Source organism: Bradyrhizobium sp. LHD-71 (assembly GCF_031157255.1).
Classification (GTDB): Bacteria; Pseudomonadota; Alphaproteobacteria; order Rhizobiales; family Xanthobacteraceae; genus P52-10.
Map to the genome: position 1 here is coordinate 1 of NZ_JAVIFX010000007.1, position 115,343 is coordinate 115,343.

Consider the following 115,343-nt stretch of genomic DNA (forward strand, 5'->3'; position numbering starts at 1 on the left):
GTGTCGTTTATGGATCAGAAATTCGCACGATGGACTCGCGGCAACGATGGTGCGAATTTCTGATCCACGACACTAGCGTCATTCTCGCTTGCATGGCTCGCCCGCGCTTGTCAAAACAGGCGATGCCTTGCACGCATGCAACTCTCTCGTCGATGGTCCAAAGCGCGTGACAGCATTCACGCTTGCGCATCTGTCGGACCCTCACCTTCCGCCGCTGCCGAAGCCGCGATTGCGCGAGCTGCTCGGCAAACGCGCGCTCGGCTATGTCAACTGGGTCCGCAATCGCAAATTCCGTCACGCACGCGAGATCGTCGATGTGTTGACGGCCGACCTGCTGGCGCAGGCGCCGGATCATATCGCGGTGACCGGCGATCTCGTCAACATCGGCCTGGAGGCGGAGTTCACACCCGCAATCGACTGGTTGCGCACGATCGGTTCGCCACACGACGTGACACTGGTGCCCGGCAACCACGACGCCTACGTCGCTTCGACCTGGCCACGCGGCGTCGACGTATGGCGCGACTACATGCGCGGCGATGGCGCCGCGCATGCGAGCAACCTGCAATTTCCTTTCGAGCGCCGTCGCGGCCCATTGCTGCTGATCGGCACATCGACCGCTGTGCCGACGGCGCCGTTCATGGCGACCGGACGGCTCGGGGCGCGGCAGATCGCAGATCTCGAAGCGCTGTTGTCACAGCATGCGGCCGACGACGCTTTCAAGGTGCTGCTGATCCATCACCCGCCGCGCTCGGCCCGATCGCGCCGGCACAAGCGGCTGACCGACGCCAGCGACCTGCTCGGCGTGCTGCGCAGGCACGGCGTCGATCTGATCCTGCACGGACACGATCACACCCATTCGCTGACGTGGTTCGACGGCCCCGCGGGCCGGATCCCGGCGGTCGGCGTTCCGTCCGCCTCCCAGGTCATCGACGGCAAGCACGATCCTGCAGCCTATAATCTGTTTCGCATTGTGCGAGACGGCCATGCCTGGCATTGCGACTGGAGCGTGCGCGGCCTCGCTTCGCCTGAAACCGGCGTGGCGGAGCTGCGGCAACAGGAGCTGCGCTGACGGGGGTTACGCTAAGCAGCCGTTGCTAGAACGAATAAAGCGCCGCGATCATGGCTGCTGCGAACAAGGCGACAGCGCCGACCAGAAGACCTGCGAGGAACGGCCAGACGCGTGAACGCCTGCGCGGCATCGGAGCCGCCTGACTGACCTGCACCGGGACGGCAAGCGCGTGTTCTCGCTCGATCATTCGCCGGGCGACATAGTTGGTCACCGCCTGGACAATCACCGGAACGTCGTTGGACTCGGCCAGCACGATGCGCCCGTATCGCGTATCCTGGACGAGGCGATAGCTGCGCTTGTCGCGCCCCATCACCACGTGCGCAACGACGTCGACCCACAGCCGCGGCGGATCGCCCCGGCTGATGCCGCGATCGAAAAGGTCGATGCTTTCCGGAATCTCAGAAAACAGCGGGTCGAGCGCGTCCGAGAGAATCTCAAGGCGGGCAACTTCCGCATCGCGCAGGTCGACCACGACCCCGGTGCGGTCGGCAGCTTCGATTCGGGCCTGACGCAGGGCGTCGCGCAACCGACGCGGACGGCCCTCACCCGCATTATCGGCAGTGCCAGTGGCTCCGTCGCTCATGAATAATCCCGTGTTTCCGGAGTGTTAACTTAGCAGTAACCATTCAGGAAACCAAGTAACTGGAACCCGGACGACCGGTGCGGACAGCCTCGTCACAGGCTGCCCGAGCAGCTTACCCCGACGCACTTCGCTCAAGACGAAAGAGGCCCTGGCCGGCGTTGCACCGGACAGGGCCTCTTGGATGATCAAGGCTGCGGAGAAATCCGCGACCTTATGGGTGGCAGGTCAGACTATCGCCTTGCGCGGCTCCTCGACGATCGAGAAGCGCACGTTGCAACGATGGCGGTTCTTCTCCGACAGCGTGCGCCAGGCAGTCTCCGCCTCCTTGCGCGACGGGAACGGACCTTCCACCTGAGCCGTCCCATGCACGAGCTGGTGGAAGTTCAACGACCGGAATTCGCCGCCAACGACCCAATAGTGAGTGCCGTGCATTTTCGCCTCCTTTTATTCCGCGGCTTGCGCCTTGGGTGACGACTTGAACTGAGCAGCCTCGGTCGAATCGTGCAGCGCCGTCGTCGAGCTCTGGCCGCCGGTGATGGTCATCGACACGAGATCGAAGTAGCCGGTGCCGACTTCGCGCTGGTGGCGCGTCGCCGAGTAGCCGTGCTGCTCGGACGCAAACTCCGCCTGCTGGAGGCGCGAGTAGGCGGCCATGCCTTCGCTCTTGTAGCCGCGTGCAAGTTCGAACATGCCGTGGTTGAGCGAGTGGAAGCCCGCCAGGGTCACGAACTGGAACTTGTAGCCCATCGCGCCGATCTCGCGCTGGAACTTGGCGATGGTGGCCTTGTCGATATTGGCTTCCCAGTTGAACGAGGGCGAGCAGTTATAGGCCAGCATCTTGTTCGGATAGACCTTGTGCACGGCCTCGGCGAACTCCTTCGCCTCGTCGAGGTTCGGCGTCGAGGTCTCCCACCACAACAGGTCGGCATACTTCGCGAAGGCGATGCCGCGCTTGATGCAGTGCTTGAGGCCGGTGCCGGGCTTGAGGTGGAAGAAGCCTTCAGCCGTGCGCTCGCCGGTGATGAACTCGCGATCGCGCTCGTCCACATCGGCGGTGATCAGCTTGGCGCTTTCCGCGTCCGTGCGGGCCAGCACGAAGGTCGGCGTGCCGCAGACGTCGGCAGCAAGCCGCGCCGCGATCAGGTTGCGCTCATGCGCTGCGGTCGGGATCAGAACCTTGCCGCCCATGTGGCCGCACTTCTTCTCCGACGCGAGCTGGTCTTCGAAGTGGACGCCGGCCGCGCCTGCCTCGATGTAAGCCTTCATGATCTCGAACGAGTTCAGCGGACCACCGAAGCCGGCTTCCGCGTCGGCGACGATCGGCACGAACCAATCGATCTTGGCGCCGCCTTCGGAGTGCTCGATCTGGTCGGCACGCTGGAAGGTCTTGTTGATGCGGCGGGCAAGCTCGGGGCCGGCGTTAGCCGGATAGAGGCTTTGGTCCGGATACATCTGACCGGCGGTGTTGGCGTCAGCCGCGACCTGCCAGCCCGAGAGGTAGATGGCGTTGAGGCCGGCGCGAGCCTGCTGCATCGCCTGGTTGCCGGTGACGGCGCCCAGCGAGTTGACGAAGGGCTCCTTCTTCAGCGACTCCCAAAGACGGTTCGCGCCCTTGGTGGCGAGCGTGTGCTCGACCTTCACCGAGCCGCGCAGCTTCTCCACTTCCGCAACGGTGTACGGGCGGGTGATGCCGTCGAAGCGCCCCTTCGGCGCGGGAACCAGATCGTCAAACGTCTTCGCCATCATTTTCTCCTTACATTCTTGACAAGGCGGGTGCGAAACCGTGTCGCGGAGATAACGCCAAAGCGATTACGTTCGATAGATACTGGTGGACGGGAATCGTGAATTCTTGTAACATCCATACTTGTGATAAATGTCATTTTGTAAATTTTGTAAAAACCCAGGGCTGAACCGCATGGCAACGCGCCCAACTGCCACCGAAACGGGAAGAAAGCTGTTCGTCGGACCGCGTTTCCGACGGATCCGGCAGCAGCTCGGCCTGTCGCAGACCCAGATTGCCGAGGGGCTCGGCATGTCGCCGAGCTATATCAACCTCATCGAACGCAATCAGCGGCCGGTGACGGCACAGCTACTGCTGCGCCTGGCTGAGACCTACGACCTCGACCTGCGTGATCTGGCGACCGCCGACGAGGATCGCTTCTTCGCCGAGCTCAACGAGATCTTCTCCGATCCGCTGTTCCGCCAGATCGACCTGCCGAAGCAGGAATTGCGCGACCTCGCCGAGCTCGCCCCCGGCGTGACCCACGCGCTGCAGCGGCTCTATGCGGCCTACACCGAGGCGCGCCGCGGCGAGACGATGGTTGCCGCCCAGATCGCCGACCGAACCGATGGCGTGCGCTTCGAGGCCAATCCGATCGAGCGCGTGCGCGACCTGATCGAAGCCAACCGCAACTATTTTCCGGATCTCGAGCAGGCCGCGGAGGGCTTACGCGACGAGATCGAGGTCGCGAGCCAGGACATGTTTGCCGCGCTGTCGACGCGGCTGCGCGAAAAGCACTCCACCACCGTGCGCATCATGCCGATCGAGGTGATGCGGGAAACGCTGCGGCGCTGGGACCGGCATCGCCGGCAGATTCTGATCTCCGAGCTCGTCGATCCGTCCGGCCGCGCCTTCCAGCTCGCTTTCCAGATCGCGCTTGCGGAGAACGGCCCGCTGCTCGACGCGATCGTCACGCGCACCGGCGCGCTGGACGACACCAGCCGTCGCCTCTATCGCATCACGCTTGCCAACTACTTCGCCGCCGCGGTGATGATGCCGTATCAGCCGTTTCATACGGCCGCCGAGAGCCTCGGCTACGACGTGCATGTGCTGGGACAGCGCTTCAGCGCAAGCTTCGAGCAAGTGTGCCATCGCCTGACGACGCTGCAGCGACCAACCTCGCGCGGCGTGCCATTCTTCATGCTGCGCGTCGACAATGCGGGCAACGTGTCGAAGCGGTTTTCGTCAGGCACTTTCCCGTTCTCGAAGTTCGGCGGCACCTGTCCGCTCTGGAACGTGCATTCGACCTTCGATACGCCAGACCGCCTGCTGAGCCAGATCATCGAACTGCCGGACGGCAGCAAGTATTTCTCGATCGCGCAGACCGTGCGCCGGCCGGCCGCGCCGCATGCGCAGCCGCAGCCACGTTTCGCGCTGGGTCTCGGTTGCGAACTGCGCCACGCCGCGCGGCTGGTCTATGCCGCAGGCTTCGATCTCGAGAAGACGGAAGGCACGCCGATCGGCGTCAACTGCCGGCTGTGCGAGCGGGAAAACTGCAGCCAGCGCGCCGAGCCGCCGCTGACGCGAGCGCTGATCCTGGACGAGAACACGCGACGGATGACGTCGTTCTCGTTCAGCAATGCCAGGGAGCTGTGAGGGCGTTGTGCTATCCGCGCGCTATCGTCCAGCAAGGTTGCGCTGCTCGGCTTCTGCCAACTGCTGCTTCTGCTCTTCGGTCAGGTCACCGAGACCGATCACCTGCAGGCGGCTGTTTGGATTGTAGCTTTGCTGGCCGGGCGTTCGACGGCGACGTTCCTCTTCGCCGCTCTCCGGCGCATCACCGCTGCCTCCTCCAAATCCGAGCACCTCGACGATAATGATCGACGGCTGGTCATTGGCCGTTGTTTCCGGCGCCTGACTGCCCTGAGTTGCGGCTGCCGTCTGCGATGCCGTAGTCAACGCGCCGGTGTCGCTCGTGTTTGTCGGCACGCCGATCACGGTGCCTGTTCCCTGGATATTGTCGGCGCCTCGAATTGCTTGCGCACCGATCACGAGGTTGCCGGAGAACCTGACCCCGGCGTCGCCAGTATCGACCACGCCGCCCGGTGCGAACAACCACATATTGCCGGGCTCCTGTCCGGCTTCGGTGATCAGCGTCGCGATGCCCGAGCCCGACGCAGCACCAGTGAATTCCAGCGTCGAAGCGCCGGTCGCCGGATCGAACACGAGCCGCGGCGGGGGCGCGAGCACGGCCGTCTTCGCACCCCTGCCCGCATTGATGTCGCCATAGGACGACCAGATCAGCATGTTGCCGCCCATGGCGAACACGCGCGACTGGTTCACGATGAAATCCTGATCCAGCATGATGTTGATGTCACCGCTTCGCATTGCAACGATGCCAAGCTGGTCAGCGGTTTTCTGCGCGGAGATCGTCCTGCCGGCAAACGTCCTGACGTCCGACGAGATCTCCGGACCGGTCACCACGACACCGCCGTTGATGCCACCGCCCGGCACGAGGATGTCGATGCCGCCGTCATAGACCGACTTGATCTGGCTGTAGCTCAGCGACAGATCGCCGCCATAACCGTGCCCCGCAGGGAACAGGCTCGCGATCGCGTCGTAGCCGGCGTTGTAGTTTTCTGTTGCCTGGCCTTCCGTGCCGGTACGGATCAGCTCCTGATAGAAGACCTTACGGATGAACGCGTTGCGGTCGCCCGCGGGCATATTCTCGAACATGGCCCAGGCCTGCGCCACGTCCAGCGACTGGTTGCCGGTGCGCTGTCGCATGAACGCGAGCATCTCGTTCGTGTAGCCGTAGCGACCGCTCAACGAGCCCGGCTCGATATACGCGTCCGCGAACCTCGCATAATCGGGACCGGCGGCACCCATGCCGACCATCAGCGCGATGTCGGCGCTCTTGCCCTCGGGGAGGAAAGTGTTGAGCTGGTCGCCGACCGACTGGATGCCATTGCTCTTGCCGAGATCGAGATGGCGCCCGGTGATCATCTCCAGTCGCCCCGGTCCACCGATCCAGATGCCGCCGCCATCGGGCCAGCCACCGCCGCGAATATTGATGATACCTGGCTGGCGAAAATCCCGCCCCGCAATGATCGAGGTGACCTGATCCTCGGTGAAGTTCTGGCCGATGAAGGCAAGGTCGATGATGTCTCGACCCGCGCGGATCTGCGTCGGCTTCGGCATCACGAGCAGCGCAGCGTTGCCCTGATAAGCTTCGAACGAATCGCCAACAATATCCCCGGCCACCGCATAGATGCGAACCGGATTGGCGTCCGCGACCCGATAGAGGCTGGCCGAATGGCTCTGTGAGCGGTCATAGCCGGGATAGGCGCCCGGCAGGGTCTCGATCAAAGTTCGCGCGAGTACAGTGAGATCTGTCGTTGGTACAAACAACCGTGACGGATCCGCGTCGGACATGACGATTTTCCAGAAGGTCTGGAGCGTATTGGAATCGATATCGATATGCACTGATCCTGCGGACAGCAACGTCAGATCGCCGTTACGCGCAGGCGGCAACAACATTGGCCCGAGTGACATGTCTCCGTTAAAGGCAACAGCTTCCACGGTTCCCGGATAAACGTAGTAGGCAAAATCGTCATAGATTCGGGGGCCGTTGAGAATATCGATGAACTGTGTCTCCCGTGAAGCTGGACTGGTGCCGCTCGACAGCGCCATATCGCCTGCGATCGCGTACGCCGAAATGGCGCTGCGCTCGCCATAAGTGGAGAGATAAGACGATACACCACGCGGAATGGGAGAGCCGTCCAGTGCGTATGCCAGCGTCGGGTTGAAGACACTGCCGATGATTGCCTCGCCGCGTGTCACAATATCGATCGCCGCGTCGCCCAGCCCGAAGTGGGCGCCAAACTGCAACGACCTGCTGTCTGATACTCCGGCCGTCGTCCAACTTCCCCCGGTTACCGAACCGAGATTGCGGCCAATGTCGAATACACCGGCGCCATGCGCCACATAGATCTGGTTGCCGAGCGCGTCGCGCCCGGTGGTGACCGTCACATCTCCACCGGCAAGCGCATGCGCGCTCGCCGCATCGGGCGAGGTGCCGGCAAAAATGCCGCTACTTGCCGCGGCAAGATTGAGGGCGACAAGGTCGCGGCCGGCATCGACGCGAATGTTGCCACCGCCCAGCGTCGCCGCGCCTTCCCGGAACAATCCGTGCTTGACGCCCCACGCCGGCTGCTCGGTGAACAGGCCACTCGACTCGCTGGTCTCGCCCTGCGTCAGCACCCATTCGCTGAAATTCTGCGGTCCAACACCGCCGCCGCCGCTGATTAGATCTCGGCCGGCGCCGAGGATATCACGCTGCGCTGTCAGACTCAAATCACCGCCGCCATAGGCCAGCATGAAGCGGCCGCCGTCATAGGCGCGTCGACCATCGGGGAGCGCGGTGAAGCTTCCCCCTGCGGGCTGGATATCGGCCGGCCGGCCCGCAGTGTAGAGCGCCGAATAACTGATCGATCCGACACGTATCGTGGATTGCAGATGGATATCTCTCGACGCGGCGACTGCAATATTGCCGGTGCCAGTACGCACCACGGTGCCGGGCTTGAAGATGACGTTGCCCTTGCCTTCCACGAGCTGGAACTGCGGCCGCACCGCGAGCGGATCGCCGGCGGCAAGATCCGCGCCGCCGACGAAATTGAAGGACCAGGAGCGGTCATCGATCAGCGCCGTGCCGACGGCGCCTCCGGCAAACCCGTCCGACAGCGAGGCGTCGAACACCACATTGCCGGCGGCCCGCAGGGTCAGCACGCCCGGCACCTTGTCGGCACCGAAGCGGAAGCTGGATAGATCCCAGGCTTGTGTCAGCCGAAGATCGCTGGTCGGCGGCGTGAGCAGTGTTGTGACAACGGGTGTTTCCGTGACGCGGGTGGTTCCGCCCGGTACGAAGTCCCCTCCCGAAATGCCAATGGCAATATTGCTACCGAGCGCGACCCTCAAGGTGCCACCGTTGACGAACTCCAGCGTATCTCCTGAAGAAATGACTGCAAGTGTGCTCCCGGAAGGATATTCCGCTTTGATCGCCCCATTCGCTCCTCGGACGATCACATGACTATCAAACCTGAAAAAGGCCGAGCCAGTGTTCCTATTTGTGACGACCGCACCAGCCGAGAGTGCGACCGTGCTCTGCGTATTGACGAGCGTTATGTCAGTCCGGACAAGAGTGCTGGTCGGCGTATAGCCACCGACGACAATCGCCTGCAGGTTCGCCGTGAGCGTCGCAACGCTTCCGCCGCCGGACAACCGGATCGATTGACCGGCGCCGAGATTGATTTCGTCACCGGCCGAGAAAGTGGAGATCAGCGTGCCGTCGCCAGCATAGACCGCGCCCGCTGCATTGGCGCGCAGGCGCCCGCCGTTCGGCAGGGACAACGTCGCGCCATCGGCGAGCGTTACGCCATCGGTGCTGATGGCGACAAGGTTCAAGCGGGCCGAGCCACCAGCGGTGGCGGCAATCTGGACATCGTTCACAGCGAATTCGCCGCCCGACGGCAAGGTGACCGGCAAGGGAGCGTCGCTGCCGACAACGCTGAAGTTGCCGGCGCCGTGGCTCTTCAACTGCGTTCCGGCCGGCAGCGCGCCGATGCGGACGCCTACCGCACTGAATGATCCTGCCGTCAGCACGGCAACGACCGGCGAGCTCCCGCGCAGACTGAAGCCAACCGGCCCTCCCACGACGATTCTGCTGCCGGGTTGCAGGCTGTAACTGAGACTTGCATGGATCTTTTCGGATGTGCCGTCCGGGTGGATCAGGGCAATGTTCGTACTCGTGTCGCCCTCAATCCTGATCTGTGTACCCGCTGCGGTGCCATCAGGAAAAAAGATCGTGGTTGCGCCGGGCACACTAATGCGGCCGTTCTGATCGCGCAGTTCTACACGGGCGCCATCCTGCGGGATGTCGATGTCGACGACCACGCCGGCAGGCGTCAGCAGCATCCCGCTTCCAAGGCCTGACGGCAGTATAATCGCGGTGTTGGATGGCAGCCCGAGCGTCCCGCCAGGATTGATGAGGGCCGCAATCGTGCCTGGCACGCCGGCATTGGCGTTGATGACCTCCGCACCTGGCGTGACGGCCAGCTCCAAGCGAAGACCGGGATTGTTGGCGAGCAGCCGATCCTTGATCTGTGCGGTGTAGCTCGCAAAGGTGGTGGCGTCGCCCCGCACCTGATCCTGCACTGCGCCGTCGATCACACCGTTGGAGTCGCTCAGGTCATAGACCTTATATCCCTCGGCGATGATCTGCGCCGCGCCCAGGATCATGCCGTTGATCGGCATGACGCCGAGATCGGTGCCGCCGGCAATCTGCGGCGCCCGCAGATGCAGCGTACCGGCAAGGCCGTTGCCCGACTGGGTTACGCCGAGGTCAATCAGAGAGCCGCCGCGGATGTCGACCACGGCATCATAATTGGTGATGTCGTTGTTGTCCGCATCGAGCCGATATGTGCCGGAGCTGAGCGAAACTGAGCCACCCTTGCCCGAGCCGTCGAAACTCTCGCCCCTGACGCTGAGCACCGAGCCGCCCGCGAGGATAACGTCATCGGCGGCTGCCAGCGTGATCGAGCCGCCGGTCTCCCCCGAAGCATCGATCGTTCCAGCGACGGTGATCCCGCCGTCATCGACCGTCAGCTTGAACTCGCGCGTCCTGGTGACGCCGTCGATCAAGGCATCGCCCGAGCGCAAGCGGACCGCGCGCGACATCACGAAGCCGCCGCTGTTGAGCGCGGCCTGCATGGCGCCGAAGCTCGGCAGACTGCCGGCATCGAGCACAAAGCTGCCGCCGCGCGCCTGACCGGCAATGGTGAAGCTACCTTCCGGCACCGTAACCGTGAGCTTGCCGCCCTCCTTGGTATCGGCGAGATCGAGTAGCGCACCGGCTTGCACCAGGACGTTGCCTGTCTGAGAAACAAGCGCGATGTCTCCCGCCGGCAGGGTGCGCGTCTGATCGAAGAACGCCTGGTCGCGGCCGCTGACGTCGAGCTTTGCACTGGCGGCGACAGTCAGATCATTGACGGCGTCGAGTGTCAGCACGCCGGCCGGCAGACGGATTTCGGTAGCGACTGAGACCGCATTGCCGGAGAGGACGAGCTGGCCGCCGGTACCGATGCGTTGCCCGCGGTCCGCAAGCGCAGTGCGATTGCCGGCCAGAAGATTGAGAGTGCCGGTTGCCGTCAACGACTGGAAAGCCGCATTGGCCGTCGTGATGAACGGCGCCGCGACGGTGAGGTTGGTCGGTGCTGCGCCGCCGGCAGTCAGGCCACCTTCACCGCTGAACGAGACTTCAGCGGCCTCCATCGTGACAGCGCCGAAGCCGAGGATCGCGCTCTCCCCGTCGGCAATGGTCAAGCGATCCGCCGTCAGGAGCAGCGCGCCGGCGGTGCCCGCCGGATCGGACGAAGGCGCATTGCCGGTGGAGTTGCGCAGCGTGAGCTGCTGCGCGCCGATCGTGATGACGCCGCCACTCTTCTGGTTAAGGGCGCTACCGTCGAGCACAAGCTCTGCGACGGTGGCAAGGCCAGTCGCGGGGTTGCGCAGGTCGAAGTTTCCATTGGCATGGAAACCGATGCCGTTGTAACCGCGCAGCACGAGGCGCTGAGCGGAAGCGAGTGCGGCAAGCGTATTTGCGTTGGCGACAAAGCCTGCGGTACCTGCGGGAGCATCGCCGAAATTGATTGTGCTGGACGCGATCTCGAGCGAACGGGCGCGGATTGTCGCAGAAGGGTCGATCGCCGAGTTCGCCGTCGCGTCGAACAGGATCGATCGATCCGCCACAAGCGTCGCCCCGGCGTGCACGTCGATCGAGCCGGCCATGCTGGCGCCGGGACCGGTGATATCCACGCGTTGCACGATCAGGTCGTCCGGCGCGTTGGAGACGGCGAGCAGCGCGCCCATGCCGGTGCCTGCGGGCGTCAGGTTCTCCTCTGGCAAAGGCGTACCGATCAGGAACGGGCGCGGCGCCCCAGTATACTGCCCTTCGGCGCGGATGACGGCGCCGCTTGCGACGACAATCGAGCCAGTATCGGTGATACCGCCGTTCCCATCGATCCCGCTTTCCGCGAGCAGAAGCACTTCCGGTGCGACGAGCGCCGACGTCTCGTCGTTGGCGACCAGGATGTTGGTCGCTACGGCATTCAGCATTTCGCCATCGACGCCGCTATGTCGTGTGCCACCGAGCAAAATGCTTTGCGCACCCATAGCGCTCAGTGCGCTGCCATCGACAGTCAGGGCATAGCCGGCGACAGGTCCTTGCCCTCTGGCGACAACGGCGATGGAGGTCGACGCAATGTCGACCAAGCCGCCACGACCGCCATCACCGGCCTCAAGATTGAACCGTCCGTTGAGATTAAGCGCGTTGATCGCGTTCAGCACAAGCTGACCGGCATCGGCGGCGAGCGGCGGCACCACATGGTCGTTGATCTCTGCCAGCGCCGGGAAGAAGTCCTTGCCCAGCACCTCCTTGAACTCGGAATAGCGGCGTGCGACCGATCCCGGCATGACGAGGAACGTCGAGGTGCGGCTATCACGCGAGCCGTCGAGGCTGGAACCTTGCCAGCCGGCGACGAGATAGGATCCGTCTGCGCGCTTGCCGATCAAGCCGGCGGCCTGATCGTTGGCGGAGTCCACCATCGACACCCGGAACGCGCCCGGCATCAATGCATATGCCGCCGGCATCAGCGTGTAATAGCCTTCTGCAAGGCCCGGCACACCCGACAGGTACACGCTGTCGCCAGGCGCGACGCCTGAGCCGGTGACGTTCGGCGCCGCAACCGGCTGCATGCCGGGGAGGATGGCAAAGACTCCCTCACCGCCGAGGATATTGCGCGAACCGCCGGTGCCGGGCACGAACTCGTAGGCGGTGACGTCGCCGCCGCCGGACAGGTCGACGACAGCACCGGCCTGCACATCGACCCCGCGCGCCGACAGCGTCACCTTCTTCGCCGGCGGGTTCTCCACGGCCGTCAAGACGTCCTGCAACGCCGCACCAGCGAGAGGCTGCACCGTGCCGTAATCCACGTACCAATCACCATTGATGACGATGCCAAAGGGAAGGATACGGTCATGCGCCGAGACGTCGATCACGCTGCCTGAAGCCAGCGTCACCGTGCCGGTCTCACCGGCATCGAGCGTGATCTGGCCAAGCGGCGCACGAAGCACGCCTTGATTGACAATATTGGCCGCCTTGATGGTGAGGCCGCCGGCGACCGACCAGGGCGCAACCGCAGAGGTGTCGCCGGGCAGGATGATGATGGTCGCGTCGGCGCCGTTGGACGTGATCTGGAATGGAACGCCGATGCCTGGATAAAGCTGCTTGGCGCCGAAAACCAAATCGCCGCTTGCCAGAAGCGACCCGCCTGGCGCGTATCCGAGGGAGGTCGCTCCCTGATAGAACAGGGCTCCGTCGAAACGAAGATCGCCATCGCTAAGAAACTGCGCGGTGCCAATGTTGGCCAGAACCGTTCGCCCGCCGAAGGAAATCAGTTTCCGCGCGTCGACCACGAGCTCACCCGGACCGCTGCTCGGCGTGGCCGCCGGCACGCTGCGCAAATACAAAGAGTCGCTCAGGCCAATCGAGACCGACGCCGCCGCGATCCGCACGTGCGGCGTGGCGATGCCGGCGGCCGGATCAATCCGGATCAATCCGGCTCCCAGATTGACCGAGCTGTCGACCGCGAGATCGACATCGCCCTGGAAGACGATATCGCGAGCGCGCAGATCGAGCGTCCCCGCCCCCGACGCAGCAACAGCATCTGCACTGACATAGACGTTGCCTTTCGGCGTCGTGGGGCTCGCGCCTAGATGAGTACTGATCGTCCCATCAGGGTTGACGAACAGGTTCGCAGGCCGCCGTGCTTGATGATCCTGCCCGACCTGGATCGTAGCGTTGAGGAGCGATACCTGGACGCGGCCATCCGCCGCCTCGTCCATCTGTGCGGCCGCACGCAGGTCACCGTCGAGATAGCCGCCACCCAGCATCGTGAGCATGATGCTGCCGGCATCGCTCTCAATGGTTTCGCGGCGGACACGCGGCGTGGATCCGCGCTCGGCGTACAGTGACGGGCGCGAATAGGCCCGAACGTCGACCTCCGACAAACCACCGGAGACGTCGATCAAGGAGCCGGCTTCTGTCACCACGTAAGGTCCATCGAGCGTGATGATCCCACCGGCGAGGACATCGCCACTCCTTTGTCCATAGGGATTGGACGACGAAAGGAATGCACCCGGCGCGAGCAGCCGGCCGGTTTCCGTCAACCAGACTGCGATGTCCTGCCGGTCGGTTATCGGGTTCAACGCCCTTGCAGTGATGGCTCCGCCACTGGCCGAGATTGTACCCGCAATCACCACCCGTTCAACCGCGAACAGATCGACCTTGCCGGCGATTCCTGCATCGATCAGGCTTCCTTCGCCGAGATGCACGAGCCCAGTCGCAGGGCTGGAAGACGAGTCGCCAACCTGATGCCCGGCGCGCAGGCTCAGGCCGGCGGGCTTGCGCACCCCTTCCGGCAACACGACGGCCGCACCGAGATCGGCAAGGCGAGTGCCGCTTGCCAATCGGAACGCATCGGCCCTCAGGAGGACGCTCTGCGGCGCAAGCGTGATCTGCGTGCCAGGCTCAACCGTGATTGTCTCGCTGCCGATGTTATATTGGACGAAGCCGCCTGAACGGAAAAACGCCGGATCGAAATCGCCGTCTTCGCCGATGACCGAGCCCGCACCGACGAGCGCAAGGCTGCCGCCGCGGCCGGACTCATACGGCATGGCGAGCGCATAGCCGCGCAGTTGCGCGTTGCGAGAAAGAGCGAGCGTGTTGGCACCGATGGCGATCGCTCCGGCATCGCCGAGCTGCTCGAGCGTCCCGTCGAAGCCGATACGACCACCGCCGGACACATCGATGATGGCGCCTGCTGCCACGGAGATCGACCCCGAAACCGTAATGCCGCCGCTGCTGATCGGCGTTCCTGTGCCGGTGGGGGAAGCACCCTCCGTGGCGATCACGACACTGCCGCCGTCGACCACGCCCGGCATGGCGAGATCGACGAAGCCGTTTGTCCATTCGGCGGACGTATCGAGCACCGCACGTCCGCCGATGAAGATGTTGATCGGACCAGTGTGACGAAAAGTGTTGTTGCCGTTGACGGCAATATCGCCGCCGGTGATACGGATGCGACCATTGATCGCGATGTCACTTGAATTCAGCGATACGCTGCCGCCTGCACGCAGCTCCAGATCGGCGTCCTCGGTGACGACAATTCCCTTGTTGGAATAGATGCTGACGTCGCTGATGCCGCTGTCGTTCAACATGTCCGTTGAGACGACCGTGGTGAAATCTTCCGGCAGCGTGTCGGCAACACTGAAGCTGCCGTCGAGCATGTCGTGCTCCTTCTGGAACGCGACGTGACCGAGCACGTACTGATAGAAATTCATCAGCGGCTCTTTGCTCGTGGCCGGATTGCCGAGCACCAGGCTTCCGCCGTCCGGGATCTCTCCCTTGCTCAGCTGTCGTCGTCCGGCTTCCGCGATTGCCAGGACGTCGCCGTCGAATGCCAGGCGTGGCGCATTGATGTTGATCGCGCCCGCGCGTTGACCTTCGGTGTAACCCTGCTCGTAGAAGCGGTTGCGGAACAGCGGGCTGGTCCAGGTCTCGCTGACATTCCAACGGTCATTGGCGCGTGTGAAGCTACCCGTGAATCCGATGTAAGCGACGCCAGAAATCGCTCTGCCGATCGATACCCTGCCCCTGCCCGTCGTCAGGGAGGTGACCCTGCCATAGCCGCCCGCAAAATCCAGCGTGCCGCCGCTGACGTTCAGCAGCGAGCCCTGGCGCAGCACCACGTCGCCGCGCGCATTGAAATTGATCGTTCCGCCCTTCGATGTCAGTTCGCCGACCCCGCGCTGGATCATGCCGATCCAGCCTGAGGCATCGAACAGCGACGAGCCGTACCAGACGCCGGGCTCGCCCTCGAACCATTCGATGCCGGCCATCACGGGATCGTCGAACTTGCCGGTGTCGCGAATATCGATCCAGACCTTCTTGCCGTAGAGGAAGGAGTTCTTCAGCAGCGGATTGTCGCGCAACTCGTTGCCGCGCAATTCCACCTCGATGAAATTGCGCTCCATCGCGAGTTGAACGCCGCGCGTGCCCGACACGTCGAGCACGGCGCCGCTCTCGACATAGATCTGGCTGTCGTCGGAGACCGCCTCGTCGACCGGGTTCGCCAGCGCCGTCGCATTGATTTTACCGCCGGAGGCGATCAGCGTCGCATCGCGGCCGATGCGGATCGACTTACCATACAGATTGATCGTGGACGGCGCGACGAGCTCGGTAGCAGTCACGAGCTCGTCGTCCAGAAGGTCTGGCAGAATTTCGAGCAGCGCCCCTGCCTCGACCGTCACCTGTCCCGGCCGCGACGGCTCGATAAATCCCCCATTGTTGACCCGCGCGCCATCGCGCGCCTGCAGCGTGATCGAGCCGTTGGCGGTGACGGACGTGTTCGCGCGCAGCACGCTGCCGGCACCCACCGTGACGTCGCGGCCCGCAAGCGTGATGTTTCCGCGATCGGCTTCGACAATGCCGCGGTTGACCGCTAGGCCACCCTCGCCAAGCTCTATATAGAGCCCGCGCATGCCAGTATCAGCGCTCGCCCTCAGGAAAGCCTGCTGACCGGCGCCGAGGAGCGCCTGGCCGCCGGGCGTCCTGATCGTGCCGGCATTCTCCACGTGACCGCCGAGCAGCAACACGCGGCCTTCGGATGCCGTCTCGATGCGCGCGCCGGCTTCCACGCGGATGGCTCCCGCCGCTTGCCCGGGCTCGACCGCGAACGTCGGCCCTTCGGTGTCCCAGCTCGTGGAGATGAAATTGCCGAGGAACTTCTCGTTCGAGATGTTGAGCGCGCTGGCGGTGAGGCTTCCGACATTCACCTGGCTCGTGCCGCCGAAGATGATGCCGTTGCGGTTGATCACATAGACCTGTCCGTCGGCCTTGAGATTGCCGAGAATCCTGCTCGGCCCGGTGCTGTCGAGCACACGGTTGAGCGCGACCCAATCGCGATTGCCGTTCTGGTCGAAGGCGAGATCGGTCTTCTCGGAAACGTTGAAGGTCTGCCAGGTCAGGATGGCCTTCTGCCGGGTCTGCTCCACCGTGACCCTGGTGCGGTCGCCGTCAGCAAACTCGGTCGGCAGCTTTGCGCCCTGCCAAAGCTCCGTACCCGGCACCGCGCCGGGGGCGACCTGAAGCCCGCCCGGCCTGAGACCATGCGGAATGCCGCTCGGCATGGCACTGAGCGCCGCGCGCGCCGCATCACGCGCCGCCTGCTGTGTCGCCTGCACGGCCTGGATCGCGAGCGTCGCCCGCTTCAACGAATTCTGTGCCTGGCGTGCTGCCCGCGCGGCGTCCTGTGACGCTGATTGCGCCGCAGCGATCGCGGCCTGCGATGGCGCCGGCGCTGGCGCGCCGGCGAGTGGGCGGGCGATCACATCCGCACTGGCAAAGAGCAGCGCCGCCACGCTGACGCCGGCAAGCAACGTCGCGCGATCGAGGCGACCACGCACCCGCAGCGGCCCGGCTGAATGGCGCGAAGAGAGCGTCGTGGCGGAGGCGCGGTTCGTCATTTGTTGTCTTTCGGGAAGTCTAGTGCGGAGCGGATGTTGATTTGTGACAGCGAGGCTCGGAACGCGCGGCGAATGAACGCGCATCCCTTGATCCCTGGACGAGATGATTGGGGTGAAAGCGGAACGGCTTTTTGAAAATTTTTTTAGTCGCTGCGAACATCACACGACTGGATGTCCGCATTTATCGACGGAAGCGGAATCTGGATGCCGCGAAAGCGGCATCCAGTAACGCGCACCCGCGATGAATGCCGGCGCCCTGGATACCGGATCCCGCGCGTTTGCGGAAACGACGCCGAATGGTGGCAGCCACTCGGTAACGCAGGACAGTCAACCGACCAGGACGAGCCCACCCGGGAAGGTCTTCACCGGCACCTTGAACACTTGGCCGATCTGCCCCATGACGGTGTCGAGCCGCTTGATTTCGAAGCGGGCGGTGACCAAGCGTTGCTCCAGAGACCGATCCACAAGGACGATGCGGCCTGGTCGATAGCGATTGACCTCGTCGATGACACTTGAGAGCGGCGTGTTGCGAAAAACAAGCATGCCGTCACGCCATGCGGTGATGACCGCCGGATCCGCCCCGGCGATGTCACCCAGGTTGTGGCGACCATAGGCAATGCGTTGGCCGGCCTGAAGCGTCACTCCGCGGCCGCCGCATTCGACCGATGCCTCGCCCTCGATGCAGACGACATCGACCATGGCATCGCGCCGGCGGATGTTGAAGCTTCCACGATAGCTGCTTGTGCGACCCTCAGCCGCCAGGACGACGAACGCCTTAGGCACGGCGCGGGTGATGGCTATCGCTGTTTCGCCAGAGATCAGTTCAATAGCAGGATCCTGCTCGCCGGCTCGCACCGCAATGCTGGTGCGCGTGTTCAATTCGACAGACACCGTCTCCGCCAAAGTCAGCTGCCGCTGTTCGCCCGTGCCGGTGCGATAGTCGGCATTCAACTCGGCGAGCGTCGGCCAAAGCTCGAGCGGAGGCCGAACCACCATCGCACCGATTGTGGCAGCAGCCACGGCGGTACCGCCGACAAGAAGCGCGCGACGATTGGTGAGAGAGCCGGTCCAGCTGCGGCTTGCATCGTTCTTCGCCAGGTCGGTCACTGGCGTTTCGAGCATACGCCAAAGATCGCCGGCGCGCGTGAGCGCTGCAGCATGGGCCGGGCTCAAATCGCGCCAGCGCCGCAACGCCGCGAGATCGTCCTGTGTGGCCTCGCCCAGACCGACGCGGGATAGCCAGTCCAGCGCCTCGCGGGTCAATGTGTCCTCGTCGGACTCGTCAGGCTGGGGCATGGTCCGATAACCGCGTGATGACATCGTCCTCCTTGTGGACGACATGCGAGTGGAGAAGCGGAACCGCTTTGTCAAAGATTTTTCGCAAGGCGGGATTCGCAATGTTGGAGGGCTCGCTTCAGCTCCTTTCGCACGAAACGCGCAGAGATATTCAGGCGCTTGGCAATCTCGTCCTGGGTCAGCTTCTCGTAGCGCACCGCGATCAGGATCTGTCGTTGCCGCGGGGTGAGTTCGTCAAGCGCTCGCCTTAAGGTTTCGATCGTCTGCCGACTCTCGATGATCCGATCGGGGCCGGGGTTTTCATCGATCAGAGCGTAAAGGGCATCGACGTCGACGCGTTGAGCACGGCGATGCTCGGTGCGCCAGCGATCGCGCGCCAAATTGACCGCGCTTGCAAGGATGTATGTGTTCGGGTTCTGCAACGCGCCAGCGTTATCCGGACGTTCCATGCGCAGATAAAGCTCATGAAGCGTTTCCTGCGCCACATCGGCAGATCCGAGCCGACGGGTTAGCCGCTGTCGGAAGTGATCATAGCGCTCGACCAACAATTGCCGCAGCGCCGCCCAACTGGTTTCATCGTCGTGGCTCATGGTGCATCTACGCCATGGCGGCCGAAGCGGACGTCGCGTTCAATACCTTCATGGCCCGCACTCGTCCCGTGCGTCCGCCGGACCGGCCTTCAAGACCATGGTAATCGGCTGCGGCATTTCGGACGGGGCCGTTTGCCCAAAGGCGACACGCTTCAGTGCATCGGTGATCGCGGCGTCGCGCCCGTTCACACCCGTCGAATTGAGCAGGCGTGGATTCTCGATCCGGCCTGCGCTCCCGATCCAGAACTGCATGGCAAGACGGAACGCGCCGGGCCGTGTTTCAGGACTTTGGCAAAGAGCTGCAAGCACGCTTGCCTGCACACTGCCCAAAAAGCGATTGAAGGCGGCGATAGACTTGGTTGGATCAGTCGTCCGGGCCGGCACCAATGTAAACGCCAGTTCACCGGTATAGTTGAATTCGAGACCCGTTCCGGACAGAAGCCGGCGCAAGGCCGTACTGCGCGTGAAAATGCCTTTGACTTCGCTCGAGCGACGTCCCGCGGTGAGCGCCGTCTCGTACAGCACCTGCAGACGGCTTCTCTCTCCAAACGCTTCAAGCGCCGCTTCCAGAGGTTGTGCCGGGATGTCAAATGAAATCGCGGCGTCATCGACGGCCGCCTGCGCTTGAATCGTGTGTACGGAAGCAACCATCGCCAAAGCTGCGATCACAACCGCTGCGATTGCCTTTTGCAGAGCCTCGATCCGAGCAACGCCTTGATGCAATCTCCGCTCATACGCATTCATGCTCGGCACAATCACGCATCTGCCGCCCTTGCAGTCCAGCTTCAGCGGGCGCCCGTCAGGTCACCCGACGGTCGAAAGACTTGTTCGCCGGGAGCCTGCGTCCGACGACGCCGCGGACGCTAGTCATGCAACATTACGGTTTGACGACAGTCGATCCCGGCGCCAGCGCCGAGCCGTTTCGAGCGTCCACAGATGTGACCGTCCGGTTCTTGACGCAAACCGTTGAAATCAATGCTTGCGATGCTTCTTTACGCATGCTGCGAATCTTGCTTGTTACGCTAAGAACTCCGTTTTGGAAGGCTGCAATGTCGCGCTCGACTGCCTACTGGTTCGGTGCACTGTTGTTGCTCCTGCCCGTCTCCCCCGCCCTTGCCCAGAATGTCGGCGCCTGCCGCGCTGGCACCAACTTCGAGCGCTGGCTGACGCAATTCAAGCAGGACGCGGTCAAGGCCGGCGTCTCGCAGCGCGCGATTGCTGAAGCCTCGCCACAGCTCGTGTTCGATCAGGGCACCGTCAACCGCGACCGCGGCCAGCGCGTGTTCGGGCAGATCTTCACGACCTTCTCAGACCGGATGGCGGCCGCCTACCGCGTGCAGGGCGGGCAGCAGAAGATCAAGCAGTATGCGGCCGCCTTCTCACGCGCCGAGCGCGAATACGGCGTGCCGCCCGCGGTGATCGCAGCGTTCTGGGCGCTCGAGACCGATTTCGGCAAGAACTCGGGCAAGCTGCCGATCCTGAAATCGCTCGCCACCCTCGCCTACGATTGCCGTCGTCCCGAGCGCTTTCATGAAGAGCTGATCGCCGCACTGAAGATCATCGATCGCGGCGATCTCTCCTTGGATGAGATGATCGGCTCTTGGGCCGGCGAACTCGGGCAGACGCAGTTCCTGCCGAAGCACTACTACGATTATGCCGTCGACTATGACGGCGACGGCCGGCGCGACATGATACGCAGCGTGCCCGACGTGATCGGCTCCACCGCGCACTACATTGCGGCAGGCCTGAAGTGGCGGCGCGGCGAGCCGTGGCTGCAGGAGATCCGCGTGCCGTCCAACCTGCCGTGGGACCAGACTGACCTTTCCGTCAAGCATCCGCGCGCAAAATGGGCGCAGTGGGGCGTGACCTATCCGGACGGACGGCCCCTGCCGAACGACAACATGCCGGCATCGGTGTTGTTGCCGATGGGCAAGGATGGCCCAGCCTTTATGGCCTATGCGAATTTCGGCGCCTACACCGAATGGAATAACTCGCTGATCTATTCGACCACGGCAGCCTATCTCGCGACGCGCATTGCCGGCGCGCCGCCGATGCGCAGGCCGCAAATGCGGATCGCCCAACTGTCATTCAACGAGATCAAGGAATTGCAGCAACTGCTCGTGCGTGCGGGATTCGACGTCGGCAAGGTCGACGGCATCCTCGGCCAGCAGAGCCGGATTGCGATAAAGACCATGCAGGCGAAACTGGGCTTGCCCGCCGACGCCTGGCCGACTGCGGAACTGCTGGCGCGCCTGCGATCGGAACGGGTGGAGCCGCACCCGCAGGCGCGACGATTCTAGTCTAGACGATTTCTAAAGCACGACAGAACCTCAGGGCAGCGGCATCCAGCACGCCCCAGCGCCTCGTTTTCATCGCAAAGGTTAAGACTATCGTGTCCGGGCTTTCGCGCAGGCACCACTGAACACGCGGCGTCGATCGCGCCGAATCAGTGCTACCCTGTCCACAGCGTACTACGCTGCGTCACTCCCGTCGCGCCGCGCACTCACCTGCGCCAGAGCCTCGCGTTCCGCCTCACGTGCCGAACGAAAATACTGGCCTTCCATGCGCTGAAAGGTCTCGGATGCTGCGAAGAAACGGAAACCCCCGCGATCGCGAACGACGATGCCCGCCGGTTCCGACCGGACCTCGATGATGTAAGTATCCGACATGCACTTCCAACCTGCCGCCGCGCCCGGATGCGTAAACCGCGAGACAACGCAAAAGTTTCAGCCGGAACGACGATTTTTTCAACGCGGTCGGGGGTTAGCTAAGTGCTTCGCGCAACAAAGTTATGACGGCCGGCGGACGATTCGATGGAGGTAATCTGGCGACGCAATGGAGCGGCTCAGGCCGTCAAGCCATCCGGAATGATCGGCGTCGGCGCTCCACGCTCGTCGATCGCGACATAGGTAAAAGTACCGTCGGTCACGAGAATCATCTGTGATTCGCTTGAGCGCGTGACCCATGCTTCCACCCGCACTGTGATCGACGTGCGACCGACGCGAACGGTATCCGTGTAGACCGAGACGACATCGCCGACGAACACAGGCTTGCGGAACGTCATCGCCTCGATCGCGACAGTGACAGTCCGCAAACGAACTGTCTTTCCGGCGAAGATGCCGCCGCCGATATCCATCTGGCTCAGGAGCCAGCCGCCGAAGATATCGCCGCTCTGATTGGTGTCCGCGGGCATCGCGAGCGTGCGCAGCGAGAGCTCGCCGCGCGGCGCAGCCGTAGGCTCGGACGAATCGTGCCGGTGTGCCTCTCCGCTCATGGCTGCCGCCAGCCATCGAACGGATGTTGATCACTTCTGTCCATCATGGTCCGTCGGCCTCAAGCATGATGCCTTTTAAGCGAATTTCGCTTGTCTACCCGCCGACGCAAACCGCCTCAGTGGGAACGACGCCGCCAATGTGGTGTCGATCTCACCGAGTTCAATCGTGTCACGCTGTCAGGAAAACAGGTGACACGCCACCATGCCCTTGCCCTCCGGGCGCAGCTCCGGCACTTTTTCCTTGCAGATCGGCATGGCCTGCGGACAGCGCGGGTGAAACCGGCAGCCCGGCGGCGGACGCTGCGCGCTCGGCACTTCGCCCTTGATGATGTGATGCGCGCGCCCCGCCTCGACGATCGGGTTAGGAACCGGGATCGAGGCCATCAGCGCCTTGGTATAGGGATGCTTCGGGTTCGCATATAGCTCGTCGCGCGAGGAGATCTCGACGATGGTGCCGAGATACATCACCGCGATGCGATTGCTGACATGCCGCACCACCGCGAGATCATGCGCGACGAAGATGCTGGAGATCCCGAGCTTGTCCTGCAGCTCCTGAAACAGGTTGACCACCTGCGCCTGAATCGACACGTCAAGTGCCGACACCGGCTCGTCGCAGATCAGCAGCCGCGGCTCGACCGCCAGCGCCCGTGCAATGCCGATGCGCTGCCGCTGTCCGCCGGAGAACTGATGCGGATACCGGTCGATCATATCGTGCCGCAGCCCGACCATCTCGAGCAGCTCCATCACGCGCTCGCGACGCTCGGCGCGATTGCCATGCAGCTTGTGGATTTCCAGCGGCTCGCCGACGATGTCGGCGACCGTCATGCGCGGATCAAGCGACCCGAACGGATCCTGATAGACCATCTGGATGCGTCGGCGGATCGGCCGCATCTGCTTCTGGTCGTAGTTGGTGATGTCGACGCCCTCGAACACGATCTTGCCGGAGGTCACCGGAAGCATGCGCAGCACGGCGAGACCGGTGGTCGACTTGCCGCAGCCGCTTTCGCCGACGAGACCGAGTGTTTCGCCCTCGTAGAGCTGGAAGGACACCCCGTCGACCGCCTTGACCGCAGCGACTTCTCGCTGAAACAGGCCCCCATAAATCGGAAAATGAATCTTCAGGTCCTGGACGTCGAGGATGACGTTGGATTTCACCGCGCTGCGCGGTTCCTCACGGGTCAATACTTCAGACATGGGGAGCCATCCAGCACGCGTGCATGTGTTTGTCGTCAGCCTTCATCAGTTCGGGAACGTCGCGCCGGCAGCGCTCCGCAACCTCGCCGCACCGCGGATTGAATGAACATCCGGGCGGCAACTGCGCGAGATTCGGCGGCTGCCCTTTGATCGGCACCAGCCGCAGACCCGCCGGCTGGTCGAGCCGTGGAATCGAGGCCATCAGGCCGCGCGTGTAGGGATGCAGCGGCTTGGCGTAGAGGTCGAGCGCGCTCGCCGTCTCGATGATCTTGCCGCCATACATCACACAGACGCGGTCGGCATAGCGGGCGACAACGCCGAGATCGTGGGTGATGAGGATCAGGGCCGATCCGGTTTCTCGCGTCAACTCCTTCAAGAGCTCGAGGATCTGCGCCTGCACGGTTACGTCGAGCGCCGTCGTCGGCTCGTCGGCGATGATCAGCTTCGGCTGGCAGGCAAGCGCCATCGCGATCATGATGCGCTGGCGCATGCCACCGGAGAACTGATGCGGATGATTGGCAAGGCGGCTCCGCGCATCAGGCATTCGCACGCGGTCGAGCAGCTCCTTGGCCTTGTCATATGCCTTCTGCCACGGCAACCGCTTGTGCAGATTGATCGGCTCGCCGATCTGCAGGCCGATCGTCAGCGACGGATTGAGCGAGGTCATCGGCTCCTGGAAGATCATAGCGATCCGGTTGCCGCGGATCGCGCGCATCTCATCTTCATTGAGCTTGGTCAGGTCGATCCCGTCGAACACGATCTCGCCTCCGGTGATGCGGCCGGGCGGATCGGGAACGAGCTGCAGAATGGACAACGCGGTCACGCTCTTGCCCGAACCGCTTTCGCCGACGATCGCCAGCGTCTCCCCCGCATCGACGTCAAAGGAGACGTTGTTGACGGCGGTGACCGCGCCAGGTCCGTTGCCGAACTTGGTGGTCAAGTTACGGACTTGCAGAAGAGGCTTACTCACTTAACGTTCACTCCAAATCTGGGGCAGCGTCATCCAACGCTGCCACCGCTCTTGTTGTTGTTTCGCACTCAGTAACCCATTTTCTTCTTCAGGTCCTGATCAATCCACATCCGGGCGTAGATCGGTCCCGGCCGCGCCGCGCCGGCGCGCAGTTCGCCCTCGTAACCCTTCACCCACGGCCACCAGGCCGTGAAATTGTAGGGTATCGGCAGCCAGATGTACGGCGCCTTGTCGACGATTTCGGTCGTCATCTCGTCGATCATCTTGACGCGTTTGGCTTCGTCCTTCTCCAGATAGACCTGATCCATCTTCGCGCTGAACGCGGCGTCGTTCCATTGCGACGGGTTCCAGACCTGTCCGTAGACAAAGCTCTTGTGCAGCGATCGCGTCGGATTGGTATGCCCGTTATCCATGAAGTAGCCCGGCGCGTTCTGCCGCGATGTCATGGCCGACAGGAATGCAGCATATTCCATCGGCTGGATTTCCATCTTCACCCCGACCTGCTCCAGATAGCCGGCGACCATTGGCAGGAGATCCGTGTGGTTCGTGCTGCAGGAGCAGACCTGGGTCTTGAACGTGAATCCGTTCGGATAACCGGCTTCCGCCAGCAGCTTCTTCGCCTTGACGGGATCGTACTTGAACAACTCCTTGACGCTGTCCGGCTGCTGCTCAAGCGGGCGGAAGTAGGCGCCGAACGTCGGATGCTGCGGATAAGCGAACAGCTCAGCGTTGCCGTTGTAGTAAGACTTGACGATCTCGTCCTTGTTCACCGCCAGATTGAGGGCGCGGCGCACGCGGATGTCGTCGAACGGCTTGGTGTCGACACGCATCGCCAGGAAGGTCCCACCGGTGGCAAGCCACCGGTTCCATTTCAGATCAGGCGCGCTCTTCTTGAGACTGTCGACGTCCTGCCAGCGAATAAGCTCCAGGACATCGATCTTGCCGGTTCTCAACGCCGTCACCCGCGTCGCCTCGTCCTTGACGATGCGATACGTCAACTTGTCGAGATAGGGCAGCTTGAATTCTTTTTCGTTGATGGTCTCGCTGCCCCAATAGACGGGGTTCTTCTCATAGACGTTGGAGTTGCCCTGAGTGAAGTCGGTCAGGCGGAACGGGCCGGTACCGTTGACATTCTTCCAGTTGGTCGCTCCGGCATCCACCACTTCCTTCGGCACGATGCCCGAGTAATAGCCGTAGCCGAAACGATAGGCCCACTCGGCGTTGTATTCCTTCAGGTTGAACACCACCGTATACCGGTCGACGGCCTTCACGCCGTCGACGTAGTCGTACATTCCTTCGACCTTCTTCGGGCTCGAGTTCTGCCGGTTGAAAGTGTAGACGATGTCATCGGCAGTCAGCTCGCGTGACGCCATGACACCTGGCTTCTCCGGAAACATGATGCCCTTGCGCAACGTGACGACGATCTGCAGCGGGTCTTCCTTCAGCTCCCACTTCTCGGCGAGTTCGCCACGCATCACCTCGGAGGGGATGTAGGCGTCGGGAGTCATGGTCCATTTGCCGCCGCGACTCTTGAACTGCGACACGTCGGTCACGAACAACTGCTCGTAGACCTGCCCGGTATCGTGATTGTGCTTCCAGTTGTAGTCGTAGTTGTCCCAGGACAGCGCCGAGATCGTCGAATAGACGGTGACGATCTCAACTGCGCCACCGTATTTCGGCGTCTCCATCTTGTGATTCTGGCCGGCGGCCGGACCTGCCGCCAGCGCGAGTGTCAGCGCGCCGATACCGGCGAACTCGTACAAAGCCTGCTTCCTCATTGTCGTCTCCCCTTTTATTTTTGGTTTGACTAAGCGATCAGCAAACATTGTCGGACCGACGCGAGGCCGCGAAACGCCAGCGGCGCTTTCGCGCCGCCGGTTCCTGCAAAAGTATTCTTTTCCAGCCTCCGCTCAGTAGCCCATCTTCTTTTTCAGATCCTGGTCGATCCAGAGCCGGGCGTAGATCGGCCCCGGACGCACGGCTCCGGCGCGCAGCTCGCCCTCATAACCCTTCACCCATGGCCACCAGGCGGTGAAGTTGTAAGGCGTCGGCAACCAGACGTAAGGCGCGTTATCGATCATCTCGGTCGTCATCGCCCGCAGCTCAGCCTGACGCTTGGCCTCGTCAGGCTCCTTGTAGACCGCCTCCATGCGCGCGGTCAGCTTCGGATCGTTCCACTGCGACGGATTCCAGACCTGATGCGGAACGAAGCTCTTGCGGATGGTCGTTGTCGGATTGGTATGGCCGTTGTTCATGAAGTAGCCGGCCGCGTTGGTCTGCGTGGTCATCGCCGACAGGAATGCCGCATACTCCATCGTCTGGATTTCCATCTTGACACCGACCTGCTCGAGATAGGCGGAGATCAACGGCAGCAGATCCATGTGATCCGCGTTACACGAGCAGACCTGAGTCTTGAAGGTGAACCCGTTCGGATAGCCGGCCTCCGCGAGCAGCTTCTTCGCCTTGACCGGATCGTACTTGAACAGCTCCTGCACGCTCGCCGGCTGCTCATTCAGCGGCTGATAGTAGGCCCCATATTCCGGATGCTGCGGGTAGGCGAACAGCTCCGCATTGCCGTTGTAGTAGGCCTTGATGATCTCGTCCTTGTTGATCGCCATGTTCATGGCGCGGCGGACGCGGATGTCGTCGAACGGTTTCTGGTCGACACGCATCGACAGGAAGGTGCCGCTGGTGGCAAGCCACTTGCTCCACTTCAGCTCCGGCGCGCCCTTTTTGAGCTGCTCGGCGTCCTGCCAGCGGATCAATTCCATGATGTCGAGCTTGCCCGTGCGCAGCGCGGTGACTCGCGTCGCCTCATCCTTGATGATGCGATAGGTGATCTTGTCGACGTAAGGGAGCTTGAACTCCTTCTCGTTGATCGTCTCCTTGTCCCAGTAGTCCGGGTTTTTCTCGTAAGTGTTGGAGTTGCCCTGCACGTAGTCGGTGAGCTTGAACGGTCCCGTGCCGTTCATGTTCTTCCAGTTCGAGGCGCCGGCATCGACCACCTCCTTCGGAATGATCCCCGAGTAGTAGCCGTAGCCGAAGCGGTAATCCCACTCGGCATTGAACTCGTTCATCTCCCAGACGACGGTATACTTGTCCTCGGCCCGCACATCCTTGACGTAATCGAAGTAGTTCTTCGTCGCCTTCGGGCTGGTCGACAGACGCTTGAAGCTGAAGACCACGTCGTCGGCCACGAGCTCGCGCTTCTGCATCACGCCGGGCTTCTCCGGAAACATGACGCCCTTGCGCAGCGTAACGACGAGGCGCAGCGGATTCTGCTGCCATTCCCACTTCTCGGCCAGCTCGCCGCGAATGAGATGCGTCGGGATATAAGCGTCGGCGACCAGGCCGAACTTGCCGCCGCGCGACCTGGTCTTGGACAGGTCTGCGGCAAACAACTGCTCGTAGACCGAGCCGGTGTCGTGATTGTGCTTCCACGGCCAGTCGTAGCTGTCGAACGACAGCGCCGAGATCGTCGCATAGACGGTCGAGACTTCCAGGCTGCCGCCGTACTTTGGCGTCTCCGGCTTGCTCTGGCCCCATGCGGCGCCTGTGGCAAGCACGAGGCTCAACGCGCTCGCGCCCGCAAGGCCTCGCAGTGTCTTGCTTTGCATTTGTTTCTCCCCTGTTACCCTAGTTTCTTCTTGTTCAGCGATGGGTGCGCATGCGCGGATCGAGTAAGTCGCGCAACGCGTCGCCGAACATGTTGATGCTGAACACGACCAGCGTCAGGCAAATGCCCGGCGCAAGCGCCATCCATGGCGCGAGATACATGTAATTGCGTGACGAGCCGGTGAGCATGCCGCCCCAGGAGGGCGCCGGCGGCGGAACACCAAGCCCGAGGAACGACAGCGAGGCTTCGGCCAGGATGACGGCACCGACGCGGGTCGTGAACAGCACGATCACCGGCGGCATCACGTTCGGCAGGATGTGACGCCAGAGGATCCGCTGCGTGCCGCCGCCGATCGATTGCGCGGCGTGGATGTAGCTCTGCTCACGCACGGACAACACGGCGCTGCGGATGATGCGGGAGCCGGCAATGCCGAGGAAGCAGCCGAGTATGCCGATCACCGGAAACATGCCGGGCCCGACGACGGCAACGACGACAATCAGCACGACCAGTTCCGGAAAGCTCATCCAGGCGTCGACAAAGCGCTGCACCAGCATGTCGAACTTGCCGCCCAGATAACCAGTGGTGATGCCGAGCACGACAGAAATGATGGTCGCAAGCCCGGCGGCCGACAGACCGATGATGACCGACAGCCGCGCTCCATAGAGAATGCGTGAAAAGATGTCGCGGCCGAGATTGTCGGTGCCGAACCAGAACTGCCAGCTCGGCGGTTTCATCCGGTTGATCGGCATGATCTGGTTGTAGCCGTAGGGTGCCAGCAGGTCGGCGAAGACGCCGGCAAACAGGAATATCAGGCAGATCACGGCGCCGGCTGCGCCGAGAGGCTTCTCCCGGAACAAGCGGGCGAAAAACCCGACGATGGCGTTCGGGCGTTTCGTCGACGCCTGACGAATCGCAACCGACGTATCGGTGATCTCAGCCATCAGCGGTTCCTCACCTTCGGATCAAGAAAGCCGTAGCTCAGATCGACCAGCAGATTAATGAAGACGATCGCCACACCGAAAACGAGGAACACGCCGGTGATGGTCGGATAGTCGCGGGACCCCACCGCCTCCAGCAGCAACAAGCCCATGCCGGGGATGACGAAGATCTGTTCAAGAATGACCGCGCCGCCGATCAGCGCACCTGCCTGCAGACCGACCAGCGTGATCACAGGAATCAGCGCGTTGCGCAACGCGTGGCGCATGACAATGGTGCCGACGGATAAACCCTTGGCCTTGGCGGTTCGAATGTAGTCCTGCCGCATCACCTCCAGCATCAGCGTGCGGGTCAGCCGCATCGTGATGGCCGAGAACGCCTTGCCCAGGATCAGCGCTGGAAGCGCAAGCTGCAGCAGATGACCGATCGGGTCCTGTGAAAAGGGAATGAACCTGACCGAGGGCGACCAGCCCCACCAGATCGACGGAAACACCATCACCAGCGTGCCGAGCCAAAAGCCCGGAATGGCGAGCGCCAGGATCGAGAAGGTCCGCAGGATGTAGTCGCCGATCGTATCCTGCTTCAGCGCTGCATAGACGCCGATCGGGATGCCGACAACCAGGGAGACCAGCAGGGCCATGATGCCGAGCTCAAAAGTAATCGGCAGGCGGTGCAGGATTTCGTCCATCACCGGCGTGTTGGTCCACAGCGAGTTGCCGAGGCTTCCCTTGAACACCAGCGCGCCGAGCCATTTGAAGTACTGAACGTACATCGGCGTATCGAGACCGAGCGCCGCCTCGAGTTGTTCACGCGTCTGCTTCGAGGCGCTCACGTCGTTCTGCGACAGCATCAAATCGATGATGTTGCCGGGCATCAGGCGAATGGTCACGAAGACGATGAGCGAGGCGAAGATCAGCGTGGGGATCAGTGCAAGGACGCGACGTAAGATGTAACCCCTCATGATCCCCCAACTCCATCAGCGCTCGGCTTGGACAGCAAACGACGCAAGCGCAGCGTCGCGCCAGCAGCGCTGCATACATCGCAAGCGAGGACAGCGTCTGCATCACTGCCAGTCGAAGGCAACGACGTGCAACGCCACTCGCGAGGGCTGTTGTCCAAGCTGTTCCTCCGGGAGCCTTTTCGGCTACCGATGACCTTTTTCATTTCGTGGGACTAGAACGTGTCCAGCTGTCTGTTGTCAAATGAAATGAGAGTTTTGCTCGGGTTCCTGCGACAGAAGGCGCAGCAGAAACTGCACCGCACTCTGCAATAAAATGCTCAAAGCGAAAGCAGCTTCTTGCGCGCAATTTCACGATGCGAAACAGGCTGCCTTACTTCGCAGCGCTATCTTGCCTGAAGCTGTCCCAGCCTACATCGGGCGCAAAGCGCTCACCATACTTTTGCGAAAAGTTCGCGAGCACCGCAACAACATCGGCGACACCGCGCGTTCGCGCATAATTCAGCGGGCCTCCGCGGAAAGGTGCAAAGCCGGTGCCGAAGATCATCGCGCCGTCAACCAGGTCGGCGTTGTCGACAATGCCCTCGCGCAGGCATGCGACGCACACATTAACCATCGGCAGGATCAAGCGGTCGGCAATCTCGTCTTGCGGCGGCAGCTTTGCCTGCGTGGCATTGCCAAGCAACGCATCGCCGCCTGGCTTCGACTTTTGCGCCTTGCCATCCTTCCAGACGTAAAAGCCCTTCCCGGTCTTGCGGCCAAGTTCGCCGGCCTCGACCTTCTGGCGCAGCCAGTCCGGCGCGGGCGGCAGCGCATCACCGAGCTTGGCGCGGAGCGAGTCGCCAACCGCGAGGCAGATATCGAGGCCGACGGTATCGGCAAGCTCGATCGGCCCCATTGGCATACCGAACTTCTCCGCAGCCTCGTCGATGGTCTCCTTGGGAACCTTCTCGTCCAGCATCACCATCGCCTCGAGCATGTAAGGCGTCAGTGCGCGGTTGACGAGAAAGCCCGGCGCGCTCTTCACTGGCAGCGGCAGGCGATCGATCTGGCCGACAAAGGCGCGTGTCGCGGCAAGCACCTGGCTATCGCTGCCGTCATGGCTCACGACTTCCACGAGTTGCATGCGCGACACCGGATTGAAGAAGTGAATGCCGACCAGCCGCTCCGGATGCTTCAGGCTCGTGCGAAGATCCTGTAGCGGGATGCTGGACGTATTGGTCGCAAGGATCGCACCCGGTTTCATGCGCGGCTCGACACCGGCATAGACCTTCTGCTTCAGTTCGAGCTTCTCGGGTACCGCCTCAATAACGAGATCAGCGTTGCGCACGCCTTCGCCGTCCATGTCCGGCATCAGCCGATCCAGCGCGTCGCGCTGCTCGATCCGCTTGCGCATGATCTTGCCGTAAAGTTCGGCGGCGCGCTGGATCGCACCGGCGATCGGTTCGGCCTTCATGTCGGCCAGCGTTGCATGCAATCCCTGACGCGCACACCAGGCCGCGATATCGCCGCCCATGGCCCCGGCGCCGATGACATGCACATGCTTGATGGTGCCATCGTCGCCGGCGAGCTTCTTCATCTGCTCGCGCAGGAAGAACACACGAATGAGATTCTGCGCCGTCGGCGTCACCATCAGTCGTGCGAACGAAACTTGTTCGGCCGACATCATCGCATTACGGTCGTCGCCGTGCTTTTCCCAGAGATCGATCAGCGCATAGGGTGCAGGATAATGTGCGATCGGTGCGGACTTGGCGGCTTCCTTTCGCATCCGCGTCGCAAGGAAGCTACGCACCGGCCCGGCCGACAGGATGGTCGACATTGCAGCAGGTGTTGCGCGCTTGAGTTTTCCGCTCACCGCATCCTTGATCGCGTTGCGGACGTGGCGCTCCTGCGTCACCGCATCGACTGCGCCAAGCGATTTTGCACGGCGCGCGTCGATGGTGCGACCGGTCAGCATCAGCGTCATCGCTTCCATCGGATTGATCAGCCGCGTGAAGCGAACTGTTCCGCCAAGACCCGGGTGCAGACCGAGCATCACCTCAGGAAAGCCGAAGCGCGCGTTGTCGATGGCAATGCGATACTTGCAGGCGAGTGCGATCTCGAAGCCGCCGCCGAGGCAGAAGCCATGCACGACGGCGATGGTCGGCATGCCGAGATTTTCGAGCCTATCAACCACGCGATGCGCGCGGCCAATTTCCGTTTCGACCTGACGCGGATCGGACGCGCCACGGAACGCGTTGACGTCGGCGCCGGCAATGAATCCGGAAGGTTTCGCCGAACGAATGACCAGCGCCTGTGGCCGATCGCTCTCGATCGCGGCAAGAACAGCGTCGAGCTCCTCGATCACTTCGGCCGACAGCGTGTTGGCGCTGGCGCCCTCCCGGTCGAACAGCAACCAGGCGACACCGTCTGCATCCTTTGCAAGGCGGAAGTTCTTCCATGGGCCCGCCCCCGGCTCGGTCGAGACATACGGGCCCAGCTCGATCAGACGATCCTTGAACAGGTCGAGGATGCGGCTTTCCATAACGACCTCACACCGCCTCGAGCAGCAGGGCGCCGCCGAGGCCGCCGCCGACGCATTGCGTGGCGATACCGCGCTTCTTGCCCAGCCGCTTCATCGCGTTGACCAGATGCAGGGTGATGCGGTTGCCGCTTGCGCCGACCGGATGGCCGAGCGCGATCGCCCCGCCATCGACATTCAGCCTCGATCGATCGAACGCTCCTGCCGGTCCATCCAGTCCGAGAATCTGCCGGCAAAATTTTTCGTTCTGCCACGCGGCAAGGCAGCCGAGCACCTGCGCCGCAAACGCCTCGTTCAGTTCGAGCAGTTCGATGTCGTCGAGGCGCATGTTGTTGCGCTTCATCAGTTCGGTAACGGCCAGCACCGGGCCAAGGCCCATGATGCTCGGATCGAGCGCCGACCAGCTGCTGTCGAGAATTTCGGCCTTCGGCGTCAGGTTGTGCCTCCTGACTGCGTCCTCGGACGCCACGATCACCCAGGAAGCGCCGTCGGTGATCTGCGAGGAATTGCCGGGCGTGACCTTGCCCCATGGCCGCTCGAACGCGGGCTTCAGTTGGGCCAGCTTGTCGATCGACGAGTCCGGCCGCACGCCATCGTCATAATCGTAAAACTTCCCGTTGCGCGCGAAAGCCGTTTCCACCTCGCCCTTCAGAAACCCCTCGTGCTGCGCATTGGCCAGCCGCCTGTGGCTTTCGACCGCGTAGGCATCACACTCCTCGCGCGTGATGCCGAACAGATACGCGACCATCTCGGCCGTCTGCCCCATGTTCATCTCGACCACCGGGTCGGTCAGCCCCCGCTCGAGGCCGATGACCGGCTTGAGATCGGCCGGGCGCAACTTCAGCGCGGCAGCAATCTTGCCGGGCATCCCTTTGGCGGTGGCGAGACCCGCAAACCAGCGGACACCCTGCTGGGACCAGACCAGTGGCGCGTAGCTCAAGGCTTCCGTCCCGCCTGCAAGGATCAGGTCGCAGCGCCCCTCGCGAATGTAGCGAAATGCCGTATCGATCGACTGCATGCCGGAGCCGCAGTTGACCTGCTCGGTGAAGGCCACCATCCGTTCGCCCATGCCCAAGCGGAGTGCCGCGACCCGCGCCGGATTCATCTCGTCGGCGATCACGTTGACGCAGCCGAGCATCACCTGATCGAAGGCGTCGGCCGCGAACGGCTGCCGAGCCAGCAGGGGCCGGCCGCATTGCACCGCGAGATCGACCGGCGTGAACGGTCCCGGCCCACTGCGCGCCTTCAGAAACGGCGTGCGGCTTCCACCAATGATAAAGACAGATCGCGCCATCAGCTTGCCGCCCGCACCTCTCGTGCGAACAACTCGTCACCGGAGATCGGCTTCAGATTGCCCCTCGACAGTTGCTCAGGTGCAAAGTCGTCCACCTCGACGACTTTTGCAACGGCTTCCTCGGCGGCACGGATACGCTCGCCTTCCGACGCCGTGATGACACCGCGCTTGACGGCCTCGCGCCAGTCCTTGATCCGCGCCGCGCGCATCCGCCGGTCGATGCCATCCGCTGCCGTCACCAGCGCAAACGCCTTCTCCAGCCGCGCAAGCCCCCGGTCATCGTCAGCATGAAAGAGGCCCGTCGTCAGCCGTTCGCGCGCAGCCGAGGGCTCTAGGATCATCTGCGCGCATTGGTGCACATTGGCGTCGGTCGGCCCGGTGTCGCGGGCTCCGAACGGCTGCAGGATCAGCCGCAAGAGCGTCGCGACAAATCGGTTTGGAAGGTTGGCAAAGATCTCGGCAAAGCGCGTCTGGATCGTCCTGAAGCCGGTTTCCATGCACCACTCAAGTGCCGGAAAATCCGCATCCTGGCGGCCTTCGTCCTCGAAGCGTTTCAGCGCACCGGAGAGAAGATAGAGTTCGGAAAGAATGTCGCCGAACCGGGCCGAAAGCATCTCGCGTCGCTTCAGCGCGCCGCCCATCGTCAGCAGAGCCATGTCAGCCGAAAGCGCAAACGCCGCCGACAGGCGCGACAGCTGCCGGTAGAACGGCTTCGCTTTTCCGACATTGGGCGCCGGAGCCAACAGGCCGCCGGTCCAGCTCCACGCCCAGGCGCGGAACATGGTCTTGAAGCTGTGGCCGACGTGTTTCCAGAGCGTGCGGTCGAACGTGTCGAGCCCGTTCGGATCGGCCAGCGCCGTCATCTCCTCCAGCAGATAGGGATGGGCGCGGATCGCACCCTGGCCGAACACGATCAGATTGCGGGTCAAAATATTGGCGCCCTCCACCGTGATGCCGATCGGCACCGAACGATACAGCGCGCCGAGATAATTTTGCGGCCCGTCGATGATCGCCTTGCCGGCGTGGATGTCGAACGCGTCGTTGATTGCGATCCGCATGCGCTCGGTCGCATGCAGCTTCATGATGCCGGAGATGACGGCCGGATGATGCCCCTGATTGAGCGCTGCGCAGGTCAGCCGCCGCGCACCGTCAACCAGATACGCGGTGCCGGCGATCCGCGCCAGCGGCTCCTCGATGCCTTCGAACTTGCCGATCGGTATGCCGAACTGCTCGCGGATGCGCGCATAGGCGCCGGTGGTGCGCGCGCAATAGGCTGCGGCTGCAGCCGATAGCGACGGCAGCGAGATGCCGCGCCCGGCCGCCAGTGCACTCATCAGCATCTTCCAGCCCTGGCCGATGCGCGTCTTGCCGCCGATGACATAGTCGAGCGGAATGAAAACGTCGCGTCCCCAGTTTGGTCCGTTCTGAAACACCTGCATCGACGGCAGATGACGGCGGCCGATCTCGACACCTGGCAGATGCGTGGGGATCAGCGCGACTGTGATGCCGAGATCTTCGACCTCGCCGAGCAGATGGTCCGGATCGTAAGCCTTGAAGGCGAGGCCAAGCACCGTGGCAACCGGACCGAGCGTGATGTAGCGCTTGTGCCAGTTCAACTTCAGGCCGATGACCTCGTGACCCTCAAAGTTGCCTTTGCAAACGATGCCCGTGTCGATCATCGACGCCGCATCGGAGCCGGCTTCAGGGCTGGTCAGGCCGAAGCACGGAATTTCGCTGCCGTCCGCCAGGCGCGGCAGCCAATGTTGCTGCTGTTCCTTGGTCCCGAACTGCATCAGCAGTTCGCCCGGGCCCAGCGAGTTCGGCACCATGACGGTCACTGCGGCAGCAAGTGAACGACTTGAGACCTTTCGCACCACTTCGGAGTGCGCATATGGCGAGAATCCAAGTCCGCCGAATTCCTTCGGAATGATCATGCCGAAGAAGCGGTGGCGCTTGATGAAGTCCCAGACCTCGGGCGGAAGGTCGCGCAGCTCCCAGTTGATCTTCCAGTCGTCGAGCATGGCACACAGCTCGTTGACAGGGCCTTCGAGGAAGGCCTGCTCCTCAGCCGTCAATGCGGCCGGCGGGACGGCCAGCAACTTTGCCCAGTCCGGATTGCCGGTGAAGAGATCCGCATCCCACCAGACGTCGCCTGCCTCGAGCGCCTCACGTTCGGTGTCGGACATCGCCGGCATCGCCTTCTTCGCCAGGGCGAAGATCGGTCGTGTGATGTAGTCCCGGCGAAAAGAGCCCATGGTCGAGGTCCAAATCGAGAGCCAAGTCGATCAGATCGCGCAAGCCGCAGCCTGCCTCCGCAAAGACCTATGCTCGGCGCAGACGTTTACAACCGCCTTGCTGGAATCAGGCAGATTCTAGCGTCCCGACGGGCCGTTGCTTAACCTGGAGACGCAGCTCAGTTCCGGAAGCCACCGGTCCGATCAATGCGACGGTTTCAACCCGGCCTTCTTCAATCAGGTCGTGTTCAATCAGGCCTTGGCATCTCAAACATCGTCGCAGGCGAGATTTCGAAGTAGTCGCCTTTCCGGCCGCCGCGCGAAATCGGGTGCGCGAGCGTCGTCTGATAGACGCCGTCAACGATCAGCGTCTTGTCGATATGTATCGCGACGACCTCGCCGAACACCATCCAGCATTCGACCTTGGTCCCCTCCTTGGTCTCGAGCTGCATGATCTTGATGAGCTTCAATTCCATGGCGGCCCGGGCTTCGCCGACGCGCGGCACCTTGACGAACCTCGAAGGCACCGGCGTGAGCCCTGACGTGGAGAACTCGCTGACGTCCGGCGGCACACCAGCCGAGGTGGTGTTCATCTGCTGCGCCAGCGGCATGGTCACCAGATTCCATGTGAACTCGCGCGTCTCCTCGATGTTGCGGACGGTGTCCTTCCACCCGTTCGAAGAGAACGCCAGAATCGGCGGCTTGTAGTTGAAGATGTTGAAGAAGCTGTAGGGCGCAAGATTGACGTTGCCCTTCGCACCCATCGAAGCCACCCAGCCGATCGGGCGCGGTGCAACAATGGCCGTGAGCGGGTCGTGTTTCAGCCCGTGGCCCTTGCCAGGCTCGTAGGTGTGCATGTCGTTCATGGCGGTCGAGACGGCAACGTTCATCGGGAATTTCCTTAACCCTTGCTTCAAGCGTTCATTCTTTATCCGGCGTTCATCCTATCATCATCGTCATTGCGAGCGAAGCGAAGCCGTTCTTCGAACGGCTATGCCTCGCAATGACGAGAGCTAACCCCGATGGATCGGATCGATCCAGGCCACGTTCTCCGGCTTTTCTACCGGCTCGATGTCGAGATTGATCGCCACCGCCTCGCCGTCGCTGCGCACCAGCACGCACTCCAGCACCTCGTCCGGTGACGCGTTGATCTCCTGATGCGGCACATAGGGCGGTACGAAGATGAAATCGCCAGGACCGGCTTCGGCAGTGAACTGCAGGCGCTCGCCCCAGCGCATACGCGCCTTGCCCTTCACGACGTAGATCACGCTCTCCAGGTGGCCATGGTGGTGCGCGCCGGTCTTGGCGTTGGCGTGAATTGTCACGGTGCCGGCCCACAATTTCTGCGCGCCGGTACGGGCGAAGTTGATCGCCGCCTTGCGATCCATGCCCTTGGTGGAAGGAACGTTCGGATCGAGCTGATTGCCGGGAATGACTCGCACGCCATCGTGTTTCCAACGATCCGGATCGTGCGCGTGGTCGTCGTCGTGGTGATGCGGATGATGGTGATGGCCGTGATGGGAACCGCTCATTGCCTTGCTTTCGTTTTTGTCGGAATGCAGGCGCAAGCTAGGCCCATGCTGCAACGCAAGCAAGAGCCGCGAACGGAGAGTTCGTATGCGGCGAGTGCGCCGGCCTGGACCTCAGAATCGCGACACCAGGTCACGCCACGAGGCGGACGTAGATCACTGCAATCGCCACGGCAATATTCGCGGCAATGAGCACGTAGTCGACGGCGGTCCTGGCCGATAACGGCGGCAGCAATGGTGGTCGGGCGTTGGTCATGCGCGGGGTCTACTGCGCGCCCGCCAATTTCTCTGTGATACATATCACAATACCCCGCCTCAGGCCGCCGGGATCAGCGCCGGACCCGCCCCTGCCCTTGCATTTCGGGTCGATCAATTGGCCGCGAGCACGACCGCAAGGCCGAAGCCGGTCAGATGATGCAACGTCTGGTCGATCCCGATCAGCCACCAGAACCACTGGTGATCCATGGTGACGTTGAACGTCGAAACGCAGAAGCCCTTCACGCGGTCGATGATCAAATGGATCACAAAATCGACGAGCCCGAGGTACCAGAAGCGGGGCGCCAGCACGAGCAGGATCGTGACCGCGAGCGCGCCGTGGATCGCGCAGTGAACCAGCAGCGGCAAGGCCCAGCCGGTCTTGGCGTCCTTTCCCGCCGCCATCCACGATGTCTGCAGAATGAAATCGCCGATCACATGCTTGATCGCGAAAATGACCATCCATGCGGTGAGCGCGCCGACGGCGACCTGCGAAGACATATCAGGCAATATCATTCTGATATTCCTTCGCGTGCACTCATCGATGAGATCACAAATCGCTCCATCATAATGCAAGCCCGCGCGGCTCGCGCTAAGCGTTTATGCCGCACCACGCGAGGTCGCCTGAACAGCAGTCGCGCGAATCTCGGAAATCGTTCGACGCAATTCCTCCCCTGTCGCATCAACCGTCGCTGCACTCCGCACACGCGCGAGAGCTTCGTCAAGGCGCGGCAGCGCCAGATCGCCGTCGAACACCGGTTTCGCCAGACTATTGACGATCAGATTCCAGTTCGCCAGCGCGAGGCGGTAGCTGGCGCCGTAGCCGGAAACGAGAGCGATCGAGCGCACGATCTCTGCAGCCGCAGCTGGCTCTTTTATCAACGCGCGATCGATCATGTGTAGCCAGCGCTCGGTGGACGAACTTTCCTTGACATAACGCAAAGACGTCGGACGAATGCGCCTGAACAGGAGAAAGAGCCTCAACCTCGCCCGGCCTATCGGCCGATCCAGATGGATGCGCATCCTGCCGCGCAGCATCTTTATCATGGTCAGGCCGTCGGCAATCATCTGCGCCTGATCCCGCGGAAACATCGCGACGAACTCCTCGATCTCGGGCCGGTACAACTTGTTGGGCGGATCGATCGTGCTGGTTTCGGGAAGCGCCAGCGGCGCCCGGTCGAGCACGATTTGCGCGACACGGATCGGGTCGTTGAAGCTCATGCGCCGTGCCAGCAAATCGGCGATCTCGCGAAACAACGCCCGGGAGATGCCGTAACGGTCGTGAAACCGGCCGAGCCGATCGAGGTACAGGGCAGCGTAGTCGGTGTTCTGGAACTCCACCAGCATGTGGACATGCCTGTCGAGCACGGCCGCAAGATCGTCCGGCACCCCATCGGGCAAGGGTGGAATCTGCCGGCCATCCTCGCCAAACAGCCAGTTCGTCAGCGCCCGAAAAGGTTTGAGCGTTTCGGCCACGACGGACTCAGGCCGGCTTGTTCGCCGCTTGCGCCTGCGCCGCCGTCAGTGCGGCGATGCGGGCCTCCGCGCGGTTGAGGTTCTCGAACAGCCGCGCGCTGACCAGTCGCAGAAAATAGAAGCCGAAGGCCGGGTTCTGCACATAGAGCTCTTCGACCTGACGATACGTGACGCTGAGCACCAGACCGCTTTCAATGCATTCGAGTGTGCCGGTGCGCTTGTTGGAGGGTGACAGCATGCCCATCTCGCCGACCAGCGCACCAACCGGCACCTCCAGGCCCATCTCCACCAGCCGATAACGTCCGCTGACGATGTAGAACATGTCTTCGGCCTTCTCGTCCTTGTAGAACAGCACCTCGCCCGCTTCACACGGCCGCTCGGTCATGAACGGCTTCAACCAGGCCATCGATAGGTCGCTGTTCACGGAACGCTTCACGTCGCGCACGAGCTGCAGCATCTGGTGCAGCCGGTACGAATTCAAGGGCAACAGGACCATGTGCAAGACCATCGTGTGATAATGGCCGTTTGCGAAGGAGAACGTGATCAGCGCCAGGTTCGTGAGGATCCCGAAGATGCGTAGCGGGATCATGGTCGTCATCGTGTAGGTCGCGATCAGGAAGATCGACGAGAAGATTCCGCCGGCATTGGCTGCAACCTGAGACATATCCATGGCGAAAGACTCGATGCTGTGAGAGCTTGAAAGCCGTTTATCTGATCACCCGCGCTAGGCCGTGCTGCGCCGGGGCAGTCAGCTCGGCGATCTTATCACCGAAATGATCGTATAATCCTGACAGTGCCTCGGGCGCGAGCGGACGGCAGGCCGCAAGCGCCACGGCCGCCCCGCTGGCGTCGCGACCGGCCAACGCCTGCAGCAGCTGGCCGTGGAAGCGTGAGAGTTCGATGAATTGCGGCGTGCGGAATACCGCCTCGTCTCCGGCCAGCGCATACAGCTTGGTCGGCGCCGACTTGCCCTTGAGCAGGATTTCGCCCGCCTCGAGCAGCGCGATGCCTTTGGCGACCCGCGCAACCTCCTCAGACACGAGCAGATCCGTGCCGAAGGACTTGGTAGCCGCCTCGATCCGGGCCGAAACGTTCACGACGTCGCCCATGGCCGAGTAGTTGAAGCGGATTTCCGAACCCATGTTGCCGACGGCGGCGATTCCGAAGTTGAGGCCGACGCCGATCTTGACCTCAGCTGCGGCGATGCCGCGATCGGCGAAGCCGAACGCGTCATTCGCGTTCAGTTGTTTCACCACCTCGCGCATCTTCAACGCCGCGCGACAGGCCCGCACCGGATGATCGGCGATCTCCAGGGGCGCATTCCAGAACGCCATGATCGAGTCGCCGATGTACTTGTCGATCGTGCCAAGTTCGCCCTGGATGGCCTCTGACAACGGCGACAGCAAGGTATTGATGAAGTCCACCAGTTCGGTCGCCGACAACGCTTCGGAGATCGGCGTGAAGCCCCGCACATCCATGAACATCACGGTGATCTCGCGCGCTTCTCCGCCAAGCTGCATCGCCTGCGGCGAGCTCTCCAGTCGCGCCAGCAGTTCGGGCGCGAGATATTGCCCGAAGGCCTGACGGACGAACTGTTTCTCCTTGTCGGAGGCGATGCGCAGCGTGCGCTCGATGGCGATGTACATGGTGATCGCGGCAAGCGACGGATAGATCGGATCGAGCAGCAGGCGAAAATGCGAGAAGGCGAACCAGGAGCCGGCAATTGCCAGCGTCAGCGCGACGATGCCGGCAATGAATGAGAACTGCGCGCCGAACGACAGCAGCATGATGGCGACGAAGGCGGCGAGCAGCACAGTGCCGATGATCTCGAGCCCGTTCGCCCAGTCGGGGCGGCTGATGAAATCCTGCCCAAGGATCTGCTCGATCAGCTGCGCATGCACCGCAACGCCCGGCATGATCTGTCCGAGCGGCGTGGCCCGCGCGTCGGCCAGGCCCGCGGCCGATGTGCCGACCAGAACGATCGCACCGTCGATGCGCGGCTTGACTGTCGCCTCCTTCGCCGGATCGAGCAGATCCTTGACCGACACGTAACGTTCCGGGCGATCGCGATCGTAATAGAGCCAGGCCTCGCCGTCATCGGTCAACGGCACGCGGAAGTCCCCGATGCGCATGTCGAGCAGCGCTGCCCGGCCGCTGTCGGTCTCGCCGCTTGCTCCCGTGCCGCGCACGACGACACCCTTCTGACCCTGCGCGACCCGCAACGCTTCGCCGGCGAGGCTCGGATAGATCCGCTCGCCGTCGGAGAACAGCATCGGAATACGTCGGACGACGCCGGATCTGTCGCGCGAGCTGAGATTGATGCCGCCGACCCCGGCTGCTGCCTCGTCGAGCAGCGGCAGGTTTGCGACCGCGCCGGCAAACGGCGACAGCACGTCGGTCGGCTTGACACCGACAAATGCAAGACCTGCCTTCAGCGCTGGTCGTGCATCGTTCTGCGAACGGGTCGCCGCAAAACCCAGCACCGCGTTCGCCTTAGCCATGGCCTCGGCAAACATCGTGTCGTGGTCCGGCAGCCTTGCGAGCAGAGCCATGGTCAGGTCGCGCTCCGGCACGTCGCTCGCCTGCAGGTCACCCGCAATCCGTTTCGGCGTCGTGCGGTCGGGCTCGGGGAAGATCACCGCGAAAGCGACGGCGCCCGCACCCAATTCCGCAAGGCGGTTGGTAATGGTGGCGAGCCGCGTACGCGGCCAAGGCCACTGGCCATAGGCGGCGATCGAGGCCTCGTCGATGTCGACGATGCGGACCGGAAAGTCCGCATGGCTGCGCGGCTGCAGGCGCTGATAGGCGTCGAATGTCCGCTCTTGCAGCTCGGTGACGATCCTCGGGCTTTCGGCGCGAAGCCAGGTCAATGCGGTGAGCACGACCAGCGCCGCGCCGGTCGCCCGGCCGTGTTTGCTGCGAGCGAAGCGGCGCAGACGCGCCGCGAAAGCAAGGCTTCCGCGCCCGACCAGCAATCTGAACCGCTCGGAAGATGCCATGGGTGATCCTCGCCACGATTCATTACCGCTCAATGGCTTGAGAGGAAACGGCTTTTTGCCTTCCTACCGGTTCCTCGCCGTTGCGGACGACCTGTCGCGGCGGGGCCGGTGGTGCGTCTACTGCATGCGGCCCGCAAAGATTCCCGCGCCGCCATAGTTGCTCGGGCCGTAGATCCGCAAGGCGCCGCCCATCTCGCCGACAGGACTGGTCCGCCCCTGGAAGAACGAGCCGACCACATCCATGGAGCGGTTGCCGTTCGCCGCGCTCAGTCCCCCGGCGAAGGCGGGCGAGCCGCTGGGAAACACGATCTGGCCCGCATAGTTCGCGCCGTCGAGGTTGGTCACGCTGACATTGCCCGTGCGGGCGGCGAAATCGACCGTGTTCTGGAATTGCCCTGCAGCGACGTAGTTCGAGCTGCCATCGTGGATGTTGGCAATCGCATGGCCGCTATAGGTGGCGCTGCCGGTCGACGGAATATCGCTCGCATTCGCCGGCAAGCGTCCAGCGACCCAGAACATTTCAGCGGTGTCCTTGATCTGCCCGCCGCTTCCACCCTCGCCGGCGCGTGTGGTCCCGGCAGCCCACAGACCCCATTTCGTGTACTCGCACTGGCAAAATGCGACGCCGACAGTCTGTGATGCTGCCTGCGACAGCGGCGTGCCGGGCTTGAACTCGACGACGCCGCCGCTGAACTGAGTAACCGCCTGGCTATTGACCGTCGCTACCGGCGCGCCGCTTGAGCTCGTCGCCGGCAACAGGACGTTTGCACCGGTCGCCAGGTCATTGACGTCAATATTCGCCGTGTTTGGACCGAAAACATAAGTGCCGGACTGATATTCGTCGGAGGACGAATTCGCGGAGATCCTGTTGTTGTTCGAACCGGACGTGATCTCGCCGGCACGCACAGCGCCGAAAGCCGCCTGTTCGGTCTGCCCCTGTGCATTTGTCTCAAGAACGCCGACACCGAGCGCCGCAAGTATCGGCCCCAACGGACCGTAGTTGTTGCGCGAGGCCACCAATCCACCCGTGAAGGCCAAGAGAGACCGAGGCTCCGAATTCTGGTTCGGAATTTCCTGCGGGGGTGGTGGGGACGGCGGCGGCGGTGGTGGCGGTGGTGGCCTGTTCTCACGCTCGGTGATTTCGGCTCGCGTCTGACTGGCTGTCGTCTGGATCGTTTGATTGATCGACGAAGCTACGTTCGCCTGAGTGGTGCCGTTGACGATCTGGCTTGCCGCCCTTTGCAGGTTGGTCGCGATCGCACCGGCGGGCGTGCCGGACGCGGTGGTGCGCGCCTGATTGACCTGTGCGGACGTCGCCCGCGCACCGCCGCCCTGTCCGCCCTGGCTCTGAAGCAGAGCCAGCATGGCCTGCAAAAATCCGCTCGGCGGCGGCGAAGGATTTGTCGGCGGCGCGCCGCCGCCGAGCGTCTGTGTGTACTCCCCCGCGGTCAGCATTACGCTTGACGGGCCGGATGTTACATGGCCCTCGCCATAGCCGATGTAGACCGAGCTCGGGCTGAAGATGCCGACGCCGCCGCGAATGCCGACAACGGCGTTCGGTGTCGTGACCCGCGCATTGCCGGCGTGACTGATTTGTCCGCCGACGAAGCGCATCACGCCCTTCGTCAAAGTTGCCGCGAGCTTGCCGGTGTTTGAGCTCGGATTGTAGACGTACTCGTCGATCGCCAGATCGCTGTTCGGGCCGATCGTCATCGAGGTTTTGTCGAGAAAGAGCAGCTGCACCGAGCCTGCGGACGTCGTCTGGATGCGCTCGCGATGCGCTATCGACTGGCCAATGACGATGGTGCGCGCACCGCCCGAGCCTCGCGCCTGCGCTGATGGATTGACCGCGGCCGCCGTGCCGACCTGCTGCGCAGCAGCGGCGTGCGCGAAGAGCGCGACGCCGGCCGCCGATAGCAGGCCGACAAATCCGGCTTTCGCAGCGACGGGACGCACGTCGAAGTCTCGTGTCCTGATCATGGCTGTGCCTCAGAACCGCGCTGTGGGCCCGAAGGCCACTGTGAAGTTCTTCAAGTCGTAGTTGGGCAGGTTGGAGTCGATCCACGTATGTGTGATCGTCGTCCGCAACCCGTAGTTCTGATAAAGCTGAACGTCGATGATGCCGCCGACGCGCGCCTCGCGATCCTTACGGAAGACGAACGGATCGACGATCCAGTTCGGTTCGTCGTAGCGCGTGTCGCTGTAGCCGGCAGTCGGCGTGACCACCACCTGCCGCGGCGCGCCGTCGAATCCGGGCACGCTGAATTCCATCGGTAGTCCGACATCGGCCGACCAACGATCGTAGCTGTTGTAGTCGAACCGCGCATTGTTGCGATCGAAACCGACGCGCGTCGTCAGCCGTACGACGCCGAAGCGCAGCTCCGCATTGATCGCCGCCGTCGTGAGATTGCCCGTCTGTTCGCTTGCGGTCGGGAATTCGTCCGAATCGAAGAACCGGCGATGGCGATGCTCGATGTAGCCTTCGGCGAGACCAAAGCTGCCGAGCGGACCACGGATGGAGAAGCCCGCGCCGCCCGATTCGATATACTTGTGATGTGCCAGCATCACGCCGGTCCCGATGCCGTAGATCTTGAACGAAGCCTTCTGATCAATCGCGATGCGCGGACCGGCTGTCGCCTCGACGATCCCGAGATCGAACTGGGTGAACCTGTGCTGCTGTGAGGCGTAGCCGGTGAAGACAACTTCGAAAGCGTCACCGCGCTTGTTGATCTTGTGAATGTAGTGCATGGCCGCGACCTGGAACCAATTCCAGTCGGGTGCCCGAGCGAACTTATCGTTGAGGATCGCGTCCTGCCCGATCGCGCGCACGATGAGGCCGTCCGGTCCGATATTGGCGTTGCTCTGCCACCGTGCGCCGGCATGCGCGAACACGGCGAACTCATACGGCGCCTGCCGCCGGGCGATTTCCGCCAGATAGGCGTTCACCTGCGCGCGAATGTCGTTCGGCACATCGCTGCCTTTGATCGCGTCCTGCAGATAGCTGCGCGCGAGATCCCAGGAGCCGAGTTTGAAATAGAGCACGCCAAGCTCAAGCTTCACCCGCGGCAGGTTCGGGTTGAAGAACAGCATCCGCTCGAGAGCGCCGATCGCGGCCTCATAGTCGCCGCGTACGGCCGCCAACTCGGCGAACTTGAAGCTGACCTCCAGGTTCGACGGGTTTTGAAACATTTGCTGGAACAGCGCGTCGTAGCTGTCCTTGACGACCGCGGCGGGCGTTTGTGCGACCGCGCGCGCGTTGTCCGTCGACAAGGGTGCGGCGAGTACGAACGCAGCCGCAACGATGGTCGAAAAACCCTTCACGCTTGAAATTGCCCCCTCAAGTCCGCGGATTGCGGTTCCAGAGCCCCGAAAAAGCCGCGGACCCGACGCCTAAGCGTCAGAAATGATATTTCGGCAACGCGAAAAGAAAAGGAATATTAATAATTTGGCGCGGACTTGCCGCGGCATCGTTACTGATTCGCCACACCCTGGGTACGTTATCTGACTGATCGTCCGGCACTTGCAGCTATCGCTGGCCTTGTGTGTACCATTTGGAAGCAACTTCGGATCTCAAAGGTAGCCCGACGGATCGATGAAGAAAAAATCCGGCCATTTGATTCCGACAGCGGAGCTGGTTCGCAAGGTCCCGTTCTTCAGCAACCTCGCGCCTGACGCGGTTGTCGACCTCACCAGCATGCTGCGTCGGCTCGAGCTGCCGCCACGCGCGACCGTCGTCGAGAAGGATGCGCCAGGCGATTGCATGTACTTCATCGCCTCCGGCGAAGTCGAAGTCGAACTGCCGGGCCGGAAGATCCCGTTGACGCAGGGCAGTTTCTTCGGCGAGCTCGCGCTTCTCAGCAACTCGGTCAGGACGGCAACGGTCGTCACCAGGACCGACACGACGTTGCTGGTGCTGGACCTGGTCGCCTTCCGAACGCTGATGGCGCGGCATCACGATCTTGCCGCAGCGATCGATCTGGAAGCCCGACGCCGCACGCGGGAGAATCTGCAGCGAAGCAAAGCGCAGTAGATCGCTTCAATCCACGACGAGCTGCTACTTGCCTTCCTTCAGCAGTCGGCGGATTTCATCGTACATCTGCAGCGGATCGCGCTGACCATCGCCGCCCGCCAGGGCCACGCTGCTCAGTCCCTGAACGGCCGCGAGCTCGCGCTTGACGTCATCGACCTTGGCCTGGATACGGCGCTGGCGCTCGTCGATATAAGGCAGCACCTCGTCCTTCGGCAGCGGTCGCGAAGTTACCGCCACCGTGCCGCTGCCGACCGTCTCGTCGACGACGAAGCGTCCATCCTCCTGCAGCCGCGCGACCCATTTGAAGCGGAATGCGCCCGACGTCGCAGGCCCGATCCGGGTGTAACCGTCGCGGACGTCGTCAGCGGCAAGCGACTCGGCAATGCGGATGATCTCTTCGATCCGCTCCTCGCCGTCGCGGGTGGTGTTGTCGTCCGCTTCCATGATCCACTCATGATAGAGCCTACCGCGCCGCCTTGCGCAAGGGGCGGCCCGCCAGCCGCCTGCGTTCTAGACCGCCATCGTCACATCGTCGATTTTTACGTCGCCATGCAGGCGCCTGACATCTTCGACCCTCGACAACGATGTTCCGGCGCGCAGCACCGCGGCGGCGCCGGCGGCCGTCGCACAGCGCAGTGCCTCTTCGAGGTCCGCCGATCGCGACAGCTGCCAGACAAGCGCGCCGAGGAAGCTGTCGCCCGCGCCGACAACGCTGACCGGCTCGACCGGCAGCGGCCGGGCGCGAAGGGCACGGTCGACGGAAACCAGCAGCGCACCGTCAGCGCCGAGGCTCAACGCAATGATCGCGACCCTCTTCTTCGCGATCAGCGCGCGCGCTGCATCGACCAATTGCGGCTCCTGCGCCCCCGATATGCCGGCCAGATCCTGAAACTCTTTAAGGTTCGGTTTGATGAGATGGACACCTTCCTCAACCGCTGCCCGCAGCGGGCCCTGCGAGGTGTCGAGCATGATCTTCGCTCCGCTCGCCTTGATGGTGCGGATCGCGCGGGCGAACTTTTCATCGGAGATGCCCGAAGGCAGGCTGCCGCTGACGACAACCATCGATGGCGCGGGTCGAATATCGGCGACGGCAGCAACGGTCGTGCTCCATTCATTTTCGGAGAGCTGTGCGCCCGGCAGCACGAAGCGAAACTGCTGGTCGGTCGTATCCTCGACGAGCGTGAATACCTGCCGCGTCTCGGAGAACACATCGACCGTCGTGCACGGCACGCCTTCATCATGCATCAGGCGCTTCAACAGTTGTCCCGTGGCCCCGCCGATCGGAAACACGGCCAATACGTCGCCACCGAGACGCTTGATCACGCGCGCAACGTTGATGCCGCCCCCGCCCGGATCATAATGCGGTGGTGCACAGCGCAGCTTGCTGAAGGGCGCAATGCGTGCAACCGACGTCGAGATATCGACCGACGGGTTGAGCGTGATCGTGACAATCTCGGTCAATGGATGGCTCGCGAGCGTGATCGTGATGCCCCGGCGAGAACGCGTGAAGCGGGGGGCGGTTCCCGTGCGCTGCGGGAGCGACCAACGTCCTCTAGGTGATCGAGAGGCTTGTCCGCACCGTCTCTGCTAGCGCCAGCGCCTCGTTGCCCAATGACGGCGCGAACACCAGCCCCATGCGTGAGGTCGGCAGGTTCGGCAGACCTTCCGCGGCACCCAGCACCTTCATGCCTTCGCGCACGGCTCCGAGCGGCAACACGGTCAGTGCAAGCCGCGTCCTGATCATCGGCTCGATCGCCGAGTAGTTGTTGGAGACCAGAAGGATGCGGAAATCGCGTCCCGCATCCTGCAGCGCGGCCTCGGCCACCTGCCGCCAATGACATGTGATTGCGCCAAGTGCGAGGGGCAACGGCTCGCCGGGCACGATGCTGAAGCGCGGATGCGCGACCCAGACCAGCGGCTCCTCACGGACAACCTCCACGTTCTTTATCGCGGCACAGTCCGTCACCAGCGCGAGATCGAGCTCCTGATTGCGCACGCGATCGGCAAGCGCGAGCGAGCCTTCACAGATTACTGAGACCTCGACGAATGGATGCTGACGGGCGAAGCCTTCCATGATCGCTGGCATGAACACTTCGGCATAGTCGTCCGGAATGCCGAGGCGAACTTGGCCCGCGAGCCCCTTCTGGCCCACTTCCATCATCGCCGTCGCCTCGATCCGCAGCATCTCACGAGCGAACTCGACCAGCCTGTCACCGTCACCGGACAGCTTCATACCGCGTCCATTCTTGACGAACAGCGGTCGGCCGAGTTGCTCTTCGAGACGGCGGATATGCATCGACACCGCCGACTGGGTCTTGTGAACCCGTTCCGCCGCACGGGTGAATGACCCGGTGTCGACGATCGCCATGAACGATCGGAGCTGGTCGGTATCGAGCATGGCTGACCCATCTCTAAAAGCGATGAGAGACATTAGAAACATTCGTTGGACCGATCAATAGCGCAAGCCAATATGTTCTCGGATTGAACTCCGCCGGCGATTCAAAGCCTTCTGGAGTCGACGCCAGGAACAACAAAATGTCCTTTACAAACACTAACTTATACAAAATTCAGGTCCCTCAGAGGCGGCCCGGCAACTTGCAGGCGCTGCTTCAGGCACTCGGCCGGTTCCTGCTCTGGCCGATCCGGGTGTACCGGGCGCGGCAGACGCTGCACCAGCTTTCGCAAATGGACGTTCGCGAGCTTCGCGACATCGGCCTGACGCCCTACGATGTCCAGTCCGCGCAGGCGCTGCCGCTCGACGCCGACCCGACAAAGCTGCTGGCGAGCCGCGCCAGGGAACGGCTGAGCAGCCAGATCGAGAGGCGCTACTACTGACCGCGCAAGCCGTTGCAGAGATCGCCGTAAGCGATAAGGTCCCGCGCATCGCAGAAAGCGATGCCGCAACCTCCGGGGACCGCCATGAGCGACGACAGTCCGCCGCCCGAAACCAAGCTCACGCGCACCAAGGAAAAGTGGGCGCGCGAAGGCCGCTTCCTCACCGGCCGCGTCGCGCGTCCGCAATCGGAGCGGCTGCCGCCCGGCCAGCATCTCACCAATGACTGGCCGGTGCTTGACCTCGGCGTAACACCCGACATTCCGCGTGAACGCTGGCGGCTCGACGTGCATGGGGCGGTCGACAATCCGCTGTTCTGGGACTGGGCGGAATTCAGCCGCCAGCCGCAAAGCTCGATCACCTCCGACATTCATTGCGTCACGACCTGGTCGCGCTACGACAACGCGTGGCAAGGCGTTTCCACCCGCGATCTGCTGAACGCAGCGCAGCCGAAAAGCGACGCCGGCTTCGTCGAGCTGCACAGCTATGACGGTTATACGACCAACCTTTCGCTCGAGGATTTCGCGGTCGAGGACGCGCTGCTGGTGCATACATGGTCGGGCGAGCCGCTTACGGCCGAGCACGGTGGACCGGTGCGACTTGTGGTGCCGCATCTCTATTTCTGGAAGAGCGCGAAGTGGCTGCAGCGTATCGAGTTCCTGCCCAAGGATGCGCCAGGGTATTGGGAAGTGCGCGGCTACCACAACCGCGGCGACCCGTGGAAAGAACAGCGCTATTCCGACAGCGACTGAGCCGCTCGCTCTGACTTGCTCTCCTTGGGCCAAGTCACGTAAACATCTCCTCGAACCCTCGCGGTGAACCAAGCAACAAGAACAGGCCGCTCCCCGGCGGCCGCTACGGGACGGCATGGACTACATCGAAATCAACGGCGCGGCGCTCCGCTACGACGTTTCCGGCGCGGGCGAACAGACGCTGGTGCTGGTGCACGAAATGGGCGGCACGCTAGAAAGCTGGGATGACGTCGCCCCGCGCCTGGCCGGTCGGCGGCAGGTGCTTCGTTACGACACCCGCGGCGCCGGCATGTCGCAGAAAGCCCGCGGCGAGCTGCACATCGACACCATGGCTGACGATATTGCCGCGCTGCTCGACGCGCTCGGCATCTCGGGCAAGGTCGCGCTCGCAGGCGTCGCCGTCGGCGGCGCGATCGCGCTGCACTTCGCGGCGCGTTATCCCGAGCGGACCAGCGCGGTCGTGGCCGGCAGCCCCGCCACCGGGATGGCGCCAGATCGCCGCGCAGCGGCGCTCGAGCGGGTAGCGAAAACAGAGCGCGAGGGCATGGCGGTCGCAGCCGAGGATTCCATGGCGACCGGCTATGCAATTGAGGTGCGCGGCAACGCCGCGCGCTATGCGAGATTCCGGACGCGCTGGCTCGGCAACGATCCGGCAAGTTACGCTACGATCTATCGCATGCTGGCGAACACGCAGATGCAGGACGAGTTGCTCAAGCTCGCCTGCCCCGTGATGGTGATCGGTGCCACCTTCGATCGCGTGCGGCCGCCGCCGATGGCTGAAGCGGTCGCGAAAGCAATCCCGAACGCCCGCTATGTCGAATTGCCAACCACGCATTACATGGCCGCGGCGACACCCGAACTGATCGCCGATACGGTCAGCGACTTTCTGACGTCGGTCGGCGCGTAAGAGCCGACCACAATCTGCCGGAGACCACCATGACCCAGCCCACCCAGCAAATTCCCGGCGTCTATCACCGCAAGATCGGCGACATCGTCGTGACCGTCATCAGCGACGGCTACCTCGACGGCGACCTCAGCGTGATGCGTAACGTCGATCTCGACCAGGCGCACAGGGTGTTGAAGGATGCGTTCCGCCCCGCGCGACGTACCAGCGTCAACACCTTCCTGATCCAGTCGAAAGGTCGCCAGGCGCTGGTCGATAGCGGCTCCGGCGATTATCTGCAGAAGAGCGCCGGCAAGGTGCAGGCCAATCTCAAAGCTGCGGGCGTCGATCCGGCGTCGATCGACACTGTGCTTCTGACGCACATGCATCCTGACCATTCGGCGGGCCTCACCGAGATGCCGAGCGGACGGTTGTATTTTCCGAATGCGGAACTTGTGATGCACGAGAATGAGTTGCCGCACTGGTTCGACGACAGCGCCATGTCGAAGGCCGATGAGCGTTCGCAGAAGATGTATTTCCTGGCCGGCCGCGAACAGGTCGCACCCTACAAGAACCGCACCCGTCTGTTTAAAGAGGGTGAGGTCTTTCCGGGCGTCACCGCCGTGCCGAGCCCCGGCCACACGCCGGGCCACACCGCTTACTTGATCGAGTCGGGCGGCGAGCAGCTGATGATCTGGGGCGACACCGTGCATGTGCCCGAGGTGCAGACGGCATTCCCCGAGGCGGGCATGGCATTCGACACCGATCTCGCGGCGGCAGCCGCCTCGCGAAGGCGCATGTTCGACCGCGTCGCCGCGGATGGCGTGCTGATCGCCGGCATGCACCTGCACTTCCCCGCCTTCTCCCGCCTGGCGCGCGAGGGCAACGCATACCGCTTGTACCCAGAGGCCTGGGTGCATTCGTTGTAACGCGCCTGCGGCCTCCGCCTTCAGTTCAGCGCAGCAGCCCGCGCCAGGCATTCTGCGTCGTCCCTGCGAAAAGCAGGGACCCATGACCACAGAGCGGATCAGGGTCGCAAGCGTTACTCAAAAGGTACCGCGCGCAAGTCGCCTCATGACGACCAACGATATGGGTCCCGGCTCTGCGCTGCCTGGCCGGGGACGACTGATCATACTCAATCGTCAAACAGCCAGCGGCCAGCAGCCCGGATGAAGCGTCAGCGTAATCCGGGCTACGTTCTTCGCTCCCGCCTACCGCACACCGTGGCCGGCCTTGACGCCAGCGATCATCTTCGGCGTCACGACCTTATCGGACGTGATGACGTCCCACACCATCGCGGTGTCGCCCTTCTCGTACTCTTCCATCAAGCCTTTAAGCTGCTTGACGTCGGTGACGGTGGCGCCGCGCAGGCCGAAGCCTTCGGCAATGGCCTTGAAATTCGGCCGGCCGAAGATCGCGCCGGTTTCGTCGATGCCTTCGTGGCGCAGCTTGTGGATTTCGGCACCATACGCACCGTCGTTCGCGACCACCATCAGAAGCTTGATGCCGTGCCGGCGCACTGCTTCCAATTCCTGGATGTGCATCAACAAGCTGCCGTCACCTTCGAACAGCACTACGCGGCCTTGCTTGCGGGCCGCGGCGACGCCGATCGCATACGAAATCGAGTTGCCGATCGCGCCGAAATCGCGCATCGCGTGATACTTCGTCGGATCACCGCCGCGCATCACCGTATGGAAATACGAGTGATGACCCGACCCCGAGACCACATCATAGTCCTTCGGCAGCACGCGCTCCATTTCCTCGAAAACCCTGCGCGGATCGAGCTCGCCGGGCGCGACCTCGTAGACCGTCGCGTCCGCCGGCTCTTCCTTGATGCGCTTGGCCAGTTCCGGCGAACGGATGCTGGCCGCGGTCTTGCCGCCGGCCTTGATCTTCTTGAGCAGCTCGACCGCTGTCAGCTTTGCGTCCGCCTTCATGTAGATGTCGGCGGCCTGATTGCCGTGCATGAGGCCGATCGGGTTGAGGTCGACCTGCACCATCTCCGCCTGCGGACAAAGCGTGTCGCCATCGACAGTGTAATAGGTGAGACGCGCGCCGAACGAAATGACGAGGTCCGCCTGACGGAACACCTCACGCGCGATGGCGCGGGCGAAACCGCCGGCGATGCCGACAGAGAACGGGTTGTGATCGTACATGCCGCGACCAAGCAGCGTCGTCGACAACAGCGCGCCGCTGGCTTCGGCGAGCTCTTCAACGTCCTTGCGACCATCGGACCAGACGACACCGCGGCCGGCGATGAAGATCGGGCATTTGGCCTTCGCAAGCTTGTCGGCGACTTCGGCGAGCTGATCGGGATTCGGCGGCACAGGCGCGACGACCGGCGTGATCTGGCCGGCGGGCTTGTACTCGCCGATATTCGGCAGCGGCTGCAGCTGCAGGTCGTATGGGATTCCAAGCACCACAGGCTTGCGCTCGTGGCGCGCGACGTGAAATGCCTCGCGAACGTACTGATACATGCGCTGCGGGCTGTGGGCGGAGATGTAGTGCGCGCCGCACGCTGCCGCGAGCGGCTGCTGCTCGAGCATCTGGCCATACCACTTGGCGCCGATCGGCGTCTCGCCGGCGAACACGATCAGCGGCACCTGGCTGCGCGCCGCCGACGTCAGCGCCGTCATGATCTGGGTAAAACCCGGACCACACGTCACGGAAGCGACACCGACCTTGCCGGTGGCGCTGGTGTAGCCCATCGCCATCGCGCACGCGCAATGCTCATGCCGCGCGTGATAGGTGTTCATGCCGTCGATGTCCTTCATCGCCGTCACCCAGTGCATGTTGCCGTCGCCCATGAGAGCGAAGTGATGATCGACGCCCTCCGCCGCGAAAGCATGGGCCAGCGCCTGATAGGTCGGCATATTGCTCATGAAGTGTCCTCGACTTTTTCTTGTTTGGTTATCTCGTTCCGGGTGGCGGACCACCCGACAAACTAAGGAGTAGGTTGTTCATCTGGTGTCGCGAAACGAACCGTTTTTCAAGGCTTGGCTGCAGCGAAGCGCCGAATTTTGGCCATCAGACGCGACTTTCGAACCTCAAGCTATGATAACATTCGAAAGGCTCCGCGCAACTCTTGTGCCTGATACATCGGCATATGTTGTTGCGATCGATGATACCGACTTGTTGTTGCGCGACACGGTACGACATATCCCATCGATTGAATCGAATCGGATCTGCAAGATGGAAACGCGACTGTTCGGACGAAGCGGGCTGAAGGTTTCATTGCTTGGCTTTGGCTGCGGCGCAGTCGGCGGACTGATGGTCCGCGGCACGCGCGAAGATCAGGAGCGTGCATTCGTGCGCGCTATCGAGGCGGGCATCACCTATTTCGATACGGCGGCGATCTATGGCGACGGCATCTCCGAGCAGACGCTTGGCCGGCTGGTCCGCCAATTCAAGCCGCGCGATTTCATCTACGGCACGAAGGTGCGCGTATCTGCGGCAGAGAAAGGCGACCTTCGTTCGGCGATCAACGTGTCAGTGGATGCGAGCCTGAAGCGGCTCGGACTCGCGCGCGCCGACATCCTGCACTTGCATAACCCGATCACCAATGACGGCACGGGAAATTCGCTGACGGCCGAGCAGGTGTTGCAGGAGGTGGTGCCAGCCTTCGACGCGCTGCGCCAACAGGGCAAGATCGGCTTTATCGGCATCACCGCGACCGGTGACACCAGCGCCTTGCTCAAGGTCATCGATGCCGGCGCGTTCGACAGCGCGCAGGTGAGCTACAACATGCTCAACCCGTCGGCCGGCGAGATGCTTCCGCCGAACTATCCCGCGCAGGATTACGAACGATTATTCCAGCACACGGCCGCGGCCGGCACCGGTGTGATCGGCATCAGGACGCTCGCCGGCGGAGCGCTCTCCGGCAGCGCCGAGCGGCAGCCCAACGCCAGTCCGCCACCGCCGCCGATCGGTTCGGCCACGAACTTCGACGGCGACGTCGCCCGTGCTCGCCGTTTCCTGCCGCTGGTCGACGAAGGATTTGCGACGAGCCTCGCGGAGCTCGCGACGCGCTTCGTGATCTCATGCCCGACCATAGCCGTTCGAAGAACGGCGTCGCTTCGCTCGCCTATGGGGACCGCGCTGATGGGCCTCGCAACGCTGAGCGATCTCGATCAGGCCATTGCGGCCGTCGAGAAAGGACCGTTGCCGGCCGCCACGCTCGCACGCATCGCAGCGGTGCAATCGTCGTTTTCGGGTGAGACGAGGTAGTTGCCTTACCTGCGCTCACGGCAGAACAATCGCGTATGAGGTCTGAGTGAGCGGTCGCCACGCACTCAGCATGTCCCCTCCCCCGGGGGAGAGGGGGCGCGCGCCGAGTTCGCTGCAATCTCTGAGAGACCGGTCGCTCTACGCCGAGGCGGCTCGCTGAACTGGTGCTGCTGATGCTTCGTTGCCTTTCAGCACGTCCATCGCGGCGGCGACGCCGCCTGCCCGATGCGGTACGCTGGCGAGATGCAGGCCCATCTCCACGCCGGCCAGCGTGCCGATCAGCATCAGGTCATTGAAATGGCCGAGATGGCCGATGCGGAAGATCTTTCCTTTCAGCTTCGAAAGTCCGGCACCGAGCGACATGTCCAAATGTTCAAGCGTGACCTGCCGGAAGTGATCGGCATCGTGGCCATCCGGCATCACGACCGCAGTCAGGATCGGCGAATGCTCGCGCGGCTCCAGGCAAAGGATTTCCAGATTCCAGCCGCGGACCGCCGCGCGGGCCGCAGCAGCATGACGCACGTGTCGGGCAAAGACGTTGTCCAGCCCCTCCTCATGCAGCATCGCGATCGCTTCCTTCAGGCCATAGAGCATGTTGGTCGCGGGCGTGTACGGCCAGCTGCCACCCTTGTTGGCGGCGATGATCTCATGCCAGTCCCAGTAGGAGCGGTTCGACGTGTTGGCCTTCGCAGCCGCCAGCGCCTTGTCCGACACCGCGTTGAAGCCGAGGCCCGGCGGCAGCATCAAACCCTTTTGCGAGCCCGCCACGGTGACGTCGACGCCCCACGCGTCGTGCTCGTAGGCGATGGAGCCGAGCGAAGAGATCGTGTCCACCATGAACAGCGCCGGATGCTTGGCACGATCGATCGCCTTGCGGATGTCGGCGACGCGGCTGGTAGCGCCGGTCGAGGTCTCGTTGTGCACGACCATCACTGCCTTGATGCGATGGCTGCGATCCTCCGAGAGTTTCGCCTCGATCTGCTCGGGGCTGGCGCCGCGCCGCCAGTCGCCCGCAAGCATGTCGACCTCGAGCTTGAAGCGCTCCGCCAGCGCGCGCCATTGGCTCGCGAAATGACCGGTCTCGGCCATCAGCACCTTATCGCCGGGCGACAGAGCGTTGACGATCGCCGCTTCCCAAGCGCCGGTGCCGGACGAGGGATAGATCACCACCGGGTTCTTGGTCCGGAAGATCGATTTGCAGCCTTCCAGCACGTGCAGCCCGAGCTCGGCGAATTCGGGGCCACGATGGTCGATGGTCGGCATGTCGATCGCGCGCAGCACGCGATCGGGAACATTGGTGGGGCCGGGTATCTGCAGAAAGTGCCGGCCCGTATGCCTGGTCATGGTCGTTCCCTCGCCTGCGGTTGTCGGATTGTCGATGATTGTAGTCTTCGCGCGGGGTCAGCGACAACCCGCTGAAACATCACATCATCGTCGAATTGCAATCGTTCCGCCAAGCGAGGACAATGCGAGACGTCATTTCGATTGAGGCCACGATGGCTCAGCCCGCAGCCGCAGCAAAACCCCGAGCCACCGACGAGCTCGCCCGACGCCTCGCCGCCGAGGTGACCGGCGAGATCCTGTTCGACACGGCGAGTCGTGGCCGCTATGCGACGGACGCCTCGTTCTACCAGATCATCCCGGCGGGTGTCGTCGTGCCGCGCACCACCGAGGAGGCGCTGCGCGCGCTCGCCATTGCCCGCGACTCCGGCTTCACGGTCACGCCACGGGGCGGCGGCACCTCGCAATGCGGTCAGGTCATCAACAGCGGCCTGGTCGTGGACTTTTCGAAGCATCTGCACCGCATCCTGTCGCTCGACGCCGAAAGACAAACATGCGTGGTCGAACCCGGCATCGTGCTCGACGACCTCAACCGCCAGCTTCGCCCCCATGGTCTCTGGTTTCCGGTGGACGTCTCCACTGCCTCGCGCGCGACGATTGGCGGAATGGCCGGCAACAACTCGTGCGGTGGCCGCTCGTTGCGCTACGGCACGATGCGCGACAACACGCTTGGCATGCAGGCTGCGCTGGCCGACGGCACGCTGCTGACATTCGATGAACAACCGCGCGACGCAGCACTGTCGAACGTCGATGCGCCGGGGCGCGATCTCTTTCGCGACATGTTCGCGCTGGGCGAGCGTGAGGCAGGCGAAATCGCCACGCGGTTTCCGAAGGTGCAGCGGCGTGTCGGCGGCTATAATCTCGACGCGCTGACGCCATCGGCGGCACCGAACAATCTGGCGCATCTCTTGGTCGGCTCCGAAGGGACGCTTGCTTTCACCACGCAGGTCGAACTCAAGCTCTGGCCGATCATCCGCAACCGCGTCCTGGGAGTCTGCCACTTCGGCAGCTTCTACGAGGCAATGGACGCAACGCAGCATCTGGTGAAGCTGCAGCCGATTGCCATTGAACTGGTGGATCGGACCATGATCGGGCTCGGGCGCGATATCGCGATGTTTCGCCCGACCATTGAAACCGCAGTGCGCGGTGATCCCGACGCCCTGCTGCTGGTGGAATTCGCCGAGGAAGACCAGGGCGAGAACCTTCGCCGGCTGAAACAGCTCGGCGAATTGATGGCCGACCTCGGCTTCGGCTGGAGCCAGCCTAAGAAGCGCTGGGGCGGCGTCGTCGAGGTCGCCGATCCGGCCTTGCAGGCCAGCATCGCCGACTTCCGCGCCGCCGGGCTCAACGTCATGATGTCGATGAAGCAGGAAGGCAAGCCCGTTTCCTTCATCGAGGATTGCGCAGTGCCGTTGCCGCACCTCGCCGACTACACCGAACGCCTCAATCGCATCTTCGAGAAGCATGGCACGCACGGAACGATGTACGCGCACGCGTCCGAAGGCTGCCTGCATGTGCGGCCGGTGCTGAATTTGAAGCTGGAGAAGGATGTGCGCGCGATGCGCGCCATCGCCGAGGAAGCCTTCGCGATGGTGCGCGAATACAAGGGTTCGCACTCGGGCGAGCACGGCGACGGCATCGTCCGTTCGGAATTTCACGAGGCGATGTTCGGCTCGCGGCTGATCCGCACGTTCGAGGAGGTGAAGCAGCGCTTCGACCCGGAGGGCACGCTCAATCCCGGCAAGATCGTGCATGCGCCGCGCATGGACGATCGCAACCTGTTCCGCTACCCGGCGGACTACCGCCCGATCGACCTCAAAACCGCGCTCGACTGGTCGTCATATACCGGCGCGTCCGGCGGCTTCCAGGGCGCGATCGAGATGTGCAACAACAACGGCACCTGCCGGAAGCTGGAAGGCGGCGTCATGTGTCCGTCGTTCCGCGCCACGCGCGACGAAAAGGACGTGACGCGCGGGCGGGCAAACACGCTGAGGCTCGCGATGACCGGCCAGCTCGGTGCCGACGCCCTCACCTCCGATGCGGTAATGGACGCACTCGAGCTTTGCGTCTCCTGCAAGGCCTGTCGCAACGAGTGTCCGACCGGCGTTGACATGGCGAAGATGAAGATCGAGGTGCTTGCCGCACGCCACGAACGATTCGGCCTGTCGCTGCGCGACCGATTGATCGCCTTCCTGCCGCGCTACGCACCGCTGGCCGCGCGGTTTGCACCACTGGCGAACGTCCGCAACCAAAGCCGATTGCTGCGGCAACTGTTCGAGCGCGTCGCCGGCGTAAGCGCCAGGCGCGTGCTGCCCAGATGGCGCAGCGATGCTTTCGATTCTTCAGCCGGGGCCACAGGCCCTGCCGGCGGCAAGGAGGTCGTGCTGTTTGCAGACACCTTCAATCGGGCCTATGAGCGCGAGAATCTCGACGCCGCCGTCAACGTCCTGACCGAGGCCGGCTATCGCGTGCATCTGCCGCGACCGGCCTCGGGGCGCCGAGCGCTCTGCTGTGGCCGGACGTTTCTTTCGGCGGGCCTCGTCGAACATGCACGTGCGGAGCTGGCGCGCACCGTCGCGACCTTCGCGCCGTTCGCTGCACGCGGCGTTCCGATCGTCGGACTTGAGCCAAGCTGTCTGCTGACGCTGCGCGATGAACTTCTGTCGCTGCGCAATGACGAGGCCGCAAGGTCGATTGCGGCGCATGCTGTCCTGTTCGAGGAATTTCTGTCGCGCGAAGCGGCGGCCGGCCGGCTCAAGCTCCCCCTTCATCCTTTGAAAAAGAAAGCGCTGCTGCACGGCCACTGCCATCAGAAATCCTTCGGCGCCTTCAAGCCGGTAGAACAAGTGCTGCGGCTCATCCCCGAGCTCGACGTGAAGTCGGTCGAGTCGAGCTGTTGCGGAATGGCCGGAGCGTTCGGCTATGGCGCCGACACGTTTGAAGCCTCGATGGCGATGGCGGAGCTCTCACTGCTGCCTGCCGTCCGGCAGTCGCAAGCGGATGACCTGATCGTCGCCGACGGCTTTTCCTGTCGCCATCAGATTGCCGACGGCGCGAAGCGCGAGGCACTGCACGTCGCCCGCGTGCTGCAGATGAGTTTGCGGGGTGGGCCGTTGCAAGCGTAGCTAAGGCTTGTAGCCCGGATGAGCGCAGCGACATCCGGGGAGAGTTGGCGGAGAGTCAATCCCGGGTGTCGCTGCGCTCACCCGGGCTACAGCGCCGAGTTTATGGAGAGGCGCTAACATCCAATAAAGCGGTTGAGCGTAGAGATGATCTCGGAGTCGGGACCTGCGCGATTGTCTTCGGCAATGTGGACGTAGAGGTCAGCGGCGCCGGTCAGCATCGTCGATGCGCCCTGTTCCGGGAGCAGAAATTTTGCGATCTCGCGCATCTCGCCGTCCCAGCGATAGGCCTTGTCGTACATGCTCGGCAACGCCTTCGAAAGCCAGCCATAGAGCTGCGGCTGGCTGAACTTCAGTTCGGCGATGAGGCTTTCGGCTGCGCCGTTGCGCCCCGCTCCGAGCGCCATGGCTGCGCCAAGCGCCTGAAAACCCTTGGTGATACCGGCGTAGGACATCTTCAGGGTGGACGCATCACCAAGCGTTGTCGACAGCACGCGCGTATCGAGACCCAGCTGTTTCAGCACCTCGGCCTCGCCTGATATCGGTCCCGATAGATAGAGGCGCGGACTCGAGCCGTCCGGCTTGGGCGCAGCACCGATGATCGATCCATCGAGGAACGGCAGGCCTTTCTCGACGAAGGTCTTCGAGATCGCCGCCAGCGTTTGCGGTGCGATCGCGTTGCAATCGATATAGACGGGCTTTCTGGAGGCCTGCTGGATGAAGCCAAGAAAGCGCTCAGCCGTCGCGCCCGCCACGGAAGGCGGGACGATCGAAAGGAAAAGCTCGGATTCGGCAATCAGGGTGGCATCGTCCACCACAGTGACGCCTGCTCCACGAGCGCGTTTGGCGCTCGCTTCGCTACGGCCGGACAGCGACGTCAGCACGCGAGCCCCGCGCTCGACCAGCCGCTGCGCGACCCCAGCCCCCATCTCACCCATGGCCACGACTGCGACAACCGTCATGTGATTGCTCCTTAGATTTTGCGCGCCAAGCTAATCGCAATTTCGCGCCGCACAAGTCGCAATCGCTCGACCGCTTGACGCCGGATAGGCAAGCCTGCACAATTTTTCGACGGTCGCTTGCCTTCGAATTCAACCTATCGAGCCGTTTGTGGTGCCGGGCATCCGTCCCGGAGCATGATCGTCTCCAATGACAAGACCGTCGCACAGGTGACGGGCGTACGGAGAAGACCAATAAAACATTAGGAGAGGACGATGCCCAGGTTTGTGACGGCTTTGGCGGCGGCAGCGGTCGCCTGCGCGGCTTCGGCGGCGCATGGACAAACGCTGCGGATGATGAAATCGCTCGACGCACCGCATTATGATGGCCAGCGCACCACGTGGTCGCCCTCCTCCGACATCGTCAATATGTTCCAGGACACGCTGGTGGCGCTGGATTGGGACGGCAAGACGGTGATCCCCTACCTCGCAAAATCGTGGACCGTCAGCGAGGACGGCAAGACCTACACCTTCAAGCTGCGCGACGACGTGCAATTCTGCAGCGGCAAGAAGTTCACCTCGGCCGATGTCGTCTACAGCGTCAAGCGCCTGCTTGATCCCGAAACCAAGGCGCCGCTGAAATGGCGCGCCGGAAATCTCAAGGAGGTGCGCGCGACAGATCCTTACACCGTCGAGTACGAGCTCAACGAGCCTTACGCGGATCTGATGATCAACCTCGTCAGCTTCACGATGGCGATCCACAACAAGGACAGCGTAGAGAAACACGGCAAGGACTATGGCGTGCAGGCGATCGACGGCACCGGACCGTGGTGCTTCGAATCCTGGCAGCCACGCACGGAGATCGTCCTCAAGCGACACGACGCCTACAAGTGGGGACCATCGATGTACCAGAACAAGGGTCCGGTGAAATTCGAACGCCTCTCGATCAGGATCGTGCCCGAGGACTCCGCCCGCGTCGCCGCGATGATGGGCGGCCAGTTCGACGTCACTCATCAGATCCCTCTGCAGTTCATCCAGCAGGTGAAGGCTGCGCCGATGCTGCAGGTGCAGGAGGCGAAGCCAAATTTCCAGCTCATGTATTATGGCTTCAAGACCAACCGGCCGATGGTCTCAGATCCACGCGTGCGGGAGGCCATGAGCATCGCCATTAATCGCGCCGAGATCGTCAAGGGGATCATGCTGGGCAACGCCGCGCCCGCCTACACCTTCATCGATCCGGACACGCTGGATTTCGATGCCGCAACCAAAGCAATGATCAAGGAGGACGTCGAACGGGCGAAGACGCTGCTCGACGAAGCGGGCTGGAAGGTCGGCTCCGACGGCTTCCGCACCAAGGACGGCATGCGCCTCGCGCCAAAGGTTCTGTTCACGCAGGTTTCGTACTTTCCGCGCGTTTCGGAAGCGATCCAGGGATACATGCGCAAGATCGGCGTCGACTGGAACATCATCGGCTATGACTCAACGATCGCGCCGGCGAAGATGGCCGAACAGGATTACGAATTGTGGACGGTGACATTCCCTTACGTCTCATCCGGCGACCTTTTGAACTTCTATTTCGACTCGGCGAACATTCCGGCGCCGAACCGGATGAACTGGAAGGACGCGCAGACGGACGAGTGGCTGAAGCTCGGCCGAGCTTCGCTCACTGACGCGGATCGCGCAAAATACTACGGCCTGGTGCAGCGGCGGATCACCGAACAGCACCTTTGGATGCCGGTGATGAACGTCGCCATGTACACCACCAGCAACAAGAAGCTGAAGGGCGTCCGTCCGCACATGCTGTACCAGAACACGTTTTACAAAGGGCTGGACTATTCGTTCTGAAGACGTGATGAGCCCCGCTGGATCGTCGCCATAGGCGCGCGAAGCGACGCCCGCTCGTCGAACGGCTACGGCGAGCGAAGCGCCCTCGGAAATGCCGGAGGTCCGTCCCCGCATGGCGCTACGCTTATGCGGGCTACGGGATTGAGCGCCGTCGCTTCATCGCTAGGAGTTGTTGAGGTAGTCGCAGACGCGATAGCGGCCGGTCGTGAGGCTCCAGTCCAGGTTGCCCCTGATCCATGCCTTCAGCCCTTCGACATAAAGCCGGACGGCGCGATCCTGCTCGGCTCGCAGCAGGCGATCGGTCATCTCGACGAAGCTTCGCATGTCGGCGTTGGCGAGACCACCGACATGCGCGAACGCCTCGGCGATAGACCTCCCGTGCTCGTGGGCAATGACCGCCGGCAGGTTCATCGGCACGTCCTGCGAAAGTTCGCGCAAGCCGGACAGGATATCGTGGTGATTGGAAATGATGCGGGTGGCTTTGTTGACGATGGCCTGCAGCTCCGGACGACACCACGTCGAGCCCGGCAGTTCGTACCCGCCGGCGATCTCAATGAATACGAAACAGACCGAGCGCAGGCAATTGATGGCGTCCCGGACGGGGATGTAATCAGCTTGCGCCGGCAGGCGCTTGCGCGAGAAGCAGACCGCTTCGCAGCACCCGGCAAGAAAAAATTCGACCATGCCGCCCACCAAGCGATCGATCTGCTCATAGGTGGCGAGCCGCCGCAGACGCCGGCTGATGTCTTGCAGAGCAAGCAGGGACGCGTTGACAGGCGCACAGAGATCTTCCGGATCGCGGAGAATGCGAATGCACCGAAAGACATGTTCGGACGTGACCGAGAGTGCATTCGACATGCCCGGCTCTTCGACATAGACGTCGTCGGTCAGAAAAAGCCATACGGTCAGGTCCGAGACGAGCTGAATCGCCTCGATCCGACCGGTGGGATGGACCCGCGCCGCACGGACACCGAACTCGGCATTTCGCGCTACAGACTCTTCAGTCGAAGACTTGATGTAATGAAAGCGCTTCATCCACGCGATCGTGCCCTCTTCGATTCGCTTGGCGTCGGGGTGAATGGCTGGAGGAAACGGGCAATCAAGCGGCGGTGGAGTGACGCGGCCGGGCGCGCGTGCGGAGGACTCGCCAATTCGATTGGACGGACGTGGCCGATCCGTATCGACGGGCACCCACGAATCGACGACGTGCTGATCGAGCAAACCTGCCTGCACCGTGCCGGATGCGACGTCGTTCGGCGTGCCGCCCTTGTACGTAACAAAGTTCATGGTCGCTTGTCTCCGATTGCCTGCTCATGTTTCAGCAGTGTGCGTAGCCGGCAGATGAGCGGCGTGCTGTTACTTGCGAAACAGGGACCCGGCCCGACGCGATCGCGGCCTTGGAGGTGCCGACATCGCACCGGAGATTCGCGAATGCCAATGATACGATTTCAGAGACGTCCTGAAGAAGATTCAGCGGACCGACTTGTTGGCCGCCGCACAGTGAGGCTAAGCTCACCCGGGATACGACGCGGGACAACAGGAGGGGAGTTGCGTTGACGGACCGGACACATCCTTTTGACGCCGATGCCATTTTGAAGGGCATCCGGAGCTGGGTCGAGATCGAAACGCCGACAGAGGCGCCGGAGCAGATCAATCATCTCATGACCGTGGTGGCCGACGGCTATCGCTCCCTGCCGGCGACGGTCGAGCGCATTGCGGGCAAGGACGGATGCGGCGACCATCTGGCCGTCCGCTCCAATTGGGGTCAGGACAAGCCGGGCATCCTGGTGCTCAGCCACCTCGACACCGTGCACCCGATGGGATTTATCAAGCGGCTTCCTTTCCGGATCGAGGGCGATGTCGCGTTCGGGCCTGGCATCTACGACATGAAGGGCGGCGCCTATCTCGCCTTCCGTGCCTTTCAACAGGTTTGTCTCGATTGCCAGCAAACCCCGCTGGGCATCACCCAGCTCTACGTTTCGGATGAGGAGATCGGCAGCCCGACTTCGCGGGCGCTGATCGAAGCCGAAGGCCACAAAGCGAAATACGTCCTCGTGACCGAGCCTGCGCGCGACGGCGGAAAGGTCGTCACGGGCCGCAAGGGCGTCGCCCGATTCGAGGTTTTCGTGAAGGGCGTGCCAGCTCACTCCGGTGCCAAGCCGGAGGACGGCCGCAGTGCGATCCGCGAGCTCGGCCATGTCATTCTCGCGCTCGACGCCCTGAACGACGTGAAGCGCGGCGTCAGCGTCAACGTCGGCGTGATCCGCGGCGGCACCAAGCCGAACGTCATTGCGGAAGACGCCTACGCAGAAGTGGATCTGCGTGTCAGATCGGCCGCCGATGCCGACGAACTCGTCGCAAAGATCCTCGGCCTGAAGGCCACGACCGAAGGCGTCAGCCTGACGATCACCGGCGCGCTCAATCGCCCGCCCTACGAGAAGAGCAATGCCGGCGCAGCGCTGTATGAGCACGCGAGGTCAGTCGCCGCCGAGCTCGGGTTCGATCTTGCCGATACCTATACTGGCGGCGGCTCGGACGGCAATTTCACCGCGCCTTTTACGGCAACCCTCGATGGCCTCGGCGTCGACGGCAAGGGCGCACACACCCACTACGAACAGTTGTACGTTTCATCAATCGTACCGCGCGCCCGCCTCTTGTATCGGCTCTACCAGACACTGCGCTGAGACGTGCACTGGTTGCAGCACTTCAGTTGTCGCCACTCTACGGGTGCGCACAGCCACTGCTGCCAGAAACGAGGCATTCTTATCCGCGCCGTCGCCTGACGTCGTCGCTATCAAGGCCTCAACCCTGCGGCCCCTGCACGCGCCGCAGCAATGGTTGTCTGTTACTCGGCTGGATATGCTTTCCCAAGGCCATGCGAATGATCGGCGTGACTCTGCTGCATCAGGCGGCGGTGCAGCCATCCCGTGAAATCGATCAGCATTTTACGGAATGCCGAATGATGGAAGTGCGAGGCGAACTCCCTGTTGATCAACAGCGGCTGCCAATATTTCTTTTGCCAGTCGTTGTAATGGCTTGCCAAGTCACGGGCCTGGCTCGGCTCGACCGACAGGAAAGCGCAGTTGCACTGGGCGCGAATTTGAACGCGTCCTTCGGGATCAAACAGGAAGTCATGTTGGCTCGGGATATGACGTAACCAGCCTTGCTGCATTTCGAACTCTTCCGGCGCCGCACGCAATGCCACCATCATGGGGCTAACGTCGAGGTATGTCATGGAACTCTCCTTTACCGGGATTATTACCGCTGGCTCGGCAGTCAGGGGACGGCCTGGCAGCCGAAATAACCGCTGATCGGAGACGCAGTTCCAGGAGATGCTTTGCAGGCGCGTTGGTCGCTACGGAAGGCGTGGGACTATGCAAAACGAACACGAATTCAACCGACCGGAATAGCAATAAATCGAGTCGTATCATCTGATTTCACGCGCGCTAAGGCGACTTGTCCGGCTTGCTTTGCGGCCGCCAAGCCATTGTTGAAATCAACGAGCGTCCTGACAACCTCCCCGCCGATATCGAGGATGATATCGCCGATATGGAATCCACGTTCAGCCGCCACGCCGTCCGGCTCAAGCTTGGCGACGATCACGCCCTGGGACCAAGAAGGTCGTTTGCAGGAACCAGCGTCAAACCAACGCTGGTCGCATCACTGCCGGCTGCGCGCGTTTCGTTCGCTTTGACCTGCGTGCCGCCGACCTTGCCGCGCGCATTCGGCAGCTCGCCGAGCGTGACATCGACGGTCATCTCCTTGTTCTTGCGAACGATCCCCAGCTTGACCGATGTCCCGGGCGCCAGATCTGCTGCCCGTCTGGAGAGATCACGATCACTTGTAGTCGGCGCACCGGCAAAAGACGTGACGATGTCGCCTGGCGCCAGACCGGCACTCGCCGCCGGGCTCTCCAGTTCCACGTCGGCGACCAACGTACCCTCTATCTGCTGGTCCACGCCAAGACCTCTGGCGATCTCCGGGCTCATGGTCTGGATCTGGACGCCGATCCAACCGCGGCTCACTGTGCCCTTGTCCTTGAGCGTCGCTGCAACCGTCTTCACCGTCTCGGCAGGAATTGCAAAACCAATGCCGATCGAGCCACCGGTGGGCGAAACGATCGCGCTGTTGACGCCGATCACCGCTCCATTGACATCGAACGTCGGCCCCCCGGAATTGCCCTGATGAAATCGCTGTACGTTCCGAGCTTGATATCGCGCGTGCTGGCGGACACGATTCCCGCCGTGACCGTCCCACCGAGCCCGAAAGGATTGCCGACCGCGAGAATCCACTCTCCGAGCCGAGGCGCCCTGTTGGCGAGACGAGCGAACGGAAATACGCCGCCATCGACCTTGAGCAGGGCGATATCGGTCTTGGGATCGGCCCCCACCAGCGTCGCGGGATAGGTCGTACCGCCGACGGTCGTGATCTCGATCCTGTCGGAACGATCGACGAGGTGGTTGGTGGTGACAGCATATCCGTCGGCAGATATGAAGAATCCGGATCCTTGGCTGTTGGCGAAACGCGGACGCACTGCCTCACGATCGTCATCCTGTCGGCCGAACGGACGAGACTTGCCGCGCGGGCCCAAGGCGTCGTCGTCTTCGGCAGTCCGTTCCACCCTCGCCTGGACGCTGAAAACCGTGGGCTTCACCCGCTCGGCGAGACTCTCAAAGTTCACAGGTTGCTGCCGCGACAGCGATTGCATGCCGCGCAACGGCGCAAAATCGGCCAGCCAGACGATTGCGCCGGCGCCAACGAGAAGAACAACAAGCGTAAAAGGCGATAATCGACCATCACGATAGTTGGCCATGAGGCGCTCTCCCGATGCAGGCAAGCGATCTGTCGTTCGTGTCCGTGTCGCCAGGATTTCCGTCCAGCGGCAAGACGCCGTGGAGCCACTGCGGCGGGGACGGCCCGCCGCATCGCGGCGATTGTGACACGCAAAAGCGCGTCAGCCGGCATGATGCCAATGGAAAGCGCTGCGAAATGTTCCAAGTTGCAGCCAAACTGGAAAAGCGCGGAACCTGCGATGTGCGTTCAACGTTCCAATCAAATCCTGGCCAATCGCTCGAGACGCACATGGCCGATGGCGCGCTCCGGGATTTCATGATCGACGTCTGTGCACCAGGCCCGGCGATTCACCGGCGGGCCGGCCCTCTGCGGCGGCGCCATCTATCCGTCATGCATTTCACGATGCGCAGATACGACCCGATCGCTCGAAAACATATGAGCGATCGATAGATGAATCGAATTCGAAACCGGAGGCCAACCCATGACGCACATCGAGACCAATCGTCAGCCCGTGACGCAAATCACCGTCGTCGAAGCCGAACCCGAGAAGCAGAGAGAAGTGCTGTCACTGATGGCCGAGCGCGCCCGCTTCATGGCGCAACAGCCGGGCTTCATCTCAATCAGCCTGCATCGCAGCCTCGATGGACGACGCATCGTCAATTACGTCCAGTGGCAGAACCGCGAAATGCTGCACACCGCGCACCAGTCGCCGCAATTCCGTGCGATCTGGCGCCAGTTCGACGACCTGACGGACCAGATCGATCCTCATCTGTACGAGGTCGTCGAAACTATCGATAACAAGCAGTGATCGGAAGCCAGTAACGAGCGGGGGCGGCACCAGAAATATACGACAAGGGCACCGATGGTTGCGTCCTCTCCCCTCGTAGGGAGAGGACGCAACCATGGACCGGCTTTGGCTTCCCTAACCGGGTTTCAAAAGATCAATGCTTGACGTCGAGCACGATCACGACGCCGGTCGGCTCCGGTTCGTGCGGCCTCAAGCTCGTCAGCGTCGCATCGCTCCAGTAGGCGAGGTTCACAACCTCGCCGGCCTTGGCGTCCGCGTCCTGCATTTCAACCGCCTCCAGAATGTTGAGGCCGCTGCTATCGAGGAAGAATGTATGATCACCAAAGAACTTGTGCAGTTCGCTGCCGATCGGGTGATCATCGGGGACAACACTCGCATCGAATTGAGCGAGGGTTTGCTCGACTTGCGTCGCGTTCAGTCTCATAGCGTGCTCCTGCTGTTCGTTCGTAGATGCGGATAGCGCGGCAGCAGTCATCGCAAGCCGCACGATTTTGGCTCAGCTTTTTTACTTGCTCAGCCCGTCTGCGTATGTTCGCCCCCTGGGCGCGAGATCATGCGCAGCGCGTCACCGGCCCTGCCATTGCCATCGGTCAGAGCCAAGTCGCCCAGAGAGAGGATTCCCACGAGGCGTTTTTCGCGATTGACCACCGGTAGCCGCCTGACCTGTATGTCACCCATATTGCGGGTGACGTCTTCGACGTCCTGGTCTTCGAAGCAATATATGACCTCCCGTGTCATGACGTCGCGCACCTTGGCGCCCAAGCCCCTGCCCTCGGCGACGCCGCGGATCGCGATATCCCGGTCGGTGATCATGCCGACCAGCCGGTCATTCTCCCTCACCGGCAGCACGCCCACGTCTATGCCGGCCATGGCCATCGCCGCCTGCTGAACGGTTTCTTCAGGATCAGCGACATAGACCTCACGCGTCATCGCGTCGCTCACTCTCATGCTGGATCTTTCCTTCAAGCCCGGTGGTTGCCGTTAATCGCTCAGGACGGCGCCTTAACTATCCGCCATCGCTCTGGTGGGCGGCGTTTGAGATTCGGCCCAGACGCTTGCAGGCCTGACTTCCTCGCCGGTGTGGGCCGCAGTGCGACCGCATCATGCCGACACGCGTTCTAGCCGAATGACCCAGCGCGGATAATGTTCCGGGCGGCGCTGCAAAATTTTGAGGCGGTGGGGCGGCCCAAGGTTCCGGTTTTCGCATCGCTGTCACCTGCGAAAGGATCTTGAGCATTCCCCCTACCCCTACCAACATCTATCGGTACGGTGTGAGGGGATTGATTGCGGAGGACCACCATGTATCGGCATTTGGTGATTGCGACAGACGGCTCTGACCTTGCAGCAAAGGCCGTCGAACAAGGCTTGGCGCTCGCCAAGGTGATCGGGGCAAAAGCCACGGCGGTCACAGTGACCGAGCCTTTGCCACCTCTGATGGTCGGGGACGGGGCCGTCGTTCTACCGATCCATGAATATGAACAGGCCGTGGTTGGAGGCGCTACCAAGATCCTTGACGGCGTGACTGCAGCCGCCAAGGCCGCCAACGTGGCCTGCGACGTTGTCCACGTCAAAGACCAGTATCCGGCCGAGGGCATTGTCGAGACGGCGATGGCGAGAGGCTGTGACCTCATCGTAATGTCTTCGCACGGTCGTCGGGGTCTGTCGAAGCTGGTGCTCGGCAGCCAAGCCAGCAAGGTCGTCAGCCTTAGTTCCATTCCTGTGTTGATATGCCGCTGACGTCGCCGCAAGGAGATCGCATCATCGCGGTCTTCGGCGGCACAGGCTTCCTCGGACGACGCGTGGTGCGTCAACTGCGATCGCACGAATTCACCGTGCGTATCGTGTCCAGACATCCGGCGCGCGGCAACACGTCGCTCAACGATAGCGGCTCCAAAATTCTGGCAGCGGCGGCGGATATTCACGACGAACAGTCGATCCGCGTTGCTATCGGCGGCGCGTATGGCGTGGTGAATGCGGTGAGCCTCTACATCGAGCGCGGGTCTGAAACCTTCCACTCGGTACACGTCGACGCCGCAGCGCGCCTGGCGCGGCTTGCGCATGAGACCGGCGTTCAACGGCTGGTGCATCTTTCGGGGATCGGCGCCGACGCCGCTTCCTCGTCATCCTATATCCGCAGTCGTGGCGAAGGCGAGCGCGCGGTCCGCGATGCCTTCCCCGGCGCTACACTCATTCGGCCGGCCGTCATGTTCGGCAACGACGATGCTTTCCTGAACACCATTCTCAAATTGCTGCGTCGGCTGCCTGCGTATCCGATGTTCGGCAGCGGGAGCACCCGGCTTCAGCCCGCCCACGTGGAGGACGTCGGCGAGGCGATCGCGCGTGCGATCGAACGGGACGACACCCGTGGCGCCGTCATCGAGTGCGGCGGGCCGCGGGTGTATTCCTATCAGGAACTCCTGCAGACCGCGGCGCAAGCGGCCGACCTTCGCCCACGATTGATGCCCGTGCCGTTTGCCGTCTGGCACGCGCTCGCCCGGACTGCTGAAATCCTGTCCAACCCGCCCCTGACGCGCAATCAGGTCGAGCTGATGGAAATCGACAGTGTTGCGTCGCACGACTCGCTTGGCTTCACGGAGCTTGGGATATGGCCACGCTCCGTTGAGCAGACGCTTGAGGAGATCGCGTAGCGGGCGAAGGTCGCCAGGATGCGTCCTCAATCACCGACAGTCTCGATCCTGGCACGCATTGCACCAGCTCGATACCATCGCCGGACTGGAAAGTTGAGCACAGCGATCATACTTGGGACCTCGTACCGCTGTCGTTGATCGACTTTCAGCCCAGGCGGATGCTGCATATTCGATGACCAGCGCAGCCATGAACCGTATGGGCGTCCCATCAGTTCGACGCGATGCGGGTGGTCTTGAGAAAGCCACTGCAATGACGTGATCTCGAACGTAGGTCCACACGAGCCAAAGCATGCCGACGAGCAAATCAGATGTCTGGGTCATTATTCCCGCCTTCAACGAAGGATCGGTGATCGGGCGGGTGGTGCGCGAGGTGACGCACCGCTACCCGAACGTCGTGGTCGTTGACGACGGATCGACTGACTGCACCGCAGCCAAGGCTGCAGCGGAAGGTGCCGTGGTCATCAACCATCCGATCAACCTCGGTCAGGGGGCAGCGCTGCAGACCGGGATCGAATTCGCCGTATCGAGAGGCGCTGCGCGACTGGCGACTTTTGATGCCGACGGCCAGCACCAGGTGCGCGATATTGTCGCGTTACTCGATGCACTCGACGCCCGCGGCGTCGACTTCGCGCTCGGGACCCGTTTTCTTGGTTCCGGCAGCAATGTGCCGACGGCACGTCGCCTGCTCCTTCGGCTTGCGGTCTGGTTCACGCGACTGACCACGGGACTGGTCGTCTCGGATACGCACAACGGCCTGCGCGCGATGACGCGCCGGGGCGCAGCGGCAATATCGATCCGCCAGAATCGCATGGCCCACGCCTCGGAGATCTTACAGCAGATCGCCGACAGCGGTCTCGACTATGTCGAAGTGCCGGTCACGGTCGCATATACTGGCTATTCCCTGACAAAGGGGCAGCGACTCACCGGGTCGATTGATGTCATCGTCGACCTCATGGCAGAGAGGTTGCACCGATGATCGCCCAACTCGTCCTGAGTGCCCTGCTCGGCGGACTCATGATTTACGCAATCAAGGAGGCCCATAGATCGCCTTTTGTCGGCGGCATGGCGGTCGCGGTGGCGCTGGCGGGTCTGTACGTCGTCTGGGTCCCAAGCCATGCCAGCATCGTTGCCGAATGGGTTGGCATCGGCCGCGGCGCCGACCTGATCCTGTATGTCTGGGTAGCCATAAGCCTGATCGTCATGCTCAATCTGCACCTGAAATTGCGCAGCCAGATGGAACTGATCACGACGCTTGCGCGCAACGTGGCGCTGCGCGACGCGAACCATGTTCGCGACGTCAGCAAGCGTGATGCAGGGCTACACCGCCAGCAAGACGGGCAGGACGCGGCACCTCATTGGCCGGTGAAGACACGGCACATTACGCGCGCTGCCAAGAACGCTGTGAAGTAGCGACATCATGGTTCAGCTCGCGTTGCCCTGCGTTGGAAGGTTCGCATCACCTTGCGCCGAAAGAGTCGAGAGGAAGCAAGGACCATGCAGTCCGGCGAGCGGGCCGTAACCAGACGCGGCGCCGCAGCCAGGTTGGTCGACCAGCCGGGCCGGGCGATGGGCATTGCTTGCGCGAGGATTGTCGCGACCCTTGCATTGGTGGCAGCCGGGGCAGTCATGTTGTCCTGGGTTACGCTGTTCAACGGTGCCCCCCTCGTCTTTCCAGATAGCATCACCTACGCCATTTCAGCGCTCCGGCGCGAAGTTCCCGGCGTCTTCAGCGCTTGGTACGGCATTCTGATCCTGCCGCTGCATCAAGGCATCACCTTGTGGCCGGTCATATTGGCGCAAGGGGCAATGCTGGGACATCTTCTGTATCTGGTTGTCCGCTGCGTCTCGCACGGGATCATTGGCAGGGTGGAGACGCTCACGATCATTGCCTGCCTTTCTCTCTTCTCGAGCCTGCCCTGGATTACGGGCGAGCTCCTGCCTGATGTCTTCTCACCGGTCGTCCTCTTGGGCATCTTTCTGCTCGCCTTCTGCACTGGCCAGCTTGGTCGCGGCGAGCTTGTCTATGTGGCGCTGCTCACGACCGTCGCCATCGCCGTTCATTTGAGTCACGTCCCGATCGCGTTCGCCCTCCTGCTGCTGGCGCTCGCCGTGCAATGGCGGATATCGCCGGACGAGATCACTGTCCGCCGGTGGCTGGTCCTTGGCGTAGTATTTGCCTTCGGCGCCGGCGCGATGCTGGCAGTCAACTGGTCTCACTCGCGCACACTGGCGTTTGCGCGAAACAGCAACGTTTTCCTTCTGGCGAAGTTGATCGGCGACGGACCGGGGCTGGCGTACCTCGACCAAGCGTGCCCAACAACGACATACGATCTCTGCGCTTATCTCGACGACATGAGAGGACGCAGCGAGGAAGATCTCAAGTGGGACGACCAGAACAGTCCCTTCAGAAAGGTCGGGGGGTTCGATCGGCTAGAGCCGGAAGCTCGCGAGATCGTCAAGGCTACGCTTAGGGCGTATCCACTTGAAATCCTGCAGCGGGCAATTCGCGATGCCGGCCGTCAGCTCTTGCGATTTCAAGCGGGCGAAAGCCTGACCGATTACCATGCGCGATTTGTCGCCTACCACCTCGGCAGCGTCTTTGCCTCCGGCGCCGTCGCATCAATCGCACAATCCAGGCAGGCCATGGATCAACTGTCTGCGGCGGCGTTCCATCCGTTTCATGTTGTCGGGCTGATCGTCGGCACCGCTCTCTGCCTGTGGTCGCTGATCATATGGCGCAAAACCCAGCCAGCCGAGCTTATCGCCCTGCAGGTGTTCGTCATACTAGGTATCCTCTGCAACGCCGTCGTCACCGGCGCGCTTTCGGGACCGTACGATCGCTACCTGGCGCGAGTCATCTGGCTGATCCCGTTCGCCGGCCTCGTGGGCCTTGCATACGCTCACGCCCTTCGCAGGCGGAGACGTGCAGGCGCGGCGGCAGCCGAAACTACGACATCGGCTTCACAGCGCTCCTAGAGCGGTGGTCGACGGGCCGGCGCAGCATGGCACCTTCAGGTCCAATGCACTGACGTTCAAAACGATCCCTCATTTCGCTCGGAATGCGGCGAACAATTCCGCAATACATCGCGGTCCCTCGACCTTCAGATCAAAGCTCTGGTCATGACGCAACCAGTCCCACCACAGGCCCCTTATCATCGCCTCGAAGACCCTGGCTGCGATCGTCGGCGTCCAGCTTGATGCCAGAGAGCCGTTCTCGTGAGCCATGGTGAAGATGCGAACGAGGTTCGCTCGCATGGCGGCGTCCGCATCCTGCTGACGCCTCAAGGCCTCGGCCATCTCGCCGACATACTCGCACCGGAACAGCAACGTCGCGTAGACGCGCATCAAGCGCGGATCGTTGGCGATCGTATTGACTGCATCCAGCGACACACTCTCGATGAACCCCAGCGGATCCGGGTGGCCGTCGGCGACGGCCTGTTGAACCATCGCTTCCTGCGGCAAACGCACCCGTTCATGAAGAGCCCTGAACAGCGCCACCTTGTCGGAGAAATGCCAATAGATTGCTCCACGCGTCACGCCGACGTCTTCGGCGATGTGCTCCAGCGACGTCTGCATCACGCCGCGCGCGAAAAATAACCGCTCCGCAGCATCGAGGATTCTCTCGCGCGTCTCCTCGGCCTCCGCCTTGGTCTTTCGTGCCATAAAACACCTCTTTACATACCTTCTCGTATGTATGTATGCTGCAGGGCACAATAGCAACCCGGCAAAGGAAGCACATGCCGTTGAATACAAAGACTTTCTTTCGATTCGGGACAATTGCTATTGCGCTCGCATCGGCCGGGTGTGACGGCAACGCGCCGGCTGCGGCCCCGCCTCCGCCCACTGTTTCGATCATCAAGGTCAAGGCCGAGCCGGTCCCGCTCAGCTTCCCCTATGCCGGCAGGATTGCGGCGTTCAAGGAAGTGGAGGTTCGCGCGCGCGTCCCGGGCATTCTTCAGGAAAAGTCCTTCACTGAAGGAGCTGCCGTCAAGGCGGGCGACGTCCTGTTCCGTATCGATCCGGCGCCCTACCAGGCCGAACTGGCCTCGACAGAGGCGCAGCTGAAAGAAGCACAAGCGCAACTGGCGCGTACGCAACGCGACGCCGAGCGCGCGACCACCTTGCTCGAGCGTCAGGTCGGGACCGAGAAGGCTCGCGACGACGCTGTATCGGCCTATGAGTTGGCGAAGGCGGGCGTGGTCGGCGCCGAGGCCAGGGTCAAGACCGCCAGGATCAACCTTGGCTACACGACGATCACCGCACCGATCGCCGGAACGATCTCAACGCGCGTCCTGCCTGAAGGCAGCCTCGTCGGCACCAACGCCAACGATACCCTGCTGACCCGCATCAGCCAGCTTGATCCCGTGTACGTGTACTTTTCATTCGCTGATACGGAAGCGACGGAAATTCGCCAGCTTGTCGATAGTGGCGCAGGAGAAGGCCCTCCGGATGGCAAGCTGCAGGTCAAGATCACCTTCGGTGACGGCAAAGGCTACGACCACAGAGGATATGTCGACTTCACCGACAGCAATCTCGACCTGAACACGGGAACGCTGCGCGCCCGTGCCGTCGTGCCCAATCCAGAAAGCCGGTTGCGACCGGGCCAGTTCGTCCGTGTATCTGTCGAAGGGATTACCCGGAACGGAGCCATCGTCGTTCCGCAAGCCGCAGTGATGCAAGGACCGCAAGGCCAGTTCGTCTACGCTCTTGAGGCCGACGACAAGGCGCAGGTCCGGCCGGTGACGATCGGCCGCGAAGTCGCGGACGGGTGGATCATCGAGAAGGGCCTGAAAGCGGGCGACAGGATCGTCACCGAGGGTGTGATCAAGGTCAGGCCGGGAGCTCCGGTCACCGTTGCATCGGGCGAGGCCCCAAGAAAAGAAGCCGCGCAGCGATGAAGACCAATCCGTTCATCGACCGTCCCGTCTTCGCGGCGGTGATCGCCATCCTGTTCGTGCTCGCCGGCGTAGTCGCGATGCGCGCCCTGCCGGTTGAACAGTATCCCCAGATCGTTCCGCCCCAGGTCGTGGTGCAGGCCACCTACCCGGGCGCAAGCGCCGAAACCGTCGCGCAGACCGTCGCCGCTCCGCTGGAGCAGCAGATCAACGGCGTCGAGAACATGCTCTACATGCAGTCGACGAGCTCCAGCGCCGGCACGATGCGCATTACCGTGACCTTTCAGATCGGGACAAATCCTGATCAGGCGACCATCAACGTCAACAACCGCGTGCAACGGGCCGTATCGACGTTGCCCGCAGAGGTGACGCGGCAAGGGCTCATCGTCAACAAGCAGTCGAGCTCGATCCTGGCGCTGATCACCATGTCGGCGACGGACCAACGCTACGACTCGATCTACCTGAGCAACTACGCGCTCTTGAACGTGATCGACGAACTGAAGCGGATACCTGGTATCGGCGACGCTTCGCTGTTCGGCGCCAAGAACTACTCCATGCGCGTCTGGCTGCGGCCCGACAAGCTTGCCCAGTACGACCTGACGCCCGGCGACGTCGCCACGGCCATCCGCGAACAGAACGCTCAATTCGCAGCAGGCCGGTTCGGCGAAGAACCCACGCAGAACGACCTGGCCTACACCTACTCGGTCAACACTGAAGGCCGCTTGCCGGACGTCGCCGCGTTCGAAGACGTCATCATTCGCGCGGACGCGAATGCCGCAACCTTGCGGCTCAAAGATATCGCGCGGGTCGAGCTCGGCGCGCAGAACTACTCGTTCGTCGCCACGCTGAACGGCTCGCCGACGGTCCCGATCGGCGTCTACCTGCAGCCCGGCGCCAACGCGCTGGGAACACTTGATGCGGTGCGGGCGCGCATGGCCGAGCTGAAGACCACCTTTCCGCAGGGGATCGAATACTCGATTCCCTTCGATACGACGCTGTTCGTCAGGGTCTCGATCGAGGAAGTGATCAAGACCTTCGTGGAGGCGATGATTCTTGTCATCGTCGTCGTGTTCGTCTTCCTGCAGAACTGGCGGGCGACCCTCATTCCGGTGCTGGCCGTGCCCGTATCCATCCTGGGCACATTCGCGGGCATGTATGCACTCGGCTTCTCCATCAACCTTCTGACGCTGTTCGGGCTGGTGCTTGCAATCGGCATTGTCGTCGACGACGCCATCGTCGTGCTCGAGAACGTCGAACGCATCATGACGACGGAAAAGCTCTCCCCCCGCGATGCCGCGATCAAGGCGATGCAGGAGGTGACCGGGCCGGTCGTCGCCATCGTGCTCGTCCTGTGCGCGGTGTTCATTCCAGTCGCCTTCATGGGCGGACTCGCCGGCGAGATGTATCGCCAGTTCGCGGTGACGATCGCCGTCTCGGTGACCATCTCCGGTATCGTCGCACTCACCTTGAGTCCGGCGCTCTGCGCATTGCTCCTGAAGGGCGGACACCACGAACCGGCTGCGCCGTTCCGCTGGTTCAACCGGGTCTTCGACCGCATGACGGAAGGCTATACGTCGGGCGTTCGCTTTCTCCTGCGGCGCGCGGCGCTTGGCGTCTGCCTGTTCGCGGTGCTGATCGCCGTGACCGGCTTCCTGTTCCTGCGGATTCCCGGCGCGCTCGTCCCCGACGAGGATCAAGGCAGCATCTTCACCGTCGGCATGTTGCCGCCCGCAGCGGCGCTGACGCGTACGCAAAAGGTGATGGACACCGTCAACAAGAGCATCTTGGAAAGCCCCTCCGTCAGTGACGTGATCAGTTTCTCCGGATTCGACTTGCTCGCCGGGGTTCAGAGGCCCAGCGCCGGCGTCTCGTTCGTTCAGCTCAAGGACTGGAAAGAGCGGCACGACGCCTCGCAAAGTGCGGCAGCGCTGGCCCGATCGTTTTTTGCACTCAACGGCCCGGTCAAGGACGCCATGATTCTTGCTTTCACGCCACCGCCGATCATGGGCATGAGCAACACCGGCGGCTTTGAAGCGTTCGTGCAGGACCGCGGCGGTGCAGGGCCGCAGCGGTTGATCGAAGCCACACAAAAGCTCGTCGAGGCCGCTTCGAAGCGCCCCGAGCTGGCGGGCGTGCAAACGACCTTCGTCAACAATGTCCCTCAGTACAAGATTCACCTCGACAGGGAAAAGGCCAAGGCGCTCGGCGTGCCGATCGCATCGATCTTCGAGACCATGCAGAGCACATTCGGAAGCCTGTATGTCAACGACTTCACGCTGTTCGGCAGAAACTATCAGGTCAACCTGCAGTCGGAGGCGAATTACCGCGAGCGGCCGGAGGACCTTAAACAGGTGTTCGTGAAGTCCATCTCCGGCAGCATGATCCCGATCGACACCCTGCTCCGCGTGGAAAGGATCATCGGACCCGATCAGGTCGATCGCTTCAACGCCTTCACGGCCGCCAAGGTGATGGGCAATCCGGCGCCGGGCTTTTCCTCGGGGCAGGCGATCAAAGCCATGCAGGAGGCGAGCAAGAGTCTGCCGGACGGCTATCAGGTCGCCTGGACCGGATCCGCGTTCCAGGAAATCGCAACGGGCGGCACCGGCAGCCAGGCGCTGATCTTCGGGTTGATCATGGTGTTCCTGATCCTCGCCGCCCAATACGAGCGCTGGTCGCTTCCCTTTGCGGTCGTGCTCGCGGTGCCGTTCGCACTGTTCGGCGCGCTTGTCGCCATCTGGCTGCGCGGCCTGAACAACGACGTCTACTTTCAGATCGGCCTCGTGACGCTGATCGGTCTGGCGTCAAAGAACGCAATCCTGATCGTCGAGTTCGCGGTGCTCAAACGGCGCGAAGGACTGAGTGTGATGGATGCGGCGATCGAAGCCGCGAGGCTCCGGTTTCGGCCCATCATCATGACATCACTCGCCTTCATTCTGGGCTGCGTTCCGCTGGCGTTGTCGAGCGGCGCTGGTGCTGCCAGCCGTCACTCGATCGGCACCGGCGTCATCGGCGGAATGCTGGCAGCGACGTTCATCGCGGTATTTTTCATACCGCTGTTCTACCGGCTGATCTCGAGAGAGAGGATGAGGCCCGCGAACATGCCTGTCGCCCAACACGAACATTCCGGCTGAGAACGTTGCGGAGCGATCTTTCAAGGCTTCCGGCTCGGGGCGATGAACGGATTTGTCTCCGGCCCTTCGCGTATATTCCTTTCGAAGCACGCCTCGAGCCGCTCGAGTGCCAACGCGCTCTTGCCCAACGGAACGCGCAGCGTTGCGCCCTCGCCGCGGACGTCAAGTGTGTTCGCGGCCTTCAGCTTTGAGTGGAATGCCTTGTCCGCGAGTGTAATCGTAACACCTCTTGTTTCGGCGAGCGCTTTGGCTTCCGCCGACTGGTTGCCGGCCGTCAGACGAACCGGGTAGGCTTTGCCGCGCTCAAGTTTCCATTTGGGTGAATCGAGAAGCAACAACAAACCGTCTTCCGCCCGGACAAAACTGATCCCAAGATCTTCCGTCGTTCGGCTCATCGAGCAGCTCTCGAACTTGCCCGCCTTGGAGGTGGTCGCGATGGTCCAGGGGCCGATAACGACGGTCTGGTCCGGCTGCTGCGCAAATGCGGATGATGTGAGCAAGAGAAAGGAAACAGGGACAACGTAACGCCTCATCATTTCTCTCCTTGATCCGAACGCGAAATAACCGGCGACATCCGACCGCAACTATCCGACACGCTCTCATGTCGCCGAGCATTGAATGGGTTTTTCTGGCGGCTGATGATGCGAAGGTTTGGAGCCAGACTTCTAGGCTACCCGGCAGGGCCGCCGGGCTCGAATCGCGATCTTAGCGCTCGGCCAATGGCCGCTCGGCACGCACCGAAACAATCGGATGCGCCGACCCCAGGCCATGCGTCATCATCCATGAGAGTCCTCCCGCGGGGATTCTTTGATTTCCGGGCAGCAGCGCGCCCCTCGATCCACCTCGTGATAAGATAAACGCGCCGACGATGCGCTCGTTCCATCCATGCTGTCTGAGAAGGGTTGAGACAGCTGTGATAAGGCCGCAAGCTCAACGGCTGTTGCCTGCGCTGCACGCCTGACCATCGCGTTCACAGAGCACGGCCCGTCCACTTTTGGACAAGGCCGACGATGCCTCCTCGCAAAAGCGACACGCACACAATAAAGATCGCGCCCTGCACGACCGTGGTCCAGGCGCCGAAGTTCGCCAGGTAGTTCTGCATCGAGACGATGACCAGCGCCCCCACGATCGGTCCGAGCATGGTGCCCAGACCACCGACCAGCGTGATCAAGACAACCTCGCCCGAGGTCGACCAATGCACGTCGGTCAGCGAGGCGAGCTGGAAGACGATCGCCTTCGTCGCTCCTGCGAGGCCGGCGAGAGCCGCGGAGAGCGTGAAGAGAAGCACTTTATAGTGGCGCGTGCGGTAACCCAGCGATATTGCGCGGGGCTCATTGTCCCTGATCGCCTTGCAAATCTGTCCGAACGGGGAACGCACGATGCGATAGACGAAGAGCAGGCCGGCCAGGAAGATGCCGGCGACGACGGCGTAGAGCATCCTGTCGTCAGCGAGGTCCAGGAGGCCGAACAGCTTGCCGCGCGGAACGCCCTGGATGCCATTCTCGCCGCCGGTGAGTTCCGGTGTCTGCACCGAAACGAAGTAGAGAAGCTGCGCCAAAGCAAGCGTAATCATGGCGAAATAGATGCCCTGTCGCCTTATCGCGATCGCACCGAAGATGGAGCCGAGGATAGCGGAAGACAGAGCGCCAAGGACGATCGCAAGCTCCGGCGCAAGGCCGCCGTACTTTGCCGCGTATGCCCCGACATAGCTGGCGAGACCGAAGAAGGCAGCGTGTCCAAAAGAAAGCAATCCACCGTATCCGAGCAGCATGTTGAACGACAGGCCGAACAGTGCGAAGCAAAGTACCTGCATCAGGAAGACGGGATAGGCGACGAACGGCGCGATCGCCAACACGAGCGCCAGCACCAGGAAGGTCGCTCGGTACCGGCGTCGCACAACAGTTTCATCATCGGGGAGGACAAGATCGGCAACCACGGAGCCGGAGAGAACTGGAACTGTCATGTTTGAGCCTACGCCTTTCCGAAGAGGCCGGCCGGCCTGACCAGAAGGATGACGATCATGATGACGAAGATCACGATGTCGGAGGCCGGCGCGTAGAAGACCTTGGTCAACCCCTCGATCAACCCGAGGCCGAAGCCGGTTACTATGGCGCCAAGGATCGATCCCATGCCGCCGATGACGACAACGCCGAACACGACGATGATCAGGTCGGCGCCCATCTGCGGGTTGACCGAATAGATTGGCGCTGCGAGCACCCCGGCGAACGCCGCCAGTGCGGCCCCTGCGCCGTAGGTCATCGTCACCAGAAGCGGCACGTTGATGCCGAACGCTTCGGTCAATCCCGGCTTCTCGGTGGCCGCCCGCAAATGCGAGCCGAGCCTGGTCTTCTCGATGAGCAGCCACGTCGCCAGACAAATCGCCAAGGAGATCGCGACGACCCACCCGCGATAGGTGGGCAAAAACATGAAGCCGAGATCATATCCTCCGCGCAGTTCTGCAGGCACCGGATAGGGAAGCGCGGACGCGCCGTAGTAGTTTCGGAACAATCCCTGGATCACCAGCGCGATGCCGTAGGTCAGCAAAAACCCATAAAGGTGATCGACGTTGGCGAGGCGCGCGAGCAGCAATCGTTCGATTGCAATTCCGGTCAAGCCAACGAGAAGCGGAGCAATCAGCAATGCCGTCCAGTAACCTACGCCGAGATAACTCAGTCCCATCCAGGCGAGGAACGCACCCAGCATGTATTGAGCGCCGTGGGTGAAGTTGATGATGTTGAGAAGACCGAAGATGATCGCCAGGCCGAGACTGAGGATTGCGTAGAACGAGCCATTGATCAGCCCGAGAAGAATCTGACCGAACAAGGCCTGTACCGGGATGCCCAGGAGCTCTTCCATCTGCCGCCTCAGATTCCAAGATACTTCTGCAGCTTGGCTGCATGTTGGTCGCGCTCGGCATTCGGGATCATGTCGACAACGTGCCCTTGCTCGATGACATAGTGCCTGTCGGCGACAGCGGCGGCGAAGTTGAAATTCTGTTCGACGAGAATGACCGTCAGGCCGGCCTGCTTCAGCAACGTAACCGCGCGGCCGATCTGTTCGACGATGACCGGAGCAAGCCCTTCGGTCGGCTCGTCCAGCAGCAGGAGGCGAGCGCCGGTGCGAAGCACGCGACCGATCGCCAGCATCTGCTGCTCGCCGCCAGAGAGTTTGCTGGCCCCACTCGCCAGCCGCTCTCGAATGTTCGGAAACATCTCCAGGATCTGGCGAACTGAGAACTCAGGCTTCCTGACTTCCGGGGGAAGAAACAGGTTCTCCTCGACGGTCAGGGTCGTATAGATGCCGCGATCCTCCGGAACGTAGCCGACGCCGAGTCGCGCAACCGTCCGGGATGGAAGCCCTAACACCTCCCGGCCTTCGAGCGTGATCGAACCGGTGCGCCTATGCAGGAGCCCCATAATGGACTTGAGGACCGTCGATCTGCCGGCGCCGTTGCGGCCGATCAAGGTGACAATCTCTCCGGTGGAGACCTCGAAATTCACGCCGTGGAGCACGTGCTGTTCACCGTACCACGCATGAAGATCCCGCACGGCGAGCATGGGGCGAGCAGAGCTTTCTACATCGGCCGGACGAGCACGTGTTGTCTCACCCATGACGACCGGACCCGATATAAGCTTCGATAACAGCCGGATCCTTTGCGACGGTGCCGTAGTCGCCGTCGGCGAGCACCCTGCCTCGGGCAAGAACAGTGATCCGGTCGGACAACGATGCGACAATCGACAAGTTGTGTTCGACCATCAGAACGGTACGGTTGGCCGCTGCCGTACGGATCAGCGCTTCAATTCTCCTGAAGTCTTCCCGGCCGATGCCGGCCATCGGCTCGTCGAGAAGCAGCATTTTCGGATCGAGAGCCAGTGTTGTTGCGAGCTCAAGGGCGCGCTTCTGACCGTACGCAAGTTCGCCCGCAGCAACCGTCGCGACATGCGCGAGCCCGACCGCTTCCAGAAGCTGCAGGGCCGCTTCGTTCAGCGGCCTGAGTTGCTCCTCCGAACGCCAGAAATCGAAAGATCCGCCCCGCTTTCGCTGCAAGGCGATGCGTACATTGGTCAACGCACTGAGCTCAGGGAACACAGCGGATATCTGGAAAGATCGCACGAGCCCGCGCCGCGCGATCTCATCCGGCCTGTCGTGCGTGATGTCCTTGCCGTCGAAGACGATCGAGCCTCTGCTCGGAGGAAGAAACTTTGTCAGGAGATTGAAGCACGTGGTCTTGCCGGCGCCATTTGGTCCGATCATCGCATGAATGCTGCCGCGCCGGATACGCAGATCGACGTCGCTGACAGCCGCAAGGCCGCCGAATTCCTTCGTGAGACCACGCGTCACCAAGATGAGATCGTCCGGATCTGTCACGAGTGTCCTGGAATTCGTTGGGGATGAGTTGGTTGTGGAAACGGCGCGGTGCGGTGAATTGCACCGCGCACCGCACAACGGCCGGCAGAATGGAAACGGCTGGGCGTCACAGCTTGACGAGAGGACAGGCACTCTCGGACAGCGGCCTGAAGGCCTTCTCGCCGGGAATTTCGCGGACGACGGAGAACGCGTCCCATCCTTCCTTGATCTGGTCCTTCGGCTTGACTTCGAGCAGCCACGTCGGCCTGATCAAGCGTCCATCGACACGGACCTTGCCGCCGGGCGTCACAAGATCGTCGACCGGAAGCTCGTGCATCACCTTGAGCAGCGTGGCGGTGTCCTTCGTGCCGGCGGCGCGAACGGCCTTCAGGTACTGTGTCGCAGCACTGTAGGCGATAGCATGCGCCTCCGAGGGCGGCTTGCTGTTGCGCTTCCAGAACCTCCGGCCAAAGTCCCTCGATTTGTCGTCCCTGTCCCAGTAGAAGATGCTGTTGTGCACGATCCCCTGCATGCTTTCCACACCGATCGACATGACGTTGTAAAGCTGCAGTCCGAATGCAGCTGCCTTTTGCTTTCTCCAGATTCCGAACTCGTTCCCTTGCTTGATGAAGCGCTCGAGATCGTCGCCGCTGGCGACGAGGCCGATGACCTTCGCTCCTGACGTTTGCGCTTGGAGCAGCAAGGATGCCATATCAAGCGTGTTGATCGGATACCGGGCCCTGCCCAAGACCTTGCCCCCGAGTTCCTCGACCTTGCGTGTCGCATCAGTCTCGAGGGCGTGCCCGAATGCGTAATCTGCTGTCAGGAAGAACCACGTATTGCCGCCTTGCAACGTCAGCTCGGACGCGAGCCCGGCGCTGAACATGTACGTGTCGTAGCCCCAGTGAAATGAATTGGGATTGCAGAACTTTCCGGTGAGGTCAGAGCTCGACGCACCACTGATGATGATGATCTTGTTCTTCTCTTTCACGATGCTCTGGCTGGCGATGGCGACCGCAGAGTTGCCCAGGTCCGTGATCACATCGACGCCGTCCTGATCCAGCCAGCGACGCGCAATGGCCGAGCCCACGTCCGCCTTGTTCTGATGGTCGGCGAAAACCACTTCGACCGGCATTCCGGCAGCAGAGCCGCCGAAGTCCTCAACAGCCATTCGCGTTCCGTCGACCGATCCTGTGCCGAGCACGGCGGACAGCGAGCCGGACATGTCCGTCAGCACACCGATCTTCACCTTGTCGGCCGCGGCGCGGCTGCGCCCCGCCGCCAGGCTGACAGCACCGGCGATTGCTGTTGCACCGAAGGCGCGTCTCGAAAGCTGCATGGTCTTGCCTCCCCGGATCGGCCACAGGCCACTTGCGTAACCAGGCGAATGTTCTTTATTTTGGTTTATACTCTAGAATGAGGTACAGACAGCAGCTTGTCAACTCGTCCGGATTTCGAGGCTGGCGGGATCGTGGCAATCAGGATGCGCCGCGACGAATCGACGGGGCACGGCGCACTCGCGAAGCGTCTGCCTTACGAGCGCCAGGGAATCGGGAGTTGCAAAGTTGGCAGTGAAATCGTCCCGCGCGGTTTTCGAAGTGTTGCGGGAGATCTCGAAAGCGGATGTCCCGCTGGGCGCCGCCGAAATAGCGAGACTATTGTCGTTGCCGATCACCACGGCCGCGCGCGCGCTCAACACGCTTGAAGCCGCCGGCTACGTGGCTCGTTACCATTCATCTGCAAAATTCGTTCTTGGAAAATCGGGACAGCGGCTGGCCTATGCCTTCATGGCCAATTTTCCGATCCGCGATCTGGCGCTGCCATATCTTCAACAGCTGACCTTGCTGTCGGGCAACAGCTCGTCGCTGTTCACGCGTCTTGGATGGTATTCGGTGCGCATCGCACTGATCGCCGGCACCAGCTCGATCATCAATGTGGGCGCGGTCGGCGAAGCAAGACCGCTGACGATCGGCGCGCCCTCCCTCGCCATGCTCGCACAGCTTTCGGAAGAAGATGCTACGCGGGCGCTGCAGCGAAACCCGGTCACGGCTCAGCAGCAACTGCGCGAAGTCTGCGCACGCATTCGAAAGCGCGGCTACGCTTGCGAAGTCAGCTCGATGGAGAGTGGCGGATACGACCTGGCATTTCCCCTCTGCGATCCAACCAGGTCAATCCTCGGCTGCATTGCGCTGGAAGGATTGGCGAGCGGTGCCGACAAGTCACAGATCGAGCAGGCTCGCCAGGTCATCTCTCCCTTGCAGGACATTCTCGCGCATGGCGCGAGCACCCTCGCACCGCACTACGAGCACATCGACCCCGATGAGATCGATCTCGGCTAGTCGTACGGATGGCCTTAGAACAACACCACCGGCACCGCAGGAAACATGCGACTGTGCTGATTGAGCTCATCGATGAGGGCGCGAATGCCCGGGATGAACCCATCCGCAATCTCGCGCGTGAAGCGAAATAGCGGACCGCCAACGACGATGGTCGCAAGCAGGCGCTCCATCGGGCCGAAGACCGGAAAGGCCAGGAAGTTGGCGCCGGTCGAGAAGTCCTGATAACCGCGCGCGAAGCCGGTCTTGCGGATCAACCGAACTTCATCCCACAAAGCCTTCGGGTCGGTGATCGTCGTCGGCGTGAAGCTTCGCAAGGGTGACTCGAGTTCGATGAAGCGCTCGATTTCCTCGTCCTTGAGATATGCCAGCAACAGCCGCGACCCGGTTCCTGCATGCAATGGCAAGGGCTGACTCAACGGCGAGTACCCGACCGTCACCCCTTGCGCCTGGATGCTGTCGATACAGACGGTCGACCGACCGACGAGGATGGCGAGAAACACGCTCTCGTTGGTCAGCTTGTGAATTCTTTGCAGGTAGGGATGACACAGGGAGCGAACATCCATCGACTCGGCGGCAAGGCCGAAATCGAGAACCCGATGCCCCAGCTGATAGCGCGGTCCCGACGAGCTACGAACGAGATAACCTTCCTTCAGCAAGGTATCGAGCGCCTGGAACGCCGAATTCTTGGAGCATTTCAGTTCGCGGCTGAGCTCGGTGACGCCCCATGTCGGCCTTTGCGTAAACAGGCTGAGCGCATTGAGCACGCGAACCGTACCCTTGTTCATTCGACCCTCCGTCATCCGCACCGAGACGACACTTGAATCCAGCGTGGTTGACAATATCCGGCGCTGTTCTCTAAACTGACTTAATAACCAAAATAGAGAACAGCGTGCAAGTTGCAATATGATCGCCGATGGCACCGGTGTGACGCCGACCTTGCAACGCGCAGCTCCAAGGACCGGGTCACATCATGGAAACGCCCACACGCACGATCGAGCAGATCCGCCTGGCCTGCGCGAATGACGCCGAACTTCGCAATGCGCTGCAGGCGGCCGACATCGTGCCGCTGCTCATGTCGCTCGTCCATCTCACCGGTCAGGCGCGGTGGCTCGACGAAGCGGCGCCGCACATCAAAGGAGGATGGAGCTTTCTTGCGACCATACCGGACGAAATGCAGCGCCGCATTCGTGAGCAGCTTGTTCTCGCGTTGAAGGATGTCGCGTCTGGGCGCTCAACTCCGGCGACGATATCGGACGAACTCCTCACGCGCATGATGCACACGTCGGTCGGGCAGACCGTGCCGGCCGAATACAATGCCTTGTTTCGCGAAGAGACGAGTTTCGACCATCGCGACTACAAGGCGGTGCCGTGGAGGAAGCCAGTCGCACCGGAACGACTTGCAGACTTTCATACGATCATCATCGGTGCCGGCTTTTCAGGGCTAGGCATGGCCATCAAGCTGGAAGAGTCCGGCATTCCCTACACGATCATTGAAAAGAATCCGAACGTTGGAGGGACCTGGCTCGAAAACCGGTACCCCGGATGCGGGGTCGATACGCCCTGTCACTTCTATTCCTACTCGTTTGCGCCAAATCCGGAATGGTCCTCTTTCTTCGCCAAGCGCGACGAGATTCTGCGGTACATTTTCGACTGCGCCGAACGGTACCAACTTCGCAAGTCGATTCGCTTCGGCGAAGAGGTTCTGAGCGCCGCATATGATGAGAAGAACTCCACCTGGCAGGTTCATACCCGCACAGCCGACGGCACCGAGCAGGATCTCACTGCCCGGGTTCTCATCACCGCCGTCGGCGCGTTGAACAGGCCGGCGATACCCAACATACCGGGACTGGAGCAGTTTTCCGGGCCGGCGTTTCACACCGCCTGCTGGGATTCGAATGTGGACCTGACCGGCAAGCGCGTCGCCATGATCGGTACCGGCGCCAGCGGCATGCAGACCGGTCCATCCATCTCAGGCTCAGTCGACCGGTTGACGATTTTCCAGCGGTCGCCTCACTGGGCGATACGACACCCGCTTTATCATGCGAGTGTGAGCGAGGAGGTGAAATGGGCCATCAGGCACATTCCCTTCTACGTGAGCTGGTTTCGGTTCCAACTGTTCTGGGCGGCATCGGACGGCTTTCATCGAACGCTGCAGATCGATCCAACCTGGTCGATGCCGCACCTCTCCATCAACGCCGACAACCATCGGATGCGAGAGGAGCTCGTCGACTACATCAAGAGCAAGATCGGCGACCGCCCTGACCTGCTGGCCAAGGTCATTCCGAATTATCCGCCGTTCGGCAAACGCATGCTGCGCGACAACCATTGGTACGACATGCTGAAACGTCCCAATGTCGAGCTGGTCACGGACAAGATCGATCGCATCGAGGCGAATGCCGTGGTGACGCGGGAGGGCGCGCGCCACGAGGTGGACGTCATCGTGCTTGCTACGGGCTTCCAGGCATCACGGATGCTGGGGCCCATTGAAGTCTATGGCCGGCACGGCAAACGACTGCGCGACAGCTGGGGCGACGACGATCCGCGCGCCTATCTCGGCATAACGATTCCCGACTACCCAAATTTCTTCATGATCTATGGGCCGAACACCAATCTCGCCCATGGTGGCAGTGCGATCTTTCACTCCGAGTGCCAGATCCGCTACGTGATGGAGGGCATCCGCGAGTTGGTCGAGGCTGGAGCGAAATCGATCGAGTGTCGTCCGGGTCCTTTCGAGACCTACAACGCGAAAGTCGATCGCGCATTGAGCGGGATGGTGTGGTCCCATCCCGCGATGACAAACTGGTACAAGAACAAGCGTGGCCGAGTCGTGATGAACTCACCCTGGCGCCTTGTCGATTACAGAAATCTCACGGAGCACCTCGATCCTTCAGACTATGCATTTGAGCGAGCCGGCTAACCTGCCGACGGACTCAAACCGTCGCGACTGGCGTGAGCGGAGAACCGACGCTGCCCGGAAGCCGTAAAGGCGGTGCGGTCAGGAAGAAGTGTGATCGCTTGTTCGCCGATAGCCAACTCGCGAGATCCTTCAGATACCATAGCTCGCCAAGATGAATGCCCTGCTTGAACAGGCAGTGCGCATGCAGGGGCAGAAGCGCTCGCGGACCCTTGCCGCGGCGTGCGGATGGCAGCAACTCGACCGCCGTGTTGTCGGCAATCACCGCGACAACACCCGAATCCGTGATCCATTGCTGAAGTTTTTCATCGCCGCCATCGAGCCCGCTGCACGTCCCGTGAAGCAGCTTCGCATCGGGCTGCTTGTGCATGCCAAGCAGTACCTCGTCGAAGCCCGTGTACAGACAGAGGAAATCCCCCTTCTCCACCTCGACGCCCTGCTGGTCCATGATCCGTCGCAAATCGTCGTAGCCGACTGCAACGTGCTCGCGGCCGTAGACCGCATGCAGATTGACCATGGTCCCGCGCCCCTGCGCACAGGTCTCCGCCAGATTCTGAATGCCGAGGGCCTTCGCCCTCGGCTCATCGCTGTCGGCGGCAGGCGACACGATGTGCTCTTCGGCGCGAAAGCCGTTGTAGTAAACTTTTTCCGCCTCGCCATCGTCGTCGGCATCAAAGAACTGCCCATAGTGACTGAGCGCATCCCATTGCGTGGAGTACTGCGTGAAAAGCGTTACGGCATCATCGCAGGTGACGTCGAGGTGATCGTGCTGGCATGTGAGCGCGCGCCACGGAAAGTTATAGTTGACCTGCCCTTTTTCACGGCGGACCGTAAACAGTCTCGGCTGCTGGCGGGCCTTGATGAGCGCGTTGCCGCCCGGATAGTCCAGCGGCAGGCTCAAACAAAACGAGATCCCGCTCTTTATCTCGGTCGCCGCCTTGAGGCGGATCTCCGGTGTGATGAGATTGATCCGTCCCTTCTGATCATCCTCACCAAAGTCACCCCAGTTCGCCCCCTCGGGCCGGCGCTTCCATCTTTGCATCATCGCCTCCGACTTCATTCCGCCCGCGCGACACACGCCAGGTATGGCATCCACCATTCAATCGATAGCGCCACGCTCGGGCGTTCGGCGGCCTCGCTCTTCGAAAGGCTAGGCCTGGAGCGACTTGATCGCTTCCTTCATGCCGAGATCGACGATCCGCTGCCGCATCTCCCGCGCACCGTCGCTGAAGTGGCACAGGGTGTCCCATTCGGCACCGGCGATCATGGCCTGACGGAAGCCTTGCCATTCCACCACGCGGTTGATCGCCATCTTCTTGAGTCTCAAGAGGTCCGATGGCGTCTTCGAGATCGCCGTTGCCATATGCATGGCCTTCCCCGCCAACTCTGCCGGCGGGAATGCGCGATTGGCCCAGCCCCAGGCCTCAGCTTCGGCGCCGGAGATCTCACTTCCCGCGATGAAATCCATCTCCTTGGCGCGCTTAGGCCCGACGAAGAATGCCCAGAACGACGAGACAAAGCCCCCGCCGATCGGGATGCTTGGAAAGCGAATCTTGCAATCGGCGGACACCAGCGTGATGTCGCAGGCGAGCGCCAGCATCGTTCCTGCAGCACAGCAATATCCGTGCACTTGTCCAATTACCGGCTTCGGAAAGTCCCAGACGCGGAGGAAGTCCTCGATATGGTGCTGCAGGCGGTTGCGATCGCCGGTGACCCCAAGCTGCGCCGGCGTCTGCCCTCCCTCGAGGTCCATTCCGACTGAAAACGCGCGACCTGCGCCTTTGATGATCAGCACGCGGACCGCCGGATCTTTTTCTGCTGCATCCAGCGCGCGCTGGAGCGCGGAAAACAGGTCGGCGTTGAAGGCATTCATCTTGTCGGGGCGATTGAGAGTGAGCGTGGCAATCGGCCCTTCGGCCTCGTAGAGCACTTCATCCGCCATGACGTTCCTCCCGGCTCAGGCCGGCGGGCAAGACGCGATCCGCCTTTGCCGTTCGTGCTTGAACGCGCGCCGCACCGGGAGCACGAGTGCCGGTCGTCAGCGCGGATCAGACCTGATTGTCAATGGCTTACATCGGTCGCGCAGCCGACGTCCAATCGCGCTACGCCATGTGCACATAAGTCCGACTTATATGTGCGCAGCTGCCCCGCTTGGCACCGGATCCTTATGGGGCTTTCATTGCGTTGTGGCGATTCCAGAGCCACCCATAAGACTTGATTATGGAGGACCTGGCGTTACGTTTGTGTCCCGTCGGCTTGTGTCCCGTCGAAAGCGCCCAAGGAGCACGCCTCGTGAATGCACGCCAACTCGAGGTGTTTCACGCAATCATGTCGTCGTCATCTCTGACACAGGCAGCGCGCATGCTGAACGTGTCTCAGCCGGCAATCAGTGCATTCCTGAAGCACACCGAAGACCAGACAGGCGTGCGGCTGTTTCATCGCATCAGCGGCCGACTCGTACCCACACCGGAAGCTGAGCAGCTTTTCCCGGAAGTCGATCGAATCATCGGTCAGCTTGGAATCCTGGACCGCGTGACCCAGGACCTGCGCAGCGGCAAGACCGGATTCCTGTCGGTGATCGGCAACACCACGTTGATCAACGTCCTGCTGCCGGATCTTGTCTCGAAGTTTCATGCGAGCAGACCCGGCGTCCGTCTGCGGCTCGAGACGGCCTACTCGCGGCAGATCTTCGATCGTGTGGCGCGGAGGGAGTTTGACCTCGGTCTCGTCTACGGATCCGGTCAGGATGTCCAGATCGGGACGAAGCTGCTCGGACATCTCCAGTTGGTTTGCGCGATGCGGCGCGACCATCCCTTGGCCAAGCTCAAGAAGATCGGCCTGAAGAACCTGATCGGGCAGAAGGTCGTCACGTATGGCCCCAAGACACCGCTTCGCCCCAACATCGAAGACGTCATGACAAGGCTCGACGCAACGATGGAAGTCAGCCTGCCCAACACAGCCTGTTTGCTGGCACGATCTGGCCCCTACGTTGCGCTGATCGACTCGCTGATCTTCCAAGGGACGGAGTACTCTGACCTTGTCGTCAGGCCGTTCGCTCCATTGAAGCGGATCGAAGTCAATCTCGTCACGCCCAAGGACCGTCCGAGGTCCAAATTGAGCCTTGATTTCGAGGCCGAACTCGCTCGCCATTTGGCCGAGCGATTCAAGAAGGGTCCCGGACGCCTGGCAATGACGGTTTGATCGGGCATCGACGGACGGATTTTGTCGCTGATGTGTCGACCATCTGAGGATGCGTTCCGCTTGAGCCGTCCTTCGGCGGAATTCGGCTGAGTTCCCGGGATCAGCGAGACTCGACCGTCTTATTCGCGTAAACATCGGCCTCGATCGTGAGGGTGCACTGGAGTCGAAAGCATTGCGGGTAACAAGGTTTCTGATCGGAAGGCTGATCAAAGTGACGGCGAATGCCCTGAAAGGGTGCTGCTATCCGATCCATGTCGTCTTCCCGAATGCGCGCTTCACCATTCCGAGTGCCAGCCCCGCTCTGCTCAGGCGAACCAGGCACAAGAGGATCCCTCGAGTTGTCTGGCAGACGAACTTCACCAACAGGGTTACGCTGCCGATTTACCTCAACTACCTTTTCAATCGCCTGATGTCGCCGACCTGTGCCTACAGGTTCATGACGGACGAGGGCTGTCTGGAGTTCATACGCGCCACCTATCCAGGTCCGGTGCTCGACGCCTACGTCAATCTTCGGATCGGCGCGGCCCGAGCGGATTTCTGGCGAGTGCTGGTTCTGCTGGAGCATGGCGGCGTCTATATCGACATGGACGCCAATCTGATGTGGCCGCTCGAAGCCCTCATATCCGACGACGATCGCGAGCTCTTTATCCTCGACAGGGCTCATCGAGTGACAAATTTCTTCTTGGCAAGCGAACCCAAGAATCCACTCCTGGCGAAAACCGTCGACAGCATCCTGGCCAACATCCACTCCGAAACCGAAACCGACGTGTTCAACCTGACCGGGCCCGGCGCTATGAAAGCGGCCCTCGCCGACGCGCAATTCAACGCCGAACGCCAGCGATATGTCTGCGATCAAGGAAACTTCACCAACGAATTCTTCCAGTACGCCGACCATCCTCGTGGCAAATGGACCCGCGAGCAGAGAACGACCTCGCTGCTCATCCGCTCGAAAGCGTCCGATGCAGGCCCTTCGGACCCTGCAAGGACGAGGCGCTCGAACACGAGCTGATCAACGGCCCGGTCAGTTAGGATGGAAGCAGCTCAAGGTTTGAAGCCGAAATAGCTGTTTCGCAGCTTTTCCACTTCGCCGCTTTCCTGCAGCCCGATGATGCGCAGCGATACGGGCTTGGTCAGCGCGCTGCCGGGGGTGAAGGCGAACCCGTATTTCTCGGGATGGAACGTGTTGCCCACCACCTCGAGCGGCAGGTTCGGATGCGTATGTGCGAAGTACTCGAGGACTGGATTGTCGCCCACGATCGCGTCAACCCGGCGATGCAACAACGCATCGGCTGCCTCGGCAATGTGATCGAAGGGCTGCATCTTCACCCTGAACGTCTTCATCTGATCTTCGGCCGCGCTGCCGCGGCGAACGGCCACGGTCTTACCATGCAGATCGGTCACGCTATTGATCCGGTTGGCGATGTGGGCAGCAGTCATCACGCTGGTAATCGAAGACGCCACGTAGGCGATCACTGCAACGCTGCAAAGAAGCCAAATTCCCTGCCCGATGCGGCCGATCCAGCCCAGTATATTCTTGCGCTCGGCCTCGCCTTTTGTCGCAAGCGAGGTCACGTGATAGAAATTGTCGGCTAATCCATCGCGCCACCGTCGATGAAAGTCCGTGTCGAACCAGCGATCGAAGATCGTCAGGAGCGTTGTCACCACCACAATACCGAGAAGAATCCAGCCGAAGTTCGCAAGGTGGCCGGCGTCTCTCAAGTCGCGAACGATGTCCACGACGCCGGTACGAGCGTCGGAATGGACCATCACCCGCAGGCCTGCATCGAACCATGGTTGAGTGAAGTCGACCTGTCGTGCCCGATCCGTCGTGATACTGAGATTCGTCACCGCGGCTTGGACGGTGCCTTTCGCGACGGCCTCGACGAGATCCGCATCGTTCCGGAATTCCTGATATGTCGAAGCCAAGGAGAGGTCTGTCGCAACCTTCTGCCAGAGTTCGACGGCCATGCCGGTATAGCCGCTGCCTTCCCTCGTAACGAACGGTGGATTGACATACACGCCGACCTTGACGGCTTGCGGAGCGGATGGAGCCGGCTGCGCGCTGGCCCTGTCTCCCGCGAGGAGACAGACGGCAACCAGCAGAAGGAGCAGGCTTGTCGTTTGCCGCGAGGCGCAGGCATCCATTGCGATTGCTCATTTCGGAAAAACCGTCGTCGAACTGACGCTTGCAGACAATCGTTACCAATGCATTGCCCTTGCGATGCCGACCTTGCGTGTGCAGGATCGGTTGCGCGGAACGATTTCGAACTCGTCAGGCCGTGATGCGTCAACGCAGTTGATGCAAGCAACGGTCCGCCGCGATGGCAGCACAAATTTAAAATTGGAATCATGAGTGGACACAGCTGGCCGATGCCGCCCGCTCTTTGAATCAAATCAGGCTTTCACTTTGCACGCCCGATTGACCCAGCCGAAAGATTAAAGCCGGTACTCATTACCGAGCGTAGGAACCGCACAGGCACGGCAGCGTCTACGTCCGCTGCGCGCGGTGGGCGCTCATGCACTGGCGATCAAATCATCAACAGCCACAACGAGGGTCCTCCCTATGGCCATCAATCTCGTTTCATCGATCATGCAATCGCTGCCGCCGGACATGATCACGAAAATTGCCTCTATGCTTGGTCTCAATCCCGCGCTCGTCCAGAAGGCGGTTACGGCGGGCGTCCCGGCCATCCTGGGTAGCTTTGCGAACCTCGCCTCCACCCCCGACGGGGCGAACCAATTATCAAGGACGCTGTCTCAGCAATCCGGCGCGCTTGACCAGCTCAAGAACGCCCCTGCCGGCTCCGATCAGCGAAGCTTCGCCGACCGAGGACTCGACATGCTGTCGGGATTGCTCGGCCGCAATGGCGTCAACACGCTCGCATCTGCGGTCAGCACCAACTCCGGCATCGACGCCAACACGGGCAAATCGCTGGTGGGTATGCTTGGACCAGTCGTGGCCGGCGCGCTCGGTCTGCAGCAGAAGGCTTCAGGCCTTGACGCCGGCGGTTTGGCCTCGCTCCTGACATCGCAAAAGAGCGCGATCATGGCCGCGATGCCGCAGGGGCTTGCAAGCCAGCTCGGCGGGCTCCTCGACAGCATCGGTGGTCAAGTGCGCAGCGGCGCCGAGACCGTTTCGAACACGGCCGGGCGGGTCGGCCGCATGACGGAAGATACCGCGGCCAGCGCGAGCCAGGCTGCCCGGGCAGCGGCTGCAAATACCCCGTCCTCGCTGCCCTACTGGCTCGCCGGCTTGGCCGCTCTGATCGGCTTAGGCTGGTACCTGCTGAGCGGCGATCTCCACATGGCCGAACAGCCGAAGACGTCGTCGACGGTCGGCACTGCGCCCGCAAACGTTACCACCGCCGATTTGACGAACCAGATGCGATCGGTGGTCGGCACGCTGAGGAATGACCTGCAAACCGTCACGGACCCGACATCGGCGCAGTCCGCTCTGCCGAAGCTTCAACAGTCGACCGATCAGCTCGACCGGATCGGCAGGCTCTCGGCTCAGTTGCCGCCCACAGAGCAGAAGGCGCTTGCCGCGCCGGTCAATGCGGCACTGCCCGAGATGGCCCAGCTTTTCGACAAGATACTGGCGATCCCCGGCGTTGCAGCAATCGCCAAGCCGACCATTGACGCACTCCGCGGCAAACTCGAGGCACTCAGCCGCGCTTGATCCGAACGCGGCGAGGCCATCAGCACGATGGCCTCGCTGCACTGACGGCGCACCTCTCCCAGCGTCACAGCGCCAACGTCCTTTCGATAAGAAACGCATCATGCCACGACGTCCATCACCGGCCTCCCCGGATCTGCCTCTGCCAACGCCTCCACGCCCCCGCCGCCGCTCACCACGCAAGAAAACAGTTGAGAGCCTCCCGACGATCGCGCCGGAAGTCGACGGCAGCTCGGCTGGCACTCTCAACATGCGAGCGGACATCGCGACGTCATCCGACGCCATGAACCCGCCCCCCAAGCGCAAACGGCGACGTTCTTCGCGCAAAGGCGCTTCGGCAGCGTCTGCAAACCAGACCATCAAGACGTTGCCAGCGGTGTGGATCGAGAGCCCGCCACTGGTCCCCCTCTCGGCTGCGGAAGCCGTTGAAGCAGACAACGTCTTCCATGCGCCGGTCGTAATCCCGATCCGGACCACTTCACCCGCCCTCGTGCCGTTTCGTTTCGTTCGCGCTGCGGCCACGCGCTCGTCGTTGCTAGCGGCATCAGCGACGATTCGAATCGTGCGTTGGTGGCGCCTCGGCAATCGAACCACGGCCCAGCCGCGCATCGCGGCGCCGCATGCGCCTCTGCCTATCTTGGCAGACGCTGGCACGAGCGGCACCACCTTCCACGCACCGGCGGTGATCGCCGCTCCGGCCCACCGATCCCGGTTCGCACGACTTCGTCTCGAAGCCGCGCGACTGTCGCGGCGGGTGGCGGTTGCCGTCACACGCGCAACCGCCGGATTTGCATACCGATGCGGCCTTGGCATTCGAAGCGCCGCACGGTGGGTGGGCCAGGCGGACTTACGAGCCCCGGCTGCGTCTTTCGGTCGATCGATGGCAAGGTCGATTTCCGTGGCCACGCGCGCGACGGCCGTCATCCTGTCAGGCCTCGCCTTCTACGCCGCCTTCGTCCTCGCACCGGCCTTACCCGAGCCGGCAAAGCCTGCAACGAACGTCAACTTTACGACGGCCGGCGTGGCCAGCACGGCAACCATGCCAAACGCAGCCCAGGCAAAGCCCGCCGAAGAAAAATTGACCGTCCCATTGAAGGCCGCCAAGGAGGCGCCGTTCAACATCAAGATCGTCAACGCACCGGGCATGACAGCCGCATGCCGGGACCAGACCTGGCCCTACATCACCCAGCGCTGCCTCGCCGCGCGAAACAGCAGGATCGATCTGGTCGTGGAAGATCCTGAGATAAACGCCAAGCGCGATGGCAGGGCGGAAGCCAAGAACGAGGCGACGGCGGATGCGACCAGCATCGTCGCCCCGCAGCGCACCACGACACCGCAACGAGTGGAGCGTCGCCGCCGCCGCTGACAGTGGATCGATCTCTCGCTCTATTGCATCACAGTGTCGTGCAAGATCGCAGATCCCATGGGGGAATCGGCAATGGCCCGGACGCCGGCCCGGCGACGACGAAGCGCAACAGGACTGACGCCGTACCTGTTCGTCGCGTTTGTCGTGCTCGTCTGCGTGGTCGGCTTCTCGGCATATAACTGGTGGAATCCCCCGTCGGCGACGGCCCTCGTGGGAAAGGCCTGGGTGATCGACGGCGATACCGTCATCCTCTCAGGTACGCATATCCGTTTGGAAGGAATCGACGCACCTGAGACGGGTCAAACCTGTCTCGACGCCGCCGAGAAAAGCTGGAACTGCGGCCAGGCGGCAACGCGTGAATTGCGGCGTTACATCAGAGGACGTGAACTGACCTGCGAGCCGCGCTCCAAAGACAGGTATCACCGCGTGCTGGCGGTGTGCAGCCTGCCCGATGGCTCGCAAATCAATCCATGGATGGTACGCCAGGGTTGGGCTTTATCCTCCGGTTTCGTCAAGACGTATGCGTCCGAAGAAACGGAGGCGGAAAACGCCAAGCGGGGATTATGGGCAGGTTCATTCGAACCGCCATGGGAGTGGCGGCGGCAACATCCGAGGCTCGAAGATCCGCGCGCCGATTGAAAAGCGATTGCAGCAACGCTCTCGTCGTTCCCCCGGACGAACATGCAGTCATGAAAGAGATGCGCAGGTTCTCGCTGCGCATCTCAAAGACATCCCGGTTCGTCGCACCTATTCCGCAGGTGCGGCAGAGGCCGTCGGAGCCGTCGGCGTCAGACACTCGGTAGGAGCCACCGGCGCGCGTCCAAGCACTTCCGACAGCGCCTCACCGTTCTTCGAATCGGACAGGAAGCGGATATACCCCAGGTTCTTACCGAACCGCGGGATATTGCAGGACGAGTTCAGTACGCCCTCGGCCTGCTTCCACAACACCTGGACGACGCGCCTCGGTTCGGGCTGCATCAGGCGCTGCCAAGTCGCCGGCTGACTCTTCTTCGCGGTGTCGACATAGCTCATAACGAACGTCATGAGGGCGGCGAGACCATCACGATGGTCGACATCGCGGTCGCGCCGACGCAACGAGACGAGGCTGACCGCTGTATTCAGATCGTGACTATAGGCGTTCAGCTCATCCAAAAGATACATGAAGTCGTCCTTGGACGATGCACCGCCGGGACGCAGGTAGGTTTGAACATATGCGTCCTGCGCATCGAATTTCCGGGCGATCTCCTTCGGAGCAAAGAAGCGAGAGACCTCGTGCGGACGACGCACGGCGCTGCCATCGATCAGCAGATAGGCGTCGCGCTCCTCTGTCAACAGATGCACGGTCTCATGAACGCCGGTCGCGAGCCCAAGCTGGACGTCGTCGCATGTGAGCCAGTGCAAGAATTGCTTCTTGTCGGTGACCGCCTCATAGATCGCATGACCGCGCGGAGCCAGGCGCTGCAGATCGGCCAGCGCCGCGGTGCGGCAATCGGTTCGACCCGCTCGCGGCGCGGCGGATGCCACGTCGAAGGGACTGGCCACAACAGGACTGGCCACGACGAGCGCGGTCAACATCGCAAAAAAACGCTTATGCATTTAATCCTCGTTCTCGCCCCCCGGGGCTTCACGGGAACCTCAGGCTTGCCGTTACAATTTGCGGATACAACGGCACTATTGAGGCTAAATGTTTATTGAATGCCATCTCAAAAAGATGGCCTGCGGTCAACCGCACGCTAAGAACGGCGCTGTTTTTTAGGGTTAACGGTCGCTTTGCCTGGGTTCCGCGCGAAACCTGCCAACTGCCTTAAGGCTTTGCTACGTGGCCTCCGACGGACCGGCGGAGGCGAAGCAATCACCGGCCACCTTAAGGAGTTAGGAGTTCCACATGACGTTGACGATTAAATACCTGGCAGGACTGTCCGCGGCGGCCCTGCTGAGCGCATCCGTTGCGGTTCTTCCCGCAACGGCCGAAAAGCGCCACCATCCCATCTCTTCAACAAAGGTGAATACGTCCTACAAGTACAACACGCAGAACCGCGTCAACAACGTGACGCGCTATCGTGACATCAACAGAACCAACCACGTGACGCACACCAAGCGCATCGTCAATGTCACGCGCGTGCAGCCGATCAACCGGGTGAACATGGTCACACGCGTCCACAACCGGACCGCGGTGCTGCGCGAAAACCAGAACGTGGCCCAGACACGCATGTTGCCAGGCCGCACGATCACGACCGGCCAGACCCGGCGTATCGTCCACAACACGGCGCGGCCGAGCACAAGCACGGTCTATCGCTACCACACCGTGAACAAGGTGAATAACATCACCCGCTACAAGGACGTGAATCGGACCCGGTACATGAAGCTGATCAACCGGAACGTCAACGTGACGCGTATCCAGCCGATCACGCGGGTCAACGTCGTGACGCGCATTCACGACCGCACCGCCGTTCGCAACCGCGTTGTGAACGTCGCACAGACCCGGGTACTGCCGGCGAAGACCATCACCACCAGCAAGGTGATCCAGATGGGTTCCTCCTCCACGCCGAAGGCCTGGAGGAGCGGAAAAATGGATCGGATGTCCTCTCTCTGATCCGGACGACGCGTTAGGAACTACCGGTCCCGTTCTGGGACGCCTCGTGGCAAAACGCCTCGAAAGCGTCCTAGGACGGGACCAACCCGTCCAGGCGACGCGTATCACTTCAGCGTCGAGCCCTTCATCGGAAGCCTTGAGAGCGACCGACGGCGCCGCATTGACGCCCGAGCCGGGCCCCGCGAGCGAATTTTCCGATCGTCCGCCGCCGCCATGAGACTAGCCGGCGGGCACCATGGAAACATTTGCTTCTGCTTGCGTGATGACGGTCTCCTGGTGCGGCTGAATCTTCTGCGCTGGCTGCCTTCTCACGTTCTCAGCGAATGGATCGACTGCTCCGGTCGAAATGCCTGACAGCGTCTCAAGTATTGCAAGGCCCGCAAACGGCGTCACTGTCGAGCTGTAGCCGCCTTCATGCACCAGAACCAATCTGTCGTCGCAGAGTCGGCCCGCCGCTTCCATCAACAACGATGTCATGCTGCGATAGCTGTCCGAGTAAAGATTCATGCGGCCCAGGGCATCGTGGGACGTCGCATCAAGACCGGAAGCGACCAGGATCAATTCGGGCCGGAAGCGATCGAGCGCCTTCAAAACGACGCGCTGCATCGTCTCCATATAAGCGTCATTGCCCGAACCGGGCGGCAAGGGAATATTCAGGTTCGCGCCGCGACCAGCCCCCTCCCCGATTTCGCTCAGATGACCTCCCTGCTGATACAAGAGCTCCTGATGAATCGAAATCGTCAGCACGGAAGGGTCCTGCCAGAATATGTCCTGACTGCCATTCCCGTGGTGAACGTCCCAATCGACGATGGCCACGCGTTTCAATCCGTTGATTGCCTGCGCGTGCCGCGCGGCAACCGCCACGTTGTTGACGATGCAGAAGCCGGCCCCGACGTCGGCATTGGCATGATGTCCCGCCGGGCGAACCAGCGCATACGCATTCTTCACCGTTCGATTCATGACCGCGTCGACGGCGGCCATTGCTGCGCCGGCTGCGAGACGGACGATCCGCAACCCGCCCTGACCGATATGCGCGAAGCGGCCGACGTAACCACCGACTTTGTCTATTTCGGAAAGACGCCCGAGGTAATTGCGTGTGTGAACGCGCAGGATCGCCTCGTCGGTCGCCTCGTTGAAGGGCAACACTTTCAACTGATCAAGCAGACCTGAGACGTCAATCAGATTTCTGATGCGCCGCTTTCCCTCCGGAGTATCGGCCGAGCCGATCGGCTCGACCTGAAACTGCGGGTAACCGCCAGCGACATGCCAGGCGAAAAGCTCGTGCCATAAGAAGCCTGTGGTCATGCGTCCCCCTAAGCATTGCGGGTTCTGGCGGGAGCCTTCGACATTGTGCGGCTGCGCTTACCCGACCGGCTCGGCGGCCCCCCGGACAGGCGATCAGCCCTGTCGTCGGGCTGCTTCGAGCGCATTCCGTCTAGTACGACGGATATCTGCCGGCGCATCTGCGTCGCCAGATCGCTCAACGTCGCATCTTCATGCATCAAATACAGGCGAAATCCGTTTCGCGCGATGGCATGGATCGCAAGCGAGGCCGACACGCAATCAAGATCGCGCCGAAGATGACCCGCATCCCGAAGCGTCACGAGCAACTTCAGCAGCGCGTCCGCTCGCGCTTTCTGCAATTTTATGAACGCCTGCCGTTGTTTTATGGGCGCACGATATGCGGCGGCGGAGATTTCGCGCCAGACGCGCTTGCGCGCCAGATCATAGCCTTCCGTCGTCTCCATTAGAACCAGCGACACGATCGCCTTCAGAGGATCCCGGTGGGAGGCCTGATAATTCGCCGATAGGATCTTTTCGATGCGAGGCCACAGGATCTTGGTATCGATTTCGAGCAACCCCAGGAGCAACTCGCTCTTGGAGCTGAAGTATCCGTAAATCGTCGGAACGGAGACCTCAGCCCTGTCGGCAAGCTGCTCCATGCTGGTTTCGTCGAAGCCCTCTTCAGTGAAAAGGACTCCAGCGGCCTCCAGTATCCTCGTCCTGCGTCGGAGCCTTTGCTGCTCCCGCAATCCGGACCCGGCTTTTGCCACTTGATCCGCTCGCTAGTTCAATCGACCGTCCTTGGTCATCCTGCCGTGAAGCTCATCCAAGGATTCGGTGAATTTGCTCACCGCAATCGACAGCTCCTGCTCGCTAACTATCAGCGGCGGCGTAAACGTCATGATGCCCGAGCCCAACGAGCGAGTGTTCAAACCGCGGCTGAAACAGATATCGGAGAGCTCGACACCAACCTGCAGCTTCGTATCGAACGCCGCCTTGGTCGCCTTGTCCTTGACGATTTCGACGCCCCACATCAGCCCCGCGCCGCGCACTTGCCCGACAAGAGGATGGCTTTCGAGCGCCCGCAACTTTCTCTCAAGGAACTTGCCGCGCAGCGCGGCCTGTTCGATCAGGCGATCATCCTCGTAGATGCGAACAGCTTCGCACGCGACAGCGGCGCATACCGGATGACCTCCATACGTATACCCATGGCCAAACGCGTCGTTTCGTTCGGCTTCCGCCCGGATCTCAGCGTACACGCGATCCGAAATCATCGTCGCCGAGATCGGCAGGTAGGCGGAGGACAGCGCCTTCGCGCAGGTGACGATATCCGGCTTGATCTCGAAGGTCTGGCTTCCCCACCACCGTCCGGTCCGACCAAACCCGCAGATGACCTCGTCTGCGATGAACAGGATTCCATACTGCTTCAGCAGATCCTGCACTTTCTCAAAGTACGTCAGCGGCGGAGGATAGACACCGCCGGCCCCCATCACTGGCTCAGCGATGAACGCCGCCACCGTGTCCGGCCCCTCCTGCTCGATGATTTTCTCCAGTTCTCCGACCAGCCTCGTCGCATAATCCGCCTCGCTCTCTCCCTCGGCGATGCCCCGGTAAATGTCCGGATGCGGCGCGTGCAGGAATCCCGGCAAAGGTAAACCGAAGCCTTTGTGCATGTGCGGCAGATGGGTCATGCTGGCGGCCACTGCCGTCGTCCCGTGATAGGCCTTCGTCCGCGCAATGATCTTGCGACGTTGCGGCTCACCTTTGGCCGCCCAGTAGAACCAGGCGAATTTCACCGCGGTATCATTTGCCTCCGAGCCCGAGCACTGAAACTGCACTTTGGAAATAGAAGCAGGCGCCAGCCGAATGAGAGCGTCGGCAAGCTCGACCACCGGTTCAGTCGTTCGGTGGGCGAACGTCTGTGAGTACGATAGTTTGTCGAATTGCCTCATCGCAGCATCTTTCAACCGCTGCTCCGAGAGCCCGAGGGCGGTGCACCACAGGCCTGCATGCATGTCGAGATAGCGCTTGCCCTGTTCGTCCTCGAAATAGCATCCCTCTCCACCTGCAACGATCGTCGGCCCGACCCGCTCGTGCTTGGCCGGATTGGTCATCGGATGGAAATGGAACGCGATATCGCGTTCGCGCAATGATGCAACGTTGGGCAGGCCTGGACGGTCTTGCATGAACGTCTCCTTTCGCTAGGGGCCGGACGGGGGAAACCCGCAATTTCACGGAAGGCAACCAAAATCTTTTATCGTACTAAAATTTTTAAGTCCAAGAAAGTTTTTCGGCCTCCCTCTCTGCATTGCGCGCATTTCACGTTCATGAAATAACTCGAGGCACTGTTTCATTTCATGCCGACGAACATCAAGTTCGCGCCCGGGGGTCATCATGCATGGAGTCGTCAGCGCACCCGAACCGGAAGCAGTCGATGCCGGCGCCGAACTTCTTCGCGCCGGGGGCAACGCGATCGATGCTGCGGTCGGATGCGCGCTGGTGCAGGGCGTCGTGGATCCGCCGATGTCGGGCATCGCGGGCTGGGGAACGATGCAAGTGTTCGCGCCAGACCATAACGAGCATGTTTGCATCGATTTCTACGGTACTGCGCCACAGGCAGCGCGCGCCGACATGTGGGCCGACGATCTGATCGGGGAGGCACGAGACGGATGGGGCTTCCTCGTCAAAGGTCAACGTAACGAGATAGGTTATGAGGCCATCGCCACTCCAGGCACATTGAAGGGCCTGTTCGAAGCACACAGTCGCTTCGGCAGGCTCCCATGGGCAACTGTCGTCGAGCAAGCGGTCGATATCGCCAGGAACGGATTTCCCGTGCGACCACATTTCCATCGGTTCCTGACCGGCGAGGCCGCCCAGGGCCGCGTCGCCCTCAAGGACAAGATGAACTTCTCCGAAAGCGGTCGTCAGTTGTTCTACCGGCAGGACGGCAGTGCCAAATCCATCGGAACCATCATTCGCAACCTCGATCTCGCGAACACCCTCGAGCAGATCGCACGCGTTGGCGCCGACGACTTCTATGAAGGCGACGTCGCCCGCACAATGATCGATGATATCTCAAGCCATGGCGGCTTGCTTCAACTCGAAGATCTAAAGAACTATCGGACGCAGTGGCATCCACCGGCCCGAAGCACCTATCGCGGTCTCGACCTGACGGCGAACAACCCGCCCGGCGGCGGGCTCGTTTTGATCGAGCTTCTTAACATTCTCGAGAACTTCGACCTGTCGAAATACGCACATAACTCATCAGACTATATCCGGATCGTGGCAGAAGCCATGAAGTGCGTCACGCGCGACAAGGACCTGCACATGGGCGATCCGGATTTCTTCGACGTGCCGGTGGATCAGTTCCTGGACCGAAAGCGCGCAAGCGAGATCGCACAGCACATCGATTCGGGTGGCCGATATTCGGTCACGCGCCTCAATCCGAAGGAAAGCCAGCACACCACGCATGTGAGCGTACTCGACGATAATGGAAACGCGGTATCCATGACCCACTCTCTCGGCATGGTGTCCGGCGTCATCACAAAGGGGCTCGGATTCCTGTTCAATGGCGCGATGGGCGTTTTCGACCCGCGACCGGGCCATCCGGGATCGATTGCTCCCGGCAAGCGCCGCTTTACAGCCGCCTGCCCCACCATCGTCTTCGAAAAGGGAAAACCCAGCGTCGTCATCGGCGCTCCCGGCGGCGCTCACATCGTGGTCGCGGTCGCGCAGGCCTTGATCAACATTCTCGACTTCAGAATGTCGCTTCAGGAGGCCGTTTCCGCGCCCCGCTTCTCCGCAACGAGCGACATTCTGGACGTATCCAACCGGATCCCGCGCTTCGTCACACGCGACCTCGAAAAACACGGCTATCAGATCGCACGAAGCGCCGTCAGTTATGCCTTTGCCGAAGTGCATGCCGTCGGACGCGGCGCCCAAGGCCAATGGAGCGGCGGTGCCGATCCGTTTGCGGACGGAATGGCGCTCGTCGTCTAGCATATTCTTCGTCGCTTCGCCCCACAACGGGACGACAGCGACGTCGCTCCTCAGTCCAGGTGCGCACTGAGGAAGTCGGTGATGATGGCGAACTCCTTCCTGGCCTGCGGCCCGGTCAGCCGCACGCGCAGGAAACCGTGCAGCATGCCGCGCGCTTCGCGGTAAGCGACCCAGCTTCCCGCAAGCGCGAGCTGCGAGGCGAAGTGCCGGCCGTCGTCACGGATCGGATCCAGCTCGGCGACGTGCACGAGCGCCGGCGGCAGGTTGGCGAAGTCCTTCGCGCGTATCGGTGCAGCATATGGATTGGCCGCATTCGTTGCGCCGGACGTGTAAGTATCGTTGTAGTACACCACGGACTCGGTGGTCAGCGACGGACTGTTCGCATTCTCGATGTACGACGGCGAAGTCGGATCATCGCACATGCTGGGATAGATGATGGCTTGCGCGCGGATGGCCGGGCCGCCGCGGTCGCGCGCCGCAAGACAAACGGCGGCGCTGAGATTTCCGCCGGCGCTGTCGCCCGCCACCGCGATGCGGCGCGGATCTATCCCGACCTCGGCGCCGTGATCCACGAGCCAGCTTAGAACGCCATAGCAATCGTCAAACGCCGCCGGAAACGGATGCTCCGGTGTCAGCCGGTAGTCGACGCTCACCACGACAGCGCCGGTACCCTCGCAAAGCCCCCAGGCATTCGTGTCGGAACTATCCAGATCGCCCATCATAAAGCCGCCGCCATGCGCATAGATCACGCACGGCAGCACGCCTGTGGCGTCTGCCGGCCGATAGATCCTGACTGGCACCGCGTGCTCCGGCATCGGAAGGACGCGATCATGCACCTTGACGCTGGCCGGCATCGGGACGGCAAGCGCTTGCGAATACGTGGTCCAGTTGCGCCGCTTCTCGGCAACGCTTTTCGCAGCGGTCACGAAGCGCCGCGCATCTAGGATCGGCGCCATATCGGCATGGATCGGTGAACCCACGGTTTTCTCCCTGTCTTGCTGCGTTCTTTCACATGTGTGAATGCATCGGCGGCACCCGGGCGCCGAAAGCTGTTGGTTCAGGCCGATATTCATTAATATGAAAATTCGTTTGCGGCAACCAGGACCGGGGTCTATGCTGACTGTCGCCGGATATGAAAGCTCAAATCATGGGATCGGATCAGGCATATGCAGCCATCATCGTTGAATAAAGGACGCACAAAATCCGCCCTCATTGCAGCGATGCTCACGCTGCTGTCTCAAGCCGCCTTCGCGCAATCACCGTCACCGCTCGTGATCGCGACTTATGCGGGAGAGTCCGCGAAGCTGTGGAAGCGCGCCGTCGCCGATCCATTCACAACTGAGTCGGGTATCCCAACCACGATCTTCGAGTCACCCCTGCCGAGCTCCAGCGTCGCTTCGGCGCAGGGCCAACCGCAATTCCATGCCGCCATTCTCGGTGCGTATCAGGTTCCGAACGTCGAGTCGCAGATCGAGGAACTGACGCCGGAGGACGTGCCGAACGTCAAGGAAATCCCAGAAAAATATTGGGTGCGCACCAGCAGCGGCAAGCTCGCCGGCGTGCCGATCTATTTTTCATACCTCGGGATCGCGTACAACACCGACCTGGCGAAACCTGCAGACTTCACATCCTGGAAGGATCTCGCCGCACCCAAGTGGAAAGACAGAATCTCGATCTCCCGACCGGTCTTCGTCGCCGCATATGATCTCACACTCTATGCGAAGCTTGAAGGCGGCGACGAGAACAACGTCAAGCCCGGTATCGATCTGCTCTCGCGCATCGCCGGCAACGCACTGAACGTGTATACATCCATGGCCTCTGTCCAGGCGCAACTGGGCCGCGGCGAAGTCGTCGCGACGCCCTTTTACTCGACCCAGATCGCAATGCTCCGTCGGGCGGGCGTCACCAATGTCGACATCCTGACACCGAAGGAAGGCGGCCTGCTTCTGACCTACGTTCTAGCCATTCCGAAGGGGGCAAAGAACCTCGAGGGCGCCAAGCGGCTGCTCAATGCGGCCATCAAACCCGACTACCAGCTCCGCCTCGCCGAGGGCGGCATCTGGCCGATGAATCCAAATGCAAAGCTGACGCCCGAGCTGGAAAAGTCACTTGGAGGGACGCTCGAGAACGCCATGGCGCGCAACTATGCGCCGAACTGGTACACCGTCGGCAAAGCCAACCCGGAACGTACGCGTCTTGTCGAGGACATCATCGAAAAATCACGCTGATCCGGCGTTGGGATTTTCCCATGAAACAATCCATACGCACTGCGACGTTTGCGATCGTCGCCGCGATAGCGCTTATCCTTGCGCCGAGCGCGGTGTCCGCGCAGACGCAAACTCCGGTCGTGATCTCAAGCTACGCAGGCGAATCTGCGAAGCTCTGGAAGACGGCAGTCGCTGAACCGTTCGCCGCCGAAGCCGGAATTCCGACCGAGATCTTTGAGTCGCCACTGCCGAGCGCAAGCGTGATCAACGCGCGTGGCCAGCCGCAATTCAGCGCGGCCATCGTCGCCGCCTATCAGATTCCCAATCTCGAGAATTTCATCGAGGAGCTGCCTCTGGACGATGTGCCCAACCTCAAGGACATTCCGGAGAAGTACTGGGTTCGCACCGGCAGCGGCAGGCTCGCCGGCGTGCCGGTGAATTTCTCTTACCTGGGAATCGCCTACAACACCGAGCTCGCGAGGCCGGAGGACTTTCCATCCTGGAGAAGTCTGACCGAAGCGAAGTGGAAGGATCGGATCTCGATTTCTCGCCCCGCGTTCGTGGCAGCCTATGACCTGACGCTCTACGCCAGGATCTCAGGCGGCAACGAAAACAACATCGAGCCGGGCATTCCCCTGCTCGAGGGCATCGCCAGAAATGCCCTCAACGTCTACACGTCGATGGCGTCCGTCCAGGCCCAGCTCGGGCGTGGAGAGATTGCGGCAACCCCGTTCTACTCAGGCCAAGTGTCTCTGCTGCGGACCGCCGGCGTCAAGAACATCGCCATCATGACCCCGAAGGAAGGCGGCCTGCTGCTGCCTTATGTTCTCGTGATTCCGAAGGGCGCAAGAAATCTAGACAACGCAAAGCGGCTCTTGAATGCAGTCATTACCCCGGACTACCAAGTGCGGCTTGCGGCCGGCGCCAACTGGCCGATCAATCCGAACGCCAAGTTGACACCGGAGCTCGAGGAGCTGCTCGGCGGATCGCTGGCTGATGCGATAGCGCAAAATTACGCTCCCGACTGGCACGCGGTCGGCAAAGCTAATCCGGAGCGCAGCCGCCTGGTGGAAGAGATCATCGAAAAAGTCCGATGATCGCAGCGCTCGGCCGCGGTCCAATCGCAAGTTCAGATCGGGTCGCTGGCGTCGGCGAATGACGGCGCGTTCGCGGCGCGCGCGATTGTCCCGCCCTCGGAAAAATAAGCGATCGACCAAGCCAGCACGGCGGGGATGCGAGGATCCGGATTTGCGAACCGGCGCATCGCATGGCGCGGTATCGCAAACGAGTCCCCTTCCCTGAGCGTGAACTTCTCTTTCTCGACCCAAAGCTGCAAGGATCCGGACAGAACAAGGCCGCACACTTCACCTTGATGCGCGTAGAATCCCTTGCCCGTCGAACCCTTGGGCTCGACCGTGATGAGAAACACGCGATGCTGAGGATTGCCTCCTTCTGGGGTCAGGAGTTCTTTGCGAACGCTTCCGTGATCCATCGCCAGCTGACGACGTGTTTCTCGTCGCACGACCAGTTGCGCCTCCTTCGGATCCAGCGCGGCGGTATCGTCGAAGAACCATGCAATGCTGACGCCGAGTGTCTGACCGAGCGCCATGAGATGCTTCACCGAGGGTGAAGAAAGGCCGCGTTCGATCTGGCTGATCAGCCCGATCGAAAGGCCGGTGTCTCTTGCAATATCCTGCAGCGGAAGTTTGCGAAGTTTTCTCAAGACACGAAGACGGCGTCCGATCGCGAGTTCGGCAGAATTCGACGCACGTGGCTCGACCGAGGATGCGCTCGACTTTCTCTGCTTCAAGAAGACCTCCTGGATGCAGGTAACCTGAACGAATGTGCGCTGGCCGGTCAGCCGCGATGGCCAACGGCGATCGCGAGCTGATCGGATCGGATGATGATCCAATCGCCAGGGCGACGGATGGCAGCCTCAATAGGAAAAAACGCGCAAGATTACAACTTATTTCAGCGCGGCCGAAGATCTACTGCGCGCGGCTTCTTTGCTCGTCCCCCTCCGGATCGACGAAGAATTGCAGACCAACAGTGCGCTCCAGAACGATGACCAGCGACAGCGTGCCAAGCACAAGCAGCGTCGAGATAGCCGCAACGACGGGGTCGGCGTTGTCGCGGATATGCCCCCAGATCTTGACCGGCAAAGTGACGATGTTAGGCGAGATGAGGAAGAGCGTGACCGTGACCTCGTCAAAGGAGATAATGAATGTAAACAACAACGCCGTCACAATGCCCGGCCTCATCAAAGGCAGAGTGACGCGCCAGAACGCGTCCTTTCCGTTTGCGCCGAGACTCATCGCCGCCTCCGTCATGGAGGGATCAATCTTCTGCAGCGAGACAGCGATAGGTCGATAGGCAAAGGGACCGCACAAAACCGCGTGCACGATCAGGATTCCGAGCGCCGTTCCGTTCAAATGCAGCGCCAGCAAAAATCCCAGCATCGCCACGCCGATCGCCGCATGCGGAAAAATCAACGGCGCCAGAATGATCGTCTCGGCGAGAGCCCGGCGTTTCGGCTTTGCCCGCTCCAGCGCCAACGCCGCCCCGACGGCGGCGGCGGTGCTCAGGAATGCCGCGCACAAGGCGATCAACGCGCTGATGCCGAGGGCCCGCATCCAATCCGGATTGGCGACGAACGCCTCGTACCAGACCAGCGAAAAGCCGGTCGGTGGAAACGCCAGAAATCGGTCCGGCGTGACGGACACAGCGGCAACCACGAACAACGGCGCCGGCAGCAGAAACAGCAGGAACGCGTTAAAGGAATTCCACAACCCGCGGACCATCGTCACCCCCTCGTCCAGCGACGAATGCGCCCGTCGATGATCTGCATGGGAATCACGACGGCCAACGACGTCACCAGAAGGATGACTGCCATACCGGCCGCCCGGCGATAGTCATACAGTTCGAACAGCTCCTGAAAGATCTGCGTTCCGAGCATGCGGTCGCGCAGCCCGCCGAGAAGCAGCGGCGTGACGATGGCGCCCGAGCAAAGCAGGTAGATGATGGAGCCGCCGGACAGCACACCCGGCAGCGACAGCGGAAGCGTGACGCGGGCGAACGTCTGTATCGGCCCGGCGCCGAGACTCATCCCCGCCTCGGGGAGCCGGCGGTCCTGCTGCAGCAGCACTGAAAGAATCGAGATCACCATGAACGGCGCGAACACGTGCACCAGGCCCAGCACGACGGCGGTCGGCGTGAAGATGATGCGTATCGGCGAATCGATCAGGCCGGTGGACATCAGGAACGCGTTCACCGCGCCGCGATTGCCCAGCAAGACCACCCACGCGAACGTTCGCACGACGATACTCGTCAACCACGGCGAGATCACGAGAACGAGCAGGAGGTTTCGATGCTTCGAACGGGCGATGAAAAGAGCGACCGGATAGGCGACAAGCGTGCATAGGACGGTGACCGTTGCCGCGATCCAGACCGTTCGGACAATGACGTTCTGAATGACCTGGGAGCCCAGTAGCTGCGAATAGAGCTCCAGCGTGGGAAACCCATCCTTGCCCAGGAACGACGAGAGAACGACGCCAGCGAGCGAACCGACGAAGCCTAGGACGAGAAGCGTTTTCGGTGTCGCCAGGATCGCCTGGCCAACCGCAGAGAGTCGCGTTCCAGAGCCCGTCATGCTGTCAGCTCGTCGGCAACGCTGCGGCGGTATCCAGATCGATGCCGAGGCGCACTGGCATCCCGGGCGCGATATCGTTCGCCTTCTCCGATGCAACCGCGACTCGAAGAACGCGCTCGCCGATCATCGTCTGTGCCGAGAATCGCACCGTCATCCCACCGAAATCCACCTCCTGCACGCGCGCTTCGACTCCACCCTGATCGTTGCTGGAGAGCAGATTGATGTTCTCCGGCCTCACCGACAGCAGAAGCTGTTGCGCATCAGGCAGGCTCCTGCCTCCCGGAAACCTTGCGCGAATGTCAGGCAGGTACACGGCGCCGCTCTCACGGACCGCGGCGAAGATGTTCGTTTCGCCGACGAACTCCGCGACAAAGCGCGTCGCAGGTCTGCGATAGATCTCCTGCGGCGGCCCCACCTGTTCGATCAGGCCATCGCGAAACACCGCCACGCGATCCGACATCGCCATGGCCTCTTCCTGATCGTGCGTCACGAACACGAAGGTGGTCCCTGTACGATGTTGCAAACGCTTGAGCTCGCCCTGCAGTTGGCGTCGCAGCTTCAGATCGAGGGCCGACAGCGGCTCATCGAGGAGAAGCACCGATGGCGACGTGATCAGCGCACGCGCGAGCGCGACCCGCTGTCGCTGGCCGCCCGAAAGTTGATGGATGCGGCGTTTCTCGTAGTCTTCAAGGCCGACCAGCGCCAGGATGTCGCTCAGCTTACGGCCGATCTCGGCAGCGTTCTCCCGCCGTACAGACAGGCCGAAGCCAACGTTCCCCGCCACAGTCAGGTGCGGAAACAGGGCCAGGCTCTGGAAAACCATGCCGATCGGCCGCCGGTATGGCGCCAACGCCAGGAGGGATTGCCGATCGAGTTGAACCGTTCCCGCATCGGGAGTTTCAAACCCCGCGATGATGCGAAGCAGAGTCGTTTTTCCGCAGCCTGAAGGTCCAAGGAAGCTGACGAACTCCCCGGACCCGACGTTCAGCGACGCACCCCTGAGAGCTTGCACCGGTCCAAAGGCCTTCGAAACATTCGCTATCTCAAGCTCGCCCGCCATCATGAGACTTTCTGGTTCACCGAAGGGTCGGCGAATAATGACACCATGAAATTTTCATGTAAATGAATTTTTCTGAAGCGTGAAACTTGCAGCCGACCATTTCCTGCACTGAAGTTCAGCACGGTCGCGCATAACTTGTGCACGCATCACCTATGCACTTCCAAGGCTGCGACGGAAATTCAGATCCATCCTCAGATCAGATGCGCGCGAATGGCGTCCGCCATGCGCATGAGTTCCTGTTTGGCAGGCGGCGATATCTCGATCGCCCGGAGGAAGCCGTGGATCATCTTCTGCGCGTCACGCAACTGCGTCGCGACATTTGCGGCGCGGAGCTTTGCCGCATACTCGCCCTCTTCCTCGAACAGCGTATCGAACTCCGCGCGCAGCACGTAGGCGGGCGGCAGTCCGGTCAGATTCTTCGCACGCATCGGAACGGCATAGGGATCGTGCGTATCAAGGCGACCGCCGAGATAGGCTGGAGCAAGATATCGGATCGCCTCATACGTCAGCAGCGGATCCTTCGCCGTCCTGTAGGATGTCCGTTCGAGATCGAAGTCGAAGACGCCATAGATCAGCGTCTGGTGACGAAGCGTCGGACCGTTGCGATCGCGCGCCATCATAGCTACCGCGGTCGACAACAGGCCTCCGGCACTGTCGCCGGCAACCGCCATGCGGCTGCCGTCGAGACCGAGTGCATCCGCGCGAGCCGCGGCCCAGCATACCGCCGCATAGCAATCCTCCTGCGGCATCGGATAGGGATTTTCCGGAACGCGACGATAATGCACGCTGATGACCGCCGCGCCCGTAAATTCGCACAGCGCGGAGGTGATCATGTCATGCGACTCGATACTGCCGGCAAGAAAACCGCCGCCATGAAAGTAGCAGATGATCGGCGGCTTCTCGGCATCTGGGGGCCAGTAGATCCGCACAGGCACCTCATGTCCGGCCAGCACGATTGATGTGTTGCGTACCCGCATTCCCGCCGGATAGGGCCGGCGAAACTCTTCCGCGAGCAGATCATAGCGGAGTCGGCGATCGTCGAGCATGTTGCCGGTGTTCACCGCAGCGGAGATCCGCCGGACGCGGTCGACATAGTCCTGGATCCCTTCAGCGAACATGCCGAACCCCCAAGCTAGCGACCGACTATTGCATGCTGCTGACCGGCATGCAAAGATAATTTCACGCCTATGAAATACGAAAGACCGCGGAGTCAAGCGGCGACGGAGCGGCCCAAGATGCTGCGTCGTATCCAGGGGAAGACCAATGCCCGCAAAACTGAGCGACGCTTCACCGATCAAGACAGGGGCGGCATCCCCTGGCGTCCAACATGGCATTCAATCGATCCGCATCGACAGGACGACGGTCTGCTTCGAAGGCACGATGTTTGGCGGCGCCGGCACGTATGAGCGGCTCGAGGGGAGCGTTCGAGGCCAGCTGGATCCCCTCGACCCGCGCAATACGGAGGTCGTCAATCTCGATCGTGCGCCGCGTAACGCACAAGGGCTGGTCGACTACACCGTCGATCTCTGCATCCTCAAGCCGGTCGACCTCTCCAGGGGCAACGGCTGGCTGTTCTATGAGGTGCTCAATCGCGGCGGCAAGCGCGCGTTGTGTCGTATCAACACGGCTCCGGCGAAGAATGTGCCTGATGTTGCGGCCGATGCCGGCAACGGCTTTCTCATGAAGGAGGGCTTCACGCTGGTCTGGACCGGCTGGCAGAGCGACGTGACGCGAGACAATGGCCGCATGATCGCGGACTTTCCTGTACCGACCATCGACGGACAGCCGATCGTCGGACAAAGCCAGGAAGAGTTCATCGATCTGGGAGACGGCGACACATTCATTGGCACGCTGACCTATCCCGCGGCCGATCTTTCACCGGCGAAGGCAACACTCACCGTCCGGGAGCGCGAACGCGATCCGAGGCAGCGACCCGCAGGGCTTGCATGGCGCTATCTCAACGACCGGACGGTGGAGATCACGCGGCCGCAAGGCGCAGACTTCGATAAGGGAGCGATCTACGAGTTCATCTACCCTGCAAAGGATCCGAAGATCACCGGCATTGCGTTCGCCAGCGTGCGCGACATTGTTTCCTTTTTGCGCCACGAGACGCACGCCGCCGATGGCAGCACAAACCCGCTGTTGGTCAACGGTAGACCGGCGATGAAGCGTGCCATGAATTTCGGGCTTTCGCAGAGCGGCCGGTTCGTCCGCGACTTTCTCTATCGGGGCTTCAATGAGGACCACAAGCATCAGATGGTCTTTGATGCGGCGGTGCCCGTCATCGCCGGCTCTCGGCGAACGATGGTCAATTATCCGTTTGCGCAGCCCGGGCGCTATTCGCGCCAGCATGAGAACCATAACTATCCCGACGACCAGTTTCCGTTCACGTATCGCAACCTGCATGATCCGATCAGCGGAAAAACCGCCGGTATTCTGGACCGTTGCCTGGCGACGGGGACCTGCCCGAAGATCATGCACCTGGATACAGATGCAGAGATCTGGTCTGCCCGCGCCTCGCTGGTGGTCACCGACTGCGACGGCAATGACATCGAGCAGCCCGAGAATGTCAGGGTATATCTCGCCTGCGGAATAGAGCACGGCAACCCCGAAGCAATCCCTGACGGCATCATCCAGCACCCGCACAATCCGCTGTTCTATGGTCCGCTGCTGCGCCCACTCATTCGCGCGATGGTCGACTGGGTTGACAAAGGTGTGCCGCCGCCGCCAAGCCGATTTCCATCGCGACAATCCGGGACGCTTGTTCCGGTCTCTGAGCTGAGCTTCGATCGCGTTCCTGGCCTGAAGTTTGAAGGCTGCATCAACGAACTGCGGCTCATGGATTATTCCGTGCTACCGCCGCGGGAAGGCGCGAAGGCGTATCCGATCTTCGCTGTGAAGGTCGATGACGACGGCAATCCAGTCGACGGCGTCCGCCATCCGCTTGTGCTGGCGCCGATTGCAACGCATCTCGGCTGGAACCTTCGGGCCAAGGGTCATGCCGAAGGCGAACTGTATTCAATTGTCGGTGCCATCGTTCCCTTTGCGCTGACCGAGGCGGAACGAGCACGGACCAATGATGCGCGGGCTTCAGTCGAGACACGCTATGGCGATCGCGATGGCTGGGTTCATGCGCTCTCAGCCGTCTGCGCCGAGTTGGTGTCGAGCCGCTATCTGCTGCAGGAGGATGCCGATACGCTCCTCGCGGCAGCGAAAAGCTCTTGGGACGTATTTGAGGTGATCTAGCGCGCAATTAACAGGATTGCGGGAGTTCGCGAGAACTGCAAGCCTCAGAAGGAAGACGCACGTGGTCCAACATCAACCGAGCAAGCTTCCCGGGAGCATCTACGCCGAGACGGCACGCCCGGCCGTTGCCACACCTCCCCTTGCCGGCGACCGAAAGGTCGACGTGGCTGTGATCGGCGGCGGCTTTACCGGCCTTTCATCGGCCTTGCATCTGGCAGAGAAAGGCATCGAGGTCACGGTGCTGGAGGCGCACGAACCCGGCTGGGGCGCCAGCGGACGCAACGGAGGCCAGGTCAATCCCGGGCTGAAATTCGATCCCGACCAGATAGAAAAGGATTTTGGTCCCGATCTCGGGCGCCGCATGATCGAGTTCTCAAGCAACGCGCCGAATGTCGTTTTCGACATCATTCGCCGGTATCAAATGGAATGCGAAGCGCGGCAGAGCGGCACCATACGGGCCGCCTACGCTGCCAGGAACGCGGACGAGGTCCGCGGCACCGCGGAGCAGTGCCTACGCAGAAACATGCCGGTGGAGTTGCTGGAACGCGACCAAATTCAAGACGCAACCGGCACCGACCGATACATTTGCGGTGTCATCGACCGCCGCGGGGGTGCGCTGAATCCGCTGGGCTACGTCCGTGCGCTCGCGCAGGCGGCGCAGCAGGCTGGCGCATCCGTTCACGGCGGCACGAAAGTCCAGAGCGTTGAGCGAAAGCAGTCGCGCTGGCAGTTGAAGACCGATCGGGGAACGATCTCCGCCGAGAAGCTCGTCATCGGCACGAACGGCTACACCGACGATATCTGGCCGAAGCTTCGGCGAAGCATCGTGCCGGTGTACAGCGCAATTCTCGTGACTGAGCCGCTGAGCCAGGATATCGCACGCAAGGTGATGCCAAGAGGCGCCGTACTCTACGAGAACGGCTCGATAACCGTGTACTACCGCCTCGATGCACAGAACCGTCTGTTGATGGGCGGTCGCAGCCCGATGCACGAAATCCAGATGTCTGACCTCGGTTGGCTGCAACGATACACGGAGCGGCTGTTTCCAGCGCTCGCGACC

At 62.0% G+C, this 115,343-nt stretch carries 94 protein-coding genes (1 of these 94 running past the window's edge); 33 read left to right on the forward strand and 61 right to left on the reverse strand.

The features are described from left to right. Positions 1–166 precede the first annotated feature (166 nt). The gene (locus RCO31_RS09355) at positions 167–1,069 is read left to right on the forward strand and encodes a metallophosphoesterase (RefSeq protein WP_308968044.1); all 903 of its coding nucleotides are present in this window, start codon (positions 167–169) and stop codon (positions 1,067–1,069) included. Positions 1,070–1,094: 25 nt separating this feature from the next. Here the strand turns inward: RCO31_RS09355 and RCO31_RS09360 are convergent, their stop codons facing one another. From RCO31_RS09360 to aceA, 3 genes are all read right to left on the reverse strand, one after another. After that, positions 1,095–1,652: a hypothetical protein gene (locus RCO31_RS09360; protein ID WP_308968045.1), complete on the reverse strand. Its 558-nt coding sequence runs from the start codon at positions 1,650–1,652 to the stop codon at positions 1,095–1,097. A gap of 225 nt (positions 1,653–1,877) precedes the next feature. Further along, positions 1,878–2,084 (reverse strand): hypothetical protein, encoded by a 207-nt coding sequence (locus RCO31_RS09365; protein WP_308968046.1) that lies wholly within the window; start codon positions 2,082–2,084, stop codon positions 1,878–1,880. Between the two features lie 12 nt (positions 2,085–2,096). After that, a complete protein-coding gene (gene aceA / locus RCO31_RS09370) occupies positions 2,097–3,395 on the reverse strand; it encodes an isocitrate lyase (RefSeq protein WP_308968047.1) in 1,299 nt (432 codons plus the stop codon). Positions 3,396–3,567: 172 nt separating this feature from the next. Here aceA and RCO31_RS09375 point away from each other — a divergent pair, with 172 nt between their 5' ends. Beyond that, positions 3,568–5,028, forward strand: coding sequence for a short-chain fatty acyl-CoA regulator family protein (locus RCO31_RS09375; protein WP_308968048.1), 1,461 nt, complete (start codon positions 3,568–3,570; stop codon positions 5,026–5,028). Between the two features lie 21 nt (positions 5,029–5,049). On the opposite strand, the gene RCO31_RS09380 is transcribed toward RCO31_RS09375, so the two are convergent. The 4 genes from RCO31_RS09380 to RCO31_RS09395 form a co-directional block, all read right to left on the reverse strand. Beyond that, positions 5,050–17,013 carry a filamentous haemagglutinin family protein gene (locus RCO31_RS09380; RefSeq protein ID WP_308968049.1) on the reverse strand — a complete coding sequence of 3,988 codons (11,964 nt, stop codon included), beginning with the start codon at positions 17,011–17,013 and terminating at the stop codon, positions 5,050–5,052. A 327-nt stretch (positions 17,014–17,340) separates the two neighbouring features. Next, positions 17,341–18,309, reverse strand: coding sequence for a FecR domain-containing protein (locus RCO31_RS09385; protein ID WP_308968050.1), 969 nt, complete (start codon positions 18,307–18,309; stop codon positions 17,341–17,343). Between the two features lie 71 nt (positions 18,310–18,380). After that, the gene (locus RCO31_RS09390; protein WP_308968051.1) at positions 18,381–18,899 is read right to left on the reverse strand and encodes an RNA polymerase sigma factor; all 519 of its coding nucleotides are present in this window, start codon (positions 18,897–18,899) and stop codon (positions 18,381–18,383) included. Positions 18,900–18,947: 48 nt separating this feature from the next. After that, on the reverse strand, positions 18,948–19,550 hold the full coding sequence (locus tag RCO31_RS09395; RefSeq protein WP_308968052.1) for an STN domain-containing protein: 603 nt from the start codon (positions 19,548–19,550) through the stop codon (positions 18,948–18,950). Between the two features lie 398 nt (positions 19,551–19,948). Here RCO31_RS09395 and RCO31_RS09400 point away from each other — a divergent pair, with 398 nt between their 5' ends. Continuing rightward, positions 19,949–21,199: a lytic murein transglycosylase gene (locus RCO31_RS09400; protein ID WP_308968053.1), complete on the forward strand. Its 1,251-nt coding sequence runs from the start codon at positions 19,949–19,951 to the stop codon at positions 21,197–21,199. A gap of 171 nt (positions 21,200–21,370) precedes the next feature. On the opposite strand, the gene RCO31_RS09405 is transcribed toward RCO31_RS09400, so the two are convergent. The 20 genes from RCO31_RS09405 to RCO31_RS09500 form a co-directional block, all read right to left on the reverse strand. Next, the gene (locus RCO31_RS09405; RefSeq protein WP_308968054.1) at positions 21,371–21,568 is read right to left on the reverse strand and encodes a hypothetical protein; all 198 of its coding nucleotides are present in this window, start codon (positions 21,566–21,568) and stop codon (positions 21,371–21,373) included. A gap of 176 nt (positions 21,569–21,744) precedes the next feature. Further along, a complete protein-coding gene (locus RCO31_RS09410) occupies positions 21,745–22,173 on the reverse strand; it encodes an acyl-CoA thioesterase (RefSeq protein WP_308968055.1) in 429 nt (142 codons plus the stop codon). 177 nt (positions 22,174–22,350) lie between these two features. Further along, a complete protein-coding gene (locus tag RCO31_RS09415; protein ID WP_308968056.1) occupies positions 22,351–23,367 on the reverse strand; it encodes an oligopeptide/dipeptide ABC transporter ATP-binding protein in 1,017 nt (338 codons plus the stop codon). Further along, entirely contained in the window at positions 23,360–24,337 is a 978-nt protein-coding gene (locus RCO31_RS09420) for an ABC transporter ATP-binding protein (RefSeq protein ID WP_308968057.1), read from the reverse strand. Before RCO31_RS09420 ends, RCO31_RS09415 begins: the two co-directional genes overlap by 8 nt. 68 nt (positions 24,338–24,405) lie before the next feature. Beyond that, a complete protein-coding gene (locus tag RCO31_RS09425; protein WP_308968058.1) occupies positions 24,406–26,115 on the reverse strand; it encodes an ABC transporter substrate-binding protein in 1,710 nt (569 codons plus the stop codon). Between the two features lie 132 nt (positions 26,116–26,247). Further along, positions 26,248–27,954: an ABC transporter substrate-binding protein gene (locus RCO31_RS09430; protein ID WP_308968059.1), complete on the reverse strand. Its 1,707-nt coding sequence runs from the start codon at positions 27,952–27,954 to the stop codon at positions 26,248–26,250. 34 nt (positions 27,955–27,988) lie between these two features. Next, positions 27,989–28,894 (reverse strand): ABC transporter permease, encoded by a 906-nt coding sequence (locus RCO31_RS09435; RefSeq protein ID WP_308968060.1) that lies wholly within the window; start codon positions 28,892–28,894, stop codon positions 27,989–27,991. After that, positions 28,894–29,850 carry an ABC transporter permease gene (locus tag RCO31_RS09440; protein WP_308968061.1) on the reverse strand — a complete coding sequence of 319 codons (957 nt, stop codon included), beginning with the start codon at positions 29,848–29,850 and terminating at the stop codon, positions 28,894–28,896. The genes RCO31_RS09435 and RCO31_RS09440 overlap by 1 nt, the downstream gene beginning before the upstream one ends. A 370-nt stretch (positions 29,851–30,220) precedes the next feature. Continuing rightward, positions 30,221–32,371 carry a 3-hydroxyacyl-CoA dehydrogenase NAD-binding domain-containing protein gene (locus RCO31_RS09445; protein WP_308968062.1) on the reverse strand — a complete coding sequence of 717 codons (2,151 nt, stop codon included), beginning with the start codon at positions 32,369–32,371 and terminating at the stop codon, positions 30,221–30,223. Positions 32,372–32,378: 7 nt separating this feature from the next. Beyond that, the gene (locus RCO31_RS09450) at positions 32,379–33,662 is read right to left on the reverse strand and encodes an acetyl-CoA C-acetyltransferase (protein ID WP_308968063.1); all 1,284 of its coding nucleotides are present in this window, start codon (positions 33,660–33,662) and stop codon (positions 32,379–32,381) included. Next, positions 33,662–35,917: an acyl-CoA dehydrogenase gene (locus RCO31_RS09455; RefSeq protein ID WP_308968064.1), complete on the reverse strand. Its 2,256-nt coding sequence runs from the start codon at positions 35,915–35,917 to the stop codon at positions 33,662–33,664. The genes RCO31_RS09450 and RCO31_RS09455 overlap by 1 nt, the downstream gene beginning before the upstream one ends. A 227-nt stretch (positions 35,918–36,144) precedes the next feature. Continuing rightward, entirely contained in the window at positions 36,145–36,762 is a 618-nt protein-coding gene (locus RCO31_RS09460) for a flavin reductase family protein (RefSeq protein ID WP_308968242.1), read from the reverse strand. 147 nt (positions 36,763–36,909) lie between these two features. Further along, positions 36,910–37,428, reverse strand: coding sequence for a cupin domain-containing protein (locus tag RCO31_RS09465; RefSeq protein ID WP_308968065.1), 519 nt, complete (start codon positions 37,426–37,428; stop codon positions 36,910–36,912). Positions 37,429–37,558: 130 nt separating this feature from the next. Then, positions 37,559–37,681: a hypothetical protein gene (locus RCO31_RS09470; protein ID WP_308968066.1), complete on the reverse strand. Its 123-nt coding sequence runs from the start codon at positions 37,679–37,681 to the stop codon at positions 37,559–37,561. Between the two features lie 113 nt (positions 37,682–37,794). Next, positions 37,795–38,196, reverse strand: a complete 402-nt coding sequence (locus RCO31_RS09475; RefSeq protein ID WP_308968067.1) for a DUF3307 domain-containing protein — start codon at positions 38,194–38,196, stop codon at positions 37,795–37,797. Positions 38,197–38,280: 84 nt separating this feature from the next. Beyond that, entirely contained in the window at positions 38,281–39,156 is an 876-nt protein-coding gene (locus RCO31_RS09480; protein WP_308968068.1) for a DUF6537 domain-containing protein, read from the reverse strand. Between the two features lie 7 nt (positions 39,157–39,163). Further along, positions 39,164–39,826, reverse strand: coding sequence for a cyclic nucleotide-binding domain-containing protein (locus tag RCO31_RS09485; RefSeq protein WP_308968069.1), 663 nt, complete (start codon positions 39,824–39,826; stop codon positions 39,164–39,166). Positions 39,827–39,863: 37 nt separating this feature from the next. Next, positions 39,864–42,155 carry an adenylate/guanylate cyclase domain-containing protein gene (locus tag RCO31_RS09490; RefSeq protein ID WP_308968070.1) on the reverse strand — a complete coding sequence of 764 codons (2,292 nt, stop codon included), beginning with the start codon at positions 42,153–42,155 and terminating at the stop codon, positions 39,864–39,866. A gap of 117 nt (positions 42,156–42,272) precedes the next feature. Further along, positions 42,273–44,135 (reverse strand): FecR domain-containing protein, encoded by a 1,863-nt coding sequence (locus tag RCO31_RS09495; protein ID WP_308968071.1) that lies wholly within the window; start codon positions 44,133–44,135, stop codon positions 42,273–42,275. Between the two features lie 9 nt (positions 44,136–44,144). Beyond that, positions 44,145–45,476: a tetratricopeptide repeat protein gene (locus RCO31_RS09500; RefSeq protein WP_308968072.1), complete on the reverse strand. Its 1,332-nt coding sequence runs from the start codon at positions 45,474–45,476 to the stop codon at positions 44,145–44,147. A gap of 271 nt (positions 45,477–45,747) precedes the next feature. On the opposite strand from RCO31_RS09500, the gene RCO31_RS09505 reads away from it, so the two are divergent. Further along, positions 45,748–46,185: a cyclic nucleotide-binding domain-containing protein gene (locus RCO31_RS09505; protein WP_308968073.1), complete on the forward strand. Its 438-nt coding sequence runs from the start codon at positions 45,748–45,750 to the stop codon at positions 46,183–46,185. A 24-nt stretch (positions 46,186–46,209) separates the two neighbouring features. Here RCO31_RS09505 and RCO31_RS09510 read toward each other — a convergent pair whose 3' ends face one another. The 3 genes from RCO31_RS09510 to RCO31_RS09520 all read right to left on the reverse strand — a co-directional run bounded on the left by RCO31_RS09510 (position 46,210) and on the right by RCO31_RS09520 (position 48,583). Next, positions 46,210–46,629: a hypothetical protein gene (locus RCO31_RS09510; RefSeq protein ID WP_308968074.1), complete on the reverse strand. Its 420-nt coding sequence runs from the start codon at positions 46,627–46,629 to the stop codon at positions 46,210–46,212. A gap of 66 nt (positions 46,630–46,695) precedes the next feature. Beyond that, on the reverse strand, positions 46,696–47,646 hold the full coding sequence (locus RCO31_RS09515) for a 1-phosphofructokinase family hexose kinase (RefSeq protein WP_308968075.1): 951 nt from the start codon (positions 47,644–47,646) through the stop codon (positions 46,696–46,698). A gap of 91 nt (positions 47,647–47,737) precedes the next feature. Next, the gene (locus RCO31_RS09520) at positions 47,738–48,583 is read right to left on the reverse strand and encodes a LysR substrate-binding domain-containing protein (protein WP_308968076.1); all 846 of its coding nucleotides are present in this window, start codon (positions 48,581–48,583) and stop codon (positions 47,738–47,740) included. A gap of 197 nt (positions 48,584–48,780) precedes the next feature. On the opposite strand from RCO31_RS09520, the gene RCO31_RS09525 reads away from it, so the two are divergent. The 4 genes from RCO31_RS09525 to RCO31_RS09540 all read left to right on the forward strand — a co-directional run bounded on the left by RCO31_RS09525 (position 48,781) and on the right by RCO31_RS09540 (position 51,582). Then, complete coding sequence (locus RCO31_RS09525) at positions 48,781–49,020, forward strand: DUF1127 domain-containing protein (protein ID WP_308968077.1); 240 nt, start codon at positions 48,781–48,783, stop codon at positions 49,018–49,020. Between the two features lie 84 nt (positions 49,021–49,104). Continuing rightward, complete coding sequence (locus RCO31_RS09530; protein ID WP_308968078.1) at positions 49,105–49,770, forward strand: sulfite oxidase-like oxidoreductase; 666 nt, start codon at positions 49,105–49,107, stop codon at positions 49,768–49,770. Between the two features lie 115 nt (positions 49,771–49,885). Then, a complete protein-coding gene (locus tag RCO31_RS09535; protein WP_308968079.1) occupies positions 49,886–50,677 on the forward strand; it encodes an alpha/beta fold hydrolase in 792 nt (263 codons plus the stop codon). A gap of 29 nt (positions 50,678–50,706) precedes the next feature. Continuing rightward, entirely contained in the window at positions 50,707–51,582 is an 876-nt protein-coding gene (locus tag RCO31_RS09540) for an MBL fold metallo-hydrolase (RefSeq protein ID WP_308968080.1), read from the forward strand. 282 nt (positions 51,583–51,864) lie between these two features. Here RCO31_RS09540 and RCO31_RS09545 read toward each other — a convergent pair whose 3' ends face one another. After that, a complete protein-coding gene (locus RCO31_RS09545) occupies positions 51,865–53,535 on the reverse strand; it encodes a thiamine pyrophosphate-binding protein (protein ID WP_308968081.1) in 1,671 nt (556 codons plus the stop codon). A 310-nt stretch (positions 53,536–53,845) separates the two neighbouring features. Here RCO31_RS09545 and RCO31_RS09550 point away from each other — a divergent pair, with 310 nt between their 5' ends. Further along, positions 53,846–54,880, forward strand: coding sequence for an aldo/keto reductase (locus RCO31_RS09550; RefSeq protein WP_308968082.1), 1,035 nt, complete (start codon positions 53,846–53,848; stop codon positions 54,878–54,880). A gap of 138 nt (positions 54,881–55,018) precedes the next feature. On the opposite strand, the gene RCO31_RS09555 is transcribed toward RCO31_RS09550, so the two are convergent. Beyond that, a complete protein-coding gene (locus tag RCO31_RS09555; protein WP_308968083.1) occupies positions 55,019–56,224 on the reverse strand; it encodes an aminotransferase class V-fold PLP-dependent enzyme in 1,206 nt (401 codons plus the stop codon). A gap of 152 nt (positions 56,225–56,376) precedes the next feature. Here RCO31_RS09555 and RCO31_RS09560 point away from each other — a divergent pair, with 152 nt between their 5' ends. After that, positions 56,377–59,346 carry an FAD-linked oxidase C-terminal domain-containing protein gene (locus tag RCO31_RS09560; RefSeq protein WP_308968084.1) on the forward strand — a complete coding sequence of 990 codons (2,970 nt, stop codon included), beginning with the start codon at positions 56,377–56,379 and terminating at the stop codon, positions 59,344–59,346. 113 nt (positions 59,347–59,459) lie between these two features. Here RCO31_RS09560 and RCO31_RS09565 read toward each other — a convergent pair whose 3' ends face one another. Then, positions 59,460–60,305, reverse strand: a complete 846-nt coding sequence (locus RCO31_RS09565) for a DUF1932 domain-containing protein (protein WP_308968085.1) — start codon at positions 60,303–60,305, stop codon at positions 59,460–59,462. 252 nt (positions 60,306–60,557) lie between these two features. Here RCO31_RS09565 and RCO31_RS09570 point away from each other — a divergent pair, with 252 nt between their 5' ends. Further along, positions 60,558–62,126: an ABC transporter substrate-binding protein gene (locus tag RCO31_RS09570; RefSeq protein WP_308968086.1), complete on the forward strand. Its 1,569-nt coding sequence runs from the start codon at positions 60,558–60,560 to the stop codon at positions 62,124–62,126. 162 nt (positions 62,127–62,288) lie between these two features. Here RCO31_RS09570 and RCO31_RS09575 read toward each other — a convergent pair whose 3' ends face one another. After that, the gene (locus RCO31_RS09575) at positions 62,289–63,413 is read right to left on the reverse strand and encodes a hypothetical protein (RefSeq protein WP_308968087.1); all 1,125 of its coding nucleotides are present in this window, start codon (positions 63,411–63,413) and stop codon (positions 62,289–62,291) included. Between the two features lie 266 nt (positions 63,414–63,679). Between RCO31_RS09575 and RCO31_RS09580 the strand changes: the two genes are divergently transcribed. Further along, a complete protein-coding gene (locus tag RCO31_RS09580) occupies positions 63,680–64,810 on the forward strand; it encodes a M20 family metallopeptidase (protein WP_308968088.1) in 1,131 nt (376 codons plus the stop codon). A 161-nt stretch (positions 64,811–64,971) separates the two neighbouring features. Here the strand turns inward: RCO31_RS09580 and RCO31_RS09585 are convergent, their stop codons facing one another. From RCO31_RS09585 to RCO31_RS09600, 4 genes are all read right to left on the reverse strand, one after another. Beyond that, positions 64,972–65,361 carry a hypothetical protein gene (locus RCO31_RS09585; protein ID WP_308968089.1) on the reverse strand — a complete coding sequence of 130 codons (390 nt, stop codon included), beginning with the start codon at positions 65,359–65,361 and terminating at the stop codon, positions 64,972–64,974. Positions 65,362–65,519: 158 nt separating this feature from the next. Next, on the reverse strand, positions 65,520–65,729 hold the full coding sequence (locus tag RCO31_RS09590; protein WP_308968090.1) for a PDZ domain-containing protein: 210 nt from the start codon (positions 65,727–65,729) through the stop codon (positions 65,520–65,522). Beyond that, entirely contained in the window at positions 65,726–66,268 is a 543-nt protein-coding gene (locus tag RCO31_RS09595; RefSeq protein ID WP_308968091.1) for a PDZ domain-containing protein, read from the reverse strand. Before RCO31_RS09595 ends, RCO31_RS09590 begins: the two co-directional genes overlap by 4 nt. Then, on the reverse strand, positions 66,265–66,939 hold the full coding sequence (locus RCO31_RS09600; RefSeq protein ID WP_308968092.1) for a trypsin-like peptidase domain-containing protein: 675 nt from the start codon (positions 66,937–66,939) through the stop codon (positions 66,265–66,267). The genes RCO31_RS09595 and RCO31_RS09600 overlap by 4 nt, the downstream gene beginning before the upstream one ends. 462 nt (positions 66,940–67,401) lie before the next feature. On the opposite strand from RCO31_RS09600, the gene RCO31_RS09605 reads away from it, so the two are divergent. Continuing rightward, the gene (locus RCO31_RS09605; RefSeq protein ID WP_308968093.1) at positions 67,402–67,728 is read left to right on the forward strand and encodes an antibiotic biosynthesis monooxygenase family protein; all 327 of its coding nucleotides are present in this window, start codon (positions 67,402–67,404) and stop codon (positions 67,726–67,728) included. Between the two features lie 133 nt (positions 67,729–67,861). Here RCO31_RS09605 and RCO31_RS09610 read toward each other — a convergent pair whose 3' ends face one another. Beyond that, positions 67,862–68,152 (reverse strand): hypothetical protein, encoded by a 291-nt coding sequence (locus RCO31_RS09610; RefSeq protein WP_308968094.1) that lies wholly within the window; start codon positions 68,150–68,152, stop codon positions 67,862–67,864. 89 nt (positions 68,153–68,241) lie between these two features. Then, entirely contained in the window at positions 68,242–68,676 is a 435-nt protein-coding gene (locus RCO31_RS09615; protein WP_308968095.1) for a CBS domain-containing protein, read from the reverse strand. Positions 68,677–69,027: 351 nt separating this feature from the next. Between RCO31_RS09615 and RCO31_RS09620 the strand changes: the two genes are divergently transcribed. The 5 genes from RCO31_RS09620 (at position 69,028) to RCO31_RS09640 (ending at position 73,352) form a co-directional block, all read left to right on the forward strand. Next, the gene (locus RCO31_RS09620; protein WP_308968096.1) at positions 69,028–69,465 is read left to right on the forward strand and encodes a universal stress protein; all 438 of its coding nucleotides are present in this window, start codon (positions 69,028–69,030) and stop codon (positions 69,463–69,465) included. Beyond that, positions 69,456–70,376, forward strand: coding sequence for a complex I NDUFA9 subunit family protein (locus tag RCO31_RS09625; RefSeq protein ID WP_308968097.1), 921 nt, complete (start codon positions 69,456–69,458; stop codon positions 70,374–70,376). The genes RCO31_RS09620 and RCO31_RS09625 overlap by 10 nt, the downstream gene beginning before the upstream one ends. A 289-nt stretch (positions 70,377–70,665) precedes the next feature. Next, positions 70,666–71,352 (forward strand): glycosyltransferase family 2 protein, encoded by a 687-nt coding sequence (locus RCO31_RS09630; RefSeq protein ID WP_308968098.1) that lies wholly within the window; start codon positions 70,666–70,668, stop codon positions 71,350–71,352. Then, on the forward strand, positions 71,349–71,786 hold the full coding sequence (locus tag RCO31_RS09635; RefSeq protein ID WP_308968099.1) for a DUF2304 domain-containing protein: 438 nt from the start codon (positions 71,349–71,351) through the stop codon (positions 71,784–71,786). Before RCO31_RS09630 ends, RCO31_RS09635 begins: the two co-directional genes overlap by 4 nt. An 84-nt stretch (positions 71,787–71,870) precedes the next feature. Next, positions 71,871–73,352: a hypothetical protein gene (locus RCO31_RS09640; RefSeq protein WP_308968100.1), complete on the forward strand. Its 1,482-nt coding sequence runs from the start codon at positions 71,871–71,873 to the stop codon at positions 73,350–73,352. A 69-nt stretch (positions 73,353–73,421) separates the two neighbouring features. On the opposite strand, the gene RCO31_RS09645 is transcribed toward RCO31_RS09640, so the two are convergent. Beyond that, positions 73,422–74,039, reverse strand: a complete 618-nt coding sequence (locus RCO31_RS09645; RefSeq protein WP_308968101.1) for a TetR family transcriptional regulator — start codon at positions 74,037–74,039, stop codon at positions 73,422–73,424. A gap of 74 nt (positions 74,040–74,113) precedes the next feature. Between RCO31_RS09645 and RCO31_RS09650 the strand changes: the two genes are divergently transcribed. Together RCO31_RS09650 and RCO31_RS09655 are read left to right on the forward strand one after the other, a co-directional pair. Beyond that, on the forward strand, positions 74,114–75,274 hold the full coding sequence (locus RCO31_RS09650) for an efflux RND transporter periplasmic adaptor subunit (RefSeq protein ID WP_308968102.1): 1,161 nt from the start codon (positions 74,114–74,116) through the stop codon (positions 75,272–75,274). Further along, positions 75,271–78,402 (forward strand): efflux RND transporter permease subunit, encoded by a 3,132-nt coding sequence (locus RCO31_RS09655; protein WP_308968103.1) that lies wholly within the window; start codon positions 75,271–75,273, stop codon positions 78,400–78,402. The genes RCO31_RS09650 and RCO31_RS09655 overlap by 4 nt, the downstream gene beginning before the upstream one ends. A gap of 20 nt (positions 78,403–78,422) precedes the next feature. Here RCO31_RS09655 and RCO31_RS09660 read toward each other — a convergent pair whose 3' ends face one another. The 6 genes from RCO31_RS09660 to RCO31_RS09685 all read right to left on the reverse strand — a co-directional run bounded on the left by RCO31_RS09660 (position 78,423) and on the right by RCO31_RS09685 (position 84,088). Further along, positions 78,423–78,935 (reverse strand): hypothetical protein, encoded by a 513-nt coding sequence (locus RCO31_RS09660; RefSeq protein WP_308968104.1) that lies wholly within the window; start codon positions 78,933–78,935, stop codon positions 78,423–78,425. A gap of 437 nt (positions 78,936–79,372) precedes the next feature. Then, a complete protein-coding gene (locus RCO31_RS09665; protein WP_308968105.1) occupies positions 79,373–80,365 on the reverse strand; it encodes a branched-chain amino acid ABC transporter permease in 993 nt (330 codons plus the stop codon). Positions 80,366–80,373: 8 nt separating this feature from the next. Continuing rightward, positions 80,374–81,258, reverse strand: a complete 885-nt coding sequence (locus RCO31_RS09670) for a branched-chain amino acid ABC transporter permease (RefSeq protein WP_308968106.1) — start codon at positions 81,256–81,258, stop codon at positions 80,374–80,376. 8 nt (positions 81,259–81,266) lie between these two features. After that, entirely contained in the window at positions 81,267–82,013 is a 747-nt protein-coding gene (locus RCO31_RS09675; protein ID WP_308968107.1) for an ABC transporter ATP-binding protein, read from the reverse strand. After that, entirely contained in the window at positions 82,006–82,770 is a 765-nt protein-coding gene (locus tag RCO31_RS09680) for an ABC transporter ATP-binding protein (RefSeq protein ID WP_308968108.1), read from the reverse strand. Before RCO31_RS09680 ends, RCO31_RS09675 begins: the two co-directional genes overlap by 8 nt. A 106-nt stretch (positions 82,771–82,876) precedes the next feature. Then, the gene (locus tag RCO31_RS09685) at positions 82,877–84,088 is read right to left on the reverse strand and encodes an ABC transporter substrate-binding protein (protein ID WP_308968109.1); all 1,212 of its coding nucleotides are present in this window, start codon (positions 84,086–84,088) and stop codon (positions 82,877–82,879) included. A 232-nt stretch (positions 84,089–84,320) separates the two neighbouring features. Between RCO31_RS09685 and RCO31_RS09690 the strand changes: the two genes are divergently transcribed. Next, positions 84,321–85,088, forward strand: a complete 768-nt coding sequence (locus tag RCO31_RS09690) for a helix-turn-helix domain-containing protein (protein WP_308968243.1) — start codon at positions 84,321–84,323, stop codon at positions 85,086–85,088. Between the two features lie 14 nt (positions 85,089–85,102). On the opposite strand, the gene RCO31_RS09695 is transcribed toward RCO31_RS09690, so the two are convergent. After that, positions 85,103–85,873 carry an IclR family transcriptional regulator gene (locus tag RCO31_RS09695; protein WP_308968110.1) on the reverse strand — a complete coding sequence of 257 codons (771 nt, stop codon included), beginning with the start codon at positions 85,871–85,873 and terminating at the stop codon, positions 85,103–85,105. A gap of 185 nt (positions 85,874–86,058) precedes the next feature. Here RCO31_RS09695 and RCO31_RS09700 point away from each other — a divergent pair, with 185 nt between their 5' ends. Then, complete coding sequence (locus RCO31_RS09700) at positions 86,059–88,005, forward strand: NAD(P)/FAD-dependent oxidoreductase (RefSeq protein ID WP_308968111.1); 1,947 nt, start codon at positions 86,059–86,061, stop codon at positions 88,003–88,005. A 13-nt stretch (positions 88,006–88,018) separates the two neighbouring features. Here RCO31_RS09700 and RCO31_RS09705 read toward each other — a convergent pair whose 3' ends face one another. Together RCO31_RS09705 and RCO31_RS09710 are read right to left on the reverse strand one after the other, a co-directional pair. Next, the gene (locus RCO31_RS09705; protein ID WP_308968112.1) at positions 88,019–89,044 is read right to left on the reverse strand and encodes a cyclase family protein; all 1,026 of its coding nucleotides are present in this window, start codon (positions 89,042–89,044) and stop codon (positions 88,019–88,021) included. Between the two features lie 108 nt (positions 89,045–89,152). After that, positions 89,153–89,944 carry an enoyl-CoA hydratase-related protein gene (locus tag RCO31_RS09710; protein ID WP_308968113.1) on the reverse strand — a complete coding sequence of 264 codons (792 nt, stop codon included), beginning with the start codon at positions 89,942–89,944 and terminating at the stop codon, positions 89,153–89,155. A gap of 350 nt (positions 89,945–90,294) precedes the next feature. On the opposite strand from RCO31_RS09710, the gene RCO31_RS09715 reads away from it, so the two are divergent. Together RCO31_RS09715 and RCO31_RS09720 are read left to right on the forward strand one after the other, a co-directional pair. Beyond that, complete coding sequence (locus tag RCO31_RS09715; RefSeq protein ID WP_308968114.1) at positions 90,295–91,203, forward strand: LysR family transcriptional regulator; 909 nt, start codon at positions 90,295–90,297, stop codon at positions 91,201–91,203. A 172-nt stretch (positions 91,204–91,375) separates the two neighbouring features. Then, complete coding sequence (locus RCO31_RS09720) at positions 91,376–92,212, forward strand: glycosyltransferase (RefSeq protein ID WP_308968115.1); 837 nt, start codon at positions 91,376–91,378, stop codon at positions 92,210–92,212. Positions 92,213–92,244: 32 nt separating this feature from the next. Here RCO31_RS09720 and RCO31_RS09725 read toward each other — a convergent pair whose 3' ends face one another. Next, the gene (locus tag RCO31_RS09725; RefSeq protein ID WP_308968116.1) at positions 92,245–93,348 is read right to left on the reverse strand and encodes a transporter substrate-binding domain-containing protein; all 1,104 of its coding nucleotides are present in this window, start codon (positions 93,346–93,348) and stop codon (positions 92,245–92,247) included. A gap of 418 nt (positions 93,349–93,766) precedes the next feature. Between RCO31_RS09725 and RCO31_RS09730 the strand changes: the two genes are divergently transcribed. The 3 genes from RCO31_RS09730 (at position 93,767) to RCO31_RS09740 (ending at position 96,884) form a co-directional block, all read left to right on the forward strand. After that, the gene (locus RCO31_RS09730) at positions 93,767–94,882 is read left to right on the forward strand and encodes a DUF937 domain-containing protein (RefSeq protein WP_308968117.1); all 1,116 of its coding nucleotides are present in this window, start codon (positions 93,767–93,769) and stop codon (positions 94,880–94,882) included. Positions 94,883–95,777: 895 nt separating this feature from the next. Next, a complete protein-coding gene (locus tag RCO31_RS09735) occupies positions 95,778–96,245 on the forward strand; it encodes a hypothetical protein (protein WP_308968118.1) in 468 nt (155 codons plus the stop codon). A 72-nt stretch (positions 96,246–96,317) separates the two neighbouring features. Then, positions 96,318–96,884, forward strand: a complete 567-nt coding sequence (locus tag RCO31_RS09740) for a thermonuclease family protein (protein ID WP_308968119.1) — start codon at positions 96,318–96,320, stop codon at positions 96,882–96,884. A gap of 108 nt (positions 96,885–96,992) precedes the next feature. Here the strand turns inward: RCO31_RS09740 and RCO31_RS09745 are convergent, their stop codons facing one another. Then, positions 96,993–97,841: a hypothetical protein gene (locus RCO31_RS09745; protein WP_308968120.1), complete on the reverse strand. Its 849-nt coding sequence runs from the start codon at positions 97,839–97,841 to the stop codon at positions 96,993–96,995. A gap of 289 nt (positions 97,842–98,130) precedes the next feature. Here RCO31_RS09745 and RCO31_RS09750 point away from each other — a divergent pair, with 289 nt between their 5' ends. Next, the gene (locus RCO31_RS09750) at positions 98,131–98,838 is read left to right on the forward strand and encodes a hypothetical protein (RefSeq protein WP_308968121.1); all 708 of its coding nucleotides are present in this window, start codon (positions 98,131–98,133) and stop codon (positions 98,836–98,838) included. A 219-nt stretch (positions 98,839–99,057) separates the two neighbouring features. Here the strand turns inward: RCO31_RS09750 and RCO31_RS09755 are convergent, their stop codons facing one another. The 3 genes from RCO31_RS09755 to RCO31_RS09765 are packed head-to-tail and all read right to left on the reverse strand — an operon-like array spanning position 99,058 to position 102,308. Next, entirely contained in the window at positions 99,058–100,143 is a 1,086-nt protein-coding gene (locus RCO31_RS09755; RefSeq protein WP_308968122.1) for a class II histone deacetylase, read from the reverse strand. An 8-nt stretch (positions 100,144–100,151) separates the two neighbouring features. After that, on the reverse strand, positions 100,152–100,892 hold the full coding sequence (locus tag RCO31_RS09760) for a helix-turn-helix domain-containing protein (protein WP_308968123.1): 741 nt from the start codon (positions 100,890–100,892) through the stop codon (positions 100,152–100,154). A 12-nt stretch (positions 100,893–100,904) separates the two neighbouring features. Beyond that, positions 100,905–102,308, reverse strand: coding sequence for an aminotransferase (locus RCO31_RS09765; protein WP_308968124.1), 1,404 nt, complete (start codon positions 102,306–102,308; stop codon positions 100,905–100,907). A 208-nt stretch (positions 102,309–102,516) separates the two neighbouring features. Between RCO31_RS09765 and ggt the strand changes: the two genes are divergently transcribed. Then, positions 102,517–104,121, forward strand: a complete 1,605-nt coding sequence (gene ggt, locus RCO31_RS09770) for a gamma-glutamyltransferase (protein WP_308968125.1) — start codon at positions 102,517–102,519, stop codon at positions 104,119–104,121. A gap of 50 nt (positions 104,122–104,171) precedes the next feature. On the opposite strand, the gene RCO31_RS09775 is transcribed toward ggt, so the two are convergent. After that, positions 104,172–105,101, reverse strand: coding sequence for an alpha/beta hydrolase (locus tag RCO31_RS09775; protein ID WP_308968126.1), 930 nt, complete (start codon positions 105,099–105,101; stop codon positions 104,172–104,174). 186 nt (positions 105,102–105,287) lie between these two features. Between RCO31_RS09775 and RCO31_RS09780 the strand changes: the two genes are divergently transcribed. Further along, on the forward strand, positions 105,288–106,349 hold the full coding sequence (locus RCO31_RS09780; protein WP_308968127.1) for an extracellular solute-binding protein: 1,062 nt from the start codon (positions 105,288–105,290) through the stop codon (positions 106,347–106,349). Between the two features lie 20 nt (positions 106,350–106,369). Further along, entirely contained in the window at positions 106,370–107,425 is a 1,056-nt protein-coding gene (locus tag RCO31_RS09785) for an extracellular solute-binding protein (protein ID WP_308968128.1), read from the forward strand. Between the two features lie 32 nt (positions 107,426–107,457). Here RCO31_RS09785 and RCO31_RS09790 read toward each other — a convergent pair whose 3' ends face one another. The 5 genes from RCO31_RS09790 to RCO31_RS09810 form a co-directional block, all read right to left on the reverse strand. Then, positions 107,458–108,138: a cupin domain-containing protein gene (locus RCO31_RS09790; RefSeq protein ID WP_308968129.1), complete on the reverse strand. Its 681-nt coding sequence runs from the start codon at positions 108,136–108,138 to the stop codon at positions 107,458–107,460. A gap of 178 nt (positions 108,139–108,316) precedes the next feature. Continuing rightward, positions 108,317–109,129 carry an ABC transporter permease gene (locus RCO31_RS09795; RefSeq protein WP_308968244.1) on the reverse strand — a complete coding sequence of 271 codons (813 nt, stop codon included), beginning with the start codon at positions 109,127–109,129 and terminating at the stop codon, positions 108,317–108,319. 2 nt (positions 109,130–109,131) lie between these two features. Beyond that, positions 109,132–109,977, reverse strand: a complete 846-nt coding sequence (locus tag RCO31_RS09800) for an ABC transporter permease (RefSeq protein WP_308968130.1) — start codon at positions 109,975–109,977, stop codon at positions 109,132–109,134. Positions 109,978–109,981: 4 nt separating this feature from the next. After that, positions 109,982–111,037: an ABC transporter ATP-binding protein gene (locus tag RCO31_RS09805; protein ID WP_308968131.1), complete on the reverse strand. Its 1,056-nt coding sequence runs from the start codon at positions 111,035–111,037 to the stop codon at positions 109,982–109,984. 191 nt (positions 111,038–111,228) lie between these two features. After that, the gene (locus RCO31_RS09810) at positions 111,229–112,155 is read right to left on the reverse strand and encodes an alpha/beta hydrolase (RefSeq protein ID WP_308968132.1); all 927 of its coding nucleotides are present in this window, start codon (positions 112,153–112,155) and stop codon (positions 111,229–111,231) included. Positions 112,156–112,300: 145 nt separating this feature from the next. Between RCO31_RS09810 and RCO31_RS09815 the strand changes: the two genes are divergently transcribed. After that, a complete protein-coding gene (locus tag RCO31_RS09815; protein WP_308968133.1) occupies positions 112,301–114,283 on the forward strand; it encodes an alpha/beta hydrolase domain-containing protein in 1,983 nt (660 codons plus the stop codon). A 61-nt stretch (positions 114,284–114,344) separates the two neighbouring features. Further along, positions 114,345–115,343, forward strand: partial view of an FAD-binding oxidoreductase gene (locus RCO31_RS09820; RefSeq protein WP_308968134.1) — the 5' portion only. It continues 291 nt past the right edge of the window; 999 of the gene's 1,290 nt are visible here — the first part of the coding sequence; it begins with the start codon at positions 114,345–114,347; its stop codon lies beyond the right edge, outside the window.

Coding starts and splice junctions, on each gene's coding strand:
- RCO31_RS09505 (WP_308968073.1), top strand. CDS start 45,748: ATGAAGAAAAAATCCGGCCATTTGATTCCGACAGCGGAGCTGGTTCGC.
- RCO31_RS09665 (WP_308968105.1), bottom strand. CDS start 80,365: ATGACAGTTCCAGTTCTCTCCGGCTCCGTGGTTGCCGATCTTGTCCTC.
- RCO31_RS09675 (WP_308968107.1), bottom strand. CDS start 82,013: ATGGGTGAGACAACACGTGCTCGTCCGGCCGATGTAGAAAGCTCTGCT.
- RCO31_RS09610 (WP_308968094.1), bottom strand. CDS start 68,152: ATGAGACTGAACGCGACGCAAGTCGAGCAAACCCTCGCTCAATTCGAT.
- RCO31_RS09565 (WP_308968085.1), bottom strand. CDS start 60,305: ATGACGGTTGTCGCAGTCGTGGCCATGGGTGAGATGGGGGCTGGGGTC.
- RCO31_RS09365 (WP_308968046.1), bottom strand. CDS start 2,084: ATGCACGGCACTCACTATTGGGTCGTTGGCGGCGAATTCCGGTCGTTG.
- RCO31_RS09585 (WP_308968089.1), bottom strand. CDS start 65,361: ATGACATACCTCGACGTTAGCCCCATGATGGTGGCATTGCGTGCGGCG.
- RCO31_RS09805 (WP_308968131.1), bottom strand. CDS start 111,037: ATGGCGGGCGAGCTTGAGATAGCGAATGTTTCGAAGGCCTTTGGACCG.
- RCO31_RS09625 (WP_308968097.1), top strand. CDS start 69,456: ATGCCGCTGACGTCGCCGCAAGGAGATCGCATCATCGCGGTCTTCGGC.
- RCO31_RS09605 (WP_308968093.1), top strand. CDS start 67,402: ATGACGCACATCGAGACCAATCGTCAGCCCGTGACGCAAATCACCGTC.
- RCO31_RS09530 (WP_308968078.1), top strand. CDS start 49,105: ATGAGCGACGACAGTCCGCCGCCCGAAACCAAGCTCACGCGCACCAAG.
- RCO31_RS09575 (WP_308968087.1), bottom strand. CDS start 63,413: ATGAACTTTGTTACGTACAAGGGCGGCACGCCGAACGACGTCGCATCC.
- RCO31_RS09640 (WP_308968100.1), top strand. CDS start 71,871: ATGCAGTCCGGCGAGCGGGCCGTAACCAGACGCGGCGCCGCAGCCAGG.
- RCO31_RS09670 (WP_308968106.1), bottom strand. CDS start 81,258: ATGGAAGAGCTCCTGGGCATCCCGGTACAGGCCTTGTTCGGTCAGATT.
- RCO31_RS09495 (WP_308968071.1), bottom strand. CDS start 44,135: ATGATCAGGACACGAGACTTCGACGTGCGTCCCGTCGCTGCGAAAGCC.
- RCO31_RS09470 (WP_308968066.1), bottom strand. CDS start 37,681: ATGACCAACGCCCGACCACCATTGCTGCCGCCGTTATCGGCCAGGACC.
- RCO31_RS09405 (WP_308968054.1), bottom strand. CDS start 21,568: ATGTCGGATACTTACATCATCGAGGTCCGGTCGGAACCGGCGGGCATC.
- RCO31_RS09600 (WP_308968092.1), bottom strand. CDS start 66,939: ATGGCCAACTATCGTGATGGTCGATTATCGCCTTTTACGCTTGTTGTT.
- RCO31_RS09430 (WP_308968059.1), bottom strand. CDS start 27,954: ATGCAAAGCAAGACACTGCGAGGCCTTGCGGGCGCGAGCGCGTTGAGC.
- RCO31_RS09810 (WP_308968132.1), bottom strand. CDS start 112,155: ATGTTCGCTGAAGGGATCCAGGACTATGTCGACCGCGTCCGGCGGATC.
- RCO31_RS09560 (WP_308968084.1), top strand. CDS start 56,377: ATGGCTCAGCCCGCAGCCGCAGCAAAACCCCGAGCCACCGACGAGCTC.
- RCO31_RS09540 (WP_308968080.1), top strand. CDS start 50,707: ATGACCCAGCCCACCCAGCAAATTCCCGGCGTCTATCACCGCAAGATC.
- RCO31_RS09780 (WP_308968127.1), top strand. CDS start 105,288: ATGCAGCCATCATCGTTGAATAAAGGACGCACAAAATCCGCCCTCATT.
- RCO31_RS09490 (WP_308968070.1), bottom strand. CDS start 42,155: ATGGCATCTTCCGAGCGGTTCAGATTGCTGGTCGGGCGCGGAAGCCTT.
- RCO31_RS09645 (WP_308968101.1), bottom strand. CDS start 74,039: ATGGCACGAAAGACCAAGGCGGAGGCCGAGGAGACGCGCGAGAGAATC.
- RCO31_RS09700 (WP_308968111.1), top strand. CDS start 86,059: ATGGAAACGCCCACACGCACGATCGAGCAGATCCGCCTGGCCTGCGCG.
- aceA (WP_308968047.1), bottom strand. CDS start 3,395: ATGGCGAAGACGTTTGACGATCTGGTTCCCGCGCCGAAGGGGCGCTTC.
- ggt (WP_308968125.1), top strand. CDS start 102,517: ATGCATGGAGTCGTCAGCGCACCCGAACCGGAAGCAGTCGATGCCGGC.
- RCO31_RS09750 (WP_308968121.1), top strand. CDS start 98,131: ATGACGTTGACGATTAAATACCTGGCAGGACTGTCCGCGGCGGCCCTG.
- RCO31_RS09695 (WP_308968110.1), bottom strand. CDS start 85,873: ATGAACAAGGGTACGGTTCGCGTGCTCAATGCGCTCAGCCTGTTTACG.
- RCO31_RS09450 (WP_308968063.1), bottom strand. CDS start 33,662: ATGGCGCGATCTGTCTTTATCATTGGTGGAAGCCGCACGCCGTTTCTG.
- RCO31_RS09620 (WP_308968096.1), top strand. CDS start 69,028: ATGTATCGGCATTTGGTGATTGCGACAGACGGCTCTGACCTTGCAGCA.
- RCO31_RS09375 (WP_308968048.1), top strand. CDS start 3,568: ATGGCAACGCGCCCAACTGCCACCGAAACGGGAAGAAAGCTGTTCGTC.
- RCO31_RS09730 (WP_308968117.1), top strand. CDS start 93,767: ATGGCCATCAATCTCGTTTCATCGATCATGCAATCGCTGCCGCCGGAC.
- RCO31_RS09710 (WP_308968113.1), bottom strand. CDS start 89,944: ATGGCGGATGAAGTGCTCTACGAGGCCGAAGGGCCGATTGCCACGCTC.
- RCO31_RS09415 (WP_308968056.1), bottom strand. CDS start 23,367: ATGTCTGAAGTATTGACCCGTGAGGAACCGCGCAGCGCGGTGAAATCC.
- RCO31_RS09740 (WP_308968119.1), top strand. CDS start 96,318: ATGGCCCGGACGCCGGCCCGGCGACGACGAAGCGCAACAGGACTGACG.
- RCO31_RS09660 (WP_308968104.1), bottom strand. CDS start 78,935: ATGAGGCGTTACGTTGTCCCTGTTTCCTTTCTCTTGCTCACATCATCC.
- RCO31_RS09360 (WP_308968045.1), bottom strand. CDS start 1,652: ATGAGCGACGGAGCCACTGGCACTGCCGATAATGCGGGTGAGGGCCGT.
- RCO31_RS09440 (WP_308968061.1), bottom strand. CDS start 29,850: ATGAGGGGTTACATCTTACGTCGCGTCCTTGCACTGATCCCCACGCTG.
- RCO31_RS09725 (WP_308968116.1), bottom strand. CDS start 93,348: ATGGATGCCTGCGCCTCGCGGCAAACGACAAGCCTGCTCCTTCTGCTG.
- RCO31_RS09630 (WP_308968098.1), top strand. CDS start 70,666: ATGCCGACGAGCAAATCAGATGTCTGGGTCATTATTCCCGCCTTCAAC.
- RCO31_RS09765 (WP_308968124.1), bottom strand. CDS start 102,308: ATGCAAGACCGTCCAGGCCTGCCCAACGTTGCATCATTGCGCGAACGC.
- RCO31_RS09535 (WP_308968079.1), top strand. CDS start 49,886: ATGGACTACATCGAAATCAACGGCGCGGCGCTCCGCTACGACGTTTCC.
- RCO31_RS09520 (WP_308968076.1), bottom strand. CDS start 48,583: ATGCTCGATACCGACCAGCTCCGATCGTTCATGGCGATCGTCGACACC.
- RCO31_RS09635 (WP_308968099.1), top strand. CDS start 71,349: ATGATCGCCCAACTCGTCCTGAGTGCCCTGCTCGGCGGACTCATGATT.
- RCO31_RS09650 (WP_308968102.1), top strand. CDS start 74,114: ATGCCGTTGAATACAAAGACTTTCTTTCGATTCGGGACAATTGCTATT.
- RCO31_RS09485 (WP_308968069.1), bottom strand. CDS start 39,826: ATGGATATGTCTCAGGTTGCAGCCAATGCCGGCGGAATCTTCTCGTCG.
- RCO31_RS09550 (WP_308968082.1), top strand. CDS start 53,846: ATGGAAACGCGACTGTTCGGACGAAGCGGGCTGAAGGTTTCATTGCTT.
- RCO31_RS09795 (WP_308968244.1), bottom strand. CDS start 109,129: ATGGTCCGCGGGTTGTGGAATTCCTTTAACGCGTTCCTGCTGTTTCTG.
- RCO31_RS09685 (WP_308968109.1), bottom strand. CDS start 84,088: ATGCAGCTTTCGAGACGCGCCTTCGGTGCAACAGCAATCGCCGGTGCT.
- RCO31_RS09475 (WP_308968067.1), bottom strand. CDS start 38,196: ATGATATTGCCTGATATGTCTTCGCAGGTCGCCGTCGGCGCGCTCACC.
- RCO31_RS09395 (WP_308968052.1), bottom strand. CDS start 19,550: ATGGTTGCTTCCGTACACACGATTCAAGCGCAGGCGGCCGTCGATGAC.
- RCO31_RS09815 (WP_308968133.1), top strand. CDS start 112,301: ATGCCCGCAAAACTGAGCGACGCTTCACCGATCAAGACAGGGGCGGCA.
- RCO31_RS09455 (WP_308968064.1), bottom strand. CDS start 35,917: ATGGGCTCTTTTCGCCGGGACTACATCACACGACCGATCTTCGCCCTG.
- RCO31_RS09445 (WP_308968062.1), bottom strand. CDS start 32,371: ATGGAAAGCCGCATCCTCGACCTGTTCAAGGATCGTCTGATCGAGCTG.
- RCO31_RS09800 (WP_308968130.1), bottom strand. CDS start 109,977: ATGACGGGCTCTGGAACGCGACTCTCTGCGGTTGGCCAGGCGATCCTG.
- RCO31_RS09655 (WP_308968103.1), top strand. CDS start 75,271: ATGAAGACCAATCCGTTCATCGACCGTCCCGTCTTCGCGGCGGTGATC.
- RCO31_RS09555 (WP_308968083.1), bottom strand. CDS start 56,224: ATGACCAGGCATACGGGCCGGCACTTTCTGCAGATACCCGGCCCCACC.
- RCO31_RS09545 (WP_308968081.1), bottom strand. CDS start 53,535: ATGAGCAATATGCCGACCTATCAGGCGCTGGCCCATGCTTTCGCGGCG.
- RCO31_RS09615 (WP_308968095.1), bottom strand. CDS start 68,676: ATGAGAGTGAGCGACGCGATGACGCGTGAGGTCTATGTCGCTGATCCT.
- RCO31_RS09705 (WP_308968112.1), bottom strand. CDS start 89,044: ATGCAAAGATGGAAGCGCCGGCCCGAGGGGGCGAACTGGGGTGACTTT.
- RCO31_RS09745 (WP_308968120.1), bottom strand. CDS start 97,841: ATGCATAAGCGTTTTTTTGCGATGTTGACCGCGCTCGTCGTGGCCAGT.
- RCO31_RS09425 (WP_308968058.1), bottom strand. CDS start 26,115: ATGAGGAAGCAGGCTTTGTACGAGTTCGCCGGTATCGGCGCGCTGACA.
- RCO31_RS09785 (WP_308968128.1), top strand. CDS start 106,370: ATGAAACAATCCATACGCACTGCGACGTTTGCGATCGTCGCCGCGATA.
- RCO31_RS09755 (WP_308968122.1), bottom strand. CDS start 100,143: ATGACCACAGGCTTCTTATGGCACGAGCTTTTCGCCTGGCATGTCGCT.
- RCO31_RS09400 (WP_308968053.1), top strand. CDS start 19,949: ATGTCGCGCTCGACTGCCTACTGGTTCGGTGCACTGTTGTTGCTCCTG.
- RCO31_RS09510 (WP_308968074.1), bottom strand. CDS start 46,629: ATGGAAGCGGACGACAACACCACCCGCGACGGCGAGGAGCGGATCGAA.
- RCO31_RS09465 (WP_308968065.1), bottom strand. CDS start 37,428: ATGAGCGGTTCCCATCACGGCCATCACCATCATCCGCATCACCACGAC.
- RCO31_RS09460 (WP_308968242.1), bottom strand. CDS start 36,762: ATGAACGACATGCACACCTACGAGCCTGGCAAGGGCCACGGGCTGAAA.
- RCO31_RS09390 (WP_308968051.1), bottom strand. CDS start 18,899: ATGAGCCACGACGATGAAACCAGTTGGGCGGCGCTGCGGCAATTGTTG.
- RCO31_RS09385 (WP_308968050.1), bottom strand. CDS start 18,309: ATGCCCCAGCCTGACGAGTCCGACGAGGACACATTGACCCGCGAGGCG.
- RCO31_RS09570 (WP_308968086.1), top strand. CDS start 60,558: ATGCCCAGGTTTGTGACGGCTTTGGCGGCGGCAGCGGTCGCCTGCGCG.
- RCO31_RS09410 (WP_308968055.1), bottom strand. CDS start 22,173: ATGAGCGGAGAGGCACACCGGCACGATTCGTCCGAGCCTACGGCTGCG.
- RCO31_RS09380 (WP_308968049.1), bottom strand. CDS start 17,013: ATGACGAACCGCGCCTCCGCCACGACGCTCTCTTCGCGCCATTCAGCC.
- RCO31_RS09435 (WP_308968060.1), bottom strand. CDS start 28,894: ATGGCTGAGATCACCGATACGTCGGTTGCGATTCGTCAGGCGTCGACG.